This window comes from Streptomyces sp. NBC_01808 (assembly GCF_035917395.1).
Classification (GTDB): domain Bacteria; phylum Actinomycetota; class Actinomycetes; order Streptomycetales; family Streptomycetaceae; genus Streptomyces.
Genome location: NZ_CP109072.1, coordinates 5,734,636 through 5,848,244, shown reverse-complemented (window position 1 = coordinate 5,848,244; position 113,609 = coordinate 5,734,636). Strand labels below are relative to the sequence as shown.

106 protein-coding genes, 2 tRNA genes and 1 riboswitch (2 of these 109 only partly in view) are annotated in these 113,609 nt (G+C 73.5%); of the genes, 48 read left to right on the top strand and 60 right to left on the bottom strand.

What is annotated here, in order from left to right:
* The 5 genes from OG946_RS25995 to OG946_RS25975 form a co-directional block, all read left to right on the top strand.
* Positions 1-73, top strand: partial view of a hypothetical protein gene (locus tag OG946_RS25995; protein WP_326798412.1) — the final stretch only. 158 nt of this gene lie to the left of the window's left edge; 73 of the gene's 231 nt are visible here — the last part of the coding sequence; its start codon lies beyond the left edge, outside the window; it ends in the stop codon at positions 71-73.
* A 91-nt stretch (positions 74-164) separates the two neighbouring features.
* Positions 165-401, top strand: a complete 237-nt coding sequence (locus tag OG946_RS25990) for a hypothetical protein (RefSeq protein ID WP_326798411.1) — start codon at positions 165-167, stop codon at positions 399-401.
* 73 nt (positions 402-474) lie between these two features.
* Entirely contained in the window at positions 475-1,443 is a 969-nt protein-coding gene (locus OG946_RS25985) for a 1-aminocyclopropane-1-carboxylate deaminase/D-cysteine desulfhydrase (RefSeq protein WP_326798410.1), read from the top strand.
* 304 nt (positions 1,444-1,747) lie between these two features.
* Positions 1,748-2,161: an anti-sigma regulatory factor gene (locus OG946_RS25980; RefSeq protein ID WP_027753975.1), complete on the top strand. Its 414-nt coding sequence runs from the start codon at positions 1,748-1,750 to the stop codon at positions 2,159-2,161.
* A gap of 20 nt (positions 2,162-2,181) precedes the next feature.
* Positions 2,182-3,021 carry a SigB/SigF/SigG family RNA polymerase sigma factor gene (locus tag OG946_RS25975; RefSeq protein WP_234380170.1) on the top strand — a complete coding sequence of 280 codons (840 nt, stop codon included), beginning with the start codon at positions 2,182-2,184 and terminating at the stop codon, positions 3,019-3,021.
* A gap of 172 nt (positions 3,022-3,193) precedes the next feature.
* Here the strand turns inward: OG946_RS25975 and OG946_RS25970 are convergent, their stop codons facing one another.
* The gene (locus OG946_RS25970) at positions 3,194-3,865 is read right to left on the bottom strand and encodes a hypothetical protein (protein WP_326798409.1); all 672 of its coding nucleotides are present in this window, start codon (positions 3,863-3,865) and stop codon (positions 3,194-3,196) included.
* Between the two features lie 80 nt (positions 3,866-3,945).
* Between OG946_RS25970 and OG946_RS25965 the strand changes: the two genes are divergently transcribed.
* Positions 3,946-4,914 carry a diacylglycerol/lipid kinase family protein gene (locus OG946_RS25965; RefSeq protein ID WP_326798408.1) on the top strand — a complete coding sequence of 323 codons (969 nt, stop codon included), beginning with the start codon at positions 3,946-3,948 and terminating at the stop codon, positions 4,912-4,914.
* A gap of 317 nt (positions 4,915-5,231) precedes the next feature.
* On the top strand, positions 5,232-5,489 hold the full coding sequence (locus OG946_RS25960) for a WhiB family transcriptional regulator (protein ID WP_018835069.1): 258 nt from the start codon (positions 5,232-5,234) through the stop codon (positions 5,487-5,489).
* 275 nt (positions 5,490-5,764) lie between these two features.
* Here the strand turns inward: OG946_RS25960 and OG946_RS25955 are convergent, their stop codons facing one another.
* A complete protein-coding gene (locus OG946_RS25955) occupies positions 5,765-7,246 on the bottom strand; it encodes a sensor histidine kinase (protein ID WP_326798407.1) in 1,482 nt (493 codons plus the stop codon).
* Positions 7,247-7,572: 326 nt separating this feature from the next.
* Positions 7,573-8,205: a TetR/AcrR family transcriptional regulator gene (locus OG946_RS25950; RefSeq protein WP_326798406.1), complete on the bottom strand. Its 633-nt coding sequence runs from the start codon at positions 8,203-8,205 to the stop codon at positions 7,573-7,575.
* Positions 8,206-8,285: 80 nt separating this feature from the next.
* Between OG946_RS25950 and OG946_RS25945 the strand changes: the two genes are divergently transcribed.
* Complete coding sequence (locus tag OG946_RS25945; RefSeq protein WP_326798405.1) at positions 8,286-9,038, top strand: SDR family oxidoreductase; 753 nt, start codon at positions 8,286-8,288, stop codon at positions 9,036-9,038.
* A 69-nt stretch (positions 9,039-9,107) separates the two neighbouring features.
* On the opposite strand, the gene OG946_RS25940 is transcribed toward OG946_RS25945, so the two are convergent.
* The 5 genes from OG946_RS25940 to OG946_RS25920 form a co-directional block, all read right to left on the bottom strand.
* The gene (locus tag OG946_RS25940) at positions 9,108-10,157 is read right to left on the bottom strand and encodes an SIS domain-containing protein (protein WP_326798404.1); all 1,050 of its coding nucleotides are present in this window, start codon (positions 10,155-10,157) and stop codon (positions 9,108-9,110) included.
* Between the two features lie 49 nt (positions 10,158-10,206).
* Positions 10,207-11,778 carry a glycoside hydrolase family 3 protein gene (locus OG946_RS25935; RefSeq protein ID WP_326798403.1) on the bottom strand — a complete coding sequence of 524 codons (1,572 nt, stop codon included), beginning with the start codon at positions 11,776-11,778 and terminating at the stop codon, positions 10,207-10,209.
* A 60-nt stretch (positions 11,779-11,838) separates the two neighbouring features.
* Positions 11,839-12,669 carry a carbohydrate ABC transporter permease gene (locus OG946_RS25930; RefSeq protein ID WP_326798402.1) on the bottom strand — a complete coding sequence of 277 codons (831 nt, stop codon included), beginning with the start codon at positions 12,667-12,669 and terminating at the stop codon, positions 11,839-11,841.
* Positions 12,666-13,652, bottom strand: a complete 987-nt coding sequence (locus OG946_RS25925; RefSeq protein WP_326798401.1) for a carbohydrate ABC transporter permease — start codon at positions 13,650-13,652, stop codon at positions 12,666-12,668. The genes OG946_RS25930 and OG946_RS25925 overlap by 4 nt, the downstream gene beginning before the upstream one ends.
* A gap of 90 nt (positions 13,653-13,742) precedes the next feature.
* A complete protein-coding gene (locus OG946_RS25920) occupies positions 13,743-15,029 on the bottom strand; it encodes an extracellular solute-binding protein (RefSeq protein WP_326798400.1) in 1,287 nt (428 codons plus the stop codon).
* 317 nt (positions 15,030-15,346) lie between these two features.
* On the opposite strand from OG946_RS25920, the gene OG946_RS25915 reads away from it, so the two are divergent.
* The 6 genes from OG946_RS25915 to OG946_RS25890 all read left to right on the top strand — a co-directional run bounded on the left by OG946_RS25915 (position 15,347) and on the right by OG946_RS25890 (position 23,150).
* Entirely contained in the window at positions 15,347-16,153 is an 807-nt protein-coding gene (locus OG946_RS25915) for a GntR family transcriptional regulator (RefSeq protein WP_173534882.1), read from the top strand.
* Between the two features lie 195 nt (positions 16,154-16,348).
* Positions 16,349-18,571, top strand: a complete 2,223-nt coding sequence (locus tag OG946_RS25910) for a carbon starvation CstA family protein (protein WP_326798399.1) — start codon at positions 16,349-16,351, stop codon at positions 18,569-18,571.
* A complete protein-coding gene (locus tag OG946_RS25905) occupies positions 18,568-18,771 on the top strand; it encodes a YbdD/YjiX family protein (RefSeq protein ID WP_047017960.1) in 204 nt (67 codons plus the stop codon). Before OG946_RS25910 ends, OG946_RS25905 begins: the two co-directional genes overlap by 4 nt.
* 95 nt (positions 18,772-18,866) lie before the next feature.
* Entirely contained in the window at positions 18,867-19,385 is a 519-nt protein-coding gene (locus OG946_RS25900; protein WP_326798398.1) for a GNAT family N-acetyltransferase, read from the top strand.
* A gap of 58 nt (positions 19,386-19,443) precedes the next feature.
* Positions 19,444-19,590: riboswitch (cobalamin riboswitch) on the top strand.
* Between the two features lie 120 nt (positions 19,591-19,710).
* On the top strand, positions 19,711-22,134 hold the full coding sequence (locus OG946_RS25895) for a ribonucleoside-diphosphate reductase subunit alpha (protein WP_326798397.1): 2,424 nt from the start codon (positions 19,711-19,713) through the stop codon (positions 22,132-22,134).
* Positions 22,131-23,150: a ribonucleotide-diphosphate reductase subunit beta gene (locus tag OG946_RS25890; RefSeq protein WP_326798396.1), complete on the top strand. Its 1,020-nt coding sequence runs from the start codon at positions 22,131-22,133 to the stop codon at positions 23,148-23,150. The genes OG946_RS25895 and OG946_RS25890 overlap by 4 nt, the downstream gene beginning before the upstream one ends.
* A gap of 134 nt (positions 23,151-23,284) precedes the next feature.
* Here the strand turns inward: OG946_RS25890 and OG946_RS25885 are convergent, their stop codons facing one another.
* From OG946_RS25885 to OG946_RS25855, 7 genes are all read right to left on the bottom strand, one after another.
* A complete protein-coding gene (locus OG946_RS25885; protein ID WP_326798395.1) occupies positions 23,285-24,019 on the bottom strand; it encodes a D-Ala-D-Ala carboxypeptidase family metallohydrolase in 735 nt (244 codons plus the stop codon).
* A gap of 163 nt (positions 24,020-24,182) precedes the next feature.
* A complete protein-coding gene (def, locus tag OG946_RS25880) occupies positions 24,183-24,830 on the bottom strand; it encodes a peptide deformylase (RefSeq protein WP_326798394.1) in 648 nt (215 codons plus the stop codon).
* An 84-nt stretch (positions 24,831-24,914) separates the two neighbouring features.
* A complete protein-coding gene (locus OG946_RS25875) occupies positions 24,915-25,907 on the bottom strand; it encodes a tetratricopeptide repeat protein (protein ID WP_326798393.1) in 993 nt (330 codons plus the stop codon).
* A 163-nt stretch (positions 25,908-26,070) separates the two neighbouring features.
* Positions 26,071-27,384: a metal-dependent phosphohydrolase gene (locus OG946_RS25870; RefSeq protein WP_326798392.1), complete on the bottom strand. Its 1,314-nt coding sequence runs from the start codon at positions 27,382-27,384 to the stop codon at positions 26,071-26,073.
* On the bottom strand, positions 27,381-28,760 hold the full coding sequence (locus OG946_RS25865; protein ID WP_442814644.1) for an HD-GYP domain-containing protein: 1,380 nt from the start codon (positions 28,758-28,760) through the stop codon (positions 27,381-27,383). The genes OG946_RS25870 and OG946_RS25865 overlap by 4 nt, the downstream gene beginning before the upstream one ends.
* A gap of 105 nt (positions 28,761-28,865) precedes the next feature.
* Positions 28,866-29,207 carry a mycothiol system anti-sigma-R factor gene (rsrA, locus tag OG946_RS25860; RefSeq protein WP_326798390.1) on the bottom strand — a complete coding sequence of 114 codons (342 nt, stop codon included), beginning with the start codon at positions 29,205-29,207 and terminating at the stop codon, positions 28,866-28,868.
* The gene (locus OG946_RS25855) at positions 29,204-29,887 is read right to left on the bottom strand and encodes a sigma-70 family RNA polymerase sigma factor (protein WP_326800370.1); all 684 of its coding nucleotides are present in this window, start codon (positions 29,885-29,887) and stop codon (positions 29,204-29,206) included. Before OG946_RS25855 ends, rsrA begins: the two co-directional genes overlap by 4 nt.
* 347 nt (positions 29,888-30,234) lie before the next feature.
* On the opposite strand from OG946_RS25855, the gene OG946_RS25850 reads away from it, so the two are divergent.
* Positions 30,235-30,867, top strand: coding sequence for an alpha/beta hydrolase family protein (locus tag OG946_RS25850; RefSeq protein WP_326798389.1), 633 nt, complete (start codon positions 30,235-30,237; stop codon positions 30,865-30,867).
* A 54-nt stretch (positions 30,868-30,921) separates the two neighbouring features.
* On the opposite strand, the gene OG946_RS25845 is transcribed toward OG946_RS25850, so the two are convergent.
* Positions 30,922-31,116, bottom strand: a complete 195-nt coding sequence (locus tag OG946_RS25845) for a hypothetical protein (RefSeq protein WP_326798388.1) — start codon at positions 31,114-31,116, stop codon at positions 30,922-30,924.
* 135 nt (positions 31,117-31,251) lie between these two features.
* Positions 31,252-32,073: an SOS response-associated peptidase gene (locus tag OG946_RS25840; protein WP_326798387.1), complete on the bottom strand. Its 822-nt coding sequence runs from the start codon at positions 32,071-32,073 to the stop codon at positions 31,252-31,254.
* Between the two features lie 82 nt (positions 32,074-32,155).
* Here OG946_RS25840 and OG946_RS25835 point away from each other — a divergent pair, with 82 nt between their 5' ends.
* The 4 genes from OG946_RS25835 to OG946_RS25820 all read left to right on the top strand — a co-directional run bounded on the left by OG946_RS25835 (position 32,156) and on the right by OG946_RS25820 (position 35,842).
* Positions 32,156-32,869 carry a M50 family metallopeptidase gene (locus OG946_RS25835; RefSeq protein ID WP_326798386.1) on the top strand — a complete coding sequence of 238 codons (714 nt, stop codon included), beginning with the start codon at positions 32,156-32,158 and terminating at the stop codon, positions 32,867-32,869.
* A 120-nt stretch (positions 32,870-32,989) separates the two neighbouring features.
* On the top strand, positions 32,990-34,393 hold the full coding sequence (gene aroA / locus OG946_RS25830) for a 3-phosphoshikimate 1-carboxyvinyltransferase (protein ID WP_326798385.1): 1,404 nt from the start codon (positions 32,990-32,992) through the stop codon (positions 34,391-34,393).
* An 8-nt stretch (positions 34,394-34,401) separates the two neighbouring features.
* Positions 34,402-35,409, top strand: coding sequence for a ribosome small subunit-dependent GTPase A (gene rsgA / locus OG946_RS25825; protein WP_326798384.1), 1,008 nt, complete (start codon positions 34,402-34,404; stop codon positions 35,407-35,409).
* Between the two features lie 109 nt (positions 35,410-35,518).
* Complete coding sequence (locus tag OG946_RS25820) at positions 35,519-35,842, top strand: DMT family transporter (protein ID WP_326798383.1); 324 nt, start codon at positions 35,519-35,521, stop codon at positions 35,840-35,842.
* Here the strand turns inward: OG946_RS25820 and OG946_RS25815 are convergent.
* Positions 35,808-36,365, bottom strand: coding sequence for a TetR family transcriptional regulator (locus OG946_RS25815; RefSeq protein WP_442814643.1), 558 nt, complete (start codon positions 36,363-36,365; stop codon positions 35,808-35,810). The genes OG946_RS25820 and OG946_RS25815 overlap by 35 nt on opposite strands.
* A gap of 214 nt (positions 36,366-36,579) precedes the next feature.
* Here OG946_RS25815 and hisN point away from each other — a divergent pair, with 214 nt between their 5' ends.
* The 4 genes from hisN (at position 36,580) to OG946_RS25795 (ending at position 38,738) form a co-directional block, all read left to right on the top strand.
* On the top strand, positions 36,580-37,374 hold the full coding sequence (gene hisN / locus OG946_RS25810) for a histidinol-phosphatase (protein ID WP_047017945.1): 795 nt from the start codon (positions 36,580-36,582) through the stop codon (positions 37,372-37,374).
* Positions 37,375-37,560: 186 nt separating this feature from the next.
* Positions 37,561-37,971, top strand: coding sequence for a CBS domain-containing protein (locus tag OG946_RS25805; RefSeq protein ID WP_101421693.1), 411 nt, complete (start codon positions 37,561-37,563; stop codon positions 37,969-37,971).
* A gap of 221 nt (positions 37,972-38,192) precedes the next feature.
* Entirely contained in the window at positions 38,193-38,615 is a 423-nt protein-coding gene (locus OG946_RS25800) for a Fur family transcriptional regulator (protein ID WP_326798381.1), read from the top strand.
* A gap of 46 nt (positions 38,616-38,661) precedes the next feature.
* Positions 38,662-38,738, top strand: a tRNA-Met gene (locus OG946_RS25795).
* 104 nt (positions 38,739-38,842) lie between these two features.
* On the opposite strand, the gene OG946_RS25790 is transcribed toward OG946_RS25795, so the two are convergent.
* From OG946_RS25790 to OG946_RS25780, 3 genes are all read right to left on the bottom strand, one after another.
* A complete protein-coding gene (locus tag OG946_RS25790; RefSeq protein WP_326798380.1) occupies positions 38,843-40,651 on the bottom strand; it encodes a tetratricopeptide repeat protein in 1,809 nt (602 codons plus the stop codon).
* A gap of 377 nt (positions 40,652-41,028) precedes the next feature.
* Positions 41,029-41,102: transfer RNA gene (locus tag OG946_RS25785), tRNA-Met, on the bottom strand.
* A 100-nt stretch (positions 41,103-41,202) separates the two neighbouring features.
* Entirely contained in the window at positions 41,203-44,169 is a 2,967-nt protein-coding gene (locus OG946_RS25780) for a UPF0182 family membrane protein (protein WP_326800369.1), read from the bottom strand.
* 147 nt (positions 44,170-44,316) lie between these two features.
* Here OG946_RS25780 and OG946_RS25775 point away from each other — a divergent pair, with 147 nt between their 5' ends.
* Positions 44,317-44,916, top strand: a complete 600-nt coding sequence (locus OG946_RS25775; RefSeq protein WP_326798379.1) for a PPA1309 family protein — start codon at positions 44,317-44,319, stop codon at positions 44,914-44,916.
* A gap of 75 nt (positions 44,917-44,991) precedes the next feature.
* On the opposite strand, the gene OG946_RS25770 is transcribed toward OG946_RS25775, so the two are convergent.
* From OG946_RS25770 to OG946_RS25760, 3 genes are all read right to left on the bottom strand, one after another.
* Positions 44,992-46,086: a YlbL family protein gene (locus OG946_RS25770; RefSeq protein ID WP_326798378.1), complete on the bottom strand. Its 1,095-nt coding sequence runs from the start codon at positions 46,084-46,086 to the stop codon at positions 44,992-44,994.
* 270 nt (positions 46,087-46,356) lie between these two features.
* A complete protein-coding gene (locus OG946_RS25765; RefSeq protein ID WP_326798377.1) occupies positions 46,357-46,836 on the bottom strand; it encodes a molybdenum cofactor biosynthesis protein MoaE in 480 nt (159 codons plus the stop codon).
* Between the two features lie 115 nt (positions 46,837-46,951).
* Entirely contained in the window at positions 46,952-48,097 is a 1,146-nt protein-coding gene (locus OG946_RS25760) for an SDR family oxidoreductase (protein ID WP_326798376.1), read from the bottom strand.
* A gap of 175 nt (positions 48,098-48,272) precedes the next feature.
* Here OG946_RS25760 and OG946_RS25755 point away from each other — a divergent pair, with 175 nt between their 5' ends.
* Positions 48,273-49,799, top strand: coding sequence for a zinc-dependent metalloprotease (locus tag OG946_RS25755; protein ID WP_326798375.1), 1,527 nt, complete (start codon positions 48,273-48,275; stop codon positions 49,797-49,799).
* On the top strand, positions 49,796-50,326 hold the full coding sequence (locus tag OG946_RS25750; protein ID WP_326798374.1) for an NUDIX hydrolase: 531 nt from the start codon (positions 49,796-49,798) through the stop codon (positions 50,324-50,326). The genes OG946_RS25755 and OG946_RS25750 overlap by 4 nt, the downstream gene beginning before the upstream one ends.
* Positions 50,327-50,381: 55 nt before the next feature.
* Here OG946_RS25750 and OG946_RS25745 read toward each other — a convergent pair whose 3' ends face one another.
* On the bottom strand, positions 50,382-50,966 hold the full coding sequence (locus OG946_RS25745; RefSeq protein ID WP_326798373.1) for a M48 metallopeptidase family protein: 585 nt from the start codon (positions 50,964-50,966) through the stop codon (positions 50,382-50,384).
* Positions 50,967-51,135: 169 nt separating this feature from the next.
* Here OG946_RS25745 and OG946_RS25740 point away from each other — a divergent pair, with 169 nt between their 5' ends.
* Positions 51,136-52,509 (top strand): ThiF family adenylyltransferase, encoded by a 1,374-nt coding sequence (locus tag OG946_RS25740; RefSeq protein WP_326798372.1) that lies wholly within the window; start codon positions 51,136-51,138, stop codon positions 52,507-52,509.
* On the top strand, positions 52,502-53,902 hold the full coding sequence (locus OG946_RS25735) for an ABC1 kinase family protein (RefSeq protein ID WP_326798371.1): 1,401 nt from the start codon (positions 52,502-52,504) through the stop codon (positions 53,900-53,902). Before OG946_RS25740 ends, OG946_RS25735 begins: the two co-directional genes overlap by 8 nt.
* A 72-nt stretch (positions 53,903-53,974) precedes the next feature.
* Here the strand turns inward: OG946_RS25735 and OG946_RS25730 are convergent, their stop codons facing one another.
* The 4 genes from OG946_RS25730 to OG946_RS25715 form a co-directional block, all read right to left on the bottom strand.
* On the bottom strand, positions 53,975-54,286 hold the full coding sequence (locus OG946_RS25730) for a hypothetical protein (protein WP_164716094.1): 312 nt from the start codon (positions 54,284-54,286) through the stop codon (positions 53,975-53,977).
* Positions 54,283-54,606, bottom strand: a complete 324-nt coding sequence (locus tag OG946_RS25725; RefSeq protein ID WP_276314995.1) for a WhiB family transcriptional regulator — start codon at positions 54,604-54,606, stop codon at positions 54,283-54,285. The genes OG946_RS25730 and OG946_RS25725 overlap by 4 nt, the downstream gene beginning before the upstream one ends.
* 158 nt (positions 54,607-54,764) lie before the next feature.
* Complete coding sequence (locus tag OG946_RS25720) at positions 54,765-55,088, bottom strand: hypothetical protein (protein WP_326798370.1); 324 nt, start codon at positions 55,086-55,088, stop codon at positions 54,765-54,767.
* 168 nt (positions 55,089-55,256) lie between these two features.
* A complete protein-coding gene (locus OG946_RS25715) occupies positions 55,257-57,497 on the bottom strand; it encodes an ATP-dependent DNA helicase UvrD2 (RefSeq protein WP_326798369.1) in 2,241 nt (746 codons plus the stop codon).
* Between the two features lie 180 nt (positions 57,498-57,677).
* On the opposite strand from OG946_RS25715, the gene OG946_RS25710 reads away from it, so the two are divergent.
* Positions 57,678-57,935, top strand: a complete 258-nt coding sequence (locus OG946_RS25710; RefSeq protein ID WP_101421709.1) for a mycoredoxin — start codon at positions 57,678-57,680, stop codon at positions 57,933-57,935.
* A 68-nt stretch (positions 57,936-58,003) separates the two neighbouring features.
* Here OG946_RS25710 and nudC read toward each other — a convergent pair whose 3' ends face one another.
* The 5 genes from nudC to OG946_RS25685 all read right to left on the bottom strand — a co-directional run bounded on the left by nudC (position 58,004) and on the right by OG946_RS25685 (position 67,354).
* Complete coding sequence (nudC, locus tag OG946_RS25705) at positions 58,004-58,954, bottom strand: NAD(+) diphosphatase (RefSeq protein ID WP_326798368.1); 951 nt, start codon at positions 58,952-58,954, stop codon at positions 58,004-58,006.
* Positions 58,955-59,059: 105 nt separating this feature from the next.
* The gene (locus tag OG946_RS25700) at positions 59,060-62,356 is read right to left on the bottom strand and encodes an ATP-dependent DNA helicase (RefSeq protein ID WP_326798367.1); all 3,297 of its coding nucleotides are present in this window, start codon (positions 62,354-62,356) and stop codon (positions 59,060-59,062) included.
* Between the two features lie 151 nt (positions 62,357-62,507).
* Positions 62,508-63,218, bottom strand: coding sequence for a hypothetical protein (locus OG946_RS25695; RefSeq protein WP_326798366.1), 711 nt, complete (start codon positions 63,216-63,218; stop codon positions 62,508-62,510).
* A gap of 92 nt (positions 63,219-63,310) precedes the next feature.
* On the bottom strand, positions 63,311-66,802 hold the full coding sequence (locus OG946_RS25690) for an ATP-dependent helicase (RefSeq protein WP_326798365.1): 3,492 nt from the start codon (positions 66,800-66,802) through the stop codon (positions 63,311-63,313).
* 174 nt (positions 66,803-66,976) lie between these two features.
* Positions 66,977-67,354: an MGMT family protein gene (locus tag OG946_RS25685; protein ID WP_326798364.1), complete on the bottom strand. Its 378-nt coding sequence runs from the start codon at positions 67,352-67,354 to the stop codon at positions 66,977-66,979.
* A 161-nt stretch (positions 67,355-67,515) separates the two neighbouring features.
* On the opposite strand from OG946_RS25685, the gene OG946_RS25680 reads away from it, so the two are divergent.
* Complete coding sequence (locus tag OG946_RS25680; RefSeq protein WP_326798363.1) at positions 67,516-70,410, top strand: flippase-like domain-containing protein; 2,895 nt, start codon at positions 67,516-67,518, stop codon at positions 70,408-70,410.
* 21 nt (positions 70,411-70,431) lie between these two features.
* Here the strand turns inward: OG946_RS25680 and OG946_RS25675 are convergent, their stop codons facing one another.
* The gene (locus OG946_RS25675; protein WP_326798362.1) at positions 70,432-70,707 is read right to left on the bottom strand and encodes a YciI family protein; all 276 of its coding nucleotides are present in this window, start codon (positions 70,705-70,707) and stop codon (positions 70,432-70,434) included.
* A 131-nt stretch (positions 70,708-70,838) separates the two neighbouring features.
* On the opposite strand from OG946_RS25675, the gene OG946_RS25670 reads away from it, so the two are divergent.
* Positions 70,839-72,401, top strand: a complete 1,563-nt coding sequence (locus OG946_RS25670) for an alpha/beta hydrolase (RefSeq protein WP_326798361.1) — start codon at positions 70,839-70,841, stop codon at positions 72,399-72,401.
* Between the two features lie 74 nt (positions 72,402-72,475).
* Here the strand turns inward: OG946_RS25670 and moeZ are convergent, their stop codons facing one another.
* The 7 genes from moeZ to OG946_RS25635 all read right to left on the bottom strand — a co-directional run bounded on the left by moeZ (position 72,476) and on the right by OG946_RS25635 (position 81,762).
* Complete coding sequence (gene moeZ, locus OG946_RS25665; protein ID WP_326798360.1) at positions 72,476-73,654, bottom strand: adenylyltransferase/sulfurtransferase MoeZ; 1,179 nt, start codon at positions 73,652-73,654, stop codon at positions 72,476-72,478.
* 61 nt (positions 73,655-73,715) lie between these two features.
* Positions 73,716-74,528 carry a spherulation-specific family 4 protein gene (locus OG946_RS25660; protein ID WP_326798359.1) on the bottom strand — a complete coding sequence of 271 codons (813 nt, stop codon included), beginning with the start codon at positions 74,526-74,528 and terminating at the stop codon, positions 73,716-73,718.
* Entirely contained in the window at positions 74,516-75,583 is a 1,068-nt protein-coding gene (locus OG946_RS25655) for an NAD-dependent epimerase/dehydratase family protein (RefSeq protein WP_326798358.1), read from the bottom strand. The genes OG946_RS25660 and OG946_RS25655 overlap by 13 nt, the downstream gene beginning before the upstream one ends.
* Positions 75,580-76,704 (bottom strand): hypothetical protein, encoded by a 1,125-nt coding sequence (locus OG946_RS25650; RefSeq protein WP_326798357.1) that lies wholly within the window; start codon positions 76,702-76,704, stop codon positions 75,580-75,582. Before OG946_RS25650 ends, OG946_RS25655 begins: the two co-directional genes overlap by 4 nt.
* A gap of 425 nt (positions 76,705-77,129) precedes the next feature.
* A complete protein-coding gene (locus tag OG946_RS25645; RefSeq protein WP_326798356.1) occupies positions 77,130-78,815 on the bottom strand; it encodes a DUF3492 domain-containing protein in 1,686 nt (561 codons plus the stop codon).
* 155 nt (positions 78,816-78,970) lie between these two features.
* Positions 78,971-80,317 (bottom strand): DUF3152 domain-containing protein, encoded by a 1,347-nt coding sequence (locus tag OG946_RS25640; protein WP_326798355.1) that lies wholly within the window; start codon positions 80,315-80,317, stop codon positions 78,971-78,973.
* Positions 80,318-80,754: 437 nt separating this feature from the next.
* Positions 80,755-81,762 carry an alpha/beta fold hydrolase gene (locus OG946_RS25635; RefSeq protein ID WP_326798354.1) on the bottom strand — a complete coding sequence of 336 codons (1,008 nt, stop codon included), beginning with the start codon at positions 81,760-81,762 and terminating at the stop codon, positions 80,755-80,757.
* Positions 81,763-81,932: 170 nt separating this feature from the next.
* Between OG946_RS25635 and OG946_RS25630 the strand changes: the two genes are divergently transcribed.
* The 4 genes from OG946_RS25630 (at position 81,933) to OG946_RS25615 (ending at position 83,773) form a co-directional block, all read left to right on the top strand.
* On the top strand, positions 81,933-82,184 hold the full coding sequence (locus tag OG946_RS25630) for a hypothetical protein (RefSeq protein ID WP_326798353.1): 252 nt from the start codon (positions 81,933-81,935) through the stop codon (positions 82,182-82,184).
* 162 nt (positions 82,185-82,346) lie between these two features.
* Complete coding sequence (locus OG946_RS25625) at positions 82,347-82,988, top strand: TetR/AcrR family transcriptional regulator (protein ID WP_326798352.1); 642 nt, start codon at positions 82,347-82,349, stop codon at positions 82,986-82,988.
* Between the two features lie 123 nt (positions 82,989-83,111).
* On the top strand, positions 83,112-83,339 hold the full coding sequence (locus tag OG946_RS25620) for a DUF3107 domain-containing protein (RefSeq protein WP_018834999.1): 228 nt from the start codon (positions 83,112-83,114) through the stop codon (positions 83,337-83,339).
* Positions 83,340-83,482: 143 nt separating this feature from the next.
* On the top strand, positions 83,483-83,773 hold the full coding sequence (locus tag OG946_RS25615; protein ID WP_442814484.1) for a hypothetical protein: 291 nt from the start codon (positions 83,483-83,485) through the stop codon (positions 83,771-83,773).
* A gap of 74 nt (positions 83,774-83,847) precedes the next feature.
* On the opposite strand, the gene OG946_RS25610 is transcribed toward OG946_RS25615, so the two are convergent.
* Positions 83,848-84,630: a ferritin-like fold-containing protein gene (locus OG946_RS25610; RefSeq protein ID WP_326798351.1), complete on the bottom strand. Its 783-nt coding sequence runs from the start codon at positions 84,628-84,630 to the stop codon at positions 83,848-83,850.
* Between the two features lie 474 nt (positions 84,631-85,104).
* On the opposite strand from OG946_RS25610, the gene OG946_RS25605 reads away from it, so the two are divergent.
* The 3 genes from OG946_RS25605 (at position 85,105) to soxR (ending at position 88,276) form a co-directional block, all read left to right on the top strand.
* Positions 85,105-86,559: a DEAD/DEAH box helicase gene (locus OG946_RS25605; protein ID WP_326798350.1), complete on the top strand. Its 1,455-nt coding sequence runs from the start codon at positions 85,105-85,107 to the stop codon at positions 86,557-86,559.
* 351 nt (positions 86,560-86,910) lie between these two features.
* On the top strand, positions 86,911-87,771 hold the full coding sequence (locus OG946_RS25600) for an alpha/beta fold hydrolase (protein WP_326798349.1): 861 nt from the start codon (positions 86,911-86,913) through the stop codon (positions 87,769-87,771).
* Positions 87,772-87,820: 49 nt separating this feature from the next.
* Positions 87,821-88,276 carry a redox-sensitive transcriptional activator SoxR gene (gene soxR / locus OG946_RS25595; protein ID WP_326798348.1) on the top strand — a complete coding sequence of 152 codons (456 nt, stop codon included), beginning with the start codon at positions 87,821-87,823 and terminating at the stop codon, positions 88,274-88,276.
* Between the two features lie 15 nt (positions 88,277-88,291).
* Here the strand turns inward: soxR and OG946_RS25590 are convergent, their stop codons facing one another.
* From OG946_RS25590 to OG946_RS25575, 4 genes are all read right to left on the bottom strand, one after another.
* Positions 88,292-88,897: a MarC family protein gene (locus tag OG946_RS25590; protein ID WP_101421729.1), complete on the bottom strand. Its 606-nt coding sequence runs from the start codon at positions 88,895-88,897 to the stop codon at positions 88,292-88,294.
* 88 nt (positions 88,898-88,985) lie between these two features.
* A complete protein-coding gene (locus OG946_RS25585; protein ID WP_326798347.1) occupies positions 88,986-89,831 on the bottom strand; it encodes a PHP domain-containing protein in 846 nt (281 codons plus the stop codon).
* A 112-nt stretch (positions 89,832-89,943) separates the two neighbouring features.
* Positions 89,944-90,579 (bottom strand): DUF6758 family protein, encoded by a 636-nt coding sequence (locus OG946_RS25580; protein WP_101421731.1) that lies wholly within the window; start codon positions 90,577-90,579, stop codon positions 89,944-89,946.
* A gap of 131 nt (positions 90,580-90,710) precedes the next feature.
* Positions 90,711-91,319 (bottom strand): suppressor of fused domain protein, encoded by a 609-nt coding sequence (locus OG946_RS25575; protein WP_326798346.1) that lies wholly within the window; start codon positions 91,317-91,319, stop codon positions 90,711-90,713.
* A gap of 483 nt (positions 91,320-91,802) precedes the next feature.
* Between OG946_RS25575 and OG946_RS25570 the strand changes: the two genes are divergently transcribed.
* Together OG946_RS25570 and OG946_RS25565 are read left to right on the top strand one after the other, a co-directional pair.
* Positions 91,803-92,912: a magnesium and cobalt transport protein CorA gene (locus tag OG946_RS25570; RefSeq protein WP_326798345.1), complete on the top strand. Its 1,110-nt coding sequence runs from the start codon at positions 91,803-91,805 to the stop codon at positions 92,910-92,912.
* Positions 92,913-92,951: 39 nt separating this feature from the next.
* Positions 92,952-93,470, top strand: a complete 519-nt coding sequence (locus tag OG946_RS25565) for a hypothetical protein (protein WP_326798344.1) — start codon at positions 92,952-92,954, stop codon at positions 93,468-93,470.
* 11 nt (positions 93,471-93,481) lie between these two features.
* Here OG946_RS25565 and OG946_RS25560 read toward each other — a convergent pair whose 3' ends face one another.
* Positions 93,482-94,201: a hypothetical protein gene (locus OG946_RS25560; RefSeq protein WP_326800367.1), complete on the bottom strand. Its 720-nt coding sequence runs from the start codon at positions 94,199-94,201 to the stop codon at positions 93,482-93,484.
* A 95-nt stretch (positions 94,202-94,296) separates the two neighbouring features.
* Here OG946_RS25560 and OG946_RS25555 point away from each other — a divergent pair, with 95 nt between their 5' ends.
* Positions 94,297-95,433, top strand: coding sequence for an Mrp/NBP35 family ATP-binding protein (locus tag OG946_RS25555; protein WP_326798343.1), 1,137 nt, complete (start codon positions 94,297-94,299; stop codon positions 95,431-95,433).
* A 108-nt stretch (positions 95,434-95,541) separates the two neighbouring features.
* Here OG946_RS25555 and OG946_RS25550 read toward each other — a convergent pair whose 3' ends face one another.
* The 5 genes from OG946_RS25550 to sigE form a co-directional block, all read right to left on the bottom strand.
* The gene (locus OG946_RS25550; RefSeq protein ID WP_101421737.1) at positions 95,542-96,189 is read right to left on the bottom strand and encodes a hypothetical protein; all 648 of its coding nucleotides are present in this window, start codon (positions 96,187-96,189) and stop codon (positions 95,542-95,544) included.
* Positions 96,190-96,353: 164 nt separating this feature from the next.
* Positions 96,354-96,830, bottom strand: a complete 477-nt coding sequence (locus OG946_RS25545) for a sec-independent translocase (RefSeq protein WP_326800366.1) — start codon at positions 96,828-96,830, stop codon at positions 96,354-96,356.
* A gap of 157 nt (positions 96,831-96,987) precedes the next feature.
* On the bottom strand, positions 96,988-100,068 hold the full coding sequence (locus OG946_RS25540; RefSeq protein WP_442814482.1) for a trypsin-like peptidase domain-containing protein: 3,081 nt from the start codon (positions 100,066-100,068) through the stop codon (positions 96,988-96,990).
* Positions 100,069-100,395: 327 nt separating this feature from the next.
* Complete coding sequence (locus OG946_RS25535) at positions 100,396-101,226, bottom strand: anti-sigma factor family protein (RefSeq protein WP_326798341.1); 831 nt, start codon at positions 101,224-101,226, stop codon at positions 100,396-100,398.
* Positions 101,223-102,023: an RNA polymerase sigma factor SigE gene (gene sigE / locus OG946_RS25530; RefSeq protein ID WP_326798340.1), complete on the bottom strand. Its 801-nt coding sequence runs from the start codon at positions 102,021-102,023 to the stop codon at positions 101,223-101,225. Before sigE ends, OG946_RS25535 begins: the two co-directional genes overlap by 4 nt.
* Before the next feature lie 297 nt (positions 102,024-102,320).
* Here sigE and OG946_RS25525 point away from each other — a divergent pair, with 297 nt between their 5' ends.
* A complete protein-coding gene (locus OG946_RS25525; RefSeq protein WP_047017897.1) occupies positions 102,321-102,953 on the top strand; it encodes an O-methyltransferase in 633 nt (210 codons plus the stop codon).
* Between the two features lie 172 nt (positions 102,954-103,125).
* Here OG946_RS25525 and OG946_RS25520 read toward each other — a convergent pair whose 3' ends face one another.
* Positions 103,126-103,293 carry a DUF3117 domain-containing protein gene (locus OG946_RS25520; RefSeq protein WP_018834979.1) on the bottom strand — a complete coding sequence of 56 codons (168 nt, stop codon included), beginning with the start codon at positions 103,291-103,293 and terminating at the stop codon, positions 103,126-103,128.
* A gap of 341 nt (positions 103,294-103,634) precedes the next feature.
* On the opposite strand from OG946_RS25520, the gene OG946_RS25515 reads away from it, so the two are divergent.
* The gene (locus OG946_RS25515) at positions 103,635-104,438 is read left to right on the top strand and encodes an enoyl-CoA hydratase-related protein (RefSeq protein WP_326798339.1); all 804 of its coding nucleotides are present in this window, start codon (positions 103,635-103,637) and stop codon (positions 104,436-104,438) included.
* Between the two features lie 46 nt (positions 104,439-104,484).
* On the opposite strand, the gene OG946_RS25510 is transcribed toward OG946_RS25515, so the two are convergent.
* Positions 104,485-105,066: a DNA-3-methyladenine glycosylase I gene (locus OG946_RS25510; protein ID WP_326798338.1), complete on the bottom strand. Its 582-nt coding sequence runs from the start codon at positions 105,064-105,066 to the stop codon at positions 104,485-104,487.
* Complete coding sequence (locus OG946_RS25505) at positions 105,063-105,656, bottom strand: DivIVA domain-containing protein (protein WP_326798337.1); 594 nt, start codon at positions 105,654-105,656, stop codon at positions 105,063-105,065. Before OG946_RS25505 ends, OG946_RS25510 begins: the two co-directional genes overlap by 4 nt.
* Before the next feature lie 238 nt (positions 105,657-105,894).
* On the opposite strand from OG946_RS25505, the gene folP reads away from it, so the two are divergent.
* The gene (gene folP / locus OG946_RS25500; protein ID WP_326798336.1) at positions 105,895-106,755 is read left to right on the top strand and encodes a dihydropteroate synthase; all 861 of its coding nucleotides are present in this window, start codon (positions 105,895-105,897) and stop codon (positions 106,753-106,755) included.
* A gap of 16 nt (positions 106,756-106,771) precedes the next feature.
* Here the strand turns inward: folP and OG946_RS25495 are convergent, their stop codons facing one another.
* Together OG946_RS25495 and dapE are read right to left on the bottom strand one after the other, a co-directional pair.
* Positions 106,772-107,512 carry a TIGR00730 family Rossman fold protein gene (locus OG946_RS25495; RefSeq protein ID WP_326798335.1) on the bottom strand — a complete coding sequence of 247 codons (741 nt, stop codon included), beginning with the start codon at positions 107,510-107,512 and terminating at the stop codon, positions 106,772-106,774.
* A gap of 162 nt (positions 107,513-107,674) precedes the next feature.
* Positions 107,675-108,748 carry a succinyl-diaminopimelate desuccinylase gene (gene dapE / locus OG946_RS25490; protein ID WP_326798334.1) on the bottom strand — a complete coding sequence of 358 codons (1,074 nt, stop codon included), beginning with the start codon at positions 108,746-108,748 and terminating at the stop codon, positions 107,675-107,677.
* Between the two features lie 139 nt (positions 108,749-108,887).
* On the opposite strand from dapE, the gene OG946_RS25485 reads away from it, so the two are divergent.
* Positions 108,888-109,817: a heavy metal transporter gene (locus OG946_RS25485; protein WP_326798333.1), complete on the top strand. Its 930-nt coding sequence runs from the start codon at positions 108,888-108,890 to the stop codon at positions 109,815-109,817.
* 292 nt (positions 109,818-110,109) lie between these two features.
* A complete protein-coding gene (locus OG946_RS25480) occupies positions 110,110-110,478 on the top strand; it encodes a hypothetical protein (protein ID WP_326798332.1) in 369 nt (122 codons plus the stop codon).
* A gap of 135 nt (positions 110,479-110,613) precedes the next feature.
* On the opposite strand, the gene dapC is transcribed toward OG946_RS25480, so the two are convergent.
* Both dapC and fdxA read right to left on the bottom strand, forming a co-directional pair.
* Entirely contained in the window at positions 110,614-111,723 is a 1,110-nt protein-coding gene (gene dapC, locus OG946_RS25475) for a succinyldiaminopimelate transaminase (RefSeq protein ID WP_326798331.1), read from the bottom strand.
* Positions 111,724-111,823: 100 nt separating this feature from the next.
* Positions 111,824-112,150: a ferredoxin gene (fdxA, locus tag OG946_RS25470; protein ID WP_027754067.1), complete on the bottom strand. Its 327-nt coding sequence runs from the start codon at positions 112,148-112,150 to the stop codon at positions 111,824-111,826.
* Between the two features lie 111 nt (positions 112,151-112,261).
* Between fdxA and OG946_RS25465 the strand changes: the two genes are divergently transcribed.
* Positions 112,262-113,278 (top strand): GNAT family N-acetyltransferase, encoded by a 1,017-nt coding sequence (locus OG946_RS25465; RefSeq protein WP_326798330.1) that lies wholly within the window; start codon positions 112,262-112,264, stop codon positions 113,276-113,278.
* Positions 113,279-113,597: 319 nt separating this feature from the next.
* A protein-coding gene (locus tag OG946_RS25460) for a transglutaminase-like domain-containing protein (protein ID WP_326798329.1) crosses the window boundary here: on the top strand, positions 113,598-113,609 show its beginning. 858 nt of this gene lie beyond the right edge of the window; 12 of the gene's 870 nt are visible here — the first part of the coding sequence; the start codon lies at positions 113,598-113,600; its stop codon lies off the right edge, out of view.

Here is a 113,609-nt window from a genome sequence, read left to right as displayed (position 1 = left end):
CGCACTGCTGATGCTTGCGCACCAGGTCGCCGGGGAAGCCGCCCAGGAACCGACGGGTCCCGGCAGCCGTTGATCCATGAAGAAACGCGCGGGATACTTGGGCCCATAGCGGTAACAGCGGCAGAATTCACCCCAAACGTCAGGCAATACGTCAGGAGACACACATGGCAGGCTTTCTCGACCGCGCGAAGGAGAAGGCGGGGACCGCGCTGAACCAAGGCAAGGAGAAGGTCGGGGAGGTGCAGGCGCAGCGCGAGGGCCAGGCTCTCCTGCGCCGGCTCGGCGCGGCCTACTTCAACGAGCAGCGGGGCAGCGGTTCGCCGCAGGAGGTGCAGGACGCCCTCCAGGCCGTCCACGCCCACATCGCCCAGCACGGCGACGGTTTCCTCACCCGCGGCTGAGCCAGGACGGGCCCCGCGGCCGCGTCCGCGGCGCTCCGTGCCTAGGCCCTGTCCGGCCACCGAACAGCGTCGCGTGTACGCGCCAGAGCCCGCCGGGCCCGCAGCCCCGCGGCCCGACGACCAGCCGCCCGCCGGCCCACCCTCCGGCGGGCGGCTCGCCGCGCTCCGGCCCCGGCTGCCCTCGCCGCTGGAGGAGATCGCCGACGACCGCCTCGCCGCCCGCGGCGTCCGGCTGCTGCTCAAGCGGGACGACCTGATCCACCCGGCGCTGCCGGGCAACAAGTGGCGCAAGCTGGCGCCGAACCTGGAGGGGCGCGCGGCCGGCTCCCCCGGCGGGGACGACCGCCCGCTGCTGACGTTCGGCGGCGCGTACTCCAACCACCTGCGGGCCACCGCCGCCGCGGGCCGGCTGCTCGGCATCCGCACCATCGGCGTGGTCCGCGGCGCCGAGCTGGCGGACCGCCCGCTCAACGGCTCCCTCGCGCGGGCCGCGGCGGACGGCATGCGGCTGCACTTCGTGCCGCGCGCGACGTACCGGCGGCGCGCGGACCCCGCCTACCACGCCGAACTGCGCGCGGACTTCGGTGACTTCCAGCTCGTCCCAGAAGGCGGCAGCAACGCCGCGGCGGTACGCGGCTGCGCCGCCCTCGGCCGCGAACTCGCCGGCGCGGCGCAGACGGCCGTCGTCGCCTGCGGTACGGGCGGCACGCTCGCCGGCCTCGCCGCCGGACTGCCCGCGGGCGCACGGGCGATCGGCATACCCGTCCTCAAGGGCGGCTTCCTCGGCGCCGACGTCGAGCGACTGCAGACCGCGGCGTTCGGCGGGCGGCGCGGCGACTGGCACCTCGCGGACGGCTTCCACTTCGGCGGCTTCGCCCGCCGCACCCCCGAACTCGACGCCTTCGCCGCCGACTTCGCCGCCCGCCACGGCCTCGCCCCCGAACCGGTGTACGTCGCCAAGATGCTCTACGCCGTCGTCGCCCTCGCCGCCGAGGGGGCGTTCCCGCGCGGCTCGGCGGTCGCGGCGGTCGTCACCGGCTGACGCGGGTGTCGCCCAGACGAGGGAAGCCGGTCGGCGGTTGTCGGCGGGCCCTGCCATAATGGCAACCCGGAGTGACCGCACGGGAATTGGGACGAGAAAAGCCCTAGCCACGGAGCGTAATCAGGGTTTACTATTAGTGACAGCCGCGGGATGGGGTGGCCTTCTCCGGACCAGGAGACAGCAGCTCATCGCACGCGGTAGCGTCGCAGGCGAACGATGCGCCACGCCGGTCCGTTACTCCCAGTGACGGGGGGCAGGCCGGTGTTCCCATGGCAGAGAGTCGCCACGCACCTTGGAGGTGAGGGTGTCCCAGTTCGAAGGCGAGCCCAGTCCGAAGGACTTCGTCGAAGTCCGGCTGCCGGCTGCGGGGGCGTACCTATCGGTGCTCCGCACCGCCACGGCAGGGCTCGCTGCCCGCCTGGACTTCACGCTCGACGAGATCGAGGATCTGCGCATCGCGGTCGACGAGGCCTGCGCGATCCTCCTCCAGCAAGCCGTTCCCGGCTCCGTTCTCACCTGCGTCTTCCAGCTCGGGGACGACGCGCTGCTGGTGACGGTGTCGGCACCGACCACCGACGGCCGGGCGCCCGAGCGCGACACCTTCGCGTGGACCGTGCTGTCCGCGCTCGCCGGCAGGGTGGACGCGACCGTGGGGGACGACCGCACGGTCACGATCAGCCTGCTCAAGGAGCGCGGCGCGGCGCCGGGGCTGACGTGACGTACGTCAGGGGCGTTCCGATGCGAGACGAGGGCCGGCTGGCCGCGGCGGAGCGAGAGCGGGCGGACCACATGGACGGACTGCAGCAGCACGACAGGCGTGAACCGCAGGACCGCAGCGGCGCGCGGGCGATGTTCTACGAGCTGCGCAAGCTGCCCGCGGACTCCTCCGAGCACGCCGAGCTGCGGAACGCCCTCGTGCAGATGCACCTGCCGCTCGTGGAGCACCTGGCCCGCCGCTTCCGCAACCGCGGCGAGCCGCTGGACGACCTCACCCAGGTCGCCACCATCGGCCTGATCAAGTCCGTGGACCGCTTCGACCCCGACCGCGGCGTGGAGTTCTCGACGTATGCGACCCCCACGGTCGTCGGCGAGATCAAGCGCCACTTCCGCGACAAGGGCTGGGCGGTGCGGGTGCCGCGGCGGCTGCAGGAGCTGCGGCTGTCGCTGACCTCTGCCACCGCCGAGCTCTCCCAGTTGCACGGCCGGGCCCCGACGGTGCACGAGCTGGCGCAGAAGCTCAACATCTCCGAGGAAGAGGTCCTGGAGGGCCTGGAGTCGGCGAACGCGTACTCCACCCTGTCCCTCGACGTCCCCGACACCGACGACGAGTCGCCGGCCGTCGCCGACACCCTCGGCGCGGAGGACGACGCCCTGGAGGGCGTCGAGTACCGCGAGTCCCTCAAGCCGCTGCTGGAGGAGCTGCCGCCGCGGGAGAAGAAGATCCTGCTGCTCCGCTTCTTCGGGAACATGACCCAGTCCCAGATCGCCCAGGAGGTCGGCATCTCGCAGATGCACGTCTCCCGGCTCCTGGCGCGCACGCTGGCGCAGTTGCGCGAGCGGCTGCTCGTCGAGGAGTGAGCGGCGGGGCGCGTGCGCCCCGCCGTGACCCGCGAGGCGCCCTGCGCCGCTCTCCGGCGCCCTGAGTACCCCCGGAGCATGAAGGGCGGCCGAGGGGGTCTTCGTGCCGTACGGGCCTCATGGCGGGGCCGTAGGGGGGGCGTACGCCCCTCCCCCGGCCCGTGCCGCGGTGCTACGCCGTCCGGCTCGGGCCCACGCCCAGCGCCTCCGCCGTGCTCGGGCTGAGCACGCAGACGAGCGCCCCCACCGCGACCGCGCCCAGCACGAGCCCCAGCGCGAGCATCGTGCCGCCCGTCGACACCATCGCGAAGGCCACCGGCAGCGCCAGGATCTGCGTGATCATCGAGGGCCCCCGGCTCCAGCGGCGCTGCCGCCACAGCCCGTGCGCGGCGGCCAGCGGCAGCACGGCGAGCGCCAGCACGGTGAGCCCGCCGAAGACGGCCTGGCGGGTGCTGTCCGGTTCGCCGACGATCCCGAGCACCAGCTCGTAGCCCCCGAGGGCGGCGATGACGATCCCCTCGACCGCGGTCAGTACCGCGGCGACGGTGACCCGCGGCGGCCGCGGGCCCTTCTCCTCGGCGGCCTTCCCGGCCCCGTCCCCCGCGGCCTTGCCGGCCGCCGCGTCCTCCGTGACCTTGCCCGCCTCGCCCGATTCAGCGGCCTTGGCGGCCGGCGCGGCCTTACCCGCCCCGCTGCTCTTCGCGGCCTTGCCGGCCCCGGTGTTCTTCTCGGGCGCGGGCTTCCGCCCGGTCCCGGCGGCCTTCTCCCGCCCCGCCCCGCCCGGTTTCTCCCGCTCGGGCCCGGCCGCCTGCTTCCGCCCGCCCCGGCCCTGCGTTCCGCTCATGCTCTCCAGCCTACTGGGGCCCCGGTGCCCGTCACGCCGGGGCTGGGCCCCTCTACTTTTCGGTAGGTAACCTGCATGCCATGCGTGCGCTCCTCGTGGTGAATCCCGCCGCCACCGACACCAGTGCCCGGACCCGCGACGTGCTGATCCACGCACTCGCCAGCGACCTGAAGCTGGAGACGGTCACCACCGAGTACCGGGGCCACGCCCGCGACGTCGCCCGGCACGCGGCGGACAGCGGCGAGGTCGACGTCGTCGTCGCCCTCGGCGGCGACGGCACCGTCAACGAGGTCGTCAACGGCCTGCTGCACCGCGGCCCCGCGCCCGAGGAACTGCCCCGGCTCGCCGTCGTCCCCGGCGGTTCCACGAACGTCTTCGCCCGCGCCCTCGGGCTGCCCAACGACGCCGTCGAGGCCACCGGCGCGCTGCTCGACGCCATGCACTCCGGCAGCGAGCGCACCGTCGGCCTCGGGCTCGCCTCCGGCACCCCGGACACCGACGACGAGGGCGCGCCGGCGCGCTGGTTCACGTTCTGCGCGGGCATGGGGTTCGACGCGGGCGTCGTCGGCCGCGTCGAGCAGAAGCGCGAGCGCGGCAAGAAGTCCACCCACCCGCTCTACGTACGGCAGTTGCTGCGCCAGTGGCTCGGCGAGGGCGACCGCAGGCACGGCACGATCACACTGCGGCGCCCGGCCGAGGACCCCGTCGAGGGCCTGGTGCTCTCGCTCGTCTGCAACACCTCGCCGTGGAGCTACCTGGGCAACCGCCCCCTCTACGCGACCCCCGGCGCGTCCTTCGACACCGCCCTCGACGTGCTCGGACTCGCCCGGCTCTCCACGCCTTCGCTGCTGCGCTACGGCACCCAGTTGCTCACCTCGTCGCCGGAGCGCGGGCCGCACGGCAAGCACGCGGTGTCCCTGCACGATCTCACCGACTTCACCTTGGAATCACAGGCCCCACTGCCCTTCCAGATGGACGGTGACCACCTAGGGCTGCGTACGAGCGTGACCTTCACAGGCGTACGGCGCGCACTGCGTGTGATTGTGTGAGTGGAAGGCCCGAAAGTCCTTCCAGTCGAACGTTTAGGCTGCGCCTCACCCCCTGGAAGTGGGGCCCTTTGTCAACTGAGACCAAGGAATCCAAAGAAACTTCCCGGAAGGGGTTGTATCCGAAGCTGAGGTTTGCGAACCTCTTCATGGCGGCTGGAGCGCCTCCCCTCAGGGGACCTCACCTCCGGCGCACTCGCCCCCTCCACATGTTGAAGGTCACACCGGAAATCTGGTTCGACCCCTTCACTTGTCGGAGGATTCGTGAAAGCGTTCACATTCACAAGCAACTGACAGCAACGCGAAGAGATGGAGCAGTCATGGACTGGCGTCACAGCGCCGTTTGCCGCGAGGAAGACCCCGAGCTCTTCTTCCCGATCGGCAACACCGGTCCTGCGCTGCTGCAGATCGAGGAAGCCAAGGCCGTCTGCCGTCGCTGCCCCGTGATGGAGCAGTGCCTGCAGTGGGCGCTGGAGTCCGGTCAGGACTCCGGTGTCTGGGGTGGCCTCAGCGAGGACGAGCGCCGCGCGATGAAGCGCCGCGCCGCGCGCAACCGGGCGCGCAGGGCCAGCGCCTGACCCGACACCCCCCGGATGCGCCAAGGCGCCGTGGGACCCACGGCGCCGCTCTCCCCGAGCCGCAGCGCAGCAGCCGCAACGCCGCACCACGAGTCACCGCAGAGCCCCGGAGCCAGATGGCCCGGGGCTTTTTGCTGCCCCGATGCCGCCGTCTGACCCGATGCCGCGGCGTGACCGAGGCGCGTCGCCGCAGTGTCGCCGCAGTGTGGCCGTGAAGCGCTACGCGCCCCGTCAACCCGCGCCGTCCACCTCCGTACCCGCAACGCCCCGGCGCGTCAGCGCTTTTCGGGTTGCACGGGAATGTCGAACACCACCCGCGTGCCGCCCTCCGGCGCCCGCGCCATCGAAAACGTGCCCGCCAACTCCCCCTCGACCAGCGTGCGTACGATCTGCAGCCCGAGGCTCCCGGACGTCGCCGGGTCGAACCCCTCCGGCAGCCCCCGCCCGTCGTCCTGCACGGTGACCAGCAGCCGGCTGTCCTGCCGCCCGCTGGAGCGCAGCGCGGTAACCTCCACCCGCCCCGACTCCCCCGGCCCGAAGCCGTGTTCCAGGGCGTTCTGCAGCACCTCGGTCAGGACCATGGACAGCGGCGTGGCGACCTCCGCCTTGAGCACGCCGAAGCGGCCGGTGCGGTGTCCCGTCACCCGGCCGGGGCTGATCTCCGCCACCATCGCCACCACCCGGTCGGCGATCTCGTCGAACTCCACGGTCTCGTCCAGGTTCTGCGACAGCGTCTCGTGCACGATGGCGATCGAGCCGACCCGCCGCACCGCCTCGTCCAGCGCCGCCCGCGCCCGCCCGTCGGGGTCTTCGGCCGCCAGCCGGCGCGACTGGAGCCGCAGCAGGGCGGCGACGGTCTGCAGGTTGTTCTTCACCCGGTGGTGGATCTCGCGGATCGTGGCGTCCTTGGTCATCAACTCGCGTTCGCGCCGCCGGATCTCGGTGACGTCGCGCAGCAGCACCAGCGACCCGATGCGCGTCCCGCGCGGCTTCAGCGGGATCGCGCGCAACTGGATGACGCCGCCGTTGCCCTCCACCTCCGCCTCCCGCGGCGCCCACCCGCTGGCGAGCTTGACCAGCGCCTCGTCCACCGGTTCCTTGCTGACGGCCAGCTCCGAGGTGGCCTGGCCGAGGTGCCGGCCGACGAGGTCGGCGGCCTGGCCCAGGCGGTGGTAGGCGGAGAGCGCGTTGGGCGAGGCGTACTGCACGATGCCCTCCGCGTCGAGCCGGATGAGCCCGTCGCCGACCCGCGGCGAGGTCTCCGTGTCGCCCTGCTGCCCGGGGTAGGGGAACGCGCCTGCGGTGATCATCTGCGCGAGGTCGGAGGCGCTCTGCAGATACGTCAGCTCCAGCCGGCTGGGGGTGCGCACGGTCAGCAGGTTGGTGTTGCGGGCGATGACGCCCAGGACGCGGCTCTCCCGGCGCACGGGGATGGATTCGATCCGTACGGGCACCTCCTCGCGCCACTCCGGGTCGCCCTCGCGCACGATCCGACCCTCGTCGAGGGCAGCGTCGAGCATCGGGCGCCGGCCGCGCGGGACGGTGTGGCCGACCATGTCGTCCTGGTACGAGGTGGGCCCGGTGTTCGGACGCATCTGCGCCACGGAGACGTAGCGGGCGCCGTCGACGGTCGGGACCCAGAGCACGAGGTCGGCGAAGGACAGGTCGGCGAGCAACTGCCACTCCGATACGAGGAGGTGCAGCCACTCCAGGTCGGTCTCGCTCAGCGCCGTGTGCCGGCGGACGAGTTCGTTCATGGACGGCACACCTGGAGCCTACCGGCGCGGCCGAAAAGCACCCGAAGCCCGCCGCGGCGAAGCCGTCGGCGCCCGCGGTGCGGGCCGGAGGCCCGCACGCACTTCGGGCCGCGGTGCCTGGACCGGGACCCTCAACCCGTCCGGCACCGCGGCCCGGAGCCAAGCACCGGTGCGCGCGCCGCGAAGTGTGCGGCCCCGCGGCGTCGCAGCCGGTGAGGAGGCCGGGACGCAGTCAGGGCAGAGAACGTCTCGGGCCTCGTTCCGCCCCGTCGTGCGGAAGGGGCGGAAGCCTGACATGCATTGTGGACTAGACCACTCCCGGCTGTCTACGCCCCGGACGCACCGACTTGGCCGCCCTCCGCCGACGCCGCGAAGCCCGCCGCGGCGACCTCCGCCACCCGCTGCAGCAGCTCCCGGTCGGCACCATCCCTGGCCTGCGCGGACATGCCCTGGAGGACGGCCCCCGCGTAGCTCGCGAGCTTCTCCGCGTCGGTCCCGGGCGGCAGCACGCCCGCGGTCACATCAGCCTGGACGCGCGCGGTCAAGGCGGCGAGGTTCAGGGCGCGCAGCTCGCGCATCTTGGTCACCACCTCGGGGGTGGTGGCGCTCACGCCGACGCTGAGCACCATGCAGCCGCGGGGGTGGTCCGGCGCGGTGTACCCGACGGCGGCCTCGCGCAGGATGCGGCCGAAGGCGGCGACGGCGGTGGGCTCCTCGGCCAGCGCACGGTCGATGAACGTGCCGTTGTCGGTCGTCGCGTACGCCTCGACGGCGGCGTCGAAGAGCGCCTTCTTGTCGCCGAAGGCGGCGTACAGGCTGGGCGCGCCGATGCCGAGGACGCGGGTGAGGTCGGCGACGGAGGTGGCCTCGTAGCCGTGCTGCCAGAAGGCGTACAGGGCCTTCTCCAGCGCTTCGTCGCGGTCGAACGAGCGGGGGCGCCCGCGCTGCTTGGTGGCCATGGAATCAATTCTATAGCGCCCGCTAGACAATGTGATACGGTCCTTTCTGTAGCGACCTTTACAGAAAGGGAGGCGCGGCCATGGGCGCGCTCACTGGCAAGACGGCACTGGTCACGGGCGCGAGCCGCGGGATCGGCAGGGCGATCGCGGAGCGGCTGGGGCGGGACGGCGCACGGGTCGCCGTGCACTACGGCAGCAACGAGGCGGCGGCGAAGGAGACGGTCGCCGCGATCGAGGCGGCAGGCGGCGAGGCGTTCGCGATCAGGGCCGAGCTGGGCGTGCCGGGCGACGCGGCGGCGCTGTGGGCGGAGTTCGACCGGCACGCGGACGGGCTCGACATCCTCGTCAACAACGCGGGGGTGGCGCTGCAGGCGCTCATCGATGACACCGACGAGGCCGACTTCGACCGGCTGTTCGCGGTGAACACCAAGGCGCCGTTCTTCGTCACCAAGCTGGGGCTGTCCCGGCTGCGGGACGGCGGGCGCATCGTCAACGTCTCCACGGTGGCCACGCACGCGGCGATGATGCCGACGCTGCTGGCGTACACGATGACGAAGAGCGCGGTCGACGCCTTCACCAAGTTCCTGTCGAAGTCCGTGGGCGAGCGGGGCATCACCGTCAACGCGGTCGCGCCCGGCGCCCTGGACACCGACATGAACGCGGCCTGGCTGCGCGACAACGACGACGCGAAGGCGGGCATGGCGGCGATGTCGCCGCTGGGCCGGATCCCGGACGTCAGCGAGGTCGCGGACACGGTGGCCTATCTGGTCTCCGGCGATGCCACGGTGCTCACCGGCGCGTACGTCGACGTCTCCGGCGGCGTACTGCTGTAGCACGCGCGAAAGGCGAAGGACCCGGCTCCGCGAGGGAGCCGGGTCCTTCGCCCGTACGCGATCGGGTGCCTACCGGGTCTCGGTGACCTTCGCCAGCGAGCGCGGGGCGTCCGGGTCCTGGCCGCGGGCGATGGTGACCTCGTACGCGAGCAGTTGCAGCGGCAGGATCTCCAGGATCGGCTGCACCTCCTCCGCCACCCCCGCCGTAGGCAGCGCGAAGCCCCCCGCGGCGGCGTCGACCTGCGCCTGCGGGCCGATGACGACGAGGTCGGCGCCGCGGTCCCGCAGCCGGTCGAGCACCGGCTGCAGCGCCTCGCCGCCGCGGCCGTCGGTGACGATGGCGATGACCGGCGAGACGTTGTCGACCATCGCCAGCGGGCCGTGCAGCAGGTCCGCGCCGGAGTAGGAGAGCGCCGGGATGTACGACGTCTCCATCAGCTTCAGCGCCGCCTCCTTGGCCGTCGGATAGCCGTAGCCGCGCGAGGTGAGGACCATCCGCTCGGCGAAGCGGTAGCGCTGCGCCAGGGCCTTCACCTCGTCCTGCCGGGCGAGGATCTGCTCGGCCAGCTCCGGCAGCACCGCGGCGGCCTCCCCCTGCCCGCCGCGCATGCCCTCGACGAAGAGGTAGAGCGCCAGCAGCGAGGCGGTGTACGTCTTGGTCGCCGGCAGCGCCTTCTCCGGGCCCGCCTGGACGTCGATGTGGTACTCGCTGACGCCGGCCAGCGGCGAGTCCGGGTTGTTGGTCACCGCCAGCGTGATGGCGCCGGCCTCGCGGGCGGCCCGGGTGGAGGCGACGAGGTCGGGCGAGCCGCCGGACTGGCTGACCGTGATCACCAGCACGTCGGTGAGGTCCGGCTTGGCCTCGTACGCCGTGGTGGTGGACATCGAGGTCAGCCCGCACGGCAGCCCGAGCCGGACCTCCAGCAGGTACTTGGCGTACAGCGCGGCGTTGTCCGACGTGCCCCGCGCGGTCAGCAGGACGAAGCGCGGCGAGCGGGCCGCGATCGCCTCGGCGACCCCGCGGATCTCCGGGGCGCCGTGCGCCAGGACGCGGCGCAGGGCCTCGGGCTGTTCGGCCATCTCGCCGGCCATGATCCGGCCCGGCTGGGCGGCAGTCATGCGGGGTTGCCTCCGTAATGCGGTGTCAGGTGGTACGGGCGGGTGGCGGTCAGGCCCCGGCGCCCTTGCCGGTGATGACCTCCGCGGCGGCGCGCCCGCAGACGCGGGCGGCACCGTGTGTCGCGATGTGCGGCGCCCCGCGCGGCGGCGCCTGCGGCACACCCATCTCCACCACGACGGTGTCGGGACGGGCGGCGAGCAGGGCGTCGAGCGCGTCCGCCATCCAGGGGTGGCGGTGGACGTCGCGCACCACTGCGACGATCCTACGATCACCCGCCGCCGCGAGCACATTTGCGGTCAGCGCCGACAAACCCTCCCGGCTCGCCGCCTTGCCGCCCCCGCCGCCGTCGGTGCCCAGCGCCGAGCCGTCGAAGACCGCGGACTCGGTGCCGGGCAGCGCGCGCTCCAGCTCCGCGCCGACGCCCCACGGGGTCTCCTGCCCCACCGCGATGCTGGCGACCGGCGTGAACCCGGCGACGTACACCGGGCCGACCGGCGGCTCGTAGCCCTCCGCCCCCGTGACGCGCAGCGCCCGGCGGGCCGCGGCCTGGCCGACGCCGGGGTCCGGCGCGATCCCCTCCACCGCGCCGGACGCCGCCGACGCCGACCAGGCCGCCAGCGCCCGTACCCGGGCAGCGGCATCGGCGAGCCGCTCCTCGGGCAGGTCCCCGCTGCGCACCGCGGCCACCAGGGCGTCGCGGGTGCGCAGCACGATCTCCTCGTCGCCGCGGGCGCCGATGCACATCGCGTCGGCGCCGGCCGCGACGGCCCGTACCGCACCGCCCTCGATGCCGTACGTCGCGGCGATGGCCTGCATCTCCAGCGCGTCCGTGATGATCAGGCCGGTGAAGCCGAGCCCGCCGTCGGCGACGGGGGCGCGCAGCAGGCCGGTGAGCACCGCGGGGCTGACGGTGGCGGGCACGTCGGTGCGCAGCGCGGGCAGCAGGATGTGCGCGCTCATCACGGCCTTGGTGCCGGCCGCGACCGCGGCCCGGAACGGCACCAGCTCGCGCTCGTGCAGCACGTCGACGGGGACGTCGATGCGCGGCATGGCGTGGTGCGAGTCGACGTTGGTGTCGCCGTGGCCGGGGAAGTGCTTGGCGCAGGCGCTGACGCCCGCGTCCTGGAGGCCCTCGATGTACGCGGCGGTGTGCCGGGCGACGAGCGCGGGGTCCGCGCCGAAGGAGCGCGCGCCGATCACCGGGTTGTCGGGGTTGGAGTTGACGTCGGCGGACGGCGCCCAGTCGAGGTTGACGCCGGCCTCGGCGAGCCGGCGGCCCAGCTCGCGGGCGACGGCCCGGGTCAGCCCGGGGTCGTCGACCGCGCCGAGGGCGAGGTTGCCGGGGAACGAGGAGCCGGTGCGCACCTCGAGGCGGGTGACGTCGCCGCCCTCCTCGTCCATCGCCACCAGCACGTCGGGGCGGGCGGCGCGCAGCCGCGCGGTGAGCCGGGCGACCTGCTCGGGGTTCTCGATGTTGCGGCCGAAGAGCCCGACGCCGGTCAGGCCCTCGTCGAGGCGGCGCAGTACCCAGTCCGGGGGCGTCGTGCCCAGGAAGCTCGGCTGCAGTACGGCGAGGGCGTCCCGGGTCAGGGTGTCGGTGCTCCCTGCGAGTGTCGTCATGGCCGTCGTGCTGTCCCTTCCCGCGGCGGCTGGTTCCGCCGCAGCTTACGAGGTGGTACGTCAGCCCTTCACGGCACCGGCGGTGAGGCCGGCGGTGACCTTCCGCTGCAGGTACAGGAAGAGCAGCAGGATGGGCAGGGCGAACAGCGACGCGGCGGCCATGGTGGCACCCCAGTCGTCGCCGAACTGGGTCTGGAACTGGGACAGCCACAGCGGCAGGGTCTGCGCCTCGGCCTCCTTGTTGAGGACCAGCACCATCGGGAACTCGTTCCAGGCGGTGATGAAGCCGAAGAGCGAGGTGGCCATGAGGCCGGGCGCCAGCAGCGGGAAGATCACCTTGCGGAACGCCTGGACCCGGGTGGCGCCGTCGACCATGGCGGCCTCCTCCAGGTCCTTGGGCACCGCGGCCACGTAGGTGCGCAGCGTGAGGATGGTCAGCGGCAGCACCATCACGGTGTAGAAGAGCGTGAGCGGCACCAGGCTGTTCAGCATGTCCGCGTCGCGCACCAGCATGTACACCGAGATGACCATGACCTCCCAGGGCGCCATCTGCGCGAACATGAAGATCAGGATGATGCCGGTACGGCCCCGGAAGCGCATCCGCGCCAGGGCGAAGGACGCGACGAGGGCGATGAGCAGCGAGAAGCCGACCGCCAGCAGGGTCACCGTGAGCGAGTTCTTCCAGAAGTTCCAGAAGTTGTCGGCGTCGAAGGCCGTGCGGTAGTGCTCGAAGGTCGGGTCCATCGGGAACCAGACCGGGTCCTCGCTGATGATGTCGCCGGTCGGCTTGAACGATGTGGCGAACATCCAGTACACGGGGAAGAGGAAGATGACGAACAGCACCAAAGCCGTCGCGTTGGGCCAGAAGCGGCCGATGAACGAGCGCCTCACGAGTCTTCCCTCTCCTGCTTCATGACCATGCGGATGTAGTACGACGTGAGCGCCATCAGGACCAGGATCGTGAGCACGGAGATCGCCGCGCCCGTGCCGTAGTGCTGGTTGCCGACGCCCTCGACGAAGGCGTAGACGGGGAGCGTCTCGGTGAGCCGGTCGGGGCCGCCGCCGTTGATCGCGTAGACGTGCGGGAACGCCTTGAAGATCCAGATGATCTCCAGGAACGTGGTGGCGAGCAGGAACGGCTTGATGAACGGGAAGGTCACCGAGGTGAACGTGCGCCAGGCGCCGGCGCCGTCGAGCCCCGCGGCCTCGTACAGCTCCTTGGCGATCGTGGTCGTGGCGGCGTAGAGGTTGATCGCCACGAACGGGATCGACGTCCAGACGAGCATCACCGTGATCACGAAGAAGGTGGAGAACTGGCTGCTGGTCCAGGAGTAGTCGGCCATGGAGTGCCAGCCGAGCTTGTCCAGGATCCAGTTGACGACGCCGTAGCGCTCGGCGAACAGCCACTGGTAGACGGTGGTGGCGGCGATGATGGGCATGGCCCAGGCGAGGACGAGCGCCATCAGCAGGGTCAGCCGCATCTTGCGGCCGAGCCGGGCGAGCAGCAGCCCGACGAGGGTGCCGAGGACCATGATGAGCGCGACGTTGACCGCGGTGAAGAGCACCGTCCGGAGCGTGACGCGCCAGAAGTCCTCGCCGCCGAGGACGTCGGTGTAGTTGTCGAAGCCGTTCCACTCGGTGAGGTGCTGGATCAGCTCCTTCATGCCCAGCTTCTGGAACGACAGGATGCCGTTCTTCACCAGCGGATAGCCGAGCAGCACGGCGGTGATCGCCAGCGCGGGCAGCAGCAGCAGGTACGGGAGGGCGCCGGCGGAGCCCTGGGCCTTGCGGTGGCGTCCGGGCGGTGGGGGTGGTGTCGTACGGGCGCGGCGTTTGGCCTTCTCGGCTGCCGGCCTCGGTATCTGCACAGTCATGATGCGGCGATCTCTTCGGGACGAGGTGGTTTCGGACCCGCGGGTGCGGGCGGGGCCGGGTCGGACCCGGTCCCGCCCGCCCGATGACGCTTACTCCTGCGCCAGGCGCTCGTTCAGGTCGTCCTCGACCGACTTGGCGGCGTCCTCGTGGGAGTCACCGTTGAGGTAGGCGGTCATGTAGGACTTGATGGGGTTGGGGGTGTTCTCCACCGCGCCCCACTCCGGGATGAGCGGCGTGGTGCCGCCGACGGCGGCGGCGGGCGCCGCGGCCTCGGCCGCCTCGTTGCCCTCCAGCTTCGACAGCAGCGAGTCCTTGTTGGGGATCACGCCGTTGGCGGCCGCGAGGGCGCCCTCGTGCTTGTCGGAGAGCACGATCTTCAGGAACTCCTGGGCCAGTTCCTGCTTCTCGCTGCCCGCGGCGACGGCGAGGTTGGAGCCGCCGAGGAAGACGCTCTCGGGGGTGTCGGCGGTCTCACCGGGGATGGTGAAGTAGCCGATCTCCTTCTCGAAGTTCTTGTCCTTGCTCGCCTCGATCGCGATGCCGGACTCCCAGCCCATGCCGATGATCGCGCCGGTCTCGCCCTTGCCGAAGACCTCGCCCTGCTGCGGGGTGGCCTCGTCCTTGTCCTTGGGCGCCGTGGAGTAGTCGGCGTACTGCTTGTAGATCTCCATGGCCTGGCCGACCTTGGGGTCGGAGAGGTTGGAGACCCACTTGTCGCCGTCCTGCTTCACCAGCTCGGCGTCCTGGCCGATGAGCAGGCCGTCGAAGAAGTACCAGTTCTGGCCGGGCATGTAGACCGGCTCGGCGTCGGTGTTCTTCTCGATCTTGTCGAACGCCGCGAAGAGGTCGTCACGGGTCTTGGGGATCTCCGTGATGCCGGCTTCCTTGAAGATCGACTTGTTGTACATCACCACGCGGTTGGCGAAGAACCACGGCACCGCGTACTGCGCGCCCTCGTAGACCGACGACTCGTTGAGGGACTCGGTCCACTCGGTGCCGATCTCGTCCTTCAGCTCGGTCAGATCGGCCAGACCGCCGGTCGCCGCGTAGGCGGGCGTCTGGGTGTTGCCGACCTCGACCACGTCGGGCGGGCTCTCCTCGGACAGCGCGGTGGTCAGCTTCTGCTGGATGCCGTTCCACTGCTGGACCTTGTATTCGAGCTTGGCGCCCGTCTTCTTCTCGAACTCGGCCTCGACGTCCTTCAGCCAGTCGTCCGGGGTCGAGCCGTCCATGGCCCAGAAGGTGAGCGTCTCGCCCTTGAACGACTTGGCGCCACCGCCCTTGTCGCCCTCTTCGTCACCCTCGTCAGAACCGCAGGCGGCGAGGCTTGCCACCAGGCCAGCCGCCGCCAGCACCGCTACCGCCGTGCGCTTCACGTCACCCTCCTCAACATGCCGGCCCACGCCCCCCTGCCGTCTTTCGCCAGCGATTCGCCACCGAAAAGTCCTTGCTCCCGGACCCTGCCCGTGGAGTGGACTTGTGGTCTTTAATGGTTTAGACCAGGTTGACGGTCTTGGTCTGGACCAATCGTGGAACGAAGCCTGGCCTAGACCAATGAGGGTGTCAAGGGTGTGCGGCCTGCTGGTTCGGCTTCCGTTACCGGACCGACATGTGAGCTATCCCGTCACCCCGCGAGTGCACCGACGGGTGACGAGCCGTGCCAGGATGTGAGCCGCTACCAGACGGAGGAGTCATGAGGACGAACGCCGGACCGGCCGAGGGAACGTCGGCTGCGACGGTACCGGCAGCCGACGAGCCGGGACGTGCCGGGGGCAGCACCGGGCGGACCACCCGCGTGCCCAAGTACTACCGGCTCAAGCGGCATTTGCTGGAGATGACCGAGACCCTGCCTCCCGGCACCCCGGTGCCGCCGGAGCGCACGCTCGCCTCCGAGTTCGACACCTCCCGTACGACCGTGCGCCAGGCGCTGCAGGAGCTGGTCGTGGAGGGTCGGCTGGAGCGGATCCAGGGCAAGGGCACGTTCGTGGCCAAGCCCAAGGTCTCGCAGGCCCTCCAACTGACCTCGTACACCGAGGACATGCGCGCCCAGGGCCTCGAACCCACCTCGCAACTGCTGGACATCGGCTACGTCACCGCCGGCGACCAGCTCGCCGAGCGGCTCGACATCACCCCCGGCGGGCGGGTGCTGCGCATCGAGCGGCTGCGCCTGGCCAACGGCGAGCCGATGGCCATCGAGACCACCCACCTGTCGGCGAAGCGCTTCCCGGCGCTGCGCCGCAGCCTGGTCAAGCACTCCTCGCTCTACACCGCGCTCGCCGAGGTCTACGACGTCCACCTGGCCGAGGCCGAGGAGACCATCGAGACCTCGCTGGCCACGCCCCGCGAGGCGGGCCTGCTGGGCACGGACACGGGCCTGCCCATGCTGATGCTCTCGCGCCACTCGGTGGACACCCACGGCGAGCCGGTGGAGTGGGTCCGCTCGGTCTACCGCGGCGACCGCTACAAGTTCGTCGCCCGCCTCCGCCGCCCGGTGGGCTGAGCGACCGCGCGGCGGCGGCCCGGTGCCGGCGCCGCCGCCGCGTGCCGCCCGATGGGCGCTCTCCCCCGGCCGCAGCGCCGCTGCCGGGGCTTTCGTGATCGGATAGCGACTGATCGCCCTAGTGACGGCGGCCTGACCCTGCTCTACATTTCGAGCGCATTGCAAGAGATTGAGAGCTCAGGGGACGGAGCCGCCATGACTGTGCAAGCACCCCCGGACGTGCCGAAAAAGCCACGTTTGGAACCGAAGAGCGTGATCCTGTGGACGGTCGTGGCCCTGGTGGGCGCCGTCGGCTGGACCATGCTGGCGCTCTCCCGGGGCGAGGAGGTCTCGGCGGCCTGGATGGTGGCCGCGGCCCTCGGCTCGTACGCCATCGGCTACCGCTTCTACTCGAAGTTCATCGCCTACCGCGTGCTCAAGGCCGACAAGAACCGCGCCACCCCCGCGGAACGGCTCGACAACGGCATCGACTTCCAGCCGACGGACCGCCGGGTCCTCCTCGGCCACCACTTCGCCGCGATCTCCGGCGCGGGCCCGCTGGTCGGCCCGGTGCTGGCGGCGCAGATGGGCTTCCTGCCGGGCACCATCTGGATCGTCGCGGGCGTGATCTTCGCGGGCGCGGTCCAGGACATGGTGGTGCTCTTCTTCTCCACCCGCCGCAACGGCCGTTCGCTCGGCCAGATGGCGCGCGAGGAGATCGGCCCGGTGGGCGGCGCCGCCGCGCTGCTGGCCGTCTTCGCGATCATGATCATCCTGCTGGCGGTGCTGGCGCTGGTCATCGTCAACGCGCTTGCGGAGTCCCCCTGGGGCACGTTCTCCATCGGCATGACGATCCCGATCGCCCTGTTCATGGGCTTCTACCTGCGGATGATCCGTCCTGGCCGGGTCGCCGAGGTGTCGCTGATCGGCATCGCCCTGCTGCTGCTCGCGCTGGTCGCGGGCCGTTGGGTGGCCGAGTCCTCGCTCGCGGACACGTTCACGCTGAGCAAGGAGTCGCTGGTCATCTGGATGGTCATCTACGCCTTCATCGCCTCGGTGCTGCCGGTGTGGATGCTGCTCGCGCCGCGCGACTACCTGTCGACGTTCATGAAGCTCGGCACCATCGCGCTGCTCTTCATCGGCGTGGTCGTGGCCGCGCCGACGCTGAAGATGGAGGGCGTCACCGACTTCGCGGGCGAGGGCACGGGACCGGTCTTCGCCGGCTCGCTCTTCCCGTTCGTCTTCATCACCATCGCCTGCGGCGCCCTGTCCGGCTTCCACTCCCTCATCTCCTCCGGCACCACACCCAAGATGGTGCAGAAGGAGACGCAGATCCGGATGATCGGCTACGGCTCCATGCTGATGGAGTCCTCCGTCGCGATCGTGGCGATGATCGCCGCCTGTGTGCTGGACCCGGGGCTGTACTTCGCGATGAACTCGGCGCCCACGGTGATCGGCGACACCGCACAGTCGGCGTCGCAGGCGATCCAGGGCTTCGGGTACGAGATCACGCCCGCGGCCCTGCAAGCGGCGGCCGACTCCGTCGAGGAGTCGACGCTGCTGTCCCGTACCGGCGGCGCACCGACGTTCGCCATCGGCGTCTCGGAGATCTTCTCCGACGTGACCGGGGACAGTCTCAAGGCGTTCTGGTACCACTTCGCGATCATGTTCGAGGCGCTGTTCATCCTCACCGCGCTCGACGCGGGCACCCGGGTGGGCCGCTTCATGCTCCAGGACACCCTCGGCAACATCTACAAGCCGCTCAAGCACGTCAGTTGGTGGCCGGGGCTCATCGCCACCAGCGCGGTCGTCGTGGGCCTGTGGGGCTACTTCCTGTGGGTCGGCGTCAACGACCCCCTCGGCGGCATCAACCAGCTCTTCCCGCTCTTCGGCATCACCAACCAGTTGCTCGGCGCGGTCGCGCTGACGATCTGCACCACGCTGCTGATCAAGTCGGGGCGGCTCAAGTGGGCGTGGGTGACGGGCATCCCGCTGATCTGGGTCGCGGTGGTCACGCTCACCGCGAGCTGGCAGAAGGTCTTCTCGGACGACCCGCGGGTCGGCTTCTTCGCCCAGGGCGACGTGGCGCAGGAGGGCATCGACTCCGGCAAGCTGTCCGGGCAGGAGCTGGAGGACGCCGAGACGATCGTCACCAACACGACCGTCGACGGGGTGCTGTCGGCGGTCTTCGCGCTGCTGGTGGTCGTCGTGATCCTGGACGCGGCCCGGGTGTGCGTGAAGTCCCTGCGCAACCCGGAGTCCGTCGTCAGCCATGAGGAGCCGTACCACGAGTCGTCGTACGTCGCACCGGCGCAACTGATCGCGACCAAGGAGGAGAAGCAGGAGCTGGCCGCGGCAGGGCTGGGCAGCGGCGGCGGGTTCAAGCAGGGCACCGGACCCGGTGCCGGCGGCGGTGCGCGGGACGGAGGGGGCTCGTGACCGGGACGGCGGCGCTGGCGGCGGCCGGGCGCAAGGTCTGGTGGTACGTCCGCGAGGTGATCGGCGACACGGCCTACGAGCGCTACGTCGAGCACCTGCGCGGTCACGACCCCGACGCGAAGGTGCCCACCCGGCGCGAGTTCGAGCGGATGCGCACGGACGCGGGCGACGACCCGCGAAAGGGCTTCCGCTGCTGCTGAGCGCGGTGCGGCCCAGGCCGCAGGCTTACGGGCCGCCGTCCCCGGCTTCCGGGGGCGGCGGCCCGTTGTCGGTGGCGCAGGGCAGACTCGGGGGCATGGACTTCACGGTGCGGCCGGTGCGGCCGGAGGAGTACGAGCGAGCGGGCCAGCTGGTCGCCGAGGCATATCTGGCGGACGGGCTGCTGACGTTCGGCGAGGACGACACGTACGTGCACGAGCTGCGGGACGTGCGCCGCCGGGCGGCGGCGGAGCGCGCCGAGGTGCTGGTCGCGGTCGAAGGGGACGCCCGCGCGGTCGGCGGCGAGGTGCTGGGCAGTGTGACGTTCGTAACGGCGGGGTCGCCGTTCGCGGAGCTGAGCGGGCCGGGCGAGGGCGAGTTCCGGATGCTGGCGGTGGCCCGGGAAGCGCGCGGCCGGGGCGTGGGCGAGGCGCTCGTACGGGCCTGTCTGGACCGCTCCCGGGAGCTGGGCGCGCACCGGGTGGTGCTGTCCAGCACCCCCGATATGGCCACGGCCCACCGGCTGTACGAGCGGCTGGGGTTCGTCCGCACCCCGGCGCGGGACTGGCTGCCGCTGCCGGATCTGCCGCTCTGGGCCTTCGTCGCGGACCTCTGACGCCCGACCGACATGCGACACAACATATAGGGGTGGTTCCCAGGCGAGCCACTAGATGTATGCTCGTCCCAGCTGCCGACGCAGGGGAATCCGGTGGAAGTCCGGAGCTGTCCCGCAACGGTAAGCGATGTCCGGGCACGCCTGCCACACGCCGGCGGGTCCGTACGTCGTGAGCCCGAAAACCTCCGGCAGCGATCGATGACGTCCGGGTCTCGTGGATTGGGCTCGCGGACGCACACGGGTTGCCTCGACGGATTCGGGCATCCCGCCTGCGCCCGTACACAGCTCTCCCGCGCGGCCCCGCCGAGCGAGGGAGAGCAGCATCTTGACGATCGCACCACCGGCCGCGCCTACGGAGCCCGCCTCCGCCACCCCCCGTGCCGGCGACGGCCCGGCCGCAGCGCTCACCCGCACCCTCGCCGAGCTGACCGCCGACCTGCCCGCCACCGACCCCGCCCGGGTCGCCGCCGACGCCCTGCGCGGACGGCACCCGGGCTCCGGCGACGCGGAGTTGCGGGAGCTGGCCACCGAGGCCGCGGCGGCGCTCATCGCCGAGGAGCCGGAGTACTCGAAGCTGGCCGCCCGGCTGCTGACCCGGGCCGTCGCCGAGGAGGCCGCGGGCCAGGGCGCCACGAGCTTCTCCGCCGCGATCGCCGTGGGCCACCGCGAGGGCATCGTCGCCGACACCACCGCCGCGTTCGTCCGGCGGCACGCCGCCCGCCTCGACGCGCTGGTCGACGAGGCCGTCGCCGAGGGCCGCGACGACCGGTTCGGCTACTTCGGCCTGCGTACGGTCTCCACCCGCTACCTGCTGCGCCACCCCACCGAGCGCGCCGTCATCGAGACCGCCCAGCACTTCTTCCTGCGCGTCGCCTGCGGACTGGCCGCCGGCGACTCCGACGCCGCCGTGGCCGAAGTCGCCGAGCTGTACGGGCTGATGAGCCGCCTCGGCTACCTGCCCTCCTCCCCCACCCTCTTCAACTCCGGCACCCGCCACCCGCAGATGTCGTCCTGCTACCTGCTGGACTCCCCGCTCGACGAGCTGGACTCGATCTACGAGCGCTACCACCAGGTCGCCCGGCTCTCCAAGCACTCCGGCGGCATCGGCATCCCCTTCACCCGGGTCCGCTCCCGCGGCTCGCTGATCCGCGGCACCAACGGCCACTCCAACGGCATCGTCCCGTTCCTGCGCACCCTGGACGCCTCCGTCGCCGCCGTGAACCAGGGCGGCAAGCGCAAGGGCGCCGCCTGCGTCTACCTGGAGCCCTGGCACGCCGACGTCGAGGAGTTCCTGGAGCTGCGGGACAACACCGGCGAGGAGGCCCGCCGCACCCACAACCTCAACCTCGCGCACTGGATCCCGGACGAGTTCATGCGCCGCGTCGAGGCCGACGGCCCCTGGTCGCTCTTCTCGCCCGCCGAGGTGCCGGAGCTGACCGACCTGTACGGCGCCGAGTTCGACGCGGCGTACGCGCGCGCGGAGGCCGAGGGGCGGTACGTCAAGCAGGTCCCCGCGCGGCAGTTGTACGGGCGGATGATGCGTACCCTCGCGCAGACCGGCAACGGCTGGATGACGTTCAAGGACGCCGCCAACCGCACCGCCAACCAGACCGCGGAGCCCGGCGCCGTCGTGCACTCCTCGAACCTGTGCACCGAGATCCTGGAGGTCTCGGACGACGGCGAGACCGCGGTGTGCAACCTCGGCTCGGTCAACCTCGCCGCCCATCTCGGCGACACCGCCGGCGGCTGGGAAGGGGCGATGGACTGGGAGAAGCTGGACGCCACGGTCCGTACCGCCGTGACGTTCCTCGACCGCGTCGTGGACATCAACTTCTACCCCACCGAGCAGGCCGCCGCCTCCAACTCCCGCTGGCGGCCCGTGGGCCTGGGCGTGATGGGCCTCCAGGACGTCTTCTTCCGGCTGGGGCTGCCGTTCGACTCCCCGGCGGCGCGGGCGCTGTCCACCCGTATCGCCGAGCGCATCATGCTCGCCGCGTACGCCGCCTCCGCCGACCTCGCCGAGCGGCACGGCGCGCACCCGGCCTGGTCCCGCACCCGCGCCGCCCGCGGCGTGCTGCACCCCGACCACTACCCCGAGGCCGGCGCGGTCTGGCCGGAGCGCTGGACCGCGCTCCGCGCGCGCATCGCGGAGACGGGGCTGCGCAACTCGCTGCTGCTGGCCATCGCGCCGACCGCGACGATCGCCTCCATCGCCGGCGTCTACGAGTGCATCGAGCCGCAGGTCTCCAACCTCTTCAAGCGCGAGACGCTGAGCGGCGAGTTCCTCCAGGTCAACTCCTACCTGGTGGCCGAGCTGAAGGCGCTCGGGGTGTGGGACGCGCGAACGCGCGAGGCGCTGCGCGAGCACGACGGTTCCGTACAGGAGCTGACCTGGATCCCCGAGGAGGTCCGGGCGCGCTACCGCACGGCGTGGGAGATGCCGCAGCGCGCGCTGATCGACATGGCCGCGGCCCGTACGCCCTACCTCGACCAGGCCCAGTCGCTCAACCTCTTCATGGCCGCGCCGACCATCGGCAAGCTGAGCTCGATGTACGCCTACGCCTGGAAGTCCGGGCTGAAGACGACGTACTACCTGCGCTCCCGGCCGGCGACCCGGATCGCCCGCTCGGCCCGCGCCGCCGCGCCCGCCGGCGCCGCCCCCGTACCCCTGCCCGTCCAGCAGCCGCACGCCGACGACGCCGTCGCCTGCTCCCTGGAGAACCCCGAGACCTGCGAGGCCTGCCAGTGACCACCGCCACCGGAGCCAAGAACCTGCTCGACCCCGGCTTCGAGCTGACCCTGCGCCCCATGCGCTACCCGGACTTCTACGAGCGCTACCGGGACGCGATCAAGAACACCTGGACCGTCGAGGAGGTCGACCTCCACTCCGACGTCTCCGACCTCGCCAAGCTCTCGCCGGGCGAACAGCACCTCATCGGCAGACTGGTGGCGTTCTTCGCCACCGGCGACTCGATCGTGGCGAACAACCTGGTGCTCACGCTCTACAGGCACGTCAACTCGCCGGAGGCCCGCCTCTACCTCTCCCGCCAGCTCTTCGAGGAGGCCGTGCACGTCCAGTTCTATCTGACGCTGCTCGACACCTACCTCCCCGACCCGGACGAGCGGACCGCGGCGTTCGCCGCCGTCGAGAACATCCCGTCGATCCGCGAGAAGGCGCAGTTCTGCTTCCGCTGGATGGACTCCGTGGAGAACATCGAGCGGCTGGAGACCAGGGAGGACCGCCGCCGCTTCCTGCTCAACCTCATCTGCTTCGCCGCGTGCATCGAGGGCCTGTTCTTCTACGGCGCGTTCGCGTACGTCTACTGGCTGCGCTCCCGCGGCCTGCTGCACGGGCTCGCGACGGGCACGAACTGGGTGTTCCGCGACGAGAGCATGCACATGAACTTCGCGTTCTCCGTGGTCGACACGGTCCGCGAGGAGGAGCCGGGCCTCTTCGACGAGGAGCTGGGGCGGCAGGTGCGCGACATGCTCGACGAGGCGGTGCGGGCGGAGCTGCAGTTCGCGCAGGACCTGTGCGGCGACGGCCTGCCGGGGATGAACACCGACTCGATGCGCGCGTATCTGGAGTGTGTGGCGGACCAGCGGCTGGTCCGGCTGGGCTTCGCTCCGGTGTACGGGTCGCAGAACCCGTTCGCGTTCATGGAGCTGCAGGACGTGCAGGAGCTGACGAACTTCTTCGAGCGCCGCCCGTCCGCGTACCAGGTGGCGGTGGAGGGCTCGGTCGGGTTCGACGACGAGTTCTGAGCGCCGCGTGCCGGGCGGCCGGTGAGCCGCGGCGCCGGCCGGACCCGACCGCGGGGGGCGGGTCCGGCCGGCGGCCGCTCGCTGCTGCGGCGGCGTTGCCGCGCCGCTGGTGCTGCTGCTGCGCCCGCCCGCGGTCAGATGCCGCAGGAGGGAGCGGACCAGTAGCGCGAGGACCGGCCGTCCACGTGCGTGTGGTCGTTGTGACCCGGGTAGCCGGGACCGAGGATCCCGCCGAAGCCGTGGGTGCGCGCCTGCTGGGCCAGCCGGCAGAACGACGGGGAGCCGACGAGGTCGGCGGCCGTGCCGTACAGATGCTGGCTGTTGGAAGCGCCGCCGACCGCGCTGTTGCACGAGGTGGAGCGGAAGCCGCTGGTGATGTTGATCGGGACGTCGCCCAGCGCGTGCCTCATCGCCTCCAGCTTCCACATGGTGCGCTTGGCGTTCTCCTTGGCTGTCGCCGCGGATACCGCGCCACCGCTCCAGGTGGAGTTGCACTTGTTCAGCTCACCGTAGGTGAAGTGAATCGGGGTGCAGTCGGCGTCCTGGAGGCTGTAGATCTTGTTGAAGGTGTTGGTACCCGCGACGCCGTCCGAGGCGAGCCCGTACGCGCTCTGGAACTTGGCGACCGCGGCCTTGGTGCGCGGGCCGAAGTTGCCGTCGACGGCGAGGATTTCGCCGGACGTCACGTGCCCGGCCACCCGGATCTGCAGTTGGGTGACGTCCGAGCCGGACATGCCTTCCGAGAGCGTGCGGTTCCAGGTGTAGCACGAGTCCGCCTGCGCGGTGCCGGCGGTCGCGACCGTACCGACGACACACGCCGCCGCGATCATGACGATGCTGAGGATGAGTCTGACCGTACGTCTGAGCATGGGGCCTCCGTACCGTACGAATGGGGGGCTCCGAGCCTCGCGTGCGCCGGGCGCACGGTCAACGCACCGCCATTTCGCCAGTGGACTGGACCACTGCCGTAACCGCCGCGCAAGAGGCGGCGGTTACGGTCCGCGGGCGGCGGATCCGGGCAGGCCGGGGGCGTCAGTCGTTGGGGACGGTCTCGTACCGCGGGGTGTTCTCGGCCATCTGCTCCATGACGTCCTTGCGCTCGCGCTTGGAGAGCCGGTCGATGTAGAGCCGCCCGTAGAGGTGGTCCGTCTCGTGCTGCAGGCAGCGGGCGAAGTAGCCCGTGCCCGCCACCCGGAGGGGGTTGCCGTCGAGGTCGCGGCCGCTCACCACCGCGTAGTCCGGGCGGGCCAGCGACATGTACGCGCCGGGGACGGACAGGCAGCCCTCGTTGCCGTCGTCGAGCTGCCGGCGGTCGGCGGGCAGCTCCTCCAGCACGGGGTTGCACACGGCGCCCACGTGCCGTACGCCGTCGTCGTCCGGGCAGTCGTAGACGAAGACCTTGAGGTCGACCCCGATCTGGTTGGCCGCCAGGCCCACGCCCTCCGCCGCCCGCTGGCTGGCGAACATGTCGTCCACGAGCCGCCGCAGCGCGTCGTCGAACTCCGTCACGTCCCGGCACTCGCGGTGCAGCACCGGATTGCCGACCACCGTGATCGGCCGGGCCGTGCCCCGCTCGCGGGCCTCCCGCTCACGCGCCTCCGCGTCCGTCACGTCGTCGATGAACACGTCCGGCGACTCCGCTTCCCGCCCCGCCTGCTGCTGCTCCGCCTGCTGCGTCATGCTCGCCGCACGCCTTCCTGGTTCCCGCCCTCACGAGCTTTACGAAAAGACCGGAGTCCAGGGTACGGCCAGGTTCCGACAGCCTCAGACGACTTCCTCCAGATCCCGCCAGTCCCGGGTGTCCGGGCTGTCCGCCGCCCAGCTCTCCAGCAGCCCGCGCACCAGCGACGCGGGCGCGGCTATCCCGCACTCCCGCTCCGGCACCCACAGCCCGTCCTCGGTCCGGTGTACCAGCGGTCCCGGCTGGCCCGGCTCACTGTGGTCGTGCGGGTCGAGGGTCGCCTGCAGCGAGCCCTCGGCGCTGGGCATGCAGCTCTCCGAGCAGGTACGGCAGAGCAGCCGCACCGACGACGACCAGTCCTCGGCCGCGTACCCCGCCTCGGCCGCCAGCAGCTCGACGGCGTCCCGGTCCGCCTCGGTGGCCGCCTCCAGCAGCACCACCCACGTCGGCACCGGCGAGGGCGCCCAGAGCTCTATCTCGTCGAAGACCGGGTACGAGGGCCCCGCCTGCGTCGCCCGCTCGCCGTGCGGCACCCCGTCGTGCAGGACGACCTCGCCCCACCGCCGTCCCGACGACGGCAGCGGGATGCTCTGCACCTCGATCCGCGCCGGGTCGAGACGGCGGCCCCAGACGACCTCCGCCTCGCCCTCGGGCGACAGCCGCACCGCGGCGCTGCCCAGCTCCATGTCCTCCGGCGGCTCGGCCGCCCCCTGGTGCGTGGCGCCGCCGGGCACGGTCAGCCCGTACGCCTGCCAGGCCCGCCGCGCCAGCGGCCAGTCCTGGAGCGCGGTGGCGGCGATGCCGACGTTCCACCAGTCGGGCGCGCCCGACTCGCGGTCGAGCAGCGCGACGGCCCGCAGCCCCGCGGCGCGCGCCTGCTCCCAGTCGTGCCGGAACTTGTGCAGCAGCGCAAGGTTGAACCACGACTCCGACAGCCAGGGCTCCAGGCCCGCGGCACGGGTGAGCAGCGCGCCCGCGTCGTCGTACCGGCCGTCGCCGATCAACGTGAACGCGCGGTCGGTCGCCTGCCGCCACGAGGCGGAGGGCCGATGCCGTGTTCTGCCGAAGATCCTCACGATTCCTGCCTGCCGTCTTTGACTCCAGGATGACCACTGTGCGGCCCGTCCGCACGGCGTGCTCTCCCGGGGGCGCCGTTGCTCCCCGCAACTTCCTGTCCGCTCGGGTGCCGGGCTATGCCCGCATCCAACCACGCGGTGCCGTACACCCGCTTCTTACCGGTCAGTTCGCGCATACGCCACTCGCCAGCACCTCCCGGAGCGCGTCCACCACCACCGGGTCGTACTCGTCCGCAGTGGCCAGCCGCAGCCGCTCCAGGGCCGCCAGCGGCCCGGCGGCGACCGCGCCCTCACCCTTCGCGTTCCCCGTCACCAGCACGTCGTATGCGGCCGCCACGCGGACGATACGGGCCGCGACCGGCTGGTCACGGTACGGCTCCGCCTGCCGCTCCACGACGACGGCGACCTCGGCGGCCACCCCGGTCTGCCGCACCACCGCCCCGCCGAGCAGGGCGATGCGCCGCCGGTCGGCGAGGCTCTCGGCGCCGGGCGGCACGGTCCCGTCGCCGCCGGGGGGCACGGGGTCGGCCAGGGAGAGCTTGCCGAGGTCGTGCATGAGCGCGGCCTGCTCCAGCACGTCCAGCTCCCGCTCGGAGAGCCCCCGCACCCGGCCGATCGCCCGGCTGAGGGCGGCGACGCGGTGGGCGTGGCCCTGGCCGTGGTAGCCGGCCATCTCGGTCGCGCGGGCCAGGGAGGCGATGGTCTGGCGGTACGTGCGGCGTACCGCGGCGTAGCGGCGGAACGAGACCTGGGTGAGCAGCAGCGGCAGGCTCAGCACGGGCAGCGCCCACGGCCCGGCCACCTGCGCGGCCAGCGCGATGACGACGCCGGTCGCGCACATCGCGGAGCCGACGCCGGGCAGGGCGCGCAGCTCGTCGCGGAGCAGGGGGCCGTACGGCCAGCCGGTGCGGGCCCGGGCGAGGCAGGCGGCGAGCACGGCGTCGCAGAGCGCGGTCAGGGCGAGGACGCCGAGCAGCGCCAGTACGTAGCCGGGGCCCGCGGCGAGGCCCGCGACCGGGCCGCCGTCGCCCTCGCCGGGGGCGCCGGCGCACAGGGGGCGGCAGCAGGCGGCGGCGAAGGCGGTGCCGAGGACCCGGCGTACCAGGTGCTCGGCGGTGGGACCGCGGCCCCGGGCGACGTGCGGGACGGCGCCGACGACGGTGGCGGTGAAGGACACGGCGGCGATCTCCAGGACCGCGCCGCCCGCCGCGTCCGCGGGGATGCAGAGGAGCGCGTACCCGAGCGCCCCGGCGGTCGCCAACGGCGCGGGGATGCGCGCGGGGGCGCCCGCACGGTGGTCGCCCGCCACCTCGCCGAGCACGATGAGGAGGCCGAAGGCGAGGGCGGCCTCGGGCTGGGCGAGCCCGTGCGCGAGGGTCCAGCAGAACCCGGCCGCGGTCGCCGCCCCGGCGGCCCCGACCGCCACGCGCACCTCGGGCGGGGTCCGGTGCCGGGCGCGGCGAACCGATTCGCTCACGGGGCGCCACCGCTGCGTACGACGTCCGCCGTACCGCCCGCCGCGCTGTCGCCGCGCCGCTCCCCGGCCCCGCCGCGCAGCGGGGCGGGGACGGCGGCCGGCTCGTCCGCGGTGACCTCGGCGTGCCAGCCGCGCCGCTCGATCGCACCGGCCAGCGCCCGCACCATCCGGGGGTCGAACTGCGCCCCCGCGCACCGCCGCAGCTCCGCCAGCGCCGCGGGCACCTCGCGGGCGCGGCGGTAGGAGCGGGTCGAGGTCATGGCGTCGAAGGCGTCGGCGACCGCCACCACCCGGGCGTATTCCGGAATCCCCTCACCGGTGAGCCCGTACGGGTAACCGCCGCCGTCCATCCGCTCGTGGTGGTGCAGGATGGCCGAGCGCACCTCCTCCAGGAAGCCGATGCCGCGGACGATCTCGTGCCCGTACTCGGGGTGCAGCTCGATGATCCGCCGCTCCTCCGGCGTCAGCGGCCCGTCCTTGCGCAGGATGCGCGTCGGCACGCCGAGCTTGCCCACGTCGTGCAGGATCCCGGCGAACCGCAGGACCTCCTGCCGCCGCTCGTCCATGCCCAGCTCGCGCGCGATGAGCACCGACGCGCGGCCGACCCGCTCGCTGTGGCCGCGGGTGTAGCGGTCCTTGATGTCGACGGCCTGCACCAGCGCGCGGATCGTCGCCTGGTGCGCCGCGCGTTCGCGGTTGGCCTGGGCGAACGCCCAGCAGGAGATGGCCATCGGCAGCAGCACGAGCAGCCCGCTGGCGGGCCCGTGCGGGCTGTGCCAGAGCATCGCCATCATCATCCCGGCGAGCCCGTGCACGAGGTACGTGCCCGCCGCCGCGGGCGCGCCGGCGAGCGCGGCGCGCGGGGAGCGGCGCTCGGCGGCGGCCTGCATCAGGGCGGCCAGGCAGGTGAGTACGGTCCAGAAGGCCGCGACCGCGGCGAGCGCGGCGGGCAGCAGTGCGGGGAACCCGGCCTCGCCGAGCCTGGCGTCCCCGGGCATGCGCCCGGCGGCGTACGCGGCCGCCCAGCCGGCGAGCGCGAGTTCCGCGGCCCGCCACAGCCGCCGCGGGGCGGCGGGCTGCTCGGCGATCCGGGCGGTCAGCGCGCCCGGGAGGGGGACGAGGGCCGCCGCGGAGGGCGGCAGCAGAAACGCTCCTGCAAGGAGGACGGGGAAGAACGCGCCGATACCGTCGGGCACCCGTCCGGCCAGCGGCGGGACACGCCACAGGTGTTCACCGGCCGCGTAGACGACGGCCAGCAGGGCCAGCGCCGCCCAGGGGGTCGCGGCACCCGGCCGCAGCGCGGGAGCGGCGCACGCCGCGGTAGCGAGCAGTGCGCACAGCAGACAGGCGCGCCCGGCCGCAGAGACCTGCGCCACCTGCCCCATGCGCCCCACGCTCCTCGTCCGCGCTGTACTCCGTACGAGTTGGGGAGCATAGGGCGGCACCTACGGCCGAATGGGGCGCAGTTGCGTAAAAGAACACTACGAGGCGGGTGGATTCGCACCTTCGAGTGACGTGGGACGGCCCTCGTCACCGGCGTCGAGCACCGGCTGCTCCGGTACCTCGTCGCCGGACCTGATGGTGTCGATCCGGCCCATCACCTTCGCGCGCAGATCCGCCGGTACGTCGTCCTGCCCGCAGCAGCGCTTGACGAGCTTCTTCACGGCCTGCTCCAGGCCGTACTTCTCCAGACAGGGGCTGCATTCGTCGAAGTGCACCTGGAACTTCGCGCAGTCGCCTTCGGGCATCTCCTTGTCGAGATACTCGTAGAGGTGGTCGAGGACCTCTGAGCAATCCGTCTCGTGCGCCTCTCCGCAGCTCATGATCCCGAGCCCTTTCCCGTGTGCGACCCGGCCGACTCAGGGCCGGCACCCGCCGGCATCAGACCGCGCTCCTGCGCGTAGTCCTCCAGGAGACCGCGCAACTGGCGGCGACCGCGGTGCAGCCGGGACATGACCGTACCGATCGGTGTCCCCATGATGTCCGCGATCTCCTTGTAGGCAAAGCCCTCGACGTCCGCCAGATAGACCGCGATCCGGAACTCCTCCGGGATCGCCTGGAGGGCCTCCTTCACGTCCGAGTCCGGCAGGTGGTCGAGCGCCTGGGCCTCGGCGGAGCGCAGACCGGTCGACATGTGCGACTCGGCGCGCGCGAGCTGCCAGTCCTCGATCTCCTCGGCGGCGCTGCGCTGCGGCTCACGCTGCTTCTTGCGGTACGAGTTGATGAACGTGTTGGTCAGGATGCGGTAGAGCCACGCCTTCAGGTTCGTGCCCTCGCGGAACTGGTGGAAGGACGCGTACGCCTTGGCATAGGTCTCCTGCACCAGGTCCTCCGCGTCGGAGGGATTGCGCGTCATGCGCAGCGCGGCCGAGTACATCTGGTCGAGGAACTGGAGCGCGTCGCGCTCGAAGCGCGCGTTCCGCTCGGCGGACGTCTCCTCGGGCGCCTTCGGCTCCTCGGCCGCCCCGCCCTTCCCCGTGTCGGTCCCAGTGACGAGACCCACCTCCTCCAGCACCGTGGTGGAGCCTCCCGTGGCCCCGTACGGTTCGGAGGATAGACGACGTACGTGCACATCCGCCGCCCAGTACTTCTCCGCTGCCTCCGGCTGCGGACGAGACGGGCATGCGACCCCGGTCATGCGTTTCCCTTCGACGATCGCGTGACGTACACCGGTGAGAACGCACCCCGCCGATGCCGCATTCCCCGGGCGGCCCCTGTGAACCGCCGCCTGTACGGGCCCCGGCCTGCCCGGACGGGTGCCAAGGGGCGCGGGCGGAGGAGGGCACGGATCTGCGACGTCGCCTGTGCGGGAGCGCCGGGGGCGCGTGCCGCTCGCCTAGATTGTGGTGTGTGAAGCCCACCACCCAGACCGTCGCCACCCCGCCCGGCGACGCCCGGATCACCTGGCACCGGGCCGCCCGGCCGCGGCTCGTGCTCGCGCTGAGCCACGGCGCCGGCGGCGGTATCGAGGCCCGTGATCTGCGGGCGCTGGCCGGCGCGCTGCCCGCCGAGGGGGTCACCGTCGCGCTCGTCGAGCAGCCGTGGCGGGTCGCGGGACGCAAGCTGGCGCCCGCGCCCAAGACCCTCGACGCCGGGTGGACGGCCCTGTGGCCCGCCCTGGAGAAGCCCGGCGTGCCGGTCGTCGCGGGCGGCCGGAGCGCAGGCGCCCGGGTCGCGTGCCGTACGGCCCGGGACCTCGGCGCCCTGGCGGTGCTCGCCCTGGCCTTCCCGCTGCACCCGCCGGGCAAGCCGGAGAAGTCGCGGCTGGCGGAGCTGCTGGACGCCGGGGTGCAGACCCGCGTGGTGCAGGGCGAGCGCGACCCGTTCGGCGGCCCCGCGGAGTTCCCCGCGGACGTCGACGTCGTGCCTGTGCCGTACGCGGACCACGGCTTCGCCGTGGCCAAGAGCGCGCCGCCCGACGAGGCCGCAACCGCAGCCACGATCACCGCCGCCGCGGCGGACTGGCTCGCAGGACTGCGCTGACGCCCGGCGTGCCCCGTACCCGCGCCACCGCCGCCCCGCGGAGCGCCGGGCGGATCAGTCGGCCTTGAGCTTCTTCCTCTTCGAGTGGGCACGGGCCAACAGCACGATGAGCACGAAGACGGCGGCGAGAATGCAGAGCACCACGATCACCGTCGTGCCGCTGGTCTCGCCGCCGGAGCCGCCGCCGCCGAAGCTGCGGCCCCGGCCGCGGCGCGCGAGTAAGTCGGGAACGTCCTGGAGGTAGGTCATGAGCGGGCAGCTTAGGCCGATGGAGAACGGGGACGGAGCCGGCCCCGGGAAACCGCCGCCTGGACCTCGCCGGGCCGGGCGGACCCGGCCCGGGACCGCCCGGCCAACGCGGCCCCTAGAACCCCCTAGAACCCCCTAGAACAGGGTCTCCTCCTCCGGCGCCGCTATCTCCTCCACCAGCTCCGCGCCGTTGTTGCGCACGTCGCTCACCTTCGTCGACACCGGGAACGCCCGCAGCAGCCCCGCCGGCGGCGGGGTCAGCAGTTCGCGCAGGGCTTCCGGGTCCTTGTTGGCCGGGTCGAGCCAGGCGTCCCAGCGGTCCGGGGTGAGCATCAGCGGCATCCGCGGGTGGATCTCGGCGAGGGTGTGCGGCCCCGGCTCCCCCGCGGAACCGCCGGCCAGCTCCGTGGTCTCCGCCTCCGTCGTGACCACCGTGCACGTCACCCACCACGCGCGCGGGTCGTCGTCCGGCAGCGTCTTGTCCCTCCAGAACTCGAAGAGCCCGGCCATCGCGAAGACCGAGCCGTCGGCCGGGGTGACGAAGTACGGCTGCTTGCGGGGCCGCTTCTTCTTGCCCTGCTCCTCCAACTGCCGCTCGCCCTTGAACGTCAGCCACTCGAAGTAGCCGTCGGCCGGCAGCAGGCAGCGGCGGGAGGCGAAGGCGCGGCGGTAGGCCGGCTTCTCGTGCACGGTCTCGGCCCTGGCGTTGATCATCTTCACGCCCAGGTCCGGGTTCTTCGCCCAGGACGGCACGAGGCCCCAGCGCAGCGCCCGCAACTGCCGCACGGGCCGGGGGTCGTCCGAGTCCCGCTCGGGGCGCTCCAGCACCGCGTACACGTTCTTGGTGGGCGCCACGTTGTAGTCGGGCGCGAGCGTCTCCTCCGGGTCCCACTTCTCCACCTCGAAGAGGTTGACGAGGTCCTCGGGTTTCCTGCTCGCCGCGTACCGTCCGCACATGGGTGACAAGACTGCCACGCCCCTCTGACAGCCCGCACACGGTGCCTTGGCTACCCTGCTCGTCCGAGCACCGGGAGGGCACATGGAAGGAACCAGCCTCGGCGAGCTGTGGGACCGCGTCGTCGGGACGCAGCCGGACCCCTCGGAGTGGCTGGTCGTGGTGACGGGGCTGGTGGCGCTCTCCGTCGTGCTGCCCTGGGGCGTATGGCGCGTGGCGCGCAACGCCGTCACCATCGCGCACGAGGGCGGCCACGGCCTCGTCGCCGTGCTGACCGGCCGCCGCCTGGAGGGCATACGCCTGCACTCCGACACCTCTGGCCTGACCGTCAGCCGCGGCAAGCCCTCCGGCGTCGGCATGGTCCTCACCGCCGCCTCCGGCTACACCGCCCCGCCGCTGCTCGGCCTCGCCGGCGCCTGGCTGCTGGCCGACGGGCGCATCACGGCGGCGCTGTGGGGCGCGATCGCCCTGCTCGCGGCGATGCTGCTGATGATCCGGAACGCGTACGGGGTGGTGACCGTCGTCCTGACCGGGGCCGCGTTCTTCCTCGTCTCCTGGCTGACCGAGCCGGAGGTGCAGGCGGCGTTCGCGTACGGGGCCGTGTGGTTCCTGCTGCTCGGTGGGGTGCGGCCGGTCTTCGAGCTGCAGCGCAAGCGGCGCCGCGGCGAGGCGCCGCAGTCCGACGCCGACCAGTTGGGGCGGCTGACGCACACCCCCGCCGGGCTGTGGGTGTTCCTGTTCTACGTCGTCGCGCTCTGCGCCCTCGCCGGCGGCGCCCGCTGGCTGCTCGACCTCTGATCCGCCCGGCGCACCCGCTCCCGCCCGCGACCCCGGCGCCGCCGTCCACAACCCGCCGGTTGTCCACAGGCGGCGGGCGAACCCTGCGAGGGGCGGTCCGGCCCGCATAGGGTGAGTGCCATGACCGCTTCGCAGAGCAGCCCCTGGCCCGCGCCGACCGCCTCAGGCCCGGTGACCGCGGCCGTCACCGTGCCCGGGTCGAAGTCGGTCACGAACCGGGCGCTGGTGCTCGCCGCGCTCGCCGCCGGGCCCGGCCGGCTGCGCCGGCCGCTGCGTTCGCGCGACAGCGCCCTGATGGCGGGCGGCCTGCGGGCCCTCGGCGTCGGCATCGAGGAGGGCGCAGGACCGGACGGCACCGAGGAGTGGCGCGTCACCCCGGGCGGCGGCCTGCGGGGCGACGCCGCGGTGGACGTGGGCAACGCCGGCACGGTCATGCGCTTCCTGCCGCCCGTCGCCGCCCTGGCCGAAGGACCGGTCCGCTTCGACGGCGACCCGCGCAGCCACGAGCGCCCGCTGCACGGCGTGATCGACGCGCTGCGCGCCCTCGGCGCCCGGATCGACGACACCGCGCAGGGCAGCCGCGGCGCCCTGCCGCTGACGGTGTACGGGGAGGGGACGCTACGGGGCGGCCCGGTCGAGGTCGACGCCTCCTCGTCCTCCCAGTTCGTCAGCGCGCTGCTGCTGTCCGCGCCGCGCTTCGACAAGGGCGTGGAGCTGCGGCACACGGGCGACCGGCTGCCCTCGCTGCCGCACATCCGGATGACCGTGGAGATGCTGCGGGGGGCCGGCGCCGAGGTGGACGCACCGGAGGACGGCGGCGAGCCGCACGTGTGGCGGGTGGCGCCGGGCGGCCTGCGCGGCCGGGACCTGACCGTGGAGCCGGACCTGTCGAACGCCCAGCCGTTCCTGGCCGCCGCGCTCGTCACCGGCGGCCGGGTGACGATTCGCGACTGGCCCCGGCAGACCACGCAGCCCGGCGACGCGCTGCGCGAGATCTTCACGGAGATGGGCGGCTCCTGCGAGCTGGTGACCACCGCGGCCGGCACGGACCTGGTCTTCACCGGCGCTTCCTCGCCGGGCGGCGTCCGCGGCATCGACATCGACCTCTCCGAGGTCGGCGAGCTGACGCCCGGCATCGCCGCGGTGGCGGCGCTGGCGGGTTCGCCGTCCCGGCTGCGCGGCGTCGGCCATCTGCGGCTGCACGAGACGGACCGGCTCGCCGCCCTCACCCGGGAGATCAACGGGCTGGGGGGCGACGTCACCGAGACCGGCGACGGCCTGGAGATCCGCCCCCGCGCGCTGCACGGCGGCGTCTTCCACACGTACGACGACCACCGGATGGCCACCGCGGGCGCGGTGCTGGGCCTGCTGGTGAAGGGGGTGCAGGTGGAGAACGTGGAGACGACCGCCAAGACCCTGCCCGACTTCCCCCGGATGTGGGCCGGCCTCCTCGCCGGGACGGACACAGGACCCGGAGCCGGGCCCGCAGCCGGCGCGTCCGCCGCCGCGGCCCCGAGAGACTGACCCGCGCGATGCGGCGCTACGGCAAGAACCCCGACGAGGACGACGTCCGCGTACGCCCGGACCGCCGGGGCAGCCGCCCCCGCAGCCGCAACCGCCCCAAGCACGAGGACGCCGCCGAGGGCTTCGTCCTCACCGTCGACCGCGGCCGCATCACCTGCCTCGTCCAGGAGCGCACGATCACCGCCATGAAGGCGCGCGAGCTGGGCCGCAAGGGCATCGTCGTCGGGGACCGGGTCGCCGTCGTCGGGGACGTCTCCGGCGACCCCGGGACGCTGGCGCGCATCGTCCGCGTCGAGGAGCGCAGGTCGGTGCTGCGCCGCACGGCAGACGACGACGATCCGTACGAGCGCGTGGTCGTCGCCAACGCCGACCAGTTGGCCATCGTCACCGCCCTCGCCGACCCGCCGCCGCGGCCGCGGCTGGTGGACCGCTGCCTGGTCGCCGCGTACGACGGCGGGCTCGACCCGCTGCTCGTGCTGACGAAGTCGGACCTGGCACCCGCCGACGAGCTGCTGGAGTCGTACGCGCCGCTGGGCGTACGGGCCGTCGCCTGCAACCGCGACGAGCTGGCCACCGGCGAGGGCGCCGCCCGCGTGCTGGACCTGCTCACCGACCGCGTCACCGCCTTCGTCGGCCACAGCGGCGTCGGCAAGACCACTCTGGTCAACGCCCTCGTGCCGGAGCGCCAGCGGGCCACCGGCGAGGTGAACGTCGTCACCGGCCGCGGCCGGCACACCACGACGTCGGCGCTCGCCCTGCCGTTGCCCGACGACAAGGGCTGGGTCATCGACACCCCGGGCGTGCGGTCGTTCGGCCTGGCGCACGTGGATCCCTCGCGCGTCATCCACGCCTTCCCCGACCTGGAGCCCGGGACGGCGGACTGCCCGCGCAACTGCAGCCACGACGAGCCGGACTGCGCGCTGGACGCCTGGGTCGCCGGGGGCCACGCCGACCCCGCGCGGCTGGCCTCGCTGCGCCGCCTGCTCGCCACCCGCGAGCGCCGGGAAGGGGACTGACCGCGGCCGGGCCCGCGGGCTGCCGAAGCGTTTCGGCAGGTCCGTCGCCCCCGCGGACGCGTGTTGGGCATAATCGCAGGAGCGTCAACCGAACGGGAGGCACTACACGATGGCGTGGCTGCTGGTCGTCGTGGCCGGAATCCTCGAAACCGGCTTCGCCGTCTGCCTCAAGCTCTCCCACGGCTTCACCCGGCTGTGGCCGACGGTTGCCTTCTGCGTGTTCGCGCTCGGCAGCTTCGGCCTGCTGACGCTGTCGCTGAAGAAGCTCGACGTCGGCCCGGCGTACGCGGTGTGGACGGGCATCGGTGCCGCGGGCACCGCGATCTACGGCATGGCCTTCCTCGGCGACATGGTCTCCACGCTGAAGCTCATCTCCATTTCGCTGGTGATCGTCGGCGTCATCGGCCTGCAGCTGTCCGGCTCGGCGCACTGAGCGCCAGCAGCCCGCGCACCGTACGCTCCACGTCCTCGCCCCGGGCCGCGGGCGCGACCACGTAGGACAACGTCAGCCGGGTCACCGCCTCGCAGACCCGGCGGCGTTCGCCGAGGGTCCCCGGCAACTGCTCCTCCAGCGCCCGCAGTACCCGGTCGCGTACCTCATCGACCAGCTCGGCAGGCGTCTCCACCGACGGGTCCGGGCGCCGTACGCCCGGCGTCCCGCCCCGGGCGGGCGCGCGCCGCGCCGGGGTCGGCAGTTGCTCGCCCCAGCAGCCGGTGAGCGCGGCGCGCACCAGCGGGTTGCCGCGCGCGGCGCGCAGGGTCCAGGTGACCAGCGCGAGCAGTCGGCCACCGGCGTCGGCGCCGGATCTGCGGGCGCCTGCCAGCGTCCGTTCCACGCCCGCGAGATAGCCGTCGATCTCGCGTCTGACGAGGGCCTGGGCGAGGCCCTCCTTGCTGCCGAACTCGTTGTAGAGGGTCTGGCGGGACACCCCGGCCGCGGCGGCGACGTCGACCATCCGCACCGCCGCCCAGGGCCGGCTCCTGAGTGCCGCGAAGGCGGCGTCGAGAAGTGCCTCTCGCGCTGTGGGCATCCTGGCCTCCAGAGGGCGACCGTGCGCTCAGAATTGACGCACCGCCAGGTGCTGTCAAGGGTCCGTACGAGGGGCTCGGAGACCCGCCACGCGCGCGGGCGAAGGTTGGCGGTGCACCTTTGGGGTTACTGTTCGTTGCATGGCCGGTTTTCATGATGATCTGCGTCTCGCCCACGTCCTGGCGGACGCCGCCGACGCCACCACGATGGAGCGGTTCAAGGCCCTCGACCTGAAGGTCGAGACGAAGCCGGACCTGACTCCGGTGTCGGAGGCGGACAGATCGGCGGAGGAGCTGATCCGCTCCTCACTGCGCCGCGCCCGGCCACGCGATGCCGTGATGGGCGAGGAGTACGGCACCGAGGGCACGGGCCCCCGGCGCTGGATCATCGACCCCATCGACGGTACGAAGAACTACGTGCGCGGCGTCCCCGTCTGGGCGACGCTCATCGCGCTGATGGCGCCGGGCCCCGAGGGCAACCAGCCGGTCGTCGGCGTGGTGTCGGCGCCGGCCCTCGGCCGCCGGTGGTGGGCGGTGCAGGGCGGGGGCGCGTACACCGGCCGCAGCCTGGCGAAGGCGAGCCCGCTGCGGGTGTCGGGCGTCCAGCGCATCGAGGACGCCTCGTTCGCGTACTCCTCGCTGCACGGCTGGGACGAGCGCGGCCGGCTCGACGGCTTCCTGCACCTGACCCGCGACTGCTGGCGCAGCCGGGGGTACGGGGACTTCTGGCCGTACATGATGGTCGCCGAGGGGACGGTGGACATCTGCGCGGAGCCGGAGCTGTCGCTGTGGGACATGGCGGCGTGCGCGGCGATCGTGGCGGAGGCGGGCGGCTCGTTCACCGGTCTCGACGGCGAGCCAGGGCCGCACAGCGGCAACGCCGCGGCGTCCAACGGGCTGCTCCACCAGGAACTGCTGAAGTACCTCGGCCCGTAGCGGCACGTCCGGACCGCCGGTCAAACCCGCGCCCGGGGGCGCGGGGGACGGCGGCCGGGCATCTCCCGCCCCTTGTTGCCCTCTCCTGAGCGTGCCAATCTGGCAATGACAGACCTTGTGAACTTGTGAAAACCTTCACAGGTCGCGCAAGGGCCCGTTCGCACGTCTAGGAGGTGGCTCCACCCCATGCTCGTCCGCGACGCCATGAGCACGGTGGTCCTCACCATCGGCCCCGCACACACACTCCGCCAGGCCGCCCGGCTGATGTCGGCGCGGCGCGTCGGCGCGGCGATCGTCCTCGACCCCGACACCAGCGGGCTCGGCATCCTGACCGAGCGCGACATCCTCAACTCCGTCGGCGCCGGCCAGGATCCGGACACCGAGAAAGCCGACGACCACACGACCACGGACGTCGTCTTCGCCGCACCCGGCTGGACCCTCGACGACGCCGCCGACGCGATGACCCACGGCAGCTTCCGCCATCTGATCGTCCTCGACGACGCGGAGCCGGTGGGCGTCGTGTCCGTACGCGACATCATCCGCTGCTGGACCCCCGCGCGGCAGGTGCCGGAGCGCCGCGAGACAGCCCTCGCGTAGCGCGCCCGGACGCGTCAGAGGGGCCGGGAGCCCGACCGGCATCCCGACCCCTCTGTCCGTGCACGGCAACCGGTCCGCGCCCGCGCAGGGCCTGGAGCACGGTCCCGGAACCGATCGCCGCAGTCTGTCGGCGAGCTTACATTAGACATAGTCCAAGTCAAGATGCCAATGAAGTTCGTATGGGTTCTGGTCATAGAGCGGTGCGCTGCTACCCTGAATGCATGAGCGACCTCCTGGAGCGACTGCGCGGCCGCGGCTTCCGGCTCACCGCACAGCGGCGAGTCGTGGCCGAGGTCCTGGACGGCGACCACGTGCACTACACGGCCGACGAAGTACTCGCGCGTGCCACCGCCCGGCTCCCGGAGATCTCCCGGGCGACCGTCTACAACACGCTGGGCGAGCTGGTCGCCCTCGGCGAAGTGCTCGAAGTCAGCACGGACGGCCGCGCCAAGCGGTACGACCCGAACGCCCACAGTGCGCACCAGCACCTGGTCTGCAGCCGCTGCGGCTCGATCCGGGATGTGCGCCCGGAGGGCGACCTGCTGTCGACGCTGCCCGAGGCCGAGCGCTTCGGCTTCCGGGTCTCCGGCGCGGAGGTCACATATCGCGGCATCTGCCCGGACTGCGCGGAGCGCAGCGCTTAGTAATTTGCACTGGTCGATCGGCCAGGGGTAGTGTTGGTTTCACCGACGCGGGGTGGAGCAGCTCGGTAGCTCGCTGGGCTCATAACCCAGAGGTCGCAGGTTCAAATCCTGTCCCCGCTACCACTGACGGAGGCCCGGACCACTTGGTCCGGGCCTCCGTCGTTGTCTGTGCGCGGGCGAACACTACACGGAAGCGGCCGGCGGCTGTGTGCCGCCGGCCCGCTCTCTCAGGCGGTCAGCTCCTGTGCGAGCGCGTCCCGCAGCCGGGCGGCGCGCTCGGCGACCTCCGCGGGGCCCAGCTCCACCGCGCGCGACGACCAGTGCTGGCTCTCCGGCAGGTCGCCCCGCCGCGCCGCCAGCAGCGCCAGCCGCAGCGCCGCGCGGCCGTGGCCGTGCTCCGCCGCCCGGCGCCACCAGATCGCCGCCTCCGGCACACTGCCCTCCCGGGCCAGCAGCAGGCCCAGGTTGAACGCGCCGTTGCGGCTGCCGGCCTCCGCCGCGGCCCGGTACCACCGGCCCGCGGCCTCCGTGTCGCCCCGGGCGGCCGCGCGCATGCCCAGCCGCACCTGGGCACGCCGGTGCCCCTGCCGCGCGGCCTGCTCGTACCACCGCTCGCACTCGGCGGCGTCGGCGTCCGAGCCGCCCGCGCCGGCCGTACCCGCAGAACCCGCGCCGCCCCACGCCCGCGCACTGCGCGAGCCCGCGGCGTCCGGCCCCGGCCCCGCTCCGGGCCCGGGCCGCCGGTCGTCCAGCAGTGCCGCCAGCCGGAACGCCGCCTCGGGGCTGCCGCCCTCGGCGGCCGTCCGCAGCCGGTGCTCGGCGTCCTTCTCCTCGCCGTCGCGCAGCAGCGCGATGCCGACCTGCAGCGCGGCCTCCACGTGCCCGGCCGACGCGGCGCGCTCGTACCACTGCCGCGCGCCCGTCTCGTCGTCCCGGCCCGCGTGGATGATCCCGAGGTTGAACGCGGCGTCGACGCTGCCCGCCTCCGCGGCCTTCGAGAACCACGGCTCGGCGCCCGCGGCGTCGCCGCGCTGCAGCAGCAGCACGGCCAGCGCGTTGGCCGCCTCGCAGTGCCCGGTGTACGCGGCCTGCCGATACCACTGCTCGGCCTGCTCGACCCGGTTCTCCCCGGCGCACAGCAGCGCCAGGTTGTATGCGCCGTTGACGTCGCCCGCACCGAGCGCCGCCCGGTACCACCGCTCCGCCTCCTGCGGCTCGCCGCGGTCGGCGTAGAGCGCGCCGAGCGCGTTCGCCGCGTTGCCGTCGCCGTCCTTGGCCGCCTGGCGCCACCACACGGCCGCGCTGGCGTCGTCCCCGGCGTCGCGCAGCAGGAAGCCCAGCGCGCAGGCCGCGCGCGGCTCGCCGCCCCGCGCGGAGATCACGTACCACCGGCCGGCCTCCTGCGACTCGCCGCGCTCCTCCAGGAGCGTGCCGAGGTGCAGGGCGGCGCGCACGTGCCCGCGCGCGGCGGCCTGCCGGTACCACTGCTCGGCCTCGGCGACCGGGTCGTCACCGGTCCCGGGCCCGCCGCGGACGAGGCTCACCGCGCCCGGCGCCGCCGGGGGCGTCAGCCGCGTACCGGTCTCGACGCCGCTGCCGGACCTGGCCCGGGTGCCGGTGTCCAGGACGCGCGCGAGGCGGTACGCCGCCTCGCGGTGCCCCTTGTCCGCGGCGATCCGGAACCAGCGCTCCGCGCCCACGTCGCTGCGGTGCTCCAGCAGGTCGGCGAGCGCGTACGCGCCCAGCGCGTGCCCGGCCTCGGCGGACTGACGCAGCCAGTACTCGGCGCCGGGCTCGTCGCCGTTCTCCCGGTAGTAGCGCCCCAGCGCGTGCGCGGCGGCGGGCGAGCCGCCGACCGCGGCGATACGCCACCAGCCGGCCGCCTCGTGCACCTGGCCGCGCTGGTAGAGCAGCACGCCCAGGTTGTTCGCCGCCGCCCGGTCGCCCTCGGCGGTCGCCGCGCGCAGCACCGGCTCCGCGCCGTCCAGGTCCCCCTTGCGCAGCAGGGCGGCGCCCCGCGCGCTGAGCTGCGCCACGGCCGGATCCTGGCCGCGCGCAGCGCTCGGCTCACCGGCGGCGGGAGCCTTGCGCTCCTGCCCTCCGGTGCCCCCTGTCTTACGGGCGTCCAACACCCTTGCCTCGTCCCCCATGAGGTCCATCGTCGCACCACCTGCAACCCGCGTACACCTGGTATACCGCAGCCAGGAAGGTCACTTCAGCGGTTTGTCGACTTCCCGACACAACGACTGATCAAACCTTGTCACGCCTACACCCCCCAAAACAATGACCTCGGGAACACACACACGACACATCCGTCCCCCCACCACCACACCGCCCCCACGGTGCCCACGGATCATGCGGCAGGAACACGTCGAGGCCCGGAGTCCGATGGACTCCGGGCCTCGATCTCGCGTAGCGGGGACAGGATTTGAACCTGCGACCTCTGGGTTATGAGCCCAGCGAGCTACCGAGCTGCTCCACCCCGCGTCGTGTGCCGTAAGGCTATCACGCTGCCGGGGGCCCCAACGCCGCCTGTCCTCGCGGCCCGTGGCCCGCCGGACGTCACGTCCGGCGGGCCACGGCCGCCCTAGGCCCCGCCGCCTCCGCCGTCACCGGCATCACCGGCATCACTGCCGCCTCCGCCGTCACCGCCGCCGCCGTCGTCGGCTCCGTCACCGGCTCCGTCGCCGTTCGCGCCGGCCTGCTGCTCGGCGTCCTCGATCCGCTGGAGCGCCTCCTCCAGGTCGTCCTGGGCCCGGCCGTACGCCTCCCAGTCCTGGTCCTGGAGCGCCTGCTGACCGTCCTCGTAGGCCTTCTGGGCGTCCTCCACGGCGTCCTGGAGACTGCCGCCGGCCGGCGGTTCCTCTGCCGGTGGTGGCTCCTCGCCCGTGTCCTCGGGTGATGTCGCTTCCTCCACCCCGAAGACGACGTTCAGCGCCTTGGGCAACGTGTCCTCGAAGGCCGTCTGGTCGCCGTACGTGACCAGCACCTTGCGCAGCAACGGGTAGCCGGTGCCGGTGCCTTGCACGTACACCGGCTCGATGTAGATCAGTCCGCCCTCCAACGGCACCGTCAGCAGGTTGCCGTAGATGACTTCCGAATCGCCTCTCTGGAGGATGTTGATCTGGTCGGCGATCGCGGCGTTGGAGTTGAATCTGGACTGCACGAGCTTCGGTCCCGGCACGGGACTGTTGGGTGGCAGCTTCAGGATTCTGATCTGACCGAAGTCGTCGGTGCGCGCGTCCGCGCCCACGGCCATGTACGCGCCCAGGTTGTTGCGGTTGCGTGGCGTGAACGTGGTCGTCAGCGAGAACGACCGCGAGTCCTGATCCGGCATCTTCATACTGAGGTAGTAGGGCGGCACCGAACTCTCGACCTTGGTGGTCGGGTCGTCCGGGATCTCCCACTGCTCACTGCCGGAGTAGAACTGCTTGGGGCTGGTGACGTGGTACTGCGTCAGCAGCTCGCGCTGGACCTTGAAGAGGTCCTGCGGGTAGCGCAGGTGGTCCATCAGCGCGTCGCTGATCTCCGCACGCGGCTTGACCGTGTCGGGGAACGCCTTCATCCAGGTCTTGAGGACGGGGTCCTCGGTGTCCCACTCGTAGAGGTCCACGCTGCCGTCGTAGGCGTCGACGGTGGCCTTCACCGAGTTGCGGATGTAGTTGACCTGGTTCTGCTGGGCGATCACCGAACGCTGGTCGTCCGTCAGCGAGTCGGCCGTCGTGTCGCCCAGGGTGGTCCTGGTCGAGTACGGATAGCCGTTGCTGGTGGTGTAGGCGTCCACGATCCAGGTGATACGCCCGTCGACCACCGCCGGATACGGGTCGCCGTCGATCGTCAGCCAGGGCGCGACGGCCTCCACCCGCTCCTTCGGGGTGCGGTTGTAGATGATCTGCGAGCCCTCGCCGATCGCACCGGAGTACATGATCTGCGGCTCGCTGAACGTCAGCGCGTACGCGGCCCTGTTGATCGGGTTGGAGAGGTCGACGCCGCTGTCGCCCTTGTAGCGGTACGTCTTCTCGCCGGAGTCGTCGGCGTAGTCGACCTCGTCCTGCGGGCCGCCCACGATCGAGTAGTCGCGGGTCTGCTCGCCGTAGTAGATGCGCGGCTCGTACTCGCCGAGCTCGCCCTCGGGCGGCAGGTTCTTCTCCGTGTACGCCGGGTCGCCGTCCTCGGTGACCTCGGTGCCCTTGGCCGCGACGACGCCGTAACCGTGCGTGTACCGGAAGTGGCTGTTGATCCAGCCCTTCTCCGGGATGCCGTTCACGTTGATCTCACGCAGACCGACGACGGTGTCCTGCGAGTTGCCGTCCTGGTCCTCGTACCGGTCGACGTCCAGGGTGCCCGGGAACTGGTAGTAACCGCGGACCTGCTGTTGCTGCTGGTACGTCGGCGAGACCACGCTCGGGTCGAGCAGCCGGACGCTCGCCGTGCTGTCGACGGCGCTGCGCAACTGCTCGTTGGTGGTGTCCTTGGGCGCCTGGCCCGAGTACTCCGTCACCTGGGAACCGTCGATGTCGTACGCCTTGCGCGTCGCGTCGATGTTCTTCTTGATGAACGGCGTCTCCTTGGCCTGCTCGTTCGGCTGCACCTGGAACTTCTGCACGATCGCCGGGTACAGCCCGCCGATCAGGATCGCCGAGAGGACCATGAGGCCGAGGCCGATGAGCGGCAGTTGCCACGTACGCCGCCACAACGTCGCGAAGAACAGCACCGCGCAGATGATCGCGATGACGAAGAGGATCGTTTTCGCCGGCAGGTAGGCGTTCGCGTCGACGTAGCGCAGACCGGTCCAGCCGTCGGTGGTCTTCAGGCCGCTGGTCTTGGTCGCCAGGCTGTAGCGGTCGAACCAGTACGCCACCGCCTTGAGCGCCACGAAGGTGCCCAGCAGCACGGCGAGATGACCGGTCGCGGCGGAGGTGGCCCGCGCGCCGGGGCTGGAGATACGCAGGCCGCCGTACAGGTAGTGCGTCAGCGCGGCGGCGATCGTGCAGAGCACGATCGCGGCGAAACCGAAGCCGAGCAGGAAGCGGTACCACGGAAGATCGAAAGCGAAGAAGGAGATGTCCTTGTGGAACTGGGGGTCCTTCTCGCCGAACGACTGGCCGTTGACCCACAGCAGCCAGGTGCGCCACTGCCCGGTCGCGGAGGCGCCGGCGATCAGGCCCACCAGCGTGGCGATGCCGAGCAGCACCCACTTCTTGTAGGGCGCCAGGTTCATCCGGTAACGGTCGAGGCTCTCCTGCTCCAGAGACATCGCGCTGAGCGGCGGCCTGAGCCGGTGGGCCAGCCAGATGTTGAAGCCCACGGCGAACGCCATCAGCAGGCCGAAGACGAAGAACAGCCCCACCTTGGTCCACAACCGGGTGGTGAAGACCGACGAATAACCGACGGAGCGATACCAGAGCCAGTCCGTCCAGAAGCCGGCGAACATGACGAAGATGATCCCCAGGATGGCAAGCGCACCCAGGGTCATCAGCAGTGTTCGCACTCGCCGGGACGGCCTGCCCACACTGATCCGTGGCCCGGTGGGGCCCCCGCCGCGGTCCGGCATCTGGAAAGCCAAGGTGGCACCTCGATCGAGACGTGAACGTCATGTCATACGGCCCCCGCGGCACAGGGGCCCAATGTGGCAACTTACTAAAGCTTTACTCAGTTCCCGCCGGGGGGTGGCAGAGACCGATGAGGCAGGATTGCGACCATGTCCAACTCTCCCACCGGCGGTCCACCCCTGGCAGCCGACCCGCTGACTCGCGCGGTCCTGGAGCTTGACGAGTACGCGGCCGGTTTCGGCTGGGACCGGCCGCCCCGGCTCTTCGCCCTCGTCGACACCGCGCGGCTGCGCGCGCAGGAGCCGGACCTCGCCCAGCGGCTGAACCTCGACGCAGGTCAGGGCGCGGGCGGCAGCCCCGCTGCCGAGCCCGCGGCGGGGCCGGCAGCGCAGGTCTCGTACACGCCGATCGAGCAGCAGGAACTGCCCGCAGGGCAGCCGCTCGACGAGTTCCTCGGCACCATCGCCTGGCCCGACGCGGTCGGTGGCTGCGCGCTGACGGTCGAGCGGCTGATGCTCCCGCCGGCGGCTGAGGCCGAAGTGCCGGACGACCTCGACGAGGCGGGGCTCGCCGCCTGGGTCGCCGGGCATCCGCGGCGCGAGGAGGTCCGGATGACGGTCGGCGTGCTGCGCAACGGCAGCCGGGAGGCCGCGGTGCGGCTGCGCTCCAAGGACGCGCCCACGGAGGTGCTTACGGGGCCGGATCTGGTACCGGGGCTCGCCCAGGCGCTGGCGGCGACGTTCGACTGACCCCGCCGTAACGGCCGGCCGCCTCCTCCGGGGGGGCCGGCTGTTGCACGTTCCGTGCGCTCCGTACGCGCCCAACTACTCCTTGCACTCGTCGAGCTGGTCCAGATTGCCGTCGCGGATGTCCTTCAGCGCGTCCATCGCGTCGGACATCGTCCGCACCTCGATGAGCGTGAGCCCGTCGGGGACGTCCCGCGCAGCCGTGGCGCAGTTCGCCGCGGGCGTAAGGAAGAACTTCGCGCCCTGGTCGCGGGCGCCGACGGTCTTCATGTGGATGCCGCCGATCGGCCCGACCCGGCTCTCGGTGTCGATCGTGCCGGTGCCGGCGACGAACTCGCCGCCCGTGAGGTCGCCCTTGGTGAGCTTGTCGACGATGCCGAGCGCGAACATCAGCCCCGCGCTGGGGCCGCCGACGTCGGCGAGCTTGATGTCGATCTCGAACGGGAAGGTGTGCGCGGTGCCCGCCGTGATGCCCACCATGGCCTTACCGGGCTCCTGGTCGGACTCCTTGGTGGTGACGGTGATCTCCTCGCCCGGCAGTTTGCGGGGGTCCTCGCCGTTCTTCTCGGCCTTCTCCGCCTTGTCCGCGGGGACGATGCGGAACGTGACCTTCTCCCCCGGCTTGCGGCTGGTGACCAGTTTGACCACATCGCCGGGCCCGTTGACGGGCTCGCCGTCGACGGCCTTGATCACGTCACCGGCGTGCAGCGTGCCCTGCGCGGCACCGCCGGCGACCACGGAGGCCACGATCACGCGCGTGGTGAAGGGGATGCCCAACTCCTCGAGCGCGGCGACCTTGGCGCTCTCCTGCGAGGCGGTGAACTGCTCGGCGTTCTGCTGGTCGACTTCCTCGGCGGTGCTGTCGTCCGGGTACAGCGACTCGTGCGGCACCACCGCGTCGTCGGGCGAGAGCCAGCCGTAGACCGCCTCGACGAGGTTCATCTTGTAGTCGGCGCCGGTGACGCGGACCGTCGTCATGTTGAGGTTGCCGCTCGTCGGAAACGTCTTGCGGTCCTCTATCTGCAGGACGGGCTCGCCGTCGTGGTCCCCAAGGGTGTTCACCGTGGGCCCGGGCGACATCTCTGCGTACGGCACGGGGATGAAGACCCCGGCGACGAGGATGGCGAGCAGCGTCACGGTGGAGGCGAGCAGCGTCGCCGTGCGGCGTGGCATAGAACGACAGTACGGGACGCTCAAGCGGCCCCGGAACGGGAGTGGCTACGCTCCATGGCTTCCCGGAAGCGGGCGTACCCCGCGAGCTCCGTGCTGTCGCCCACCTTGCGGGTGCGCGTCGCCCAGCTTGCCCATATCGCGGCTCCCCCGGCTGACGCGAGGGGTATGACCAACCAGGCTATCGCTGCCATCCCGTGCTCCTAGCTGACGTGAGGTCTTTCCGATAAGCCAACGCTCACGCGGGCCCGGAAGTTACGCAACTCGACAACCTCAGCCAGCGCCTACCCATTCCTCCGTCCCGTCGGTGAACTTCTGGTGTTTCCAGATGGGAACGTCGCGCTTGAGGGTGTCGACCAGGCGGCGGCAGGCGTCGAACGCCTCCGCGCGGTGCGGGCAGGAGACGGCGACGACGACGGCGAGATCTCCCACGGCCAGTTCCCCCACGCGGTGGACGGCGGCCAGCGCCCGTACCGGATAGTCGGCCGCGACCTTCTCCGCGATCCGGCGCATCTCGGCCTCGGCGGTGGGATGGGACGAGTACCCCAGCGCGGTCACGTCCTGGACGCGCTCGGACGCCGCCTGCCGGTCGTGGTCGCGGACCGTGCCGACGAAGAGCGCCGTGCCGCCCGCGGCGGGGTCGCCCACGGCGGCGAAGACCTCGTCGAGCGACAGCGGCTGCTCACGGATCGCGACGAGCCGTACGGGGTCCGCGGCGGCCTGCTCGCCCGGGTGCTGCGGGATGTCTGCCATCCGTCCATCCTGCCGCACGGGAGCGGCGACGCGCCCCCGCGCGGCGGGCGGCCGGGGGCGCCGCGCATACGGGCCGGGGCGCGGTCCGTACGCGACGCTCCGCCGCTGCGCCGGCTCAGATCTTGCCGCGCCGCGCCTTGCGCACCCGGCGCACGACCGCGGCCGTGCCCAGCAGCGCGACCGTCGCCCCGGCCGCCCCCGCGGCGCCCGCCGCGGCGGCGTCCTTGCGGCCCAGCCGGCGGCCCGCGACGGTGTGCCGGCCGGAGACCTCCGCCAGCAGCTCGGCGAGGACCTCCTCGTTGGTGTGCTGCGGGCGCCAGCCCGCGTCGTGCAGCCGGCTCCCGCTGACGACCCACGGGTACATCGTGTACGCCAGGTCACCGGCCGGCGACGGGGTGAGCCCGAGGCGGTGCAGCCGGGAGGCGGCGCCGAGCGCGACGGCCGACGGCAGCTCCATGCGCCGGATGCCGGTCAGCTCCTCGACCTCCTCCTGCTCCAGCCAGCCGTCGCAGCCGACCGCCAGCTCCCCTTCCGCCTTCTCCAGCGCCGCGAACTCCAGCGCGGCGGCCAGATCGTCGATGTGGCAGAACTGCCAGCACGGCCGGGTGCCCTTGACGACCAGCAGCCTGGGCGACTCGAAGTACCTGGTCAGCGGGGTGTCGACGCCGCCGACGACGGCGGCCGGGCGTACGACCGTGACATTGAGCCCGGGGTGCGCGCGGGGCGCACGGCGGCCCAGGCGCTCCATCTCCAGCAGGTCGCCGACGCCGGTGGCCTCCTCGGTGGCGCGCAGCTCGGCGTCCTCGGCGAGCGGGACGGGGTTGTCGGGCAGCGCCCCGTAGACCATGGCGGAGGTGCACAGGACGACCCGGCGCACGCCGGCCGCGGCGGCGGCGGTGAGCACCGTCTGCGTACCACGTACGTTGTACGCCGTGCGGGCCGTGGCGTCGGTCTCCAGGTCCAGGTCGAGGGCGAGGTGGACGACGACGTCCGTGCCGCGCAGCTTGTCGGCGATCGCGGGGTCCCGCACGTCCAGCACGTGCCAGTGGGCCTCGGGCAGCTCGCCGCGCCGCTCGTCGATGGCGACGACCTGCTTGACCTCGTCCGAGGCCGCCAGCCGCTCCGTGAGCAGGGCGCCGATGCCGGCCGCCGCGCCGGTGACGGCGACGACGGGGCGCCACGTGCCCTGGGCGGGCTCGTCGGCCGCGCCCCCTTCGGCGGCCTTTCGCGCTGCGCGAACGTTCGGTTCCGGGGAACTCACCGAGCGGCTCCAGTGGTTGTGTGCAGTAGTTCCATCCATCCTGCCCCAGCCGCACCCACAGCGTGGGCGGCGGGCGCCAGGACATCGTGCAGGCATACGAAGCGGCATAGGGTGGAGGTAGTGGAGGGCGTACGCCGCCGGCCCGGTGCAGGCGGCCCGACGAGCCGAGGAAACCGTGAGTGACACCCCATTCGGATTCGGCCCCCCGAAGGAGCCGGACGACGACGGCGAGGGCGACGACAAGGGTGCCCGCAAGGGGGACGGCGACCGGAGCAGCCGGGACCCGTTCGGCTTCGGGGGCGCCGGAAGCGACCCGCAGAACCCGTTCGCGGCCATTTTCGGCTCCCTCGGCGGCCAGGGCGGCGCCATGGGCCCGCAGGACCTGGGCGCGGCCTTCCAGCAGCTCGGCCAGATGCTGAGCTACGAGGGCGGGCCGGTCAACTGGGACATGGCCAAGGACATCGCCAGGCAGACCGTCGCCCAGGGCACAGCTGGGGGTACCTCCCAGGCGGGAGGCTCTGGGGGAGAGTCCAAGGACGTCAGCGTCGGGGACGCCGAGCGCAAGGCGGTCGAGGAGTCCGTACGCCTCGCCGACCTGTGGCTGGACGGCGCCACGTCGCTGCCCTCCGGCTCGGGCGCCGCGCTGGCCTGGAGCCGCGCGGAGTGGGTCGAGGCGACGCTTCCGGTGTGGAAGGAGCTGGTCGACCCGGTCGCCGAGCGCGTGGGCGCCGCGATGGGCGGTGTGCTGCCGGAGGAGATGCAGGCCATGGCCGGCCCGCTCATCGGCATGATGCGCTCGATGGGTGGAGCCATGTTCGGCACCCAGATCGGACACGCGGTGGGGGTGCTGGCCGGCGAGGTCGTCGGCTCCACCGACATCGGGCTGCCGCTCGGGCCCGCGGGCAAGGCGGCGCTGCTGCCGGTGAACATCAAGCGGTTCAGCGAGGGCCTGGGCGTACCGCAGGACGAGGTCCGGCTGTACCTGGCGCTGCGCGAGGCGGCGCACCAGCGGCTCTTCGCGCACGTGCCGTGGCTGCGCTCGCACCTGTTCGGCGCCGTCGAGGGCTACGCGCGGGGCATCAAGGTCGACACGTCGAAGCTGGAGGACCTGGTCGGCCAGGTCGACATCGAGCGACCCGAGCAGTTGCAGGAGGCGCTGCAGCAGGGCATGTTCCAGCCGGAGGACACCCCGGAGCAGAAGGCGGCGCTGGCCCGGCTGGAGACGGCGCTCGCGCTGGTCGAGGGCTGGGTGGACGCGGTCGTGCACGCGGCCGCGGAGCCGCACCTGGACGCCCCGTCGCTGAACTCGCTGCGCGAGGCGCTGCGCCGCAGGCGCGCCACGGGCGGTCCTGCGGAGCAGACGTTCGCGACGCTCATCGGGCTGGAGCTGCGGCCGCGGCGGCTGCGGGACGCCTCGCGGCTGTGGGCGTCCCTGGCGGACGCGCGCGGGGTCGACGGGCGGGACGCCCTGTGGGCGCACCCCGACATGCTGCCGACGGCGGGCGACCTGGACGACCCGGACGGGTTCGTGCACAGCGAGCAGGCGGACTTCTCGGAGCTGGAGAAGCTGCTGGGCTCGGGTGCCGACGCCGAATCCGGCGACTCCGGCGACTCCGGCGGGAAGGACACGCCGGACGAGAAGGGCGGCCAGGACGGGCAGGACGGCGGCAGGGGCGACGGCAAGGGCGACGCGGACAAGTGACGCTGCAGAACGACGCCGAGCGCGTACTGAAGGAATGGAGCGCGCCTGACGGCGGTCAGGACGCGCTCCGCCTCACGTACCTGGAGTTTCTGGCGGGGCATCCCGACGGGATGTGGAAGCCGTGCGCGGACGGGCATGTGACGGCCAGCGCGCTGATCGTCGACGTGGCGCGTGAGCGGGTGCTGCTGACGCTCCACCGCAAGTTGAACATGTGGCTGCAGACGGGCGGCCACTGCGAGCCGGAGGACGCGACGCTGGCCGCGGCGGCGCTGCGGGAGGCGCACGAGGAGTCGGGCGTAGCGGGCCTCACGCTGCTGCCCGGCGGTCCCGTGGGCCTCGACCGGCACCACACGCCGTGCGCCTGGCACCTGGACGTGCAGTACGCGGCGCTGGCCCCCGAGGGGGCCGTACCGGCGATCAGCGAGGAGTCGCTGGATCTTCGCTGGTACGGGTACGACGAGGTGGCCGGTGTCGCCGACGAGTCGGTGGCGCTGCTGATGGAACGCACCCGGGCGCGACTGGCCTGAGGGCGGGACCTGAGAGCGGAGGTCCTGGTAGCGGCGGGCCTGAGGGCCGGGCCCGCTAGTCCCTGGCCGGTGGCGGGGTGGTCGGTGTGGGGCGCGGGATGAACGGCAGGCTCTCGCCCGCGACGACGCCCTCCAGGTAGCCGCGGGCCCGCTCGGTGCGGGGGTAGGCGCCGACGAGGTCCCAGAAGCGGGGGCCGTGGCCGGGCACGAGCAGGTGGGCCAGCTCGTGGATCAGCACGTAGTCGATGACGTACTCGGGCATGCCCTTCAGCCGGTGCGAGAGGCGGATCGTGCCCTCGGCGGGGGTGCAGGAGCCCCAGCGGGTGTTCTGGTTGGTGACCCAGCGCACGCTGCTGGGCCGGGCCCGGCCGTCGAGGTACTGCGCGGACAGCCGCTGGGCCCGGTCGGCCAGCTCGGCGTCGCCGGGCATCCGCCGGTTCTCCTGGGCCTGCAGCTTGTCGAGCATGACCGTGACCCAGCGCTGCTCCTCCGCCTCGCTCATGCGGGCGGGGATCAGCACGACGGTGCGGTCGCCCTCGCGATATGCGGAAACGGTCCTGCGCCTGCGCGTGCTGCGTCTGACCTCGACCGCTCTCGACGGTTTCGGCCGTCCCGGGATGTGCTCTGGGTCAGCGGGCACGGCATGACGTTACCTGGTCAGGGTGAAGAAAGTCCCGGCCAGGAGCAGGGGTGCGGCGCCGCCGCAGAGGTCGCGGCCAATTCGTAATACTTTTTCCGGCACCTGTGGATAACTCATGACGCAGTGGGGCGGGCGGCTGGCAGAGTGACGGAGGAACGAGGGGGGCGCGATGCATCCGATGATCAAGCCGGCGCTGCGGCGGAGCTGGCGCGGCAGGCACACCATGCAGATGGGCGTGACCAGGGCACATGCGGTGTCGATCCATCCGGTCGACTCGGCGACGGGGCTGTTCCTGCGCCGGCTGGACGGCACGCGCGGACTGGACGCGCTGCGCCGCGAGGCGCACAGGTTCGGCCTCTCCCCCCGGTCGGTGGACACGCTGGTGGCCCGATTGACGCGGGCCGGGCTGATCGACGACGGGCCGCCCCCGCCGAACGGCACGGGAACTCCCCGGGACGGCCACCCGACCTCCACGGACCGTCCACGTCACGTCCACCGTTCCCCGCACGCGGGTCCTCCGGCGGCGCACGCCGCACCTGCGGCCGACCCGCCGCGGCCCCCGCTGCCTCCGGCCGATCCGTCACGGACCGACCCGCCGGCGTCCGGCCCGGCGGTCGTCCTGCGACGGGCCCGGCCGCCGTCGTCCGGACTGCCGCCGTCCGGCCCGCCGTCGTCCGCTTCGCCGGCGGGCCGGACGACGGCGGCGCCGTCTGAAGGCCGGGGGCGGGGTGGGGTGATACCGGCGCGGCTGCGGGCGGACCAGGCTTCGCTGTCCGTCGTGCACCCCGAGCCCGGGGCCGCGGTGGCGCGGCTGGGGGCGCGGCGAGGGCTGCGGGTGGTGGTGCGCGGTGCCGGGCGGGTGGGGGCTTCGGTGGCGGCGCTGCTCGCCGCCGCGGGCGTCGGCGGGGTGGAGGTGGTCGACGGCGGCTGCGTCGAGCCGTGGGACGTGGCGCCCGGCGGTGTGGGCGCGGGGGACGTCGGCCGGCGGCGCGGTGACGCGGCCCTGGGCGCCGTGCGGCGGGCCGGGCCGTGGCCGGCGGCGCGGGGCGGGCGCCCGGGCGGCGCGGTGTCGCTCGTGGTGCTGGCGCCGCGGGACGGGCTGGCGGCGTACGCGCCGGATCCGGAGGCCGCGCGGCAGTACCGCGAAGCGGGCATTCCGTACGTGTACGCGGGGGTGCTGGAGGGCACGGGGGTGGTGGGACCGCTCGTGCTGCCGGGTGGTTCGGCGTGCGCGGGCTGCCTCGCGGCGGCCCGGACGGAGCGGGAGCCGGAGTGGCCGCAGATGCTCGCCCAGTGGCGGGCCGGAGGTGATCGGGAGGGGGTCGCCGCGTGCGATGTGGCGTTGGCGACAATGGTGGCAGGGCTGACGGCGGCCCACGCGCTGACTTTTCTCGACGGGCGGCTGCCGGTCTGTACAGGGGCCCGGCTGGAGTTCGCGCTGCCGGGCCTGGCCTGGGAGTTGACGGAGCTCGATCCACACCCGAGGTGCGGGTGCGGTGCGGCGGCAGCCGCTGACCGGGATACGGGAGTGGCCCATGTCTGACCTTCCGCGCAAGGCGATCACGCGTACGGCCAGGCTGGCCTCGCTGCCTGTGGGCTTCGCCGGGCGCGCCACCTGGGGGCTCGGCAAGCGGCTCGGCGGCCGGCCGGCGGAGCTTGTCGCCCGGGAGCTCCAGCAGCGCACCGCCGAGCAGTTGTTCAAGACGCTGGGCGAGCTGAAGGGCGGGGCGATGAAGTTCGGGCAGGCGCTGTCCGTCTTCGAGTCCGCCCTGCCGGAGGAGATCGCGGGGCCGTATCGGGCGGCCCTGACCAAGCTGCAGGAGGCGGCGCCGCCGATGCCGGTGCGCACGGTGCACGGTGCGCTGGCGGAGCGGCTGGGCCCGGAGTGGCGCGACCTCTTCCTGGAGTTCGAGGACACGCCCGCGGCGGCGGCGTCGATCGGGCAGGTGCACCGGGCGGTGTGGCACGACGGCCGCGAGGTGGCGGTCAAGGTGCAGTACCCGGGCGCGGGCAAGGCGTTGCTGTCCGACCTGGCGCAGTTGGGCCGCTTCGCCCGGTTGTTGGGGCCGCTGGTGCCGGGGCTGGACATCAAGCCGCTGATCCAGGAGCTGCGGGACCGGGTGTCGGAAGAGCTGGACTACGGGCTGGAGGCCCGGGCCCAGAGCGTGTACGCGGAGGAGTTCGCGGGCGACCCGGATGTGCTGGTGCCGGATGTGGTGCACCAGGCGGACCAGGTGCTGGTCACCGAGTGGCTGGACGGGGTGCCGGTCTCGGAGCTGATAGCGAACGGTTCGCGGGAGGAGCGGGACCGGGTGGGCCAGTTGCTGGCGCGGTTCCTCTTCGCCGGTACGGCGCGCACGGGCCTGCTGCACGCCGATCCGCACCCGGGCAACTTCCGGCTGGTGAAGGAGGGCGAGCCGGAGGAGTGGCGGCTCGGGGTGATGGACTTCGGCACGGTCGACCGGCTGCCGGGCGGACTGCCGGAGGAGATCGGCATCGCGCTCGGGATGACGCTCGAAGGCGAGGCGGACGAGGTCTACGAGCTGCTGCGCGAGCAGGGGTTCGTGAAGCCGGACGTCGAGCTGGACCCGGAGGCGGTGATCGACTATCTGCTGCCGATCATCGAGCCGGCGGCGGTGGCGGAGTTCGCCTTCAGCCGGGAGTGGATGCGGACGCAGGCGGCGCGGATCGCCGATCCCCGCAACCCCGCACACCAGTTGGGCCGGCAGCTCAACCTGCCGCCGTCGTATCTGCTGATACACCGGGTGACGCTCAGCACCATCGGGGTGCTCTGCCAGCTCGGTGCGCAGGTGCGGATGCGCGAGGAGCTGGCGGAGTGGCTGCCGGGCTTCGCCGAGTACGCCGAAGGGGGCCGTCCGGAGGACGACCCCCACGAGGGTTCGGCCACGGAGGACCCGGCGACGGCGACCGCCTGACCGGGCCGGCCGCCGGCGGCCGGAGCCGTGGTCGCCGCCGGCCGGCCGCGGCGCGGGCCCGGCCCGCGGCCGTTACTGCATGACGGCCATGGCCAGCGCGCGCCGGGCGCGCATGTGCGCGCGCTCGGCCCGTCGCTGCATCCGCCGGGCGGCTATCAGGCGCAGGGCCCTGCGTTCCTGCTCGGCGGCCTCCACTCGGTCCCGATACTGAGCCCTGGCAAGGGCTTCTGGCATGAGTTGCATCTGAAGGTTCCTGTTCTGGCGCTCGTCGTAGGCGCCTGCTTCGTGACGTGCTGCGGGGTAGTCGGTGGACGGGCTCATCGTCGTTTCCTGCTCTGCCGGTGCGTGTGCGCGTGGACGGTCGATCGTGCCGTGGGCGTTCATGCCACGACCGGGTTCTTCCGCGGACGCCCACGCGGCCGCTTGCGCGGCACCACTACGCCCTGGACGAACAGTTCGCCGCCCCAGACACCCCAGGGCTCGCGGCGCTCCTTCGCACCCGCGAGGCAGGCCTCACGGACGGGACAGGTCTGGCAGAGGGACTTGGCGTACTCGACGTCCGCCGGAGTCTCCGCGAAGAACACTTCGGGGTCGTAGCTCCGGCAGGGCACGAGGTCGCCGAGCGCGTCGATTCGCTCGTCGAGCTCGGTGAGAGCGGTGAGCTGGGTAGTCAAGGGGACCTCCAGGTCGGTGGTGCCGGGCACGGGGTCGGGCGTGGGCCTGTGCGGGGTGTGCACGGGGAGGGACACGGTTCCGTCCTTGCTCGTCGTCTTGATCAACTTCTGCGTTGGGCAAATCAAAAGGGCCGCGGATCCCGGTTCGGGTTCCGCGGCCCTGGAAGGTGCCGTCTCAATCGATTCGATCAAGATGGTTCTTTCCAGGGATCAGGCCCGCGGAAGGCCCGCATGTGCGTCGTCGTGGCCGCAATGCCGCCTGCAAAGGCGCCATTGGCCCACTCCTGCTGGAGGTCGGCACCCGCTGCCGCCGCCGCATAGGCCGGAGCCTGCGCCGCTGCTACCAGGAGTGCCTTGGTCGGTCGCTCGTCACGGATGTCGGCACCCAGACCGCCACGGACACCGGACACACCGGTGGCGGGGACCTGGAGCTTGGAGAGGGCGAGCAGGCAGGAGGAGACGACCTCGCGACCGTCGGCAGCACGACCTTCAAGTTTCGTGTTGCTGATCATGGGTTTCTCCTCCTCTCTGGTCTCGTCGGACCGGCGAGCTGGTCCAAGGTCTCCTAGTACAACACGGAATCACCGGCTCCGTGAAGAGCTGTTCTTCCGTGCCGGAAGGCTATGAGGCTACTCCCGGCGATCGCAAACCATTTTTCGGGGACTTTTTTCCGGGCCCCGTCAGGGCTCGTCGACGGGCTCCCCCGACGGCTCCCGGCCGGCACACAGATCCAGGACATCGGCGCCATATCGGTCGAGCTTGCGCTTGCCCACACCCGAAATGACCGACAGTTCCTGCTCGTTGACCGGCGCGGCCTCGGCGATGGCGATCAGGGTCTTGTCGGTGAAGACGCAGTACGCGGGCTGTCCCAGTTGCTGCGCCTGGACCGCTCGCCAGTCCCGCAGCCGCTCGTACAGCCCCTCGTCCATGTCCGAGGGGCAGTCCTCGCAGCGCATCAGCTTGATCTCGCCGGCGTCCGTCAGCGTCCGCCCGCAGACCCGGCAGCGCACCGGTCCCCGGCGCCGGCGCCGGGCCGCCGCGCCCCGGTCCGCACCGCCCCGCTCCACGCCGCCCTGCGACACCGCCCCGGCGCCACCGCCACCGCGCCCCGAGCCCGGCCGCAGCCCGGTCAGGAAGCGGCTCGGGCCCCGCGAGGCCCGCCCGCCCGGCGAACGGGACAGCGCCCAGGACAGCGACAGGTGCACCCGGGCCCGGGTGATGCCGACGTAGAGCAGCCGGCGCTCCTCCTCGATCTGCTCGGGCGTCTTGGCGTACGTGATCGGGAGCATGCCCTCCGTGAGCCCCACCAGGAACACCGCGTCCCACTCCAGGCCCTTCGCGGCGTGCAGTGAGGCGAGCGTCACACCCTCGACCGTCGGCGCGTGCTGCGCCGCCGCGCGCTCCGCCAGTTCCTCGACCAGATCCCCGAGCGCCGCTCCCGGCCGGGCCCGCGCGAAGTCCTCGGCCAGCCGCACCAGCGCGGCCAGCGACTCCCAGCGGTCCCGCGCCGCGCCCGAGCCGGCCGGCGCCTCCGCGGACCAGCCCATCGTCCCCAGCACGGCCCGCACCTGCGCGGCCAGGTCGCCGTCCCGGCCGGCCTCGTCCAGCATCGCGTCGTTCTTGCCGGCCACCGCCGCCCCGCGCAGCTTGACCCCCGCCTCGCGCACCTCGGGCCGCTCGAAGAACCGCTCGGCGCCCCGCATCTGGTACGGCACGGAGCGGTCGGCGAGCGCCTGCTCGTAGACCTCCGACTGGGCGTTGATCCGGTAGAGCACGGCGATGGAGCTGGGCGCCACGCCCGCGTCGATGAGCCGGCGGATGTGCCAGGCGGTGCCCTCGGCCTCGGCGGGCTCGTCCGCGTACTCCGCGAAGGCCGGCTCCGGGCCCGCGTCGCGCTGCGCGACCAGCTCCAGCCGGGCGGCGGCGGCCCGGCCCGTGGCCTGGGAAAGCACACCGTTGGCCAGGTGGACGACCTGGGGCGTGGAGCGGTAGTCCCGGACGAGCTTGACGACGGTGGCGTCCGGGTGCCGGGTGCGGAAGTCCAGCAGGTGGTCGGGGGTGGCGCCGGTGAAGGAGTAGATCGTCTGGCTGGCGTCGCCGACGACGCACAGGCTGTCCCGGCCGCCGAGCCACAGTTCGAGGAGCCGCTGCTGGAGGGGGCTGACGTCCTGGTACTCGTCGACGACGAAGTGCTGGTACTGCCGGTGCACCTGCTCGGCGATGTCCGGGCGGTCCTGGAGCACGCCCACGGTGAGCAGCAGCACGTCCTCGAAGTCGATGACGCCGCGGTCGCGCTTCAACTGCTCGTAACCCCGGTAGATCCCGGTGATCTCCGCCGGGTCGCGCGGGGCGTCGCGGCCGGTCTTGGCGAGCGCCGCGGCGTAGTCCTCGGGGGCGGTCTGGGTGACCTTCGCCCACTCCAGCTCGCCGGTGACATCCCGCAGCTCATTGCGATCGAGGCGGACGCGGGTGCGCGCCGCGGCCTCCGCCACCAACTGGACCTTGCGCTCCAGCAGCCGCGGCAGCTCGCCGCCGACCGCGCGCGGCCAGAAGTACTGCAACTGCCGCAGGGCGGCGGAGTGGAACGTCCGCGCCTGCACACCCGGGGCGCCGAGCTGGCGCAGCCGGCCGCGCATCTCGCCGGCCGCCCGGTTCGTGAACGTCACGGCCAGCACGCTGCCCGGCTGGAGCATGCCGGCGCGCACCCCGTACGCGATGCGGTGGGTGATCGCGCGGGTCTTGCCCGTGCCCGCGCCGGCCAGCACGCACACCGGGCCGCGCAGCGCCGTCGCCACCTCGCGCTGCTCCGGGTCGAGCCCGGCCAGCACCGCGTCCGCCGAGCCCGGGACGGCCGGGAACTCCGTGGGCTCCGGGGACAGGGAGGGCTGCGAGGACGACGAGGGCTGCGGTGCTGCTGTCACCCCGCCATGCTGCCAGGTCCGCCGGGACCGGTGTGCCGGTTGTCCACAGGCCCCGGTTGACGGGCCCGGTTATCCACAGAAGGCGGCTGAGACTACGGGAATGGCGGCGTCCCCGGGTACGTTCACCTTCCGGAACAGATCACGCCGCGACCCGGCCGACCCCCAAAGGAGCGCAGCGACATGGCGGGCACCGTCACGATGTACAGCACCACCTGGTGCGGCTACTGCCGTCGGCTGAAGAGCCAGATGGACCGCGAGGGCATCCCGTTCGAGGAGATCAACATCGAGCAGGACCCGGACTCCGCCGCCTACGTCGAGAGCGTGAACAACGGCAACCAGCTCGTGCCGACCGTCGTCGTGGTGCCGCGGCAGGGCGGCGAGTCCGTCGCCATGCCGAACCCCTCGCTGGCGCAGGTCAAGGCCGCCCTCGGCGCCTGACCGCGGCCGCCGGCGCCGGGCGCGGAGCCCGGCGCCCGGCAGCGCGTCCGCAGGACCCGCGGCGGCCGTCAGCCCGGCCGCCGCGGCAGGTCCGAGCCGTACCACAGCTCGATCAGCCGCCCCGCGATCGAGATGCCGTACGGCGGCAGCACCTCGCCGGACTCGTACGCGGCGCCCAGCTCCTCGCGGGAGAACCAGCGCGCCTCGTGCAGTTCCTCGCCGTCCACCCGGATCTCCGCGCCCTTGGCGTCCGCCGCCCGCGCGAGAAAGCCGACCATGAGGCTCGACGGGAACGGCCACGGCTGGCTGGCCACGTACTCCACGTCGCCGACCACCACCCCCGCCTCCTCGAAGACCTCCCGCCGCACCGCGTGCTCCAGCGACTCGCCGGGCTCGACGAAGCCCGCGAGCGTCGAGAAGCGCCCCTCCGGCCAGTGCACCTGGCGGCCCAGCAGGATCCGGTCCTCCGGGTCCGTCACGGCCATGATCACAGCGGGATCCGTCCGCGGGTAGTGCTCCGCGCCGCACGCCGGGCAGCGGCGGATGTGGCCCGCGGCGGCGATGACCGTACGCTCACCGCAGCGCGAGCAGAAGCGGTGCAGCCGCTGCCAGTTCTCCAGCGCGACGGCGTGCACCATCAGCCCGGCGTCCTGCTCCGACAGCAGCAGCCCCGCCTCGCGCAGCCCCGCGGCGCGCGCGGTGTCGTCCATGCGGCCGGGCAGCGAGTCCTTCTGCAGCGCGAAGTAGCGCACGCCGTCGGAGTCGGTGCCGAGGAAGTAGCGGTGCTGCTCGGTCGGCGGGGCCTCGAAGGCCGGCGTCGTGACCAGCGCCGTGCCGCCGTCGGCGGTGTCGTCGATGAGCACCTGGCCCTCGCAGACCACGAAGACCCGGGTCGTCGGATGGCTCCAGGCCGCGGCCAGCCACGCCTCGTCGATGCGGTGGTGGGCGGCGCGGTCGACGCCGCTGTCCGCCGTGAAGGAGACCGGCCGAGAGGCCGCCCGGTCGATGCCCGTGGTCACTGCTGCTCCCCTTCCGCCGCGCCGCACACGGCCCCCGCGCGCCCGTCCCGCAGGTACGCCGAAGGGTCGGCGACGCTGCCGGGGGTGGTGCTCATGCCCCCGAGCCTAATCCGTCCGGCCGGACAGCAGTGCCTCAAGCTCCGCTCTGCCCGGCAGTGTGGCCGGACGCACGATCTCCCCGGTGCGTACGTACAGGAAGGCGGCGGTCACGTCGGCGAGCGGCAGCCGCTCCTGCTCGGCCCAGGCGAGCCGGTAGACGGCGAGCTGGAGGGGGTCGGCGCTGCCGCTGCGGCCGGTCTTCCAGTCGACGATCTCGTAGCCGCCGCCGGGGTCGCGGTAGACGGCGTCGATACGGCCGCGGACCAGGCGTCCGGCGAGGCTGAGCTGGAAGGGGGCCTCCAGGCGGTACGGGGTGCGCCGGGCGTACGGGGACCGCTCGAAGGACTCCTTGAGGGCGGCCAGCTCGCGCTCGTCGGCGATCTCCGGCGCGTCCTCCTCGCCGCCGGGCAGCTCGTCGGGGCCGAGCATGGGCAGCGGCAGCGCCTCGAACCGCGACTCGACCCAGGCGTGGAACCGCGTCCCGCGCCGCGCGGCGGGCATCGGCGGCCGGGGCATGGGCCGGGCCAGCTCCTGCGTGAACGCCTCGGCGTCGGCGGCGAGCCGGAGGAGCTGCGAGGCGGTGAGGGATGCGGGCAGGGTGACGTCCCGTACGGGCCGGCGGGCGGCGAGCAGTTCCGCTTCGAGGGCGTCGAGGTCCCGGTCCCAGGACTCGACGACCCGCACGTCTGCGGGCCCGAGGGGAGGGGCCGGGGCGCGGTCGGGGTCGGCACCCGGGGCGGGTTCGTCCGGCGTCGCCCGGCGGGTGAGCGCCGCCTCCACCGCCGCCGCGGCCTCGCGGCGGCGGGCCGTCGCCGCAGGCGCGAGCGGGAGGGGCCACGCGCGCTCCGCGGCGTGCTCCGCCAGGGCCGGGTTCTCCGCCTCCTTCGGGGGTTCCTGGGCCCACGCCTCGACCTCGCCGCCGCCGCGCTCGCAGTGCTCCCGCAGCGCGTGCAGGAACGCCGACGGGCCCCGCGCCTCCTTCTGCGTCGGACCCCACCAGTGCCCGGAGCCCAGGAGCAGCGACCGGGGGCGCGTCACCGTGACGTACCCGAGGCGCAGCTCCTCCACCTCCTGGTGCTCCCGCATCGCCGCCTTGAAGTCCTTCAGCCCCCGCGCCGTCCACTCCGCCACGTCCGGCAGCGTCTCGGCGTCGCCCCGCAGCGCGTGCGGCAGCACCTTGCCCTGCGTGACCCACGACTCGCGCGGCTGCCGGCTCGGGAAGTGCTTCTCCACCAGCCCCGGCACCACCACGACGTCCCACTCCAGGCCCTTCGCCTTGTGCGCCGTGAGCACCTTGACCGTGTCCCGCCCGTCGCCCGGCAGCGAGCTGTCGAGTCCCTTCTCGTACTGCGCCGCGGTCCGCAGGAAGCCCAGGAACGCCAGCAGCGTCGCCTCGCCGTCGAGGGCGGCCGACGAGGCGTAGTCGGCGGCGACGTCGAGGAAGCGCGCCAGCGTCTCGCGCCGCCGCGCCGCCAGCGCGTGCGGCGACGCGGACAGCTCGACCTCCAGGCCCGTCACCCCGAGCACCCGGTGCAGCACGTCCATCAGCGGGTCCGCCAGCGACCGCCGCAGGTCCCGCAGCTCCGCCGCCAGCCGGCCGAACCGCTTCCGGGCTTCCGCGCCGAACGGCAGCCCGTCGTCGGGCTGCCGGGACTCCAGGAACGTGTCCAGCGCGTCGGCGAGCGACGCCACCTCCGCCGGGTCGACGCCCTCCACGGACTGCGCCAGCCGCTCGTCGGCGTCCTGTTCGCCATCCGTACGCACCGTGGCCACCAGCAGCCGCGCGCGGCGCCCCAGCAGCGCGAGGTCGCGGGCGCCGATGCGCCACCGCGGGCCGGTCAGCAGGCGGACGAGCGCGGCGTTGGCGGTCGGGTCCTGGAGCACCTCGCACATCGCCACCAGGTCCGCGACCTCCGGCAGGTCCAGCAGCCCGGCGAGACCCACGACCTCCACGGGGACGTCCCGGGCGACCAGCGCCGCCTGGATGTCGCCGAAGTCGCCCGCGGTGCGGCACAGCACGGCGACGTCGCCGGGGGCCGTGCCCGTACGCACCAGATGCGCCACCGAGTCCGCCAGCCACTCCAGCTCCGCCCCGTACGTCGGCAGCAGCGCGCAGCGCACCGTGCCGTGCCGCTCCGCGCCCGGGGCGGGGCGCAGCGCCTCGACGCCGACGTGGCGGGCGCGCAGGGGGGCGGCGAGGCCGTTGGCGAGTTCGAGCAGGCGCCCGCCGCTGCGGCGGTTCTCGCTGAGCGCCTGGCGGCGCGCGGGGGTGCCGTCGGCGTACGGGAAGTGGGCCGGGAAGTCGTCGAGGTTGGCGACGGAGGCGCCGCGCCAGCCGTAGATCGCCTGGCAGGGGTCGCCGACGGCGGTCACCGCGTGCCCCGTACCGCCGCCGAACAGCCCGGCCAGCAGCCGCCGCTGGGCGACGGAGGTGTCCTGGTACTCGTCCAGCAGCACCACCCGGCACTCCTCGCGCAGCAGCCGCCCGACCGCCGGGTGGTCCTCGGCGAGCAGCGCGGAGTGGGCGATCTGGTCGCCGAAGTCGAGCAGGTCGCGGCGGCGCTTCTCGCGCCGGTAGGCCCGTACGAGGTGGAGCAGCTCCAGCCGGGCCTGCGCGGCTCTGGGGGCCTTGCGCAGTTCGTCGTTGGTGAGCCGGACGCGGTCGAGACCGGCGAGCTGCCCGGTGCCGAAGTCCGCCAGCGCGTCGGGCTCCACGAGGTGTTCCGCCAGCTCGGCGTCGAGCGCGAGGAGTTCGCTGACGAGCGTCGGGAGGGACTTCGTCAGGGCGGGGTACGGGCCGGGGGCGGTGCGCAGGACGTGGGCGGCGAGCTGGTAGCGGGTGGCGTCGGCGAGGAGGCGGGCGCCGGGTTCGAGGCCGATGCGCAGGCCGTGGTCCTTGAGCAGTTGGCCGGCGAAGGCGTGGTACGTGGAGATCCGCGGCTCGCCGGGCTCCGCGGCGCCGTCGCCCGGCACCCCGTCGCCGTACGCGCCTTCGCCGTACGCCCCCTCCGCACCGCCCGCCGGCGTGACCCCCGCCTGCGCCAGCGCCCGGCGCACCCGCTCCGCCAGCTCCGCCGCCGCCTTGTTGGTGAACGTCAGCCCCAGCACCTGCTCCGGCGCCACCTGCCCCGTACCGACCAGCCACACCACCCGGGCCGCCATCACCGTCGTCTTGCCGGACCCCGCGCCCGCCACGATGACCTGCGGGGCGGGCGGTGCGGTGATGCACGCCGTCTGCTCCGCGGTGAAGGGGATCCCGAGGAGCTCCTTGAGCTGATCGGGGTCGGTGATACGGGCCGGCATTCCAGCGAGCATAGCGGCGCCCGCCGACAACCGGGGCCGTGCGGCTGCCGACGGGCGCGAGGGGCGCGGGATGCGCTACAGGGCGTACGCGCCCGGCGCCGGCCGGAGTCCGGCGCCGGGCCGGGCCACGGACCCGCGGTCCGCTACGGGCTCAGCCGCCCAGCTCGTTCAGGTTCACCGCGTCGGCGGGCGCCTCGACGTCGACCTTCTCGTTGAACTCCGAGAACTCCGCCGTACCCGGCTCGTCCCCGTCCTCGATGTCCATCTTGAGGATGTACGGCTCGCCCTCGGTGGCGATGTGGACCCGCGTGGTCTCGCCGTCCTCCTTGGCGATCAGCGTGATGGTCGGGGTGCCGCGCACCTCGCCCTCGTCACCCTTCTCGGTGGTGTCCTTCTTGCCGCCCTTGTCCTCGTCGTCCATGTCCTTGAGGATCGTGTCGAGGTCGCAGAAGGACGCGAAGTCGTCCTGGCCCGCGCCCATCTCCACCCAGCGGTCGCCCACGGTCGCCTCGATGAGCTGCGCCTGCTCCGGGCTGCCGGCGTTCTGCTCCCAGAACTTCGTGTCCGGCTTCATGTAGGACGTACCGCCGACGCGGCGGATCTCCGCCGTGGCACCCTGCGTGGTGACGGTGCCGGTGCACTCGCCGCCCTTGGTCACCGACAGCTTCATCGACGTCGCCGCCGCCCCCGTCTGCTGGAAGTCCAGGGTCATGGACTTGGCGGAGCGCATGGCCGCCACCGTCTCGTCCTTGATCTCCTCGGCCGACTTGCCCGCGAGACCGCTGTCCTCGCTGCCGCACGCCGAGAGAACCGTCACACCCAGGGCCGAGACCAGCGCCGCCGCCACCACGCTCTTACGCACAGTCAATCCTTACTTGTTGCTTACACCTGACCGATTGGTCATACGACCACACAGACGGCCGCGGTGTCACACCGGGGTCTCATACTGTGGTCTCACTCCACGACGTGCCGGCCCTCCGGGCGGGCGCTGCACGAGCTGCGGAAAGCGCACTGCGCGCAGTGGTCTCCCGGCGTCGGCCCGAAGCGCTCGTCGAGCACCCGGGCGGCGGCGGTCGCCAGCAGCCGGGGCACCCAGTCGCCCTCCGGCGGCGGCTGCTGCTGCACCTTCGGCAGCGCGTCGCCGCCCTCCCGGACGGGCGCCCCGATCCGCAGGTGGACCAGCTCGGCGCCGCCGGACACGGTGCGCTCCGGGCCGGCCGCGCCCTCGGCGACGGCGGCCTGGTACACGGCGAGTTGGGCGTGCTCGGCGACCTCGGGTCCGGTCGGCCGCGACTTGCCGGTCTTGAAGTCGACGACGTACGCGCGGCCTTCCGCGTCCTCCTCGACCCGGTCCATGGTGCCCTTGATCTGCACCTCGTACGTACCGGCCTTCAGCGTGACGTCGAAGTCCCGCTCGCTGGCCACCGGACGGCGGCCCCGCTCCAGCACGTGCCAGCGCAGGAAGCGCTCCAGGGCCGCGCGCGCGTTCCCCTTCTCCTGCGCGGACTTCCACGGGGCGTCGAACGCGAGGCCGTCCCAGACGCCGTCCAGGCGCTCCATGAGCGCGTCGAGGTCGGCGGGGGTACGGCCGGAGGCGACCTCGTCGGCGAGGGCGTGGACGACGAGGCCGAAGCCCTGCGCGGCGGAGGCCGGCGCGTCGGCGCGTACCTCCCGGCCGAGGAACCACTGCAGCGCGCAGGTGTCCACCAACTGCCCCACGGCGCTGCCGGAGAGCGCGACGGGCAGGTCGCGGTCGCGCAGCGGCACCGCGTTCTCGGTCGGCTCGTCCAGGCCCCACCAGCGGTCCGGGTGCGCGGCGGGCACCAGCGGACGGCCGTCGTCCGCCGGCGCCGCCAGCCGGGCCAGCCGCTCGGCGGCGGCGGCCCGCAGGGCGTCGGACGCCTCGGGGTCGACGGTCGTCGCGCGCAGTTCGGCGACCATCGCGGCGACGGACAGCGGGCGGCGGGGGCGTCCTGTGACGTCCTTGGGGTCGACGCCCAGCTCCGCGAGGAACCGCGACGGCTGGTCGCCGTCCTCCGCGGGCGCCTTCACGGCGGTGACGACGAGCCGTTCGCGGGCGCGGGTGGCGGCGACGTAGAAGAGCCGGCGCTCCTCGGCGAGGATCGCGCCGGGCGGCAGCGGCTCGGCGAGGCCGTCGCGGCCGATGCGGTCCGCCTCCAGCAGGGAGCCGCGGCGGCGCAGGTCGGGCCAGAGGCCCTCCTGGACCTGGGCGACGACGACGAGCCGCCACTCCAGGCCCTTGGCGCGGTGGGCGGTCATGAGGCGTACGGCGTCGGGTCCCGCGGAGTCGTCGGCGCGGCGGGTGAGGACGTCGGCGGCGATGTCCTGGGCTTCGAGCTCTTCGAGGAAGTTGAGTGCGCCGCGGCCGCCGGTGCGGTCCTCGGCGCGGGCGGCGGTCTCGAAGAGGGCGCAGACGGCGTCGAGGTCGCGGTCGGCGTTGCGCCCGGCGGGACCGCCGCGGGCGGCGGCGCGCTGGAGCCGTCCGGGCCAGGGGGTGCCGTCCCACAGCTCCCACAGCGCGGCTTCCGCGGTGCCGCCGCGGGTGAGGAGGTCGCGGACCTTGCGCAGGAGGAGGCCGAGGCGGAGGGCGTTGCCGGCGTAGGCGCGGTCGTGGACGACGAGGCGGCGGGGCTCGGCGAGGGCCTCGGCGAGGAGGACGTCGGAGGGCCGCGGTACGGAGCGGCCCGCGGCCCGCTCCTCGTCGCGGAGCGCGCGGCCGAGGCGCCGCAGGTCGGCGGCGTCCATGCCGCCGAGGGGGGAGGAGAGGAGGGCGATGGCGACGTCGGGGGGGATCCAGGGGTCGGGGGCGGGGGTTGGGGGGGTGTCGTTGGCCGGTGCGGGGTCGGTGTGGGGGTTGTCGGGTTCGGGGGCGGTGTGGGGTTCGCCGGCTGGTGCGGGGGCGGTGGTGCGCTCGCTGGGGTTCGTCCCCGGGTCGGGTGCCGCGTCTTCCGTCGCGTCGGTCGGCGGCGCCTTCGGCGCCGGGACTGCCACCCGCCCACCCGTTGCCTGCGTACGCCCGGGGGCCGCTCCGCTGCCGGGCTCCGCGCCGTCCGCGTCCCCGGTACTCCCAGGCGTCGTATCGCCGCCAGGCGTCGTATCGCCGCCCTCTCCCTCCTCCGTACGTCCCCCCTGGGCCGCCGCGGGCAGTACCGCTGCGGCCGTTGTTCTCAGGGCTGTCAGCAGGGGCTGGACCGCCGGTTCGTGGCGTAGGGGGAGGTCGTCGCCCGCTATGTGGAGGGGGACTCCCGCCGAGGTCAGGGCGCGGCGGACCGACGGGATCGTGCGGGCGCCCGCGCGGACCAGGACCGCCATCTCACGCCACGGGACGCCCTCTTCGAGGTGCGCCCGGCGCAGGATGTCCGCGACGTTGTCCAGTTCGCCGCTCGTCGTCGGGTACGTGTACGCCTCCACCCGCCCCCCGTCGCGCACCGGCGCCAGCCCCCGGTGTGCCCGTACCGCCGCCGACGGCAGCCGCGGCAGCGGCATCCGGCGGGTGAGCAGCCGCGTCGCCGCCAGCGGCTTCGCGGCCGAGCGCCGCGACGTGCGCAGGACCGCGACCGGCGCGGGCGCGCCGTCCCGCCGCGGGAAGACCTCCGGGAACGTCAGGATCCCCCCGACGTCCGCCCCCCGGAACGCGTAGATCGACTGGTCCGGGTCGCCGAAGGCGACCAGCGTCCGGCCGCCGCCCGCCAGCGCCCGCAGCAGCCGCACCTGCGCCGCGTCCGTGTCCTGGTACTCGTCGACGAACACCGCGTCGTACCGCCCCGCCAGCTCCGCCGCCACCCGCTCCGACTCGGCCAGCAGCACCGCCCGGTGCACCAACTCCGCGTAGTCGAGCACCCCCTGCATGTCGAGCACGTCCAGGTACTCCGCCAGGAACTCCCCCGCCGCCCCCCAGTCCGGCCGCCCCGCCGCCGCCGCGAAGCTGTCCAGCGCCGCCGCCCCCAGGCCCAGCTCCCGGCTGCGCGCCAGCACCGCCCGTACCTCGTCGGCGAACCCGCGCGTCGTCAGGCAGGCCCGCAGCTCCGCCGGCCAGGAGACCCGCGCGCGGGCGCCGTCCGCGTCGTGTCCCGCGAGCAGTTCCCGTACGACGACGTCCTGTTCTGGCCCTGACAGCAGCCGCAGCGGCTCGACGAACATCTCGGCGTCCTGGTGCGCCCGCACCAGCGCGTAGCAGTACGAGTGGAACGTGCTGGCCTGCGGCGCCGGCGCGCCGTCCAGCCGGGCCGCCATCCGGTCGCGCAGCTCCACCGCCGCCTTGCGGCTGAACGTCAGCACGAGGATCCGCTCGGGGTCCGCCCCGCGCCTGATCCGTTCGGTGACGGCCTCCACCAGAGTCGTCGTCTTGCCCGTCCCCGGTCCTGCGAGTACGAGAAGCGGTCCGTCCCCGTGATGAACCACCGCGCGCTGCGCTGCGTCCGGCACAGGGGGGACCGGCCGCACGGGCGCGGTGCGGACGAGCCGGTAGGCCGGGGAGGGGACGGACAAAGTGCTCACATGTATCGCCGGGGGCAGAGGTCGGAAGGGAGGTGCCGGTTGCCGAACCGTACTCCGTACGGGCGGCGGCCCGGGCCGTTTGGTGCCCGGTGTCGGAAGCTGTCAGATATGACCCTCGACACCGTCGCCGCTGCCGTCCCAGCGGGCGCGGCGGAGGTCGATGCGCTGGTCACCCGCGGTGGTGGCGCGCAGGGGCGTGCCCTCCACCCGGTACTGCTCCAGGGCCTCGCGCTCGTGGCCTGGAAGCGGCCGGCCGTCGGCGCGCACCACGCGCCACCAGGGCACGGCGCTCCCGTAGAGCGCCATCACCCGGCCCACCTGGCGCGGCCCGCCGCGGTCTATGAACTCCGCCACATCCCCGTACGTCATCACGCGGCCCGGCGGGATGCCCTCTGCCACGGAGAGCACCCGGTCCGCATACTCGTCGAGAAGGCCGGCGTCCGGGCCCGGGGGGCCGGCGGAGGGTGTCGCGTCGTCCATCCGCCCCATCCTGCCCCAGACCGCCGACAGTCCGGCGCGGCGACCGGCAGCGGGCACACCGCTGTAAAGCACACCCGGATGCGACCATCGGAGACATGCTCGTGCCACCATCGTGCGGGCGGTGACTGGTGATACGAGACGAAGACGGGACAACCCAGGGCATGCGGCGCGACTCCGCGGCCGAGCCTCCGCCGGCAGAGCCGGTCACGGAGGCGCAGAGCCCTGCCCGCCTGGACGGTGCCGCGCGGGACGAAGGGGACGCGCGCCGCGGCCGGGGTCCGCGCGTGCAGCAGGGCGTGGACGAAGCGGTGGACCCTGCGCGCGACGAGCGGGACGGGCAGGCCCGCCCCGACGGGCAGGAAGGGCGTGACGAGCCCGACGAGCGGGCCGGGCAGGGCTCGTACGACGAGCAGGACGCCGACCGCGACGACTCCCCCGACCACCCCCGCGGCCTCTACGACACCCCCCGTCCCCAGTCCCCCGCCACCGCCCGGTACGACTCCCGCCGCCGCGCCGCCCCCGGCCCCATCGAGGGCGACGACCCCCTCCTGCCCGCCCGCGTGCACCGCCCCTCCGACCTCATGCGGCTGCTCCTCGGCGTCCTCGGCATCGCCGCCGTCCTCGGCCTGGCCGCCGTCGCGCACGCCACCACCGAGGGCCTGGAGGAGGACATCACCAAGGGCGCCGAGTACACGCCCTCGTTCGTCGTCACCCTCGGCGGCCTGACCTCCAGCATCGCCGTCCTCATCGTCCCGGTCGCCTTCGCCGTCGAACGCCTCGTCAAGCGCGACGGGCTGCGCATCGCCGACGGCGTGCTCGCCGCCGTCCTCGCGCACGGCGCCGGGCTCGCCGTCTCGCTCTGGGTCTCCGAGGCCGCCCCCGGCTCCGTGCAGGGGGCGCTGACGCAGATCGCCCGCGACGGCGAGCGCACCGACCCCGTCCACGGCTATCTCGCCCCCGTCATCGCGTACATGACCGCCGTCGGCATGGCCAGGCACGCCCGCTGGCGCGTGCTGATGTGGACGGTCCTGGTGCTCGACGGCCTCGCGGTGCTCGTCGGCGGCTACACCACCCCGTTCGCCATCCTGCTCACCGTCCTCATCGGCTGGACCGTCGCCTACGGCACGATGTACGCGGTCGGCTCCCCCAACGTCCGCCCCACCGGCCGCAACCTCCTCGCCGGCCTGCGTCGCGTCGGCTTCCGTCCGGTCAGCGCGCTGGTGCCCGAGGAGCAGCCGGACCTGGACGGCGACGGCCGCGGGCGGCGGTTCGTCGTCACGCTGGAGGACGGCCCGCCGCTGGACGTCACCGTCGTCGACCGCGAGCAGCAGGCCCAGGGCTTCTTCTACCGCGCCTGGCGCCGCCTGTCGCTGCGCGGCGTCTACCAGCGGCGCAGCATGCAGTCGCTGCGGCAGGCGCTGGAGCAGGAGGCGCTGCTCTCGTACGCCGCGATCGCCGCCGGCGCCAACGCCCCCAAGCTCATCGCCACCTCCGACCTCGGCCCCGACGCGGTCATGCTCGTCTACGAGCACACCGGCGGCCGGCCGCTGGCCACCGTCGCCGACGAGGCGATCACCGACCGGCTGATGCGCGAGAGCTGGCGGCAGGTCAAGGCGCTCCAGTCGCGCCGCATCGCGCACCGCCGGCTGGACGCGGACGCCGTGCTGGTGACGCGCTCGGGCAAGGTGATCCTCACCGACCTCAGCAACGGGGACATCGCCGCGGGCGACGTCGTGCTGCGCATGGACATCGCCCAGTTGCTGACCACGTTCGCGCTGCGCGTCGGCGCCGAGCGGGCGGTCGCGGCGGCGGTGGAGGTCCTCGGCCCGGACGCGGTCGCCGACGCGCTGCCGCTGCTCCAGCCGATCGCGCTGACCCGGGACACCCGCGCGGAGCTGCGCCGGCTCTCCCGGGAGCGGGCGGCGCGCGAGCGGGAGGCGGTCATCGAGGCGTCGCGGTCGCGCAAGCACCAGGCGGCCGGGGACCGCAAGAGCATGCGGGCCGCCAAGCAGGCCGAGAAGCGGGCGATCGAGGGCGCCCTGGACGAGGCCCGCGAGGAGGACGTGCTGACGCAGATCCGCCAGCACGTGCTGCTGATCCGGCCGCAGGCGCCGGTGGAGCCGGTACGCATCGAGCGGATCAGGCCGCGCACGCTCGTCAGCATCATCGCGGGCGTCTTCGCCGCGTACTTCCTGCTGACGCAGCTCACCCACGTCAAGGTCGACGACGTGCTGTCGCAGGCGAACTGGCGCTGGGCGGCGCTGGCCGCGCTCTTCTCCTCCGCCACGTACCTCGCCGCCGCGCTGTCGCTGCTGGGCTTCGTCCCCGAGCGGGTGCCGTACGGGCGCACGGTGCTGGCGCAGGTCGCCGCCTCGTTCGTCAAGCTGGTCGCCCCGGCGGCGGTCGGCGGGGTCGCGCTCAACACCCGCTTCCTGCAGAAGTCGGGCGTACGGCCCGGCCTGGCGGTGGCGAGCGTCGGCGCCTCGCAGCTCTTCGGTCTCGGCAGCCACATCCTGCTGCTGCTGACCTTCGGCTATCTGACGGGGACCGAGCGGACGCCGTCGCTGTCCCCGTCCCGTACGGTCATCGCAGGACTGCTGGCGGCGGCGGTGCTGATCCTGATCATCACGGCCGTGCCCTTCCTGCGGAAGGCCGTCTCGTCGCGGATCCGGTCACTCTTCGCGGGCGTGGTGCCGCGCATGCTGGACGTGCTCCAGCGCCCGCAGAAGCTCGCGGCGGGCATCGGCGGCATGGTGCTGATGACGCTGTCGTTCGTGCTCTGCCTGGACGCCTCGGTACGGGCCTTCGGCGGCGACCTCAGCTTCGCGAGCGTCGCGGTCGTCTTCCTCGCCGGCAACGCGCTGGGCTCGGCGGCCCCGACGCCGGGCGGCGTGGGCGCGGTGGAGCTGGCGCTCACGGCGGGTCTGACGGCGGCGGGGATGCCCAGCGACACGGCGCTCTCCGCGGTGCTGCTGTTCCGGCTGCTGACGTTCTGGATGCCGGTGCTGCCGGGGTGGCTGTCGTTCACCCACCTGACCCGCAAGGGCGCCCTGTAGCCGGGCCCCGTCGGGGCCGGGTCAGAGGTCGACGACGTTCCAGGGGCGGATGCTCCACTTGTCCACCAGCCCGTTCGCCACGTACGGGTCCCTCCTGACGAACTCCTCGGCGGGCCCCGGGCCTTCGGTCCGCCAGACCAGCAGGCCGCGCGGCGGGGCCTCCGTCATGGCGCCTGCCATGAAGAGGTCGCCGCGCCGGTGGTACTCGCGGATGAGGTCGAGGTGGGCCTCGCGGTAGGCGTCCCGCCGCGCCAGGTAGTCGTCGACGTAGGAGTAGTCGAGGACGTAGTAGGACACGCGGCCTCCCTGGTGGCGGGGGTGAACGGTACGGGGACCACCGTACTCACCCGTACGCCCCGTGCAGCGCGCGGCCGTCCGCGCCCCGCCGGACGATGGCAGTCCGCCACCGCCGAGACCGGGGAGCCGCCGTGCGGGTCACCAAGCCGACCACCGCCGTCACCGCCGCCACCGTCCTTCTGACCGCCCTGGCCGCGGGCGGCTGCGGCATCGCGTCGTCGTCCGAGCGCGACGGAGGGCTGGAGGACGGCGCGGCGGCCGCCGGCATCCACTGGGGGGCGTGCAAGAACCTCCCCAAGCCCGCGCCCGGAGCGCCGGCCGCCGAGACCGACTGGGAGTGCGGCACCCTCGACGTACCCCTCGACCACGACAAGCCGGACGGCGAGAAGATCGGCATCGCCATGATCCGCGCCAAGGCCACCGGGCCGCGGGAGGACCGCATCGGCTCGCTGCTCTTCAACTTCGGCGGCCCCGGCGGCTCGGGCATCGACACCCTGCCGGGCCTCGTCTCCCAGTACAAGACGCTGCACAAGCGCTACGACCTCGTCAGCTTCGACCCGCGCGGCGTCGGCCGCAGCGAGGGCGTGCACTGCCTCGACGACCGCGCGCTCGACAAGTACTTCGCCGCCGACAACACCCCCGACGACAAGGCGGAGGAGAAGGCGTACCTGGACCGGATCCACGACTTCGCCGCCGCCTGCGAGAAGAAGTCGGGCAAGGTGCTGCCGCACGTCGCCACCGAGAGCGCCGCCCGCGACATGGACCTCATGCGCGCCGCGCTCGGCGACGACAAGATGCACTACTTCGGCATCTCGTACGGGACCGAACTGGGCGCCGTCTACGCCCACCTCTTCCCCGAGCGGATCGGCCGGGCCGTGCTCGACAGCCCGGTGGACCCCACGCAGAACAGCGCGCAGCGCTCGCTGGCGCAGGCGAAGGGCTTCCAGCGGGCGCTGGAGAACTACGCCGAGGACTGCGCCAAGCAGGGCAAGCAGTGCCCCCTCGGCGACGCCGCCTCCGGCGAGCCCGCGGTCGCCACGGAAGACGTCGCGGACCTGCTGGAGCGGCTCGACGGCAAGCCGATCCCGGCCTCCTCCGGCCGCGACCTGACGGAGTCGCTGGCCACCGGGGGCATCGCGCAGTCGCTGTACTCCAAGCAGCTCTGGCCGCTGCTGACGCAGGGCCTGGAGCAGGCGCAGGACGACGACGGCGCGACCCTGCTGCTCCTGGCCGACGCGCTCAACGGCCGCGAGCCAGACGGGCACTACAGCACGCTCCAGTCGTCCTTCCTCGCGGTCAACTGCGCGGACACCAAGGACCGCTACTCGATCGACGACATCCGCGACCGGCTGCCGGAGTTCCACAAGGCGTCGCCCGTGTTCGGCGACTTCATGGCCTGGGGCCTGGCGTCCTGCGACGGCTGGCCGGTGACGGGCAAGCGCTCGACGCCGCAGGTGAGCGCGAAGAGCGCGGACACGATGCTGGTCGTCGGCAGCACGGGCGACCCGGCGACGCCGTTCGAGGGCACGCAGCGGATGGTCGACGCGCTCGGCGGCGACGTGGCGGTGAAGCTGACGCGCGTCGGCCAGGGGCACGGGGCGTACGGCAGCGGCAACCGCTGCACGCAGGAGGCGGTCGACACGTACCTGCTCGACGGCCGGGCCCCGAAGAACGACACGACCTGCCGCAAGTAGCCCGGCAGGACAGACAGACGTGCCGCCGCCGGAAACCTCCGGCGGCGGCACGCCGCGTCGTCGTACGCCCTGCGTCAGTAGATGGGCTTGTCCGGCTCGATCTGGTTCACCCAGCCGACCACGCCGCCGCCCACGTGCACCGCGTCGGCGAAGCCCGCCGACTTCAGCACCGCCAGGACTTCCGCGGACCGGACACCCGTCTTGCAATGCAAGACGATCTTCTTGTCCTGCGGCAGCCCCTCCAGGGCGTTGCCCATCAGGAACTCGTCCTTCGGGACCAGCCGCGCGCCCGGGATCGAGACGATCTCGTACTCGTTGGGCTCCCGGACGTCGATGATGTCGATGTTCTCACCGTCGTCGATCCACTCCTTGAGCTGCTTCGGAGTGATCGTGGAGCCGGCCGCGGCCTCCTGCGCCTCGTCGGAGACGACGCCGCAGAACGCCTCGTAGTCGATCAGCTCGGTGACGGTCGGGTTCTCGCCGCAGACCGCGCAGTCCGGGTCCTTGCGGACCTTGACCTGGCGGTACTGCATCTCCAGGGCGTCGTAGATCATCAGCCGGCCGACCAGCGGGTCGCCGATGCCGGCGAGCAGCTTGATGGCCTCGTTGACCTGGATCGAGCCGATCGACGCGCACAGCACGCCCAGCACGCCGCCCTCGGCGCAGCTCGGGACCATGCCGGGCGGCGGGGGCTCGGGGTACAGGCAGCGGTAGCACGGGCCGTGCTCGGCCCAGAAGACCGACGCCTGGCCGTCGAATCGGTAGATGGAGCCCCACACGTACGGCTTGCCGAGCAGCACGCAGGCGTCGTTGACCAGGTAGCGGGTGGCGAAGTTGTCCGTGCCGTCGACGATCAGGTCGTACTCGGCGAACATCTCCATGACGTTCGAGGAGTCCAGCCGCTCCTGGTGGAGGTTCACCTTCACGTACGGGTTGATGCCCAGCACCGTGTCGCGGGCGGACTCCGCCTTGGGGCGGCCGATGTCCGCCTGGCTGTGGATGACCTGCCGCTGCAGGTTCGACTCGTCGACCTCGTCGAACTCGACGATGCCGAGCGTGCCCACACCCGCCGCGGCCATGTACATCAGCGCGGGCGAGCCGAGGCCGCCGGCGCCCACACAGAGCACCTTGGCGTTCTTCAGCCGCTTCTGGCCGGCCATCCCGACGTCCGGGATGATCAGGTGGCGCGAGTACCTGCGGACCTCGTCGACGGAGAGCTCGGGGGCGGGCTCGACCAGCGGTGGCAGCGACACGGGGACTCCGTAAGCGTGTGAGAGCACAGTGGGTCTTCCGGTAACACTGCCACGCGCCTCCTCATTCCGAGACACCCTGTCCGAGACGCGAGACAAGGTCGTCCCAGTAGCCGGGCAGCGCCTCCCAGCCCGGCCGGTCCGTGAAGAACACCGAGGCCGCGCCCTGCCAGCGGGCGACCCGCATCGCCTCGTCCAGATGCGTCGGCGGTACGCCGTGGACCAGGTGGCAGAACCGCTCGGCGGGGTGCTCCGCGGTCCACTCGGCGACCTGCGACCAGCGGTAGTCCGCCCACGGGCCGGCGAAGGTGACGAGCTGGTCGGCGGCCTCGGCGTAGCCGGGGTACGGGTGCGTGCCGATGCCGAGGACGACGTGGGCGCCCGGGGCGAGCGCGCCGAGCGTCGTCGTGACCCGCAGGACCTCCGGCAGCAGGTCGCGGTCGGCGGGGCAGCGGCGGAAGTAGAAGCCGTCGACGCGGTACCACTCCAGGAACCGGTGCGCCTCGGTGATCAACTCGCCGAAGGGGCGGCGGCCGTGGCGCAGATCGAGCAGCCCCAGGGTGCGCACCCGCGCCGACTTCAGCCGGCCCGCGGCGTCCAGGCAGTGCGGGTCAGGACGGGCGCCGGGCCCGCCGGCGACGTCGAGCACCGTCCAGTGGACGGCGCCCGCGGCGGCGGGCCGGGTCAGCTCGCCCCACTCGACGGGGGCGACGAGGGGGTGCGCGTAGCCGGGGACGGCGAGGCGGAGGGGGGTCCCGGCCGGCTGCGGCGGGTGCTGCCGCCGGCCCTCGGGCACGGGCGGTACGCCCGGCAGGTCCCGTAGCGCCGCGGCCGCGCCGGGCGGTCTGCCCGGCCCGTCAGGTCTCAGATGCGGCATGCCGCCTCCATCCAGATGTCCGCAAGGCTCTCCTCGATTCCGATCCGGGGCCGCCAGCCGAGGCGGTCCCGTGCCGTCCTGATGTCCGCCTGCTGCCAGGCGCCGCACCCGTCCGGATACGGATACGCCGCGGCGACCGCCGCCGGTTCCGCGCCGGGGCCGCCGTTCGTGCCGTGGCCGGGTCCGTGCGCGGGACCGTGGCCGTGGCCCAGGGGGTGGCCCATGCCGTGCCCCGGGCCGTGGCCGCCGTGCCCGAGGCCGTGTCCCGCGCCCGCGGGCTGCGGGATCCGGCCGGTCAGCGTCGTGTCGTACTCGTGCAACTGGCCGCTGTACCCGGCGATCCGCGCCAGCGCCGCCGCCGCGTCCCGCAGCCGCACCGCGCGCCCGCCGCCGATGTTCACCACGCCCTGCGCCGCCGACAGCGACGCGGCGTGCACCGCCCGCGCCACGTCCCGTACGTCCACGAAGTCCCGCTGCGCGCCGATCCCGCCGAGCTTCAGCTCGCCGTCGCCCTGCTGCATCGCCCGCCGCAGCGCCTCCGCCAGCCGGCCGAGCGGGGAGCCCGCCGGGGTGCCGGGGCCCGCGGGCGAGAACACCCGCAGCACGATGGCGTCGAGCCCGGAGCCGAGCACCAGCTCGGTCGCGGCCAGCTTGCTCACGCCGTACGGGCCGCCGGGGCGCGGCAGCGCGTCCTCGGCCGTCGACGAGCCGGCCGGCGAGGGCCCGTACTCCGAGGCGCAGCCCACGTGCACCAGCCGCGCCGAGCAACTGCTGCGCCGCATGGCCTCGCAGAGGGTGGCGACGGCGACGGTGTTGTGCCGGGTCAGGTCGCGGGCGCTGCCGCGGGTGGTGCCGGCGCAGTTGACGACGACGCCCGGGTGCACGGCGTCGAGGAACCGGGTCAGCGCGCCCGGGCTGCCGGACGACAGGTCGAACCGCACGTCGGCGTCGTCGCCGCGGCCGAGCGCGGTGAGCTGCACGGCGGGGTCGGCGAGCAGGCGGTCGGCGACGTAGCGGCCGACGAAGCCGGTGCCGCCGATGAGCAACACCCTCATCGCGCACCCCCGTCGTTCGAGCTGGGCGTGGCCAGTGGTGGTGCGGTCATCTCGTTGTGCTCCTTGCGATGAGCGGAGGCTCGGGTGAGTGCGCGGCCGGCGTACGCCAGCAGCGCGAGCGCGGCGAGGCCGCAGGCGACCGCAGGCACGGCGGCCATACGGAAACCTGCGGAGCCGGCGACCAGCAGCTCGACCGGACGGCCGAGCACGGCAAGCCCGGGAACCCGGGCGGCCAGGACCAGCAGCAGCGCCGTGACCTGCGCGGCGCAGGCGGCGGCGAGGCCGTACGCGGCGGCCCGGGGGAAGCCGTGCACGGCGAGCAGCCGGGCGAGGAAGAGCAGTGCGCCGAGGGCGCAGGCGGCGGCGGGGACGGCGGGCCGGGGAGTGGCCTCGCCGAGGGCCGGTCCCGCGGCCACGGCGGCGAGCTGCAGCGCGCCGAGGACGGCCAGCACGGCGGCGACGGCGGCGGCGAGCAGCGGGCGGGCCCGGGCGCGGAACTCGGCCAGATCGCGGCTCTCCCGCAGGCCGCCGCCGGCACGGGCGGCGAACCACCGGGCGACGGCCGCGGCGGGCAGCACGGCGGCGGTGAGCGCGGCGAGTGCGGCGGCGGTGGCGTACGGCACGACGGGCGCGCGGGTGACGCCGGTGGCGCCGCCGAGCAGTTCGCCGAGGAACCAGTCCCCGTAGACCGCGTACGCCAGCAGCCACCCGACGGCGAGCCCGGCCGCGGGCGGCAGCCCGGCCCCGACCCGCAGGGGCCCCCGCTGCAACCCGAGCACCAGCGCGACCACGGCCCAGGCGACGCCTGCGGCGGTCAGCGCCACCTGCACCCGGCCGTGCAGCCCGGCGGCTCCCAGCACGAGCAACCCGCCGCCGAGCGGCAGGAGATGAGCGAGCGGGGCGAGGGGGGTACGGGGCCGGGGGCCGCCCGGCGGCGGAGGCTCGGCGCCGGGCCGCCGGGTCCGTACGTACACCTCCTCGGCGAGGGAGAACACATCCCGGTGCCGGTACCGCACCGCCGTCCGGTCGGTGACGCCGTGCGCCTCAAGCCCGGCGGCGATCTCCAGCGGATCGACGGCCCGCCGGCACAACTCCCGGTGCCGGTACATGAGCCCCCGCACGGGATCGGCGGACCCGCGCCGCGGCCGGACGGCCGGGGCCGCGGCGGCCGAGGACCCGGCGACGGGAGCAGCCCCGCCCGCGGCGGGCCCGGCAGGCTCGGCCGGGGCGGAGGGGGGAGCCGACTGAGCGGTGCGGGGCGGGCCCGGGTGCCCGGCGGCCGCAGCGCCCTCGGCGCGCCGCGAGGCGGCGCCTGAGGAAACTGCCTGCCCGCCTGGCGCAGCAGTCCCTGTCCCCGCAGCTTCCGCCGCCCCCGCGCCGGGGGAACCCGCCTCGCCTTCGGCGGGCGGGGGGTGGAGGGACGTTACGGCGGGGGGTTCCGGGCGGGGGCCGAAAGCTTCCTCCAGGGCTTCCGCCAGGTCTTCCGCCGGCGTGGGGGGCGACGGCTCCCGCGTCTGCGGCTCCGGAGTCGCTCTCGGGCCGTCCGTCATCGGTCGGCCCCCTCAAGCACGGCGCCCGCACCCACCCGGCCGGCATCCGGCACCGGCGTGGCCGCCAGATACGCCTCCGGAGGGTGCGCGAAGGGGTGCGGGGTGGCACGGGCCGGGGCGGGGGCCGGGCCGTGGGAGGCCAGCTCCAGGTAGAGGGAGCCGAACGCGTCCACGTTCTGCTCCGCCGTGAACAGTTCCACCGCCCGCGCCCGCGCCGCCGCGCCCAGCCGCGCGCGGCGCGCCGGGTCGCGGAGCAGCGCCAGGCAGGCGTCCGCCAGCGCCCGCGGGTTCCGGGGCGGGACCACGAGGCCCGTGCCGCCGATGACCTCCCGGACCGCGCCGACGTCCGTCGACACCGTCGCCCGGCCGCAGAGCATCGCCTCGACCAGGCCCACGGGGAAGCCCGCCACGACGCTGGAGAGCACCGTCACCCCGCCCGCCGCATACGCCGCCGCGCGGTCCGGCAGCGACGGGTCGCCGATCTCCTCGAACGACACCGGGCTGGCGCCCACCGCGTGCGCGTCGGCCGCCTCGTCGGGGAAGAGCTGGGCGGCCAGCGCGCGGCAGTGGTCGCGGTAGCCCGCGTGGGCGGCGGCCGGGGGGCCCGTCTCCGCCACGACGAGGTGCGCGGCCGGCTCCTCCCTGCGGATCTCCGCGAACGCGTGCAGCAGCGCGATGAGATCGACGGCCGGCTCCATCCGTCCTGCCCAGACCAGGGTGCTGTCGTCCCCGGCCGCCGGCAGGTCGGCCACCTCGGCGAACCGCGCCGCGTCCATGCCCGGGTACACCGTCCGCAGCCTGTGCCCCGGCGCGCCCAGGCGCAGCGCCCAGCGCCGCGCGTGCGCGTTGCCCGGGGTCACGAGGGCCGCCTTGGCGTACGCCTCGGCCGCCAGCCGGCGGTGGAAGGCCGCCACCAGCGCCCGTACGGTCACGGTGCCGCCGGCGTACGCCCCCCAGCCGCTCTCCAGGTAGTGCCGCCGCAGCCGCACCCCGTACTCCGTCACCAGCAGCGGCGTGCCGAAGAACCGGCGCGCCAGCAGCCCCGGCAGCGCCGCCGGGCCGCCGGACAATGCGTGGCACAGGGCGGCCCCGGCCAGCCCGGCGCCGCCGTCCCCGTACCACCCGGCGCCCAACGGCCGCAGCGCCCGGTCCAGATGCGCCGCCACCGTCAGCAACTCCGCGACACGCGCCCCCTGCACCGCCGGATGTACGCCCGGCGCCCGGCAGGCCCGCTCCAGGATGCGCACCGCCTGCTCCTCGCGCAGCGCGCGCCCCGGCCCGCCCGCGTCCCTGGCCAGCTCCGCCAGCCCGTAAAGACCCGAAGCGAAACGGTCCTGCCCGGACTCCCGCCCGGCTTCCCGCCCCGGCACCTCCCCGGCGCCGCCGGCCGCCAGCGCGCCCGCCAACTCCGCGAAGTGCTCGGCGAACCGGCGCCGTTCGGCGCGCCCGTAGCGGCGCTCGCCGGGCACCGGGCGCCACAGCGGCGCGACGTGCACCGCCCGCACCTGCGGCGGCAGCGGTACGAGCCCCGACGCCTCCTGCGCCGCATCGACCGCAAACGCGAAAACGTCGAACTCATGGTGCGCAAGCCCGCGTACGAGCCGGTCGCACCACCCCGGCGACTCGCCCGCGGCGAACGGGAATCCGCCCTCCGCGAGAAGGCCGATGCGCAACGAGAACACCCCCGAAACTGCTGTGGCTCCATCCGGTGGGAGGACGGTACGCACGCGGAGGGGCAGCGCGATGGACGGTTGTCCGTCGCACCACCGGAAGGGGTGAATACCCGTGACTATTCGGGGTGTGGGGCGTTTTGCCCGCTCCCGTCACCCGCCGGGGGTCAGTCGCGCGGGAACGGCCAGGGGTTGGGCTTGCAGGTGGCGCCGTCCGTCGACAGGTACTTCGTCTGCTGCATCATCACCGGCGCCAGCGCGCCGTCCTGCGCGCAGCCGACGTGCCCGTTCCCGAGCCGGTGGCCGACCTCGTGGTTGATGAGCATCTGCCGGTACGCGTGGATGTCGTCGCCGTAGGTCTTCGAACCCTGCGCCCACCGGAAGGCGTTGATCATCACGCGCTCGGTGGCGGCGGAGTCGCAGGACACGTCCTCGTCGCCGGTGTCGAGCCCCGACTTGGCGCACCACTCGTCGGTGGTCCCGGGGCTGGCCAGGGTGATGACGAACACGGACTCCTGGTCCCGGCCCACCCGCTCGAAGGTGCGGTCGCCCCGGCCGCCCCAACTGCGCTCGTCGTTGAGCGTCTTGTGCACGGCGGCCGCGAACAGCTCGCCGTCGAGCGGCAGTCCGTCCTCGACGTCCACGCGGTAGGTGACGACCTCGCCGCGGCCGGGCGCCTTGTCGCGGCCGGGGACGGTGGTGAGCTTGCCGGAGCCGGTGAGGTTGCGGCTGAGGGGGTACGTGGCCGCCATCTTCTCGGTGTACGTGGCGGGCACGGCCCGCGCGTCCTCGCCGGCGTCCGAGCCGTCCCGGTCGTCCGGGGCCGCAGGGTCGTCGCGGTCGCCGGAGCGGGAGGCGGCGTCGTCGTCGGGGCCGGCGCGCTGCTTGCGCTCGTCGGAGGCGGCGGCGTCGGCGCGCTTGGCGCGGCCGTCGGAGACCTGGCCGGCGATGGCCGCGGCGAGCGCGCACGTCACGACGGCGGCGGCGACTCCGGTCACGACCCGGCCGCGGTTGGTGGAACGCTGCCGGCGGCGGTGGCCGCCGCCCGTGGGGTGCAGGGCGGTCGCGGCGTCGTCGGGCGGTCCCTCGTCCCCGGGCGGCGGCCAGCCGAGGTCGTCGGCGGCGGGGGCGGGCCCCGGCACGTCACCGGGGCGGCGCGCGGTGGGACCGGCGGCGTGGCCGGGCCCCGGCCCGTCGAAGGCATCGAGGTAGTCCTGCCGTACGGGCGTGGGCGTGGCGGCGACGGTGGCGGCGCCGAGCCCGCGCCCGGGCTGCTCGTACGGCGGGACACCCCACCCGCCGCCGGGCTCCCGGTGCTCGGGGTGGCCGAGGGGGCGCTCGCCGGTGTCGTCCGTGGGGGCCGTGCGGCCACGGGACGGGCGCGGCATCCCGTGCACGGGCGGCGGCCCGCCGGGCCCGGCGACGCGCCGCATCGACCCGGTGTCGCCGACCCGCGGCGTCGGCCCGGTGTCCGAGACGCGGGGAATCGGCCCGGTGCCGGAAACCCGCGGCATCGGTCCGGTACCGGCGGAGCGCGGGATGGGGCCCGTGTCGGAGACCCGCGGAATCGGACCGGTACCGCCGGCCCGCGGAACGGGCCCCGTATCGGAGACCCGCGGCACCGGACCAGTATCGGAGACCCTCGGCACCGGACCCGTATCGCCGAACCGCGGCAGCGCGCCCGTACCCGAGACCGTGCGCCCGTCCCCCGGCGCAGGCGGCACCCGCGGCACAGGACCCGTGTCGGAGACCCGCCGCACCGGACCCGTGTCCGTCACCCGCGGGATCGGGCCCGTGTCGCTGATCCGCGGGATCGGCCCCGTGTCGCCCCGCCGCGGCAGCGGCGGCCGCGGCCCTGACCCGGGCGCCGGCCCGGACCCCGACCGGGTCCCGCCGCCGTCCCGCGCCTTCTTGCCCTTGCCGGACGCGCTGTGCCTGCCCACCGTGTGTGTCAGCTCCTGCCGGGGCTCGCGTCTGCGATCCCTGTCTCGTACTCGTCCAGCATCTCGGTGAACGCCCTGGCCACCACTTCCGGGTACTCCATCATGGCCACGTGCCCGGCCGCAGGCAGGACCAGCAACCGCGAGTTGCGGAACGCGGCCTTCGCCCGCCGCGCCATCCTGAACGATACGAGTTGGTCGCGCCGGCCGTAGATCAGCAGCGTAGGGGCAAGCACCCGCTCGGCCAGCCGCCACAGCGAATGCTGCCCGCCCAGGGTGTACGCGCCGACGACCCCGCGCGCCGACCGCTCCAGCGCGTCCCAGTGGTACGGCAGCCGCATGCGCCTGGCGTACTCCCGCGCGTGCTCCGCGAAGCCCTCCGGGCTGACCCGGCCCGGGTCGCCGTAGCAGAGGGCCAGCACCGCGCGGGTGCGCTGCTCCGCGGTCCAGTCCCGGGTCAGCCGGGCGAAGAGCGCGGTGACGCCGGGCACGGCGAGCAGCGCGGTGGGCATCGCGGAGCGCTGCGGGGGCAGTTCGGGCAGCGCCGGGGAGACGAGGGTGAGGGTGCGCACCAGGTCGGGGCGGAGGGCCGCGACGCGGGTGACGATGGTGCCGCCCAGCGAGTTGCCGAAGAGGTGTACGGGGCCGCGGTCGGCGGCGTCGAGGTAGCGGATGACGGCGCGGGCGTGGCCGGAGAGGGAGTAGTCGCCGTCGTCGGGGGGCGGGGAGTCGCCGAAGCCGGGGAGGTCGACGGCGTCGCCGTCGACGCGGGCGGCGAGCAGGGGGCCGAGGCCGGCCCAGTTCAGCGCGGAGCCGCCGAGCCCGTGCACGTACACCGCGGGCGGCAGTCCCGCGCGCGCCGGGGGGTGGCCGCGGACGGCGACGGTGAGTCCGGGGAGCGTCACCCGCCGTCGCTCGACGCCGCCCCGGCCTTCGGGAGGAGAGGGCGGCACAGTCCCGGGCGAGCCGTTCGCCGGGGATACTTCGTCGCCCGCCAGAGAGCGCTCTGTCGACGGCATGGGGGCAATGTTACGAGACAGTCACGCAGTGGTTCATGTGTTCGCGCTCACAAGCCGCCTCGCGGCCGAAAGCACCCTCTCTTACGCTCGTACGGAGGACGTATGGAGGACACCACCCGAAACTGTGCCCGAAGTCCGGGTGACGAACGACGCGGACAGGAGACGACGCCATGGCGGCCGACCCGCAGGATTCGGACACCTTCGACGAGCCCGCCCGCCGTACGGGGCAACCCGGGAGAGCGGAGGACCCCGCGGAACGGGACGCCGAGACCCCGGAGGCGGACGCCGCGGAGCAGCGCGCCGAGGTGGACCAGCGCGACGAGGACGTCACGCCGGGCGAGCGCGACGGCGTCGACGCGAACCCCGCGGACGCCGCCGAGCAGGCGCGCGTCGTCGAACAGGACGAGGACGAATACCGGTGACGTGCCCGGCATTGCCCCGGTTCACCCCGGGTCAGGGGCGATGAAATTTCGCGCAGCGACGGAGCGCCGGACGATTACCCGCACGTACGATGGCACCTGCGGTCGGCCCGCCGGACAGGCCCGGCGTCCCGGGGGCGATCATCTCAGGAACCAGGAGGCGCAGTGACAGCCATGGAGCAGGCCGAGACGCGTCCACGCAGTACGAGGCTTCCCCGCCGCGCGCGCCGCAACCAGCTCCTCGGTGCGGCCCAGGAGGTCTTCGTCGCCCAGGGGTACCACTCCGCCGCCATGGACGACATCGCGGACCGCGCCGGCGTCAGCAAGCCGGTGCTCTACCAGCACTTCCCCGGCAAGCTGGAGCTGTACCTCGCCCTGCTCGACCAGCACTGCGACGCGCTGCTCCAGGCGGTGCGCGCGGCGCTCGCGTCCACGTCGGACAACAAGCAGCGCGTCGCCGCCACGATGGACGCGTACTACGCCTTCGTCGAGGACGAGGGCGGCGCCTTCCGGCTGGTCTTCGAGTCCGACCTGACCAACGAGCCCGCGGTGCGCGAGCGCGTCGACCGGGTCAGCCTGGACTGCGCGCAGGCGGTCAGCGAGGTCATCGCCGAGGACACCGACCTGCCGGTCGAGCAGGCGATGCTGCTCGCGGTGGGGCTCTGCGGCATGGCGCAGATCACCGCGCGGTACTGGCTGGGCTCCGGCCGGTCCATCCCGCGCGACGAGGCCGCCCGCCTGATCGCCTCGCTCTCCTGGCGCGGCATCGCCGGCTTCCCGTTGCACGGGGGCCCGGAACAGCCGTAGGGGCGGCCCGCGGACACGTCCCGTAGCGGTGTTCGCTGCGGGCGTGCAGGCATCGGTCCCGCGGGGTGTGCACGCCGGGTTAGTGTGCACTCGTACATCCAACTGACCGAAAGGGATCAGGCCGTGGAGGTCAAGATCGGCGTGCAGCACGCCCCCCGAGAGATCAGCCTGGAGAGCGGGCAGTCCGCCGAAGAGATCGAGAGCGCGGTGGCGGACGCGCTCGGCGGCAAGTCGGAGGTGCTGACCCTGGTCGACGACCGCGGCCGGAAGATCCTCGTGCCGTCGGGCCGCATCGCCTACGTGGAGATCGGCGCGCCCACCGCGCGCAAGGTGGGCTTCGGCGCCCTCTGAGGGCGGATCCCCCGCTCGCGCAGCTCGTCCGGCCCCCCGGTGTCCGACACCGGGGGGCCGTCGTTTGCCCGCGGATCCATGCGGGTAGATCCGGAGCGTCCGGTTCACCCCAGCAGTGGGGCCCAACGAAGGGCGGGCGAGAGATGATGATCCTGGCAGCCGTACTCTCCGCAGTCATCGGCCTGGCGATTGCGCTGGCCGCACTCTCCCGCTATCCGGATCGGTTCCGGCACCGGAACCTGACGCTGGCCACAGGCCCCGGGGCCGCCGTCCTCGGCGCCGCCCTGGCCCACACGGTGCTGGGCGCGGGGAATCTGCCGATCGTCCTGCCGGTCGCCGGAGCCTTCTCGGCGGCGATACTGTCGCTGCTGGTCAAGAACCGGGAGCGGAGCCGCCCCGCGGCGGCGTACCTGGCGGGCCGCCCGGTGCGCTGAGCGGTCCGTACCCGTACCCACCCCTGGAACCAGGAAGACGCACGCGCGCCCGGGCGGACCGCCCGGGCGCCGCGCTATGCGGAGAGGCCGAGCGCCGCCATCCGCTTGGTGTGCGCCTCGGTGATACGTGAGAACATCCGCCCCACCTCCGCCAGATCGAACCCGTCGGCGACGCCGCCCACGAGCATCATCGACAGCGCGTCCCGCTCCGCCACCACCCGCTGCGCCTGGCTCAGCGCCTCGCCCATCAGCCGCCGCGCCCACAGCGCCAGCCGGCCGCCCAGCCGCGGGTCGGCCTCGATCGCGCTGCGGACCTTCCCTACGGCAAAGGTCGCGTGCCCGGTGTCGTCCAGCACGCTCAGCACCAGACCGCGGGTGTCGGAGTCCAGCCGGACCGCGACCTCGCGGTAGAAGTCGCTGGCGATCGAGTCGCCGACGTACGCCTTGACCAGGCCCTCCAGCCAGTCGGACGGCGCCGTCTGGCGGTGGAACTCGTTCAGCGCGGCGGCGAACGGCTCCATCGCCCGCGCCGGGTCCTCGTCGATCTCGGCCAGCCGGTCCCGCAGCCGCTCGAAGTGGTGGAACTCGGCGGCGGCCATCGCCGCCAGCTCTGCCTTGTCCTCCACGCCGGGCGCCAGCTTCGCGTCCTCCGCCAGCCGCTCGAAGGCGGCCAGCTCGCCGTAGGCGAGGGCGCCGAGCAGGTCAACGACCGCGGCCCGGTACTGCGGGTCGGCGGCGGCCTGCGCCCAGTCCTCGGCGGCTACGCCGGATGCGGCGGCGGTGTCGCCGGCGTCGCCGGTTCCGCTGGTCTCGCCGGTGTCCTGGGGTGCGGCCTCGTCGGCAGGGGGAGTCTCCATAGGAGCGGAATATAGCGGCCCGCAGGGACCTGGGAAGAGCCTGGTCAGCCCGTGGACTATGAGACATCGCACAACACGGCTGCACGATTTTAGGTAGAGTGGTATAGCACTCGCCGGTCACGGCGGGTCCCCCATGCCGCGGGCGTGAGCCCGGAGGCGCGTGGGAAGCATGTACTGAAGGATGCCCGGTCGGTGGCCCGATCGGCTCCGACCCCGACCGCTCTCAGCGGAGCCCGTGCGGCCTGTCCCGCCGTACGCACACCGCCGGAGGGAATTCTCGCGGCTTGAGCGCGCGAGTGACGGTTGAAGTGGTCCCGCGCCACCCCGCGCGGTACGACCCCCGTCCCCCGCCGCTCGCCGCGACCGACAGAAGAGGCAAGCATCCTGTCCACGTTTCGAGACCTGGGGATCCTCCCCGAGACTGCTGAGGCCCTGGAGGCCGTGGGAATCACCACTCCTTTCCCCATTCAGGAGATGACCCTTCCCGTGGCCCTCGCCGGCACCGACGTGATCGGCCAGGCCAAGACCGGTACCGGTAAGACGCTCGGCTTCGGCCTTCCCCTGCTGGAGAAGGTCGTCGTCCCCGCCGACGTCGAGAACGGTCGCGCCGACACCGGCGCCCTGACGGACGCCCCGCAGGCGCTCGTCGTCGTCCCCACCCGCGAGCTGTGCGTCCAGGTCACCAACGACCTGCTGACCGCCGGCAAGGTCCGTAACGTCCGCGCGCTGTCGATCTACGGCGGCCGGGCGTACGAGCCCCAGCTTGAGGCGCTGAAGAAGGGCGTCGACGTCGTCGTCGGCACCCCCGGCCGCCTCCTCGACCTCGCAGGCCAGCGCAAGCTGGACCTGTCGAAGATCAAGGTGCTGGTGCTCGACGAGGCCGACGAGATGCTGGACCTCGGCTTCCTGCCGGACGTCGAGAAGATCATCCAGCAGTTGCCCGCCAGGCGGCAGACGATGCTGTTCTCGGCCACCATGCCGGGGCAGGTCATCGGCCTCGCCCGGCGCTACATGTCGCAGCCCACCCACATCCGCGCCACCGCGCCGGACGACGAGGGCGCGACGGTCGCCGCCGTCGAGCAGCACGCCTTCCGGGCGCACTCCATGGACAAGCCGGAGATGCTGGCGCGCATCCTCCAGGCCGAGGGCCGCGGGCTGACCATGATCTTCTGCCGTACGAAGCGCACGTGCGCGGACGTCGCGGAGCAGTTGACCCGGCGCGGGTTCGCCGCCGGCTCGGTCCACGGCGACCTGGGCCAGGGCGCGCGCGAGCAGGCGCTGCGGGCGTTCCGCAACGGCAAGGTCGACGTGCTGGTCTGCACGGACGTGGCGGCGCGCGGCATCGACGTCGCCGGCATCACGCACGTGATCAACTACCAGACGCCGGAAGACGAGAAAACGTACCTGCACCGCATCGGCCGCACCGCCCGCGCGGGCGCGTCCGGCACGGCGGTCACGCTGGTCGACTGGGACGAGATCACGCGCTGGCACCTGATCAACAAGGCGCTGGAGCTCGACCTGGAGAACCCCGAGGAGACGTACTCCACCTCCCCGCACCTGTACGAGGCGCTGCGCATCCCGGAGGGTACGAAGGGCGTGCTGCCGCGCGCCGAGCGCACCCGCGCGGGGCTCGGCGCCGAGGAGCTGGAGGACCTGGGCGAGACGGGCGGGGGCCGCCGCGGCGCGGGCTCGCGCCGGTCGGCCACCGAGGAGCGCCCGAAGCGGACCCGTACGCAGCGGGAGCGCCGCCGCACGCGGAGCGGCCGCCCGGTGGCGGCCGAGGCCGCCGAGGGCGCCGGGGCCGCCGCCGAGCCGCGGGAGACCGCGGCGGAGCCGGCCGCGGCCGCGGCGGACGCCGCACCCCGCAAGCCGCGCCGCCGCCGTCGCCGCACCCGCAGCGGCAACGCGGGCACGCCCGCGGCGGAGTAGCACAGCAAGTCCGTTCGGGCCCGGGACATACGTCGTGACGTACGTCCCGGGCCCGCGGCTTGCAGCGAGCGGAGGCGATACGCGACAGGGGGCGCCGCCGGCGGGAACGGCGGCTTCCGCCACCACGGCGCCGCCGCCCCGCCGCCGCGATCCCGCCGCGATCGCCGGTGGCTTCGTCAACGACCGCCGGAGGCCCCTGCCGCGGCCGACAGTGCCGCCGCCCTGCCGCCCAGTGGTCGCGGGCCCGCCTCGCCGACACCCGGCGCACGACGCTGCGGCCGGGCCGCCTCGGTGCCGCTCCCCCGCGCCCCCGCGGAGCGGCAAGAGTACGGCCGCGGCTAGGGTCGGGGGATGAGCAAGCCGCCGTTCGTCGCGTTGCCGGGTGGGGTCGAGGCCCTGCGGGTCGAGACCCCCCGGGGGGCGTTCGCCGCGCTGCGGGCCGGGCGGCCCGTACACGGGACCGCGCTCCTGCTGCCGGGGTTCACCGGCAGCAAGGAGGACTTCATCGCCCTCCTCGAACCCCTCGCCGCCGCCGGCTTCCGCGTGTTCGCCGTCGACGGCCGCGGCCAGTACGAGACCGAGGGCCCCGCCGACGAGGCCGCGTACGCGCAGGACGAACTCGCGCAGGACCTCCTCGCCCTCGCCACCGCGCTCACCGCCCCCGACGATCCCCCGCTCCACCTCCTCGGGCATTCCCTCGGCGGGCACATCTCCCGCGCCGCCGCCCTCCGCGCGCCCGGCGCCTTCGCCTCGCTGACCCTGATGAGCTGCGGTCCCGGCGTCGTCTGCGACGAGCAGCAGTCCCGCGCGAAGCTCCTCGGCGACGCTCTGGCCACGTACGACATGGAGACCGTCTGGCAGGCCATGCGCGCCTTCGACCCGCCCGAGGCCGCCGACGCCCGCATCCCCGCCGACGTGAACGACTTCCTGCACCGCCGCTGGCTCGGCACCAGCCCCGCCCAGCTCAAGGCCACCGCCAGGCAACTGTGCGAGGAGCCCGACAGGACCGCGGAGCTGGCCGGCCTGCCGCTGCCCGTGCACGTGCTCACCGGCACGTCCGACTACGTGTGGCCCGTGGCGCAGATGGACGACATGGCGCGGCGGCTGCGGGCCCACCGCACCGTCGTCGACGGCGCCGACCACTCCCCCAACGTCGACCGCCCGGCCGAGACCGCCGCCGCGCTCGCCGCGTTCTGGTCGGCCGACCGGTAGTGGTGCATAGAACCTCAACCGTGGTTGAGGTCAAGTTACCCTGGCGGACATGACGCACCACCTCTCCCCGCGGGCCAGGGAAGCCACGATCGGCGAGCTGTCCGACCGGAGCGGAGTCCCCCGGTCGGCGCTGCGCTTCTACGAGCGCCACGGCCTGATCAGCAGCCGCCGCACCACCGGCAACCAGCGCCGCTTCTCCCGGGACACCCTGCGCAGGGTCGCGTTCATCCGCGCCTCGCAGCGCGTGGGGATCCCGCTGGCGGCGATCCGCGAGGCGCTCGCGGTGCTGCCCGAGGGCCGTACGCCCACCCGCGCCGACTGGGCGCAGTTGTCGGAGGGCTGGCGGAAGGACCTCAACACCCACATCCGCCGGCTGGAGCGGCTGCGCGACAACCTCACCGAGTGCATCGGCTGCGGCTGCCTGTCGCTCGACAAGTGCGCGCTGGCCAACACCGACGACCGGCTGGGCGAGCGCGGCCCGGGCGCCCGCGGCCTCGGGGTGTGACGGCGCGGTACGCGCTCACGCCTGCTGGATGAACTCCGTGACGCCGTTGGCGATCTGCTGCACCGCGATCGTCGCCAGCAGCATCCCGGCCAGCCGCGAGACCAGCACCACGCCGCCCTCCTTGATGACCCGGATGATCAGCAGCGAATAGCGCATCGTCACCCACAGCACGAGGTGGATCGCGACGATCGCCGCCCACACCGCCAGTTCCTGGCGCACCCCGTGCGCGTCCTGCACCGCCAGGATGACGGTCACGATCGCCCCGGGCCCGGCGAGCAGCGGCATGCCCAGCGGTACGAGGGCGGCGTTGACGTCCTTGGTCTGGGTGGGCTCCTCGGCCTTGCCGGTGAGCAGGTCGAGGGAGATCAGCAGGAGCAGCAGCCCGCCCGCGACCATCAGCGCGGGTACGGAGACGTGCAGGTAGTCGAGGATCTGCTGGCCGCCGACGGCGAACACCGCGATCACCCCGAAGGCGACGGCCGCCGCCTGCATGGCCATCTTGCGCTGCAGCTTGAGCGGCCGGCCCGAGGTGAGCGCGAGAAAGATCGGCGTGGTGCCGGGCGGGTCCATGATCACGAACAGCGTGACGAAGACCGAGCCGAAGAGGGCGAGATCGAACACGCCAGGAGCTTAAGGCGTCCCGTACGAAACGGGCCCCGGCCGGCAGCGTCGCCTGCCGGCCCGCCGGACCGAACGCCCCGGCGCGCGGTCAGCCCTTGACCGGGGTCGCGCCCGTGGCGCGGTCCACGATCTGCTCGTAGACCTCCGGGGCCGTCGTGAACTCGCCCAGGCGGCAGGTCTTGCGCGCGCCGTGGTAGTCGCTGGAGCCGGTGGCGAGCAGGCCCAGGTCGGCGGCCGTGCCGCGGAGCCTGGCGCGGGTCTCCTCGTCGTGGTCCATGTGGTCCACCTCGATGCCGTCGAGGCCGGCGGCGGCCAGCTCCGCGACCGCGCTCTCCGGCAGGCACACGCCGCGCTTGACCGCCAGCGGGTGGGCGAAGACCGTGACGCCGCCGGCGCCCTTGATCAGCCGGATGGCGTCGAAGGGGTCCAGCTCGTGCTTCTCCACGTACGCCCGGCCGCCGGAGCCGATCCACTCGTCGGTGAACGCGTCCTGCACCGAGTCGACGACGCCGGCCTCGACCATCGCGCTGGCCACGTGCGGCCGGGCGATGGCGCCCTCGCCGGCGATCTCCTGGACGCGCTGCCAGGTGAGGGGCACGCCCAGCTCGATCAGCCGCTCGGTCATCAGCCGGGCCCGGCGCACCCGGTCGTTGCGCACGGCGTCGCGCTCGCGGGTCAGCTCCGGCTCCTCGGGATCGAAGAGGTACGCGAGCATGTGCAGGCTGATGCCGTCGAGGTCGCACGACAGCTCCATGCCGGGGACGAGCGTCAACCCGGCGGGCAGCGCCTCGATCGCCTCGGCGTGGCCGCCGACGCCGTCGTGGTCGGTGAGCGCGACGACGTCCAGACCCTCCGCCGCCGCCTTGCGCACCAGCTCGGCGGGGGTGTCCGTACCGTCCGAATCGGCGGAGTGGGTATGCAGGTCGATGCGCACGGACGGTACCTCGCACGGGCTCGGGGTCGCTGGAAGGCACCCAGCTTACGGTCCCGGGCGGCTGTCCAACCGAGAAGGTGCGGCTTCGCGGACGCCCGTCGCGCGGCCCCGGTCAGAGCAGCCGCGGCGACAGCGCCCCGCAGGGCAGCAGCTCGATCTCGGCGCCGGCGTCGCGCAGGTCGGTGAGCACCAGCTCGTCGTAGAGCAGCAGTCCCGACTGCTCCGGCCAGACCACCGCCCACAGCCACAGCCCGCGCGCCTCCCCGGCGAAGACCGCCCGGTCCGCGGGCACGCCGCCGACGTGCCACAGCGGGGTGGGCCGGCCCGCGGCGATGACCTTGGCGTCCGGCGGCTTGTCGGTGCACATCCCGGGCCCGGGGTCGGGCCCCTGCACGCCGGCGAAGCGCGCGCCGAGTCCGACGCCCAGCTCCTCGGCGACGAGGATCAGCTCGCCAGGACCGCCCAGCGGCCCGGGTCCGGAGCAGGCGACGGCGGTGGCCCGGCCGCCGCTGCGGTCGTCGCCCGCGTTGGCGACGCCCGTGAACAGCCAGCCCAGGGGCAGCGGCCACGGCATCCACACCGGCACCTGGGCCCGGTGCACCACCACCCCGAGCGCCTCGACGCTGGGCGGTATGACGGGCTGCAGCGGCTGCACGGGTCCGTGCCGCTCGCACTGCCAGGAGTCGGTGAAGAGACCGGGCGCCCGGACCCGCCCGCCGCACTTCGGGCAACTGGGTTCGCCCCTCATAGGAACTTACGGTCCTCTCCGGCCGCCGCGTCGTCAAGGACGATCACCCGTCCGGGGCCGCCCGCGCTGCCGTCCCGGCGCGCGCGCCGGCGGCCGCCCCGTCCCCGTACGGCGTGCCCGGGGAGGCGGCGCTACGCGCCCAGCTCCACCCCGCGCCGCAGCGGGTCGCGCAGGTCCGTGCCCGCCGCGAGCCAGCGCTCGTTCAGCGCCGCCGCGCCGTGCACCCGCTTCCACGCGGCCTCGTTCGGCGTCATCGGCAGCAGCGGCAGGAACCGCACCGGCTCCCGCGGCTCCGGCAGCGCCACGTCGTCGACGAGCCCGCCCGGCTCCGCGACCAGCACCGCGCGGAACGGCGCGCCAGGCCACAGCGGCTCGCCCACCTCCAGCGACGCCCCCGGCGCCACGACGACGCCCTCCACCTGGGGCGACGCGGCGAGCACGGCGAGCGGGCGCAGCACCTTGTCGGTGTCGGCGAGGCCGGCCCGTACGGTCAGCAGCAGTTCGGCGCGCGGGCCGCGCAAGGGGTCGGCCAGCGCCTGCGCGGGGTCGGTCATGGGCTGCGCGGACATGCCGAGGGTGGCGTAGCGCAGCAGCGGCCCGCCCTCGGCGGTGGCCGACGTGAAACGCGCCACCTCGATGCGGTCCGTGCCGATGAAGGTCACCGACGCCCGCGCGTCGGGCTCGCCGAACGCCCCGGTCAGCCGCCGTTCCACCTGCGCGAGCACGTCGTCGTACGCCATGGGCCTCAGCCTACGGGCGCCGGGGGAGCGTCAACGCGGGCGGCCGGTTCACCGGCGGCTGCTAACCTTGCGTGTCGGCTTGATGCGCGTCGTACGTACGGCGCGGGCACATCCCCGACGCACAGGCAGCACATGAGCAGCACGCGAACGGCTTCGACACACACGCCCTTCGACAGGGCCCGGCCGGAGGAGGTGGGGACTGCGGTGGATCCGAGCCGACCTTGCAGTACCGACAGCTCTCCCGCCCGGCCCGGCGCTCGCTGACCTTCGCCGGTCTTCTCCCGCGACGACGCGGGGATCTCCAGGTCGACTTCCGGCCGCGCCGTTCGGCGCCCCGCGGCTGAGCACGCACTTTTCCGTCGTAATCCACTGACGTGCCGCCGGCGCGCTCAGCGGTGCCCGCTTTGTGGGTGTACCTCTGCGTAGATCCCCATTCCCGGCAGCGTTGGCCCGCGCCCGGCAGGAGCGTGAAGGAGTTCGCCCATGTCGATGATCCGTGACCTGCAAGCCGTCGTCCGTCCCGCCCGCAAGCGCCGGGGCCAGTCCGCCCACAGCTACGACCCCACCCGCGACCCGGCCGCCGTCAGCGCCGTCGTCGACTGCGCCGTCTACCGCGGCGGCCGGCGCATCAGCGAACGGCTCTCCCCCGCCCAGGCGATGCGCCGGGTGCGCGCCGGGGGCGGCTTCGCCTGGATCGGGCTGCACGAGCCGACGGAGCGCGAGTTCGCCGGCATCGCCCAGGAGTTCGGGCTGCACCCGCTGGCCGTGGAGGACGCGATCGACGCGCACCAGCGGCCGAAGCTGGAGCCGTACGAGGACTCGCTGTTCACCGTCTTCAAGACCCTCCACTACGTGGAGCACGCCGAACTCACCGCCTCCAGCGAGGTCGTGGAGACCGGCGAGGTGATGTGCTTCACCGGCCAGGACTTCATCATCACCGTCCGGCACGGCGGCCAGGGCTCGCTGCGCGCGCTGCGCGCCCGTCTGGAGCAGGACCAGGAGCTGCTGGCGACCGGCCCGTCGGCGGTGCTGCACGCCATCGCCGACCAGATCGTCGACAGTTACATCGTCGTCGCCGACGCCGTCCAGGAGGACATCGACGAGGTCGAGATCGACGTCTTCTCGCCGAGCGACGGCCGCAGCGGGCGCGGCAGCGACGCCGGGCGGGTGTACCAGCTCAAGCGCGAGGTGCTGGAGTTCAAGCGGGCGGTGGCACCGCTGCTGCGGCCGATGCAGTTGCTGTCGGAGCGACCGATGCGGTTCGTCGACCCGGAGATCCAGAAGTACTTCCGGGACGTCGCGGACCACGTGGCCCGCGTACACGAGCAGGTGGTCAACTTCGACGAGCTGCTCAACTCCATCCTCCAGGCCAATCTGGCCCAGGCCACGGTGGCGCAGAACGAGGACATGCGGAAGATCACGTCCTGGGCGGCGATCTTCGCGGTGCCCACCATGATCGCCGGGGTCTACGGCATGAACTTCGACCACATGCCCGAGACCAAGTGGGAGTTCGGCTATCCCATGGTGCTCACCCTGATCCTCGGCATCTGCCTGGCGATGCACCGCGGCTTCCGCCGCAACGGCTGGCTGTAGGGGTACGGACCCGGGGCCCGGCGGCTACGCTCGTGCCCCATGGAGCCGATCGCCGCCGCCCTCGCAGAAGAGGCCGCCAGGAAGTCCGGGCTCGTGTGGATCGAGGGCCCCGACGGCACACAGCGCGCGCTGTGGCACGTCTGGCACGACGGTGCCGTCGTCCTCGTCGGCGACGGTCCTGCCGAGCAGCCGCTCGACGGGCTCGGCCTTGCCGACGGGGCGGTGGTGACCGTGCACGCGCGCAGCAAGGACAAGGGCGGGCGGCTGGTCGCGTGGCCGGCACGGGTGGCCGAGCTGGCGCCGGAGAGCGAGGCGTGGCGGGCGGCCGTGGAGGAGCTGAAGGGCAAGCGGCTCAACGCGGTGGACGCCGACCACGTCGCCGGGCGCTGGGCCCGGGAGAGCCGGGTGCTGCGGCTGACGCGGGACGGGACGGCGGTCGCCGGGGACGGACTGCCGTCCGGCTCGCTGGCCGCCCCGCCGCCGGCCACCCCGGCGACGACGCGGCGTCCGGCACCGGCGGCGCTGCCGCGGCTGCTCTTCCGGCGGCGGCGCGGCTGAGGAGGGCCGGTTCAGCTCGCCGAGATCTGCTTCCCGTAGTCCACGACCTCTTCCTTGCGCGGGGCGTTGACCTCGAACTCCTCGTCCCAGTTCAGGAGTCGCAGCTCGCCCGCGTCCCCGGCGCGCTCCAGCAGCAGCGGGTACGGCCGCCCCTCCAGGGCCACCTCCAGCGCCCCGCCCGCGCCTTCGTCGGCCGTCACCCGGATCGTGGTGAAGCCGTCGACCTCGCCGTTGTTCTCCGCGGCCAGCTCGCCGTCGAGCTTCAGCAGCCCGTCGAGCAGCACCTTCATCTCCGTGAAGCCGCTGAGCTGCTTGTACGCGGTGTCCTCCGGCGGCACCTTCACGTACTTGCCGTCGAGCTTCCGCGCCGCCGCCATGTCGGACTCCGACGGCTTGCCGTCGGAGTCCTCGCCGTCGTCCTGGTGCAGCCAGAACTCGTCGCCGGCCTTCAGGAAGAGGTCCTCCTCCGCGCGCAGCAGCGAGAACGTCATGCCGCCCGTGGACACTTCGCCTATCCCGCCGGCCGCCGACAGCCTCATGTCGAGCTTGACCGGCTGGCCGTTGCTCACCAGCGTGCCCGCCAGCCGCACCGAACTCGCGCCTGACGCGGCCTTCTCCGCCTTGGCCCTGATGCTCTCGGGAGAGAGCTTCCCGACACCGTTCTCGCCGCCCTCCGGACCGTCCTCGGCACAGCCCGCCAGAACGGTCGCGGAGACAGCGAACGCCACCATGCGGAACGCCGATCTCCTCATCACGTGCGGCAGCGTACCGGGCCCCTGGGCCCCTGGCTTTCCCCGCCCGTGACCCTCGGCCGTACGCTTGTGGCATGGCTGTCACAGAAGAGGCGGTGCGCGCCGCGCTCGCGACGGTGAACGACCCGGAGATCCACCGGCCGATCACCGACCTCGGCATGGTCAAGTCGGTCGAGATCGGGACAGACGGCTCGGTGGCCGTCGGGGTCTTCCTCACCATCGCCGGCTGTCCGATGCGGGACACGATCACCTCGCGGGTCACCGACGCGGTCGAGAAGGTCGCGGGTGTGACGTCCGTCACGGTCGAGTTGGACGTGATGAGCGACGAGCAGCGCAAGGCGCTCGCGGCGTCCCTGCGCGACGGCAAGGCGGAGCGCGAGATCCCCTTCGCCCAGCCCGGCTCGCTGACCCGGGTGTACGCGGTGGCGTCCGGCAAGGGCGGCGTCGGCAAGTCGTCCGTGACGGTCAACCTGGCGGCGGCGATGGCGGCGGACGGGCTGAAGGTCGGCGTCGTCGACGCCGACATCTACGGCCACTCCGTACCCCGCATGCTCGGCACGGACGCCCGGCCCACCCAGGTCGAGGACATGATCATGCCCCCGACGGCGCACGACGTGAAGGTCATCTCCATCGGGATGTTCACGCCGGGCAACGCGCCGGTCGTCTGGCGCGGCCCGATGCTGCACCGGGCGCTCCAGCAGTTCCTCGCGGACGTCTTCTGGGGCGACCTCGACGTGCTGCTCCTCGACCTGCCCCCGGGCACCGGCGACATCGCGATCTCCGTCGCGCAGTTGATGCCGAACGCCGAGATCCTCGTCGTCACCACGCCGCAGCAGGCCGCGGCCGAGGTCGCCGAGCGGGCCGGGGCGATCGCCGTGCAGACGCACCAGAAGATCGTCGGCGTGGTGGAGAACATGTCGGGCCTGCCGTGCCCGCACTGCGGCGAGATGGTCGACGTCTTCGGCACCGGCGGCGGCAAGCAGGTCGCCGAGGGGCTGACGCGCACGACGGGCGCGGAGGTGCCGGTCCTGGGCGCCATCCCGATCGACGTGACGCTGCGGGCCGGCGGCGACGAGGGCAAGCCGGTCGTCCTCACCGACCCGGAGTCCCCGGCGGGCGCGGCGCTACGCGACATCGCGGCGCAGCTCGGCGGGCGGCCGCGGGGGCTCGCGGGGATGTCGCTGGGCGTCACGCCGCGCAACAAGTTCTGAGGGGTACGCCCCGGGCCGCCGGGCGCGGGCAGGAGCGCACGCCCCCGGCGTTACGGAGCAGGGGGGCGCGGTTCGTACGCGATCCGCGCCCCGGACCGCCGCGGGAAGCTATCCGCGGCGGTCTTCGTACGTCGTGATGTCCTTGATCACCGAGAACGCGAGCCCGTACGCGCTCATGCCGCGGCCGTACGCGCCCAGGTGCACCTGGTTCTGCGTCGTCCCCGCCAGCACCCAGCCGAACTCCGACTCGCGGTAGTGGAACTGCGTCCCCTCGCCGTCGACCGGCAGCGACAGCGCCGACCAGCCGGACCCCTCCAGGTCGTCGGCCAGCTCCCAGGCCACCGACGTCTGCTGGTCCAGCCACTCCTCGCGGATCTGGCGCTCCATCTGCGTCGGCCAGGTGCACGACAGCAGCCCGGAGCCCGCCAGCCAGGCCGCGGACGACACGGACGTCGCCTCCAGCACCCCGGTGCCGTCCGCGCTGCGCCGCACGGGCCGGCTCGCGACTGTCACGACCACCGCGAAGCGGTGCTCGCGCATGCCGGCCTCGGCCAGGTACGAGGGCATGTCCCCGTGGCCCACCGTGCCGTGGTCGACCGCGCCGTCGCCGCCCCCGGTCGACTGCAGCCAGCGCGGCCCCGAGAACGCGTCGTCCAGCCCGTACCAGGGGAAGGACGCCCGCAGAAAGCTGTCCACCAGGCGTGGCTCGGACTCCTGAACCGTCCCCCCGGGCTCCGCCTCGCTCGTCATCTCCATCAGCGTGGTGCCTCCTCGTGGCCTGGACCTGTCAGTCGGCGGTCGCCCCCCGCCGGGGCACACGCCCCGCCTGGCACACCGCATGCCGGGCGCTCACCCAGACACACGGGAGGATATCCACCTGCATACGCTAGGACAGGCAGGTGGTCTGATATGTGAGCCGATCAGGTGGCGTCCGCGTCGTACGGCGGACGCTCGGCGGTGGCCGTTCCCTTGGCCTCACCTGCGACGTCACTCGTGGCGTCCGTGCCGCCGCCGCTGTCCTTCGTCAGGCTCAGCCGCTTGCCGCCCGCGGCACCGTCGTCCTCGATGTCCCCCACGGTGCGCGCCGCCTCGCCGACCTCGGCGACCTCCTTCTTGAGGTCGAAGCCGTTGCGGATCTCCTTCAGACCCAGGTCGTCGTTGTCGAGGAGGTGCTTCTTGGCGAAGTTCTTCGGGTTCAGGTCCTCGAACTCGAAGTCCTTGAACTCAGGGCCCAGCTCCTTGCGGATGTCCTCCTTGGCCGTGTCGGAGAACTCCCGGACCTTGCGGATGAACCGCATGGTGTCCTGGATGACCTTGGGCAGCTTGTCGGGGCCGAAGACGATCGTGGCCAGGATGATGAGAGCGATCAGCTCGAGGGGTCCTATGTCGAAGAACACCTGGCACTCCTTGCTGTCCTGTCCGTCGGCCCGCTGCCGGCAGGTCCGGGCGACTCTCACGGTACCTGGCGACCCCGCCTCCCCGGGAGTACCGCATCGGCCGCGGTGGACTGGTCCACCGCGGCCGATGCGGGTGTTTGGGGTCGTTTGGCAGGGGTCAGTCGGTGGAGTCGCCCTCGCCGAGGGTGACGTCGACGGTCAGCTCCTCGCCGTCGCGCTCGACTGTCAGGCTCAGGTCGTCGCCGGGGCTGCGGCTGCGGATCTTGACTATCAACTCCTCGCCGTTGTGCACGGCTTCGCCGTCGACCCCGGTGATGACGTCCCCCGGCTCGATGCCCGCGCTGTCGGCGGGCCCGCCCGGGGTGACCGGCTCGGTGCCGCCCTCCTCCGCGGAGGTGCCGACCTGGGCGCCGTCGCCGGTGTACTGCATGTTGAGCGTCACACCGATGACGGGGTGCGTGGCCTTGCCGGTGTTGATCAGCTCCTCGGCGACGTCCTTGCCCTTGTTGACCGGGATGGCGAAGCCCAGGCCGATGCTGCCGCCCTGCTCGGTCTGCGGCTCGCCGCTGCCGTTGTCGGCGGCGCGGATGGCGCTGTTGATGCCGATCACGCGGCCTTCGAGGTCGAGGAGCGGGCCGCCGGAGTTGCCGGGGTTGATCGGGGCGTCGGTCTGCAGGGCGTTGACGTACGAGATGTCGCTGCCGTCGCCCTGCTCGCCGCCCGCGGTGATGGGGCGCTCCTTGGCGCTGATGATCCCGGAGGTGACGGTGTTGGGCAGGTCGTACGGAGCGCCGATGGCGACGACGGGGTCGCCGACGGCGACGGAGCGTGAGTTGCCGAGGGGCAGCGGCTTCAGCCCGGAAACACCCTTGACGCGTACGACGGCGAGGTCGTAGCCGGCGTCGCCGCCGACGACCTCGGCGGACTTGGACTCGCCGCCGCTGAACGTCACCGTTATGTCGCCGCCCTCCTCTGCCGGCTGGACGACGTGGTTGTTGGTGAGGATGTGCCCGCGCTTGTCGAGGACGAAGCCGGTGCCGGTGCTCTGCTCGGCGACGCCGCTGACGCGCAGCGTCACGACCCCGGGCAGCGCGGACCTGGCGATCCCGGCGACGCTGCCGGGCGGGCGCTTGCCGCCGTCGTCGGCGGCGGAGGACTGGTCGAGTTCGAGCTGGCCGGGGGTGCCGTTGCGCTCGATGTAGCTGCCGATGGCACCGCCGATGCCGCCGGCGACGAGCGCGATGACGAGCGCGCCGACGAGGGTCGCCAGGCGCCCCTTGCGCCGCTCCGGCGCGTGTGCGGCGTGCGCGGGCGCCCAGGGGTCGTAGCGCTGCCACTGGCCCCCCTGCGGGCCGCCCTGCGGGGGGGCGCCGTGGGGCGCGGCGGGCGCACCGGGGCCGCCCGGGTGCCGCCCGGGCCCGTCGAACCCGGGGCCACCGGGGCCCGGCATGCCGGACGCCGTGGGCGGGTGGGCGCCGGGGGGCCGCCCGGAGCCCTGCGGGCCGTACTCGCCCGGGGGTACGCCACCGGGCGGTGCCGCGGCCTGCGCGGGGGTCTGGGCGCCGGACCCGTACGGCGCACGGGGCCGGGGCTGCGACCCGGGGCGGCCGGCGTGAGGTGCAGGGTGGCGGGTGTCAGCGGGCGCGTCGGCCGCGGGCCGCCGCGGGCCCGGGAGATCCCCGGCGGGCCCGGCGTCGGAGTCGGAGATCACGGCAAGCTGCGTGGTGTCGTCGTCCTCAGCGCCCCCGCGCCCCCCGGCCACGGCTGGCCGGTCGGCCACCTCGCGGTGGGCCTCGTCCGAAGGCGCGGGGCCGAACCCGCCCTGCTCAGCCCGCCGGGGCTCGTCCGGACCGGGCCCGGGGGCGCCGGTCTGCGCGCCGCCCGCGTCGCCGGACGGCTCGGGAGCGCCCGGCCGCAACGCGGCGGAGTCGCTGTTCCGGCCGGCCACCTCGCTGCCTGTCTGGCGCGACTGCGCCGGCCCTGCGGCGTCCTCCGGGCCCTGTCGCGGCCCGTCGCCGTAGCCGCCGGACCGCTCGGCGGAGCCCGCCGTCACCGGGGCGTCGTCCGGTGCCTTCGCGGGCTCCTGCCGGCCGGAGAGGGCCGTGCGGTCGTCGGTCGCGGGGGTGCCCGGCGGTGTGGGCTCTGCGGCACTCTGCGGGCCCTCTGCGGGCTCTGGCGGCGTCTCGCGGCCGTCCCGTTCCTCGTGCTGCGGCAGGGCGGCTCGGCCGGCGCGGGCGCCCGCTACGGCGGACACCGCGGCGGGTATGTGTCTGCCGCCAGACGAGCCCTCGTCCCCGGCACCCGGGTACGGGCTCACGCCGACCTCCCAGGGCCGTACCTCAGCGCCCGTCGCGGCACCGTCCCCGTCCTGCCCCGCGGCGGTCGAACCGGCCTCCGGTGCCGGCGCCGAGGGCGCATCCGCCGCCGGCCTCTCCGCGTCGGCGGTCCCGGGCCGGGCCGGCAGCGCACCCGCCTCAGTGCCCGGCCCACCGGTCTCCCCACCCCCTGCCGCGGCTGCCACCGGGCCCGGCGTATCTGCGGACCGCGGGCGCGTCGGGAGCGTACCCGCCTCTGCCTCCGTGCTCGGTCCGCCGGCCTCCGCAGCCCGCGCCGCGGGACGGTCCTCGGGCACGACCGAGCCGGCGGAAGCGTCCGCGCGCTGCCCGGGCCCTTCGCCCACACCCGGCGTTCCGGCCGGCGCATCCACCGCGGCGGCGGCGTCCGCCGCCGGGTCCGGAGCGCCGACGGACGCGGTCCGCCCCGTTCCGGATACCGCATCGGTCTCCCGGGAAGGCGCCGTCGGCCGCCCGCTCGCTGTCGCCATGTCCCGCTCGCCTACGCCCTGCCCCCCCGCACTGTCCGCACCCGCGTCCCGCGCCGGGGACGTGCCACTCGCGTTCGCCCCGCTCCCCGCAGGAGATGCCGCGCCGTCGACGGAAGCCTTCTCCGCGCTCGCCTCCTCATCCGCCGCGCGCCCCGCAGGGGACACCGCAGAGGACCGGCTCCGGTCCCTGTGGTAGTCGTCCTCCCCGTCGCGCCACTCCCGCAGCGCCTCCCGGACCCGGCGCAACTGGTCGACCTCCGGGTCGTATCCCGGTGGTGGGCCCGCGTCAGCGGGCGGGGGCGCCGGTTGCGCGTAGGTGTCGGAGTCGGTGGGCGGTCCGGCGGTGTCCGACTCGGCCTCGCGCGGAGGCTCGCCGGGCTCCTGCCTCCACCAACTCGGCTTCCCCTGGTCCATGTTCTCCCCACACGTTCCGCATGCGACTGGGCGCGGACCGTCGCGGCCCGCAGTTGTTGCTCACCCGCCGGGCGGCCCTAGGCCGTGCCTGGCAAATCCCGCCTGCGCCGCGACGCCTGGCACGCACGCTCGCTGCGTTGTCGGGACCGACCGAATAGGCCCACTATGCGGTCGACCCTCCGCCTTGCGATCGCACGCACCAGACGCCGCGACGCCCGCCCAGGGGGCGGACGGCGCTATTTGCCAGACACGCCCTAGCGATTCAATCAGGTGCATGCGGTCCCGCGCATCGCCTCGGGGCCGACGTCCCGTCGTCCCCGCGGTCGGTCACTGCGGCGACGGGGTGTTCATCCCGCTCAGTGCGGTCTGCGGCCCGGACGCCGGCGGCGCGGACGTCGGCGGCTCGGACGCGGGCGGCTCGGTGACCGCGAAGACGGACAGCAGCGGCGGCTGCGGCGTCGCGGTCGTGGCCGCCGTCGCGGAGGCGGCCATCTGCAGCGGGCCGCTCTGCGTGCTGTACGGCTGGACCGGGCCGGCGTCCTGCGCGCCGCCGGAGGTGGAGAGCTGGGGGTCGTACGAGTAGCGCGCGGGCTCGCCGCGGTCGCCGGGGGTGACCGCCGGGGAGCCGCCCGAGGGGTCGACGGCCGACTCGATGGGCAGCGCGCCGCCGAGGGCGAGGGCGGCGAAGGAGACCGCGCCCGCGGCGGCGAACGCGAAGCGCCGCCCGCGGGCGACGGAGGGCCGCTCGACCTCGTGGATCGGGAACCCGGGGCCGCCGTCGAGCACGGCGCCGCCGAGGATGCCGCCGCCGAAGCCGCCGGTCCTGGCCGGGCGGGCGCCGCCGGTCCTGCCGCCCGTACGCGCACTGCCGCCCGCTCCGCCCGCGAAGGGCGACCGGCGGGCGGCGTCGTCGAGGTCGACGCCCGGCAGGTTCTCCAGCCGGGCGAGCAGTCCGTCCGAGGGCGCCGGCGGGGCGGCGGCGGAGAACACGCTCTTGAGCCGACGCTGCTCGTCGGCCTCCGCCTTGCACCGGGGACACGTCGCCAGATGGGCGAGCACGCGGTCCCGCGAGTCGTGGGGCAGCTCCCCGTCGACCAGCGCCGCCAGCGCCTCGCCCAGGTGCTGCTCGGCGGGCGACAGCCCGCCCACGCTGCTCACAGCGTTCCGCCCTCCTCGTCCGAGCCGTAGGCGCCCTGCCCCGCCCCGGCGAGCGAGCGCTGCTCTGCCCTCGCCTCAGGGGAGCGGTGCTTGAGCGCCTTGCGCAGGTGGGAACGGCCGCGGTGGATCCGGCTGCGGACCGTGCCCAGCTTGACGCCCAGGGTGGCGGCGATCTCTTCGTACGACAGGCCCTCGATGTCGCACAGCACCACCGCGGCCCGGAACTCGGGCGCGAGGGTGTCCAGCGCCTGCTGGACGTCGGCGTCGAAGTGCGTGTCGTTGAAGTGCTGCTGAGGCGACGGCTCGCGGCTCGGCAGCCGCTCGGCGGCGTCGTCCCCGAGCGCGTCGAACCGGATGCGCTGCTTGCGCCGCACCTGGTCGAGGAAGAGGTTCGTGGTGATGCGGTGCAGCCAGCCCTCGAACGTCCCCGGGGTGTACGTCGACAGCGACCGGAAGACGCGGATGAAGACCTCTTGCGTGAGGTCCTCGGCGTCGTGCCGGTTCCCGGTGAGGCGATAGGCGAGACGGTAGACGCGACCGCTGTGGGTGCTGACGATCTCCTCCCACGAAGGCGGAGTCCACCCCTTGGACGACGCGTCGTCGGCCGAGAACGCGGAGAATCCGGCAACGGTCACGGTGTCGGTGGCGTGGCTGCGGTCGTCAGCATTGTCGGTCACGGATTTCGGCTCATCCGGTGCCCGGGACCCTCGGCGGAATCGCCGAAGGGTGCCCCCTTCGCCGGACGCGGCCGCACCTCCCCTGGTGGCTCTGGTGGTGTCCAGTAGGCCCCCTACCATATCCACCTCGCCCGTTAGCTCCGGATAAGCTCATCCGACCGGTATTTTCCCGCATTCAGCGGAACCATCCCCGCCGGCATCCTTACCTCGTCCGTATCACTTCCGTCTCCCCCAACGCACGGTCCGGCCAGCAGGTTCCCAGGGGCAGCGGATACAGTCACGCTTGCGACGGATGCAGGTGCAGGTGCCAACGGGGAACAGGAGAAGGCGATTACCGGCAACCGGCTGGCGAGCTGGTCGTTCGCGGAGGCGTACGGCACGGACGGTGCCGCGGACGCCGACAGCGGCCGGGCCGGGGTGACCCCGGGCGACCCGGCGGCTGCGACGCGTGCGCAGGGCTCGGCGACCGCTGCGCTGCACTGGGCGCGGCAGCGGGCCCTGGAGGCGGGGCTGCGCCAGGTGTCCGCGGGCGCCGGGGCCGCCCTGCGGCTGCTGGCGGCGACGGCGGGCGCCAAGGCGGTGGTCGAGATCGGCACCGGCACCGGCGTCTCCGGCATCCACCTGCTACAGGGCATGCGCCCCGGCGGGGTGCTGACGACCGTGGACCCGGAGCCGGAGCGGCAGCAGTTCGCGCGCCAGGCGTTCCGGGCCGCGGGGTTCGCCGCGAACCGGGCGCGGATCATCGTCGGCCGGGCGCTGGACGTGCTGCCGCGGCTGGCGGACGGCTCGTACGACATGGTCTTCTGCGACGGCGACCCGCTGGAATGCCTGGAGTATCTCGGCGAATCGTTGCGCCTGCTGCGGCCCGGCGGCGTCGTGTGCTTCGAGGGCGTCTTCGCGGACGGGCGCACGGTGGACTCGGCGGCCCAGCCCGACGAGGTGCAGAAGGTGCGCGAGCTGCTGCGCGCGGTGAAGGAGAGCCGGGAGCTGATGCCCGCGCTGCTGCCGGTGGGGGACGGGCTGCTGTGCGCCGTCAAGCGCGAGGCGTGACGGGCGACGGACCCGACGAACGTGACGGATGTCACGGACGTACGGGCGGAACGCCCGGACGGCACCGGGCCGGCCGGTGCCCCGCGGGAGGGGATCCGGCCCCTGAAGGACGATCCGCCCCGGCCACCGCGTGGCCGGGGCGCATACAGGGTTCTTCCGGACCTCGGTCCGACTAGCTGACGACCTTCTTCAGGGCGTCGCCGAGCGCGTCGGCTTCATCGGGGGTCAGCTCGACGACGAGCCGCCCGCCGCCTTCGAGCGGAACGCGCATGACGATGCCCCGCCCCTCCTTGGTCACCTCGAGCGGGCCGTCGCCCGTCCGCGGCTTCATGGCCGCCATGCTCGTTCCCCTTCCTGAAACCAGCTCTTCGTTGAGAAGCTTCGACGGCCCGTGGACAGGCTCGTCGCCACCGGCATCGAACACAGTGCTTCTCGCCCATTATCCCGCATTGCCGGTCCTGATGACCAACATCGGTCCGCATACTCTCGGCGACGTCCGACCGCAAAACCTCCCAATTCCCGCCAGAGGGATGCGATACTGCGCCCTTCCCGGCCGGGGCGCGCCGCGTTTCGATTTGACGCACGTCACATGTCGCGGAGCGGTGATCTCCGCCATGCTGACGGCACCGGACGAGACGCGGCAGAGCCCCGGTGACCCCGGGGCGTAGCGAAGGGAAGAACATGGCGGACACCGTGCTGTACGAGGTCGCCGACGGGCTCGCGACCGTCACCCTCAACCGCCCGGACGCGATGAACGCCCTCGACACCGAGACCAAGAACGCCCTGCGCGACACCCTGCGGGAAGCCGCGGCGGACGACGCCGTACGGGCCGTGCTGCTCACCGGCGCGGGGCGGGCGTTCTGCGTGGGGCAGGACCTCAAGGAGCACATCGGCACCCTCGCCGCGGCCCGCGCAGTGCAGCGTACGGACCACGCGATGGACACCGTCGCCGAGCACTACAACCCCATCGCCGCCGCCCTCGCCGGGATGCCGAAGCCGGTGGTCGCGGGCGTCAACGGGGTCGCCGCGGGGGCCGGCGCGGGCTTCGCGTTCGCGGCGGACTACCGGGTGGTGGCCGACACCGCGTCGTTCAACACTTCCTTCGCGGGCGTCGCGCTGACCGCGGACTCCGGCGTCTCCTGGACCCTCCCCCGCCTCGTCGGCCACGGCCGCGCCGCCGACCTGCTGCTCTTCCCGCGCCGGATCCCGGCGGACGAGGCGCTGGCGCTGGGCATCGCGAACGTCGTCGTACCGGCGGCGGATCTGGCCGCGGAGGCGGCGGCGGTGGCCCGCCGGCTCGCCGCGGGGCCGACGGGGGCGTACGCGGCGATCAAGGAGTCGCTGGCGTACGGCGCGGGCCACGGGCTCGCGGAGACGCTGGCGAAGGAGGCGGAGCTGCAGTCCCGCGCGGGTGCGTCGGAGGACCACAGGATCGCGGTCGAGGCGTTCGTGGCGAAGCAGGAGCCGCGCTTCACAGGCCGCTGATCCGGTAGGGCGGTGAGGGCGGCTCCGGGCCCGGAGCCGCCCGCGGCTACCGCGCGTGGCAGTCCGCGAGGTGGTCGTCGACCAGGCCGCACGCCTGCATCAGCGCGTACGCCGTCGTGGGGCCGACGAACCGCACGCCGCGCCGCTTCAGCTCCTTGGCCAGCGCCTTCGACTCCGGGGTGACGGCCGGTACGTCCGCGAGCGTGCGCGGCGCGGGGCGGCCGGCGGGGTCCGGGGCGAACGACCAGATCAGGGCGTCGAGTTCGCCGGGGGTCCAGGCGGCGAGGGTCTTGGCGTTGGCGATCGTGGCCTGCACCTTCAGCCGGTTGCGGATGATGCCCGGGTCGGCGAGCAGCCGCTGCTCGTCCCCGGGGCCGAAATCCGCGACCGCGGCGATCTCGAAGCCGGCGAAGGCCGCCCGGAAGCCCTCGCGGCGGCGCAGGATCGTCAGCCAGGACAGCCCGGACTGGAACGCCTCCAGCGACAGCCGCTCGAAGAGCGCGTCGTCGCCGTGTACGGGCCGGCCCCACTCCTCGTCGTGGTACGTGACGTAGTCCTCGGCGGACAGCCCCCAGGGGCAGCGCAGCAGCCCGTCGGGCCCGGCCACGGCCCCGCCCTCGGCGCTCATGCGCGGCCGTCCCGGCCGTCGCGCGGGTCCGCACCGCCGGGCTCCGGGCCGCGCGGATCGAGGCCGCCGACGTCCCGTCCGGCCAGGTCCGTACCCCCGTAGCTCCGGCCGCCCGGGTCGCGTGCACCCCGGTCCTGACCGCCGTTGCCGCGCCCGCCCAGGTCCCAGGTGCCCAGGTCCGTACCGCCGCTGCTGCGTCCGCCCGGGTCCGCGACCCCGCCCACGCCTCCGAAGCCCGGTCCCGGCGGCGCGTCCTCGTACCCCTGTACGCCCGTTCTTCCCCCGCGGTACGCCGCCGCGTGCGCGCCCGCCAGGGCCGCCTCCAGCTCCGCGATGCGCGCGTCCCGCTCCGCCAGCTCCGCGGCGACGCGGTCCAGCGCGTCGTCCACGTCGTCCATGCGGTACCCCCGCAGGGCGACCGGCAGCCGCAGCGCGTCGATGTCGGCGCGGCCGAGCGGGCGGTCGGGCGGCAGCGGGTCGTGGAGCCGGTCCGGCTGCGGCTCGGTGAGCTCCTCCTCGCCGTTCCCCGCCAGCACGACGGTGACCGCGGCGACGACCGCGACCATGGCGATGAGCATGAACCAGAACACGATGTCTCCCCGTGGACAGCCGGGGCGCCGGATGGCCGCGCCCGGTACGCCGGGTGGCTGCGCCCCACCATAGCCGGGCCCTGTGACAGCCCCCGCGGCCCGGCGCACGGACCGTACCGGCACCGCACCGGCACGGCTCCGGCACCCCGCCCGCCGCGCCCCGCCCCGCCGCGCCCGCGGGCTAAGGTCGCGGGAGGAGCCCGGGGCCGCCGCCCCGGAGGGCGTCAGAGGAGGCAGCATGCTGCGACTGGGGGCGCGCACTTTCGCCGCGCACGAGCCGGTGATCATGGCGATCGTCAACAGGACCCCGGACTCCTTCTACGACCAGGGCGCCACGTTCCGCGACGAGCCAGCGCTCGCGCGCGTCGAGCAGGCCGTCGCCGAGGGCGCGGCGATCATCGATGTCGGCGGGGTGAAGGCCGGCCCCGGCGAGGAGGTGTCGGCGGCGGAGGAGGTGCGCCGCACGGCGGGCTTCATCGCGGAGGTGCGCCGCCGCCACCCGGACGTCGTGATCAGTGTCGACACCTGGCGGCACGAGGTCGCCGAGGCCGCCTGCGCGGCCGGCGCGGACCTGCTGAACGACGCCTGGGGCGGCGTCGATCCGCTGGTCGCCGAGGTCGCCGCGCGGCACGGCGCGGGGCTCGTGTGCACCCACGCCGGCGGCGTGCAGCCGCGCACCCGGCCGCACCGCGTCGCGTACGACGACGTGATGGCCGACATCCTGCGGGTCACCCTGGGGCTCGCGGAGCGGGCCGTGGAGCTGGGCGTACGCCGCGACGGCATCCTGATCGACCCCGGGCACGACTTCGGCAAGAACACCCGGCACTCGCTGGAGGCCACCCGCCGGCTCGGCGAGATGACGGCGGCGGGCTGGCCGGTGCTGGTCTCGCTGTCGAACAAGGACTTCGTCGGCGAGACGCTGGCCAAGCCGGTGAAGGAGCGGCTGGTCGGCACGCTCGCCACCACGGCGATCTCGGCCTGGCTGGGGGCGCAGGTGTACCGGGTGCACGAGGTGGCCGAGACCCGGCAGGTGCTGGACATGGTGGCCGCCATCGCGGGCCACCGCCCGCCCGCGGTCGCGCGCCGGGGGCTGGCCTAGCGGCCCCGTACCCGCCCTACGGCGTCTCCTTGGTGACCAGCCCCACGGCCTCGGACACGTCGTCCGTGATGTGGAACAGGTCGAGGTCCCGCTCGGCTGCCTTGCCGCCGTCCACGACGGTCTTGCGCAGCCAGTCGACGAGCCCGCCCCAGTACTCGCTGCCGAAGAGGACGATCGGGAACCGCGTGACCTTCTTCGTCTGCACCAGGGTCAGCGCCTCGAACAGCTCGTCCATCGTGCCGAAGCCGCCCGGCAACACCACGAAGCCCTGGGAGTACTTCACAAAACACGTCTTGCGTACGAAGAAGTAGCGGAAGTTCACGCCGAGGTCGACGTACCTGTTGAGCCCCTGCTCGAAGGGCAGCTCGATACCCAGCCCCACGGACAGCCCGCCGGCCTCCAGCGCGCCCTTGTTCGCCGCCTCCATCACCCCGGGCCCGCCGCCCGTGATCACCCCGAAGCCGGCGTCCACCAGCCCCTTGCCGATCGCGACGCCCCGCGCGTACTCGGCGCTCTCGGGCGCCGTACGGGCCGAGCCGAAGACGCTGATCGCGGGCCCCACCTCGGCGAGCGCCCCGAACCCCTCGACGAACTCCGCCTGCATCCGCAGCACCCGCCACGGGTCCTCGTGGACGTACTCCGCGGCGCGCTCCCGGGTGTCCAGCAGGTGCTGGTCCATCGTCCCGCGCTGGATGCGGCTGCGGCGGCGGAGGACGGGGCCGAGCCGCTGTTCCTGGAACTCCTCGCGGTTCGCCACGGGCGCGCTCCCTTCCTCGTGCTGACTCGTGTCCGGCTACGAGTCCGACCGTACGGCTCTCTGCGTACGGCGATCTCCGGGCCCCAGGCTAGGCGAAGCCGCTCGAAGCCAGGTGAACCCCGGCAGAAACCACGGCGGAACAGCCGGTGACACAGCCCGCGCTCAGGCGGTGAGCCAGGCGCGCAGCCGCTCCTCGCAGTGGTGGATACGGGCCGTGTGCACGTGCTCGTCGCGCTTGTGCGCGTAGTTCGGGTCGCCGGGTCCGTAGTTCACCGCGGGGACGCCGAGGGCCGTGAAGCGGGCCACGTCCGTCCAGCCGTACTTCGGCCGCGGGGTGCCGCCGACCGCGGCGGTGAACGCGGCGGCGGCGGGGTGGGCCAGGCCCGGCAGGGCGCCGGGGGAACTGTCCTCGACGGTGATCTCGGCGATGCCGCAGCCGGCGAAGTACTCCCGTACGAAGGCGATCGCCTCCTCCTCCGAGCGGTCCGGGGCGTAGCGGAAGTTGACGGTGACCTCGCAGACGTCCGGCACGACGTTGCCCGCGACGCCGCCGGAGACGCGGACGGCGTTGAGGCCCTCGCGGTACTCCAGGCCGTCGATGACGGCGTGCCGCGGCTCGTACGCGGCGAGCCGGGCCAGCGCGGGGGCGGCGGCGTGGATGGCGTTGGCGCCGAGCCAGCTCCGCGCGGAGTGGGCGCGTTCGCCCTCGGTACGGAGGACGGCGCGCAGCGTCCCCTGGCAGCCGCCCTCGATCTCGCCGTCGGACGGCTCCAGCAGGACGGCGAAGTCGCCCGCGAGCCAGTCGGGATGGTGCTCGGCGAGGCGGCGCAGGCCGTTGCGGGAGGCGTCGACCTCCTCGTTGTCGTAGAAGACGAAGGTGAGGTCGCGGTTGGGCGCGGGCACCGTGGCGGCGATGCGCAGTTGGACGGCGACGCCGGCCTTCATGTCGGAGGTGCCGCAGCCCCACAGGACGCCGTCCTCGTACGTGCCGTCGAGGCGCGAGGGGAGGTTGCCGGCGACGGGCACGGTGTCGATGTGCCCGGCGAGCACGACGCGCTCGGCGTGGCCCAGCCGGGTCCTGGCGACGACGGCGTCGCCGTCGCGGTCCACCTCCAGGTGGCCGAGACGGCGCAGCGCGGTCTCGACCGCGTCGGCGAGGTGCTTCTCGTCGCCGCTGACGGAGGCGGTGTCGACGAGCTGGGCGGTGAGCCGTGCGGCATCGAGCGTCAAGTCCATGCCGACGACCCTACGGCCAGGTGCGCCGGGGCCCTCGCCACGTCCGTACGCCGTACGCACGCCGTACGCCCACCGGCGGACGCCGCCCGCCGCGCTCCCGGCGGCCGCGGTTGTCCGCCGCGAACGCTACCGTGGGCCCGTGCCGGCCTCCGACGTCTTCCGCCGCCGCCTCCTCCGCGCGTTCGTCGCGCTCGCGGTGCTCGGCGGCGTGGGCGCGTACCTGCTGGTCCACCTCAACACCGGCGGCGGCCCCGCGCCGCGCTGCGAGGTGCGCGGCAAGGGCGAGGGCGAGCCGTACGAGCTGGACCCGGAACAGGCCGCCAACGCCGCGACGATAAGCGCCGTGGCGTCCTCCCGGCGGCTCCCGGAGCGCGCGGTGACCATCGCGATCGCCACCGCCATGCAGGAGTCGGAGCTGCGCAACATCGAGCACGGCGACCGCGATTCGCTCGGGCTCTTCCAGCAGCGCCCGTCCCAGGGCTGGGGCACGGAGGAGCAGATCCTCGATCCGGTGTACTCCACCGGCAAGTTCTACGAGCACCTGGCGGAGATCCCCGGCTACTCCCGGCTGCCGCTCACCGAGGCCGCGCAGCGCGTGCAGCGCAGCGGCTTCCCGCAGGCGTACGCGAAGCACGAGCCGGCCGCCGCCCGGCTCGCCGCCGCGCTGACGGGCCGCGACGGCGGCGCCTTCACCTGTACGACGGCGAAGGGCGACACCCGCTCCGGCGACGCCGCGCTGCTGCGCAAGGCGCTGAAGCGGGAGTTCGGCGCCGGCGTGCTGCCGGAGCCGGACGCGGGCGGCGCGGGCGAGGGGTCCGGCGGCGCGAACGGGGCCGGCGCCGGGCAGGTGCTGGTGCTGCCGGTCGCCGGGGACGGCGCGGACGCGGCGGGCCGCGGCTGGGAGCTGGCGCACTGGGCGGTGGCGCAGGCGCCGCGGCTGCGCGTCGCGCAGGTGTCCTTCTCGGGCCGCGAGTGGCGGGCCGAGGAGTCGTCGTCGGGCTGGCGCGAGGTCGAGGGCGCGAACGCGGAGGCGGGCGCGGCGTCGGTCCGTATCGTCGCCGAGCCCTGACCGCCTTACCAGCGCGGAACCGTACGAGTGAAGCCGGTCAACGCAGGCTGACGGCGCGACGCCATTTCCCGTTCTTTTCCACGATCCGACAAACCCCCGGTGGGGGCGGGTCCCCGACCCGTCGAACGGTGCTCGGACCGACCCGCTTTGCCCGGTTTTCTGGCGAAGCAGATTATGCGACGCATTACCAACTCTTTACGGAGGGCGACCGCAACCTTCCGGCGCCTCACGCGGTAGTCACAGCGTCCGCACGGCGGACATGCCCATCAGTAACCCTCCGCAAGGGAGAACCATGTCCCACCCCCTGAAGCGCCACCTCGCCCGGGTCGCACTCGTCGTCGCCGCCGGTGCCGCCCCGGTCGTCGGCGCCGCGGGTGCCGCAAGCGCCGTCGAGCTGCCCAGCACGAACGGCCTGCACCCGGTCAGCGCGCTGGACACCAGCTCGCTGCCCGCGACCGCCTCCCAGACCGGCAGCGAGGTGCTCACCACCGGCAGCGAGACCGCGAACAAGCTCGGCGAGAGCGCAGGACCGACCACCGAGAAGGCTCTCGGCGCGGTCCAGGACACCACCGGCAAGACGGTCGAGCAGGGCCAGGGCGCCGTCGGCGACGCCGCCGCGAACCTGACCCCGGAGCTGCCCACGTCGGGTCTGGGCCTCTGAGCCTGCCCGGCTGACCCACGAGGCCGCCGGTGGCCCGCGGAGCCGTCCTCCGCGGGCCCGGCGGCCCGTCAGCGCCGCGGCGGATCGCGGTGGCGCTCTCCCGGGATCTCCCGGGACGGCGGCGGCGCTACGGCGCTACGGAGCTCTCAGCCCCGCCAGCCGCTCCACGGCGGCGGCCACGCGCTCGTCGGTGGCCGTGAACGCGACCCGTACGAACCGCTCCCCCGCGGCCCCGTAGAACTCCCCCGGCGCCACCGCGATCCCCAGCTTCGCCAGCTCGGCGACCGTGTCCCAGCACGGCTCGTCCCGCGTCGCCCACAGATACAGCGACGCCTCGCTGTGTTCGATCCGGAAGCCCGCCCCCGTCAGCGCCTCGCGCAGCGCGGCCCGCCGGCGGGCGTAGCGCTCGCGCTGCTCGGCCACGTGCCGCCCGTCGCCCAGCGCGGCGATCATCGCCTGCTGCACCGGCTTCGGCACCATCATCCCCGTGTGCTTGCGCACCGCGACCAGCTCGCGCACCACCGCCGCGTCGCCGCCGGCGAACCCGGCGCGATAGCCGGCCAGGTTGGAGCGCTTCGACAGCGAGTGGACGGCGAGCAGTCCCTCGTACGAGCCCTCGCTGACCGACGGGTGCAGCACGGACACCGGCTCGGTCTCCCAGCCCAGCTCCAGGTAGCACTCGTCGGAGGCGACCAGCACCCCGTGCGCCCGCGCCCACGCCACCGCGCGGCGCAGCTCGGCCGCGTCCATCGTGCGCCCGGTGGGGTTCGACGGGGTGTTGAGCCAGAGCAGCTTGACCCGCGCCGGGTCGAGGTCCGTGACCGGATCGGCGTACGTCACGGGCTCGGCCCGCGCCGTCAGCGCCCCGATCTCGTACGTCGGATAGGCCAGCCGCGGATACGCGACCTGGTCCCCCGGCTCCAGCCCCAGCAGCGTCGGCAGCCAGCCGACCAGCTCCTTGGTGCCGATCGCCGGCAGCACCGCGTCCGGCCCGATCGCCGCCCCGAGCCGCCGGCCGAACCAGCCGGCGATGGCCTCGCGCAGCGCCGGGGTGCCCCAGGCGAGCGGGTAGCCGGGGCTGTCGGCGGCGTCCGCGAGCGCGGCCCTGACCACCTCGGGAACGGGGTCGACGGGGGTGCCGACGGACAGGTCGACGATGCCGCCGGGATGAGCGGCGGCGGCGGTCTTGTACGGCTCCAGCCGGTCCCAGGGGAAGACGGGCAGCCGGGAGGTGACGGGTCGCACTCTCACTGTCCTCAATCGACGCAACAGCCCCCGCCGATCAGCCCGGGGCCGACGGGGCGGGGGCAATGCGTATCGCCGTGGTACTCGGTCCTGCGCGTGCTTACTCGTCGTGCTCCTGCGGCGGGAGGGCCGCCACGATCGGGTGGTCCCGCTCGATGAGGCCGAGCTTCGAGGCGCCACCGGGCGAACCGAGGTCGTCGAAGAACTCGACGTTCACCTTGTAGTAGTCCTTCCACTCCTCCGGAGTGTCGTCCTCGTAGAAGATCGCCTCCACGGGGCAGACCGGCTCGCAAGCACCGCAGTCGACGCACTCGTCCGGGTGGATGTACAAGAACCTCTGGCCCTCGTAGATGCAGTCGACGGGGCACTCCTCAATGCAGGCCTTGTCCTTGAGGTCCACACAAGGCTCTGCGATGACGTAGGTCACGCTGTCGTTCCTCCTCGATCAGGCTGGCGGCGCGGGAGCGCGGCGTGTCGATGCCCGCACCTAGTATCTCCGTTCCCGGGCACGGAGCGAACAAGAGGGGCGTGGAGAGCTGTGGAATTCACCACTGGGGCGCGGCTCGAAATCCGTATCACCCACGCTGACGTGGGAAAACGCGTTTCGGTACGGCGACTGACAGATGCCTGCGAGGGGGACGCGCGGTTCACCGACGCGGTCGGTGTGCTCACATCGTGGGACGCCGGCGAACTGCGTCTCACCAGGCGGAACGGCCAGGTCGTCCGGATCCCGGAGGCCGCGGTGGTGGCGGCGAAGGTCGTACCGGCCGCTCCGGCGCGGCGGCGCGGGCCTGCGGCGACGGCGGCGGAGCTGACCCGGGTGGCGGCGCGGGGCTGGCCGCCGGTGGAGAGCGAACGGCTGGGCGACTGGACGCTGCGGGCCTCGGCCGGCTTCACGAGCCGGGCCAACTCGGTGCTGCCGCTGGGCGACCCCGGGCTGCCGCTGGACGCGGCGCTGGCGCGGGTGACGCGATGGTACGGGGAGCGGGGGCTGCCGGCGCTGGTGCAGGTCGCGACGGGCGCGGCGGACACGGCGGAGCCGCTGGCGGCGGAGCTGGACGCGCGCGGCTGGACGGTGCGGCGGTCGGCGCTGATGCAGGTCGGCGAGCTGGCGCCGGTGGCGGACCGGGGAGAGGCGGGGCGGGTGGAGCTGTCCCGTACGACGTCGGCGGCGTGGTTCTCGCTCTACAACCGGGCGGCGGAGCTGACGCCTGCCGCCCGTACGGTGCTGGAGGGCGGCCCGTCGGTGTGGTTCGCGACGGTCCAGGACCCGTCCGGCACCGTGGACCCGTCCGGGACCCCGGCGGCGATCGGCCGCTGCGTGGTCGACGGCCGCTGGGCGGGCTTCGCGGCGGTCGAGGTCGCCCCGGCCCACCGCCGCCGCGGCCTGGCCACGGCGGTGATGGCGGCCCTCGCCACCCGCGCCCTGGAGGAGGGCGCCTCGGCGGCGTACCTCCAGGTGGAACCGGACAACACCGCAGCCCTGTCCCTCTACAACGCCCTGGACTTCACCACCCACCACACCTACCACTACCGCCACCAGCCCACGTCGTAGCGGACAGGAGGCGGGGCGCCGCCGCGGCTGAGCAGGCGGTGAGGCCGACCCTGCGGGTGGAGCAGCAAGTGAGCGGAGCGAACCCCGCGGGCAGGCGGCACGGGCCGCCCTGCGGCACGCCGCAGGCGTCGACGCCACGGCCCCGACTCTCCACAACCTCAGGCCGGCCGGAGGCAGGAGATCCGCCACCGCCCGAACGGTCCCTCCATCAGCCCAGGCCGCCCCGCGGGAGCACCCGCGGTGCCCCACCGCCTCCTTCCTTCACACCCGTCGCACGTTTGCGCGGGACGTACTCCCTGTTGCGTCGCACAATGGGGGCATGAGTACGTCC

Coding starts and splice junctions, on each gene's coding strand:
- OG946_RS25990 (WP_326798411.1), top strand. CDS start 165: ATGGCAGGCTTTCTCGACCGCGCGAAGGAGAAGGCGGGGACCGCGCTG.
- OG946_RS25975 (WP_234380170.1), top strand. CDS start 2,182: ATGCGAGACGAGGGCCGGCTGGCCGCGGCGGAGCGAGAGCGGGCGGAC.
- OG946_RS25970 (WP_326798409.1), bottom strand. CDS start 3,865: ATGAGCGGAACGCAGGGCCGGGGCGGGCGGAAGCAGGCGGCCGGGCCC.
- OG946_RS25965 (WP_326798408.1), top strand. CDS start 3,946: ATGCGTGCGCTCCTCGTGGTGAATCCCGCCGCCACCGACACCAGTGCC.
- OG946_RS25960 (WP_018835069.1), top strand. CDS start 5,232: ATGGACTGGCGTCACAGCGCCGTTTGCCGCGAGGAAGACCCCGAGCTC.
- OG946_RS25955 (WP_326798407.1), bottom strand. CDS start 7,246: ATGAACGAACTCGTCCGCCGGCACACGGCGCTGAGCGAGACCGACCTG.
- OG946_RS25950 (WP_326798406.1), bottom strand. CDS start 8,205: ATGGCCACCAAGCAGCGCGGGCGCCCCCGCTCGTTCGACCGCGACGAA.
- OG946_RS25945 (WP_326798405.1), top strand. CDS start 8,286: ATGGGCGCGCTCACTGGCAAGACGGCACTGGTCACGGGCGCGAGCCGC.
- OG946_RS25940 (WP_326798404.1), bottom strand. CDS start 10,157: ATGACTGCCGCCCAGCCGGGCCGGATCATGGCCGGCGAGATGGCCGAA.
- OG946_RS25935 (WP_326798403.1), bottom strand. CDS start 11,778: ATGACGACACTCGCAGGGAGCACCGACACCCTGACCCGGGACGCCCTC.
- OG946_RS25925 (WP_326798401.1), bottom strand. CDS start 13,652: ATGACTGTGCAGATACCGAGGCCGGCAGCCGAGAAGGCCAAACGCCGC.
- OG946_RS25915 (WP_173534882.1), top strand. CDS start 15,347: ATGAGGACGAACGCCGGACCGGCCGAGGGAACGTCGGCTGCGACGGTA.
- OG946_RS25910 (WP_326798399.1), top strand. CDS start 16,349: ATGACTGTGCAAGCACCCCCGGACGTGCCGAAAAAGCCACGTTTGGAA.
- OG946_RS25900 (WP_326798398.1), top strand. CDS start 18,867: ATGGACTTCACGGTGCGGCCGGTGCGGCCGGAGGAGTACGAGCGAGCG.
- OG946_RS25885 (WP_326798395.1), bottom strand. CDS start 24,019: ATGCTCAGACGTACGGTCAGACTCATCCTCAGCATCGTCATGATCGCG.
- def (WP_326798394.1), bottom strand. CDS start 24,830: ATGACGCAGCAGGCGGAGCAGCAGCAGGCGGGGCGGGAAGCGGAGTCG.
- rsrA (WP_326798390.1), bottom strand. CDS start 29,207: ATGAGCTGCGGAGAGGCGCACGAGACGGATTGCTCAGAGGTCCTCGAC.
- OG946_RS25845 (WP_326798388.1), bottom strand. CDS start 31,116: ATGACCTACCTCCAGGACGTTCCCGACTTACTCGCGCGCCGCGGCCGG.
- OG946_RS25840 (WP_326798387.1), bottom strand. CDS start 32,073: ATGTGCGGACGGTACGCGGCGAGCAGGAAACCCGAGGACCTCGTCAAC.
- OG946_RS25835 (WP_326798386.1), top strand. CDS start 32,156: ATGGAAGGAACCAGCCTCGGCGAGCTGTGGGACCGCGTCGTCGGGACG.
- aroA (WP_326798385.1), top strand. CDS start 32,990: ATGACCGCTTCGCAGAGCAGCCCCTGGCCCGCGCCGACCGCCTCAGGC.
- rsgA (WP_326798384.1), top strand. CDS start 34,402: ATGCGGCGCTACGGCAAGAACCCCGACGAGGACGACGTCCGCGTACGC.
- OG946_RS25820 (WP_326798383.1), top strand. CDS start 35,519: ATGGCGTGGCTGCTGGTCGTCGTGGCCGGAATCCTCGAAACCGGCTTC.
- OG946_RS25815 (WP_442814643.1), bottom strand. CDS start 36,365: ATGGTCGACGTCGCCGCCGCGGCCGGGGTGTCCCGCCAGACCCTCTAC.
- hisN (WP_047017945.1), top strand. CDS start 36,580: ATGGCCGGTTTTCATGATGATCTGCGTCTCGCCCACGTCCTGGCGGAC.
- OG946_RS25805 (WP_101421693.1), top strand. CDS start 37,561: ATGCTCGTCCGCGACGCCATGAGCACGGTGGTCCTCACCATCGGCCCC.
- OG946_RS25800 (WP_326798381.1), top strand. CDS start 38,193: ATGAGCGACCTCCTGGAGCGACTGCGCGGCCGCGGCTTCCGGCTCACC.
- OG946_RS25780 (WP_326800369.1), bottom strand. CDS start 44,169: ATGCCGGACCGCGGCGGGGGCCCCACCGGGCCACGGATCAGTGTGGGC.
- OG946_RS25775 (WP_326798379.1), top strand. CDS start 44,317: ATGTCCAACTCTCCCACCGGCGGTCCACCCCTGGCAGCCGACCCGCTG.
- OG946_RS25770 (WP_326798378.1), bottom strand. CDS start 46,086: ATGCCACGCCGCACGGCGACGCTGCTCGCCTCCACCGTGACGCTGCTC.
- OG946_RS25765 (WP_326798377.1), bottom strand. CDS start 46,836: ATGGCAGACATCCCGCAGCACCCGGGCGAGCAGGCCGCCGCGGACCCC.
- OG946_RS25740 (WP_326798372.1), top strand. CDS start 51,136: ATGCATCCGATGATCAAGCCGGCGCTGCGGCGGAGCTGGCGCGGCAGG.
- OG946_RS25735 (WP_326798371.1), top strand. CDS start 52,502: ATGTCTGACCTTCCGCGCAAGGCGATCACGCGTACGGCCAGGCTGGCC.
- OG946_RS25730 (WP_164716094.1), bottom strand. CDS start 54,286: ATGAACGCCCACGGCACGATCGACCGTCCACGCGCACACGCACCGGCA.
- OG946_RS25720 (WP_326798370.1), bottom strand. CDS start 55,088: ATGATCAGCAACACGAAACTTGAAGGTCGTGCTGCCGACGGTCGCGAG.
- OG946_RS25710 (WP_101421709.1), top strand. CDS start 57,678: ATGGCGGGCACCGTCACGATGTACAGCACCACCTGGTGCGGCTACTGC.
- OG946_RS25700 (WP_326798367.1), bottom strand. CDS start 62,356: ATGCCGGCCCGTATCACCGACCCCGATCAGCTCAAGGAGCTCCTCGGG.
- OG946_RS25685 (WP_326798364.1), bottom strand. CDS start 67,354: ATGGACGACGCGACACCCTCCGCCGGCCCCCCGGGCCCGGACGCCGGC.
- OG946_RS25680 (WP_326798363.1), top strand. CDS start 67,516: ATGCGGCGCGACTCCGCGGCCGAGCCTCCGCCGGCAGAGCCGGTCACG.
- OG946_RS25660 (WP_326798359.1), bottom strand. CDS start 74,528: ATGCCGCATCTGAGACCTGACGGGCCGGGCAGACCGCCCGGCGCGGCC.
- OG946_RS25655 (WP_326798358.1), bottom strand. CDS start 75,583: ATGAGGGTGTTGCTCATCGGCGGCACCGGCTTCGTCGGCCGCTACGTC.
- OG946_RS25640 (WP_326798355.1), bottom strand. CDS start 80,317: ATGCCGCGGGTTTCCGGCACCGGGCCGATTCCCCGCGTCTCGGACACC.
- OG946_RS25635 (WP_326798354.1), bottom strand. CDS start 81,762: ATGCCGTCGACAGAGCGCTCTCTGGCGGGCGACGAAGTATCCCCGGCG.
- OG946_RS25630 (WP_326798353.1), top strand. CDS start 81,933: ATGGCGGCCGACCCGCAGGATTCGGACACCTTCGACGAGCCCGCCCGC.
- OG946_RS25615 (WP_442814484.1), top strand. CDS start 83,483: ATGATGATCCTGGCAGCCGTACTCTCCGCAGTCATCGGCCTGGCGATT.
- OG946_RS25610 (WP_326798351.1), bottom strand. CDS start 84,630: ATGGAGACTCCCCCTGCCGACGAGGCCGCACCCCAGGACACCGGCGAG.
- OG946_RS25605 (WP_326798350.1), top strand. CDS start 85,105: ATGACCCTTCCCGTGGCCCTCGCCGGCACCGACGTGATCGGCCAGGCC.
- OG946_RS25600 (WP_326798349.1), top strand. CDS start 86,911: ATGAGCAAGCCGCCGTTCGTCGCGTTGCCGGGTGGGGTCGAGGCCCTG.
- soxR (WP_326798348.1), top strand. CDS start 87,821: ATGACGCACCACCTCTCCCCGCGGGCCAGGGAAGCCACGATCGGCGAG.
- OG946_RS25580 (WP_101421731.1), bottom strand. CDS start 90,579: ATGAGGGGCGAACCCAGTTGCCCGAAGTGCGGCGGGCGGGTCCGGGCG.
- OG946_RS25575 (WP_326798346.1), bottom strand. CDS start 91,319: ATGGCGTACGACGACGTGCTCGCGCAGGTGGAACGGCGGCTGACCGGG.
- OG946_RS25570 (WP_326798345.1), top strand. CDS start 91,803: ATGTCGATGATCCGTGACCTGCAAGCCGTCGTCCGTCCCGCCCGCAAG.
- OG946_RS25565 (WP_326798344.1), top strand. CDS start 92,952: ATGGAGCCGATCGCCGCCGCCCTCGCAGAAGAGGCCGCCAGGAAGTCC.
- OG946_RS25560 (WP_326800367.1), bottom strand. CDS start 94,201: ATGGTGGCGTTCGCTGTCTCCGCGACCGTTCTGGCGGGCTGTGCCGAG.
- OG946_RS25555 (WP_326798343.1), top strand. CDS start 94,297: ATGGCTGTCACAGAAGAGGCGGTGCGCGCCGCGCTCGCGACGGTGAAC.
- OG946_RS25550 (WP_101421737.1), bottom strand. CDS start 96,189: ATGGAGATGACGAGCGAGGCGGAGCCCGGGGGGACGGTTCAGGAGTCC.
- OG946_RS25540 (WP_442814482.1), bottom strand. CDS start 100,068: ATGGACCAGGGGAAGCCGAGTTGGTGGAGGCAGGAGCCCGGCGAGCCT.
- sigE (WP_326798340.1), bottom strand. CDS start 102,023: ATGGTAGGGGGCCTACTGGACACCACCAGAGCCACCAGGGGAGGTGCG.
- OG946_RS25520 (WP_018834979.1), bottom strand. CDS start 103,293: ATGGCGGCCATGAAGCCGCGGACGGGCGACGGCCCGCTCGAGGTGACC.
- OG946_RS25515 (WP_326798339.1), top strand. CDS start 103,635: ATGGCGGACACCGTGCTGTACGAGGTCGCCGACGGGCTCGCGACCGTC.
- OG946_RS25510 (WP_326798338.1), bottom strand. CDS start 105,066: ATGAGCGCCGAGGGCGGGGCCGTGGCCGGGCCCGACGGGCTGCTGCGC.
- folP (WP_326798336.1), top strand. CDS start 105,895: ATGCTGCGACTGGGGGCGCGCACTTTCGCCGCGCACGAGCCGGTGATC.
- dapE (WP_326798334.1), bottom strand. CDS start 108,748: ATGGACTTGACGCTCGATGCCGCACGGCTCACCGCCCAGCTCGTCGAC.
- OG946_RS25480 (WP_326798332.1), top strand. CDS start 110,110: ATGTCCCACCCCCTGAAGCGCCACCTCGCCCGGGTCGCACTCGTCGTC.